At 45.3% G+C, this 88,642-nt stretch carries 75 protein-coding genes; 29 read left to right on the top strand and 46 right to left on the bottom strand.

Annotation, left to right across the window (positions count from 1 at the left end; translation table 11 throughout):
- Positions 1-251: 251 nt before the first annotated feature.
- The 8 genes from secE (at position 252) to rpoC (ending at position 12,260) form a co-directional block, all read left to right on the top strand.
- Complete coding sequence (gene secE, locus BCU75_RS18360) at positions 252-629, top strand: preprotein translocase subunit SecE (RefSeq protein WP_017096511.1); 378 nt, start codon at positions 252-254, stop codon at positions 627-629.
- Positions 630-642: 13 nt separating this feature from the next.
- A complete protein-coding gene (gene nusG / locus BCU75_RS18355) occupies positions 643-1,191 on the top strand; it encodes a transcription termination/antitermination protein NusG (protein WP_012605006.1) in 549 nt (182 codons plus the stop codon).
- Positions 1,192-1,403: 212 nt separating this feature from the next.
- Complete coding sequence (rplK, locus tag BCU75_RS18350) at positions 1,404-1,832, top strand: 50S ribosomal protein L11 (protein ID WP_010435555.1); 429 nt, start codon at positions 1,404-1,406, stop codon at positions 1,830-1,832.
- A 4-nt stretch (positions 1,833-1,836) separates the two neighbouring features.
- Positions 1,837-2,541: a 50S ribosomal protein L1 gene (gene rplA / locus BCU75_RS18345; protein ID WP_017077557.1), complete on the top strand. Its 705-nt coding sequence runs from the start codon at positions 1,837-1,839 to the stop codon at positions 2,539-2,541.
- Positions 2,542-2,785: 244 nt separating this feature from the next.
- On the top strand, positions 2,786-3,280 hold the full coding sequence (gene rplJ / locus BCU75_RS18340) for a 50S ribosomal protein L10 (RefSeq protein ID WP_017077558.1): 495 nt from the start codon (positions 2,786-2,788) through the stop codon (positions 3,278-3,280).
- Between the two features lie 57 nt (positions 3,281-3,337).
- Positions 3,338-3,703 (top strand): 50S ribosomal protein L7/L12, encoded by a 366-nt coding sequence (rplL, locus tag BCU75_RS18335; protein ID WP_054548256.1) that lies wholly within the window; start codon positions 3,338-3,340, stop codon positions 3,701-3,703.
- A gap of 235 nt (positions 3,704-3,938) precedes the next feature.
- Positions 3,939-7,967 carry a DNA-directed RNA polymerase subunit beta gene (gene rpoB, locus BCU75_RS18330; RefSeq protein WP_029222057.1) on the top strand — a complete coding sequence of 1,343 codons (4,029 nt, stop codon included), beginning with the start codon at positions 3,939-3,941 and terminating at the stop codon, positions 7,965-7,967.
- A 90-nt stretch (positions 7,968-8,057) separates the two neighbouring features.
- Positions 8,058-12,260, top strand: a complete 4,203-nt coding sequence (gene rpoC / locus BCU75_RS18325) for a DNA-directed RNA polymerase subunit beta' (protein ID WP_102474678.1) — start codon at positions 8,058-8,060, stop codon at positions 12,258-12,260.
- Positions 12,261-12,622: 362 nt separating this feature from the next.
- Here the strand turns inward: rpoC and rsd are convergent, their stop codons facing one another.
- The gene (gene rsd / locus BCU75_RS18320) at positions 12,623-13,120 is read right to left on the bottom strand and encodes a sigma D regulator (RefSeq protein ID WP_102474677.1); all 498 of its coding nucleotides are present in this window, start codon (positions 13,118-13,120) and stop codon (positions 12,623-12,625) included.
- Between the two features lie 166 nt (positions 13,121-13,286).
- Between rsd and nudC the strand changes: the two genes are divergently transcribed.
- Together nudC and hemE are read left to right on the top strand one after the other, a co-directional pair.
- The gene (gene nudC, locus BCU75_RS18315) at positions 13,287-14,096 is read left to right on the top strand and encodes an NAD(+) diphosphatase (protein WP_102474676.1); all 810 of its coding nucleotides are present in this window, start codon (positions 13,287-13,289) and stop codon (positions 14,094-14,096) included.
- A gap of 299 nt (positions 14,097-14,395) precedes the next feature.
- The gene (hemE, locus tag BCU75_RS18310) at positions 14,396-15,463 is read left to right on the top strand and encodes a uroporphyrinogen decarboxylase (RefSeq protein ID WP_004729761.1); all 1,068 of its coding nucleotides are present in this window, start codon (positions 14,396-14,398) and stop codon (positions 15,461-15,463) included.
- A gap of 107 nt (positions 15,464-15,570) precedes the next feature.
- On the opposite strand, the gene BCU75_RS18305 is transcribed toward hemE, so the two are convergent.
- A complete protein-coding gene (locus BCU75_RS18305) occupies positions 15,571-16,164 on the bottom strand; it encodes a uracil-DNA glycosylase family protein (protein ID WP_102474675.1) in 594 nt (197 codons plus the stop codon).
- Positions 16,164-17,090: a D-2-hydroxyacid dehydrogenase gene (locus BCU75_RS18300; protein WP_102474674.1), complete on the bottom strand. Its 927-nt coding sequence runs from the start codon at positions 17,088-17,090 to the stop codon at positions 16,164-16,166. Before BCU75_RS18300 ends, BCU75_RS18305 begins: the two co-directional genes overlap by 1 nt.
- A 71-nt stretch (positions 17,091-17,161) precedes the next feature.
- On the opposite strand from BCU75_RS18300, the gene BCU75_RS18295 reads away from it, so the two are divergent.
- Positions 17,162-17,749, top strand: a complete 588-nt coding sequence (locus BCU75_RS18295; protein ID WP_004729756.1) for a YjaG family protein — start codon at positions 17,162-17,164, stop codon at positions 17,747-17,749.
- 80 nt (positions 17,750-17,829) lie between these two features.
- Here the strand turns inward: BCU75_RS18295 and BCU75_RS18290 are convergent, their stop codons facing one another.
- Positions 17,830-18,981, bottom strand: coding sequence for a CNNM domain-containing protein (locus BCU75_RS18290; RefSeq protein ID WP_102466653.1), 1,152 nt, complete (start codon positions 18,979-18,981; stop codon positions 17,830-17,832).
- A 270-nt stretch (positions 18,982-19,251) separates the two neighbouring features.
- On the opposite strand from BCU75_RS18290, the gene hupA reads away from it, so the two are divergent.
- Both hupA and BCU75_RS18280 read left to right on the top strand, forming a co-directional pair.
- Positions 19,252-19,524, top strand: a complete 273-nt coding sequence (gene hupA, locus BCU75_RS18285; RefSeq protein WP_004729753.1) for a nucleoid-associated protein HU-alpha — start codon at positions 19,252-19,254, stop codon at positions 19,522-19,524.
- Positions 19,525-19,571: 47 nt separating this feature from the next.
- Complete coding sequence (locus BCU75_RS18280) at positions 19,572-20,270, top strand: DUF1481 domain-containing protein (RefSeq protein WP_102466652.1); 699 nt, start codon at positions 19,572-19,574, stop codon at positions 20,268-20,270.
- 168 nt (positions 20,271-20,438) lie between these two features.
- Here BCU75_RS18280 and purD read toward each other — a convergent pair whose 3' ends face one another.
- Together purD and purH are read right to left on the bottom strand one after the other, a co-directional pair.
- The gene (gene purD, locus BCU75_RS18275; protein WP_102474673.1) at positions 20,439-21,728 is read right to left on the bottom strand and encodes a phosphoribosylamine--glycine ligase; all 1,290 of its coding nucleotides are present in this window, start codon (positions 21,726-21,728) and stop codon (positions 20,439-20,441) included.
- A 281-nt stretch (positions 21,729-22,009) separates the two neighbouring features.
- The gene (purH, locus tag BCU75_RS18270) at positions 22,010-23,602 is read right to left on the bottom strand and encodes a bifunctional phosphoribosylaminoimidazolecarboxamide formyltransferase/IMP cyclohydrolase (RefSeq protein ID WP_102474672.1); all 1,593 of its coding nucleotides are present in this window, start codon (positions 23,600-23,602) and stop codon (positions 22,010-22,012) included.
- Positions 23,603-23,927: 325 nt separating this feature from the next.
- Between purH and zntR the strand changes: the two genes are divergently transcribed.
- The gene (zntR, locus tag BCU75_RS18265; RefSeq protein WP_029222059.1) at positions 23,928-24,368 is read left to right on the top strand and encodes a Zn(2+)-responsive transcriptional regulator; all 441 of its coding nucleotides are present in this window, start codon (positions 23,928-23,930) and stop codon (positions 24,366-24,368) included.
- 90 nt (positions 24,369-24,458) lie between these two features.
- Here zntR and fis read toward each other — a convergent pair whose 3' ends face one another.
- The 9 genes from fis to BCU75_RS18220 all read right to left on the bottom strand — a co-directional run bounded on the left by fis (position 24,459) and on the right by BCU75_RS18220 (position 34,300).
- Complete coding sequence (gene fis, locus BCU75_RS18260) at positions 24,459-24,755, bottom strand: DNA-binding transcriptional regulator Fis (RefSeq protein WP_004729744.1); 297 nt, start codon at positions 24,753-24,755, stop codon at positions 24,459-24,461.
- A 23-nt stretch (positions 24,756-24,778) separates the two neighbouring features.
- Positions 24,779-25,747 (bottom strand): tRNA dihydrouridine synthase DusB, encoded by a 969-nt coding sequence (dusB, locus tag BCU75_RS18255; RefSeq protein ID WP_017104592.1) that lies wholly within the window; start codon positions 25,745-25,747, stop codon positions 24,779-24,781.
- A 141-nt stretch (positions 25,748-25,888) separates the two neighbouring features.
- On the bottom strand, positions 25,889-26,776 hold the full coding sequence (prmA, locus tag BCU75_RS18250; protein ID WP_017108603.1) for a 50S ribosomal protein L11 methyltransferase: 888 nt from the start codon (positions 26,774-26,776) through the stop codon (positions 25,889-25,891).
- Between the two features lie 206 nt (positions 26,777-26,982).
- Complete coding sequence (gene accC, locus BCU75_RS18245) at positions 26,983-28,326, bottom strand: acetyl-CoA carboxylase biotin carboxylase subunit (protein ID WP_065207430.1); 1,344 nt, start codon at positions 28,324-28,326, stop codon at positions 26,983-26,985.
- 15 nt (positions 28,327-28,341) lie between these two features.
- Complete coding sequence (gene accB / locus BCU75_RS18240; RefSeq protein ID WP_102474671.1) at positions 28,342-28,809, bottom strand: acetyl-CoA carboxylase biotin carboxyl carrier protein; 468 nt, start codon at positions 28,807-28,809, stop codon at positions 28,342-28,344.
- 74 nt (positions 28,810-28,883) lie between these two features.
- Entirely contained in the window at positions 28,884-29,333 is a 450-nt protein-coding gene (gene aroQ, locus BCU75_RS18235) for a type II 3-dehydroquinate dehydratase (protein WP_004729735.1), read from the bottom strand.
- A 322-nt stretch (positions 29,334-29,655) separates the two neighbouring features.
- Positions 29,656-31,605 (bottom strand): acetate--CoA ligase, encoded by a 1,950-nt coding sequence (gene acs, locus BCU75_RS18230; protein WP_102474670.1) that lies wholly within the window; start codon positions 31,603-31,605, stop codon positions 29,656-29,658.
- A gap of 218 nt (positions 31,606-31,823) precedes the next feature.
- The gene (locus BCU75_RS18225) at positions 31,824-32,456 is read right to left on the bottom strand and encodes a 3'-5' exonuclease (protein ID WP_076675535.1); all 633 of its coding nucleotides are present in this window, start codon (positions 32,454-32,456) and stop codon (positions 31,824-31,826) included.
- 11 nt (positions 32,457-32,467) lie between these two features.
- On the bottom strand, positions 32,468-34,300 hold the full coding sequence (locus BCU75_RS18220; protein ID WP_102474669.1) for a DUF294 nucleotidyltransferase-like domain-containing protein: 1,833 nt from the start codon (positions 34,298-34,300) through the stop codon (positions 32,468-32,470).
- A gap of 234 nt (positions 34,301-34,534) precedes the next feature.
- On the opposite strand from BCU75_RS18220, the gene BCU75_RS18215 reads away from it, so the two are divergent.
- Together BCU75_RS18215 and BCU75_RS18210 are read left to right on the top strand one after the other, a co-directional pair.
- A complete protein-coding gene (locus tag BCU75_RS18215) occupies positions 34,535-35,725 on the top strand; it encodes a 3-phenylpropionate MFS transporter (protein WP_102474668.1) in 1,191 nt (396 codons plus the stop codon).
- A gap of 110 nt (positions 35,726-35,835) precedes the next feature.
- Positions 35,836-39,267, top strand: a complete 3,432-nt coding sequence (locus BCU75_RS18210) for a hybrid sensor histidine kinase/response regulator (protein WP_241905393.1) — start codon at positions 35,836-35,838, stop codon at positions 39,265-39,267.
- A 111-nt stretch (positions 39,268-39,378) separates the two neighbouring features.
- Here the strand turns inward: BCU75_RS18210 and BCU75_RS18205 are convergent, their stop codons facing one another.
- From BCU75_RS18205 to BCU75_RS18190, 4 genes are all read right to left on the bottom strand, one after another.
- Positions 39,379-40,764, bottom strand: a complete 1,386-nt coding sequence (locus tag BCU75_RS18205) for a class II fumarate hydratase (RefSeq protein WP_102474666.1) — start codon at positions 40,762-40,764, stop codon at positions 39,379-39,381.
- A gap of 12 nt (positions 40,765-40,776) precedes the next feature.
- The gene (locus BCU75_RS18200) at positions 40,777-41,163 is read right to left on the bottom strand and encodes a hypothetical protein (protein WP_102474665.1); all 387 of its coding nucleotides are present in this window, start codon (positions 41,161-41,163) and stop codon (positions 40,777-40,779) included.
- 209 nt (positions 41,164-41,372) lie between these two features.
- Positions 41,373-43,076 (bottom strand): sodium:solute symporter family protein, encoded by a 1,704-nt coding sequence (locus BCU75_RS18195; RefSeq protein ID WP_076675521.1) that lies wholly within the window; start codon positions 43,074-43,076, stop codon positions 41,373-41,375.
- A 10-nt stretch (positions 43,077-43,086) separates the two neighbouring features.
- Entirely contained in the window at positions 43,087-43,353 is a 267-nt protein-coding gene (locus BCU75_RS18190) for a DUF4212 domain-containing protein (RefSeq protein ID WP_009844701.1), read from the bottom strand.
- A gap of 451 nt (positions 43,354-43,804) precedes the next feature.
- Between BCU75_RS18190 and BCU75_RS18185 the strand changes: the two genes are divergently transcribed.
- The gene (locus tag BCU75_RS18185) at positions 43,805-45,556 is read left to right on the top strand and encodes a potassium/proton antiporter (protein ID WP_102474664.1); all 1,752 of its coding nucleotides are present in this window, start codon (positions 43,805-43,807) and stop codon (positions 45,554-45,556) included.
- On the opposite strand, the gene BCU75_RS18180 is transcribed toward BCU75_RS18185, so the two are convergent.
- From BCU75_RS18180 to aspA, 11 genes are all read right to left on the bottom strand, one after another.
- Positions 45,553-46,182, bottom strand: a complete 630-nt coding sequence (locus tag BCU75_RS18180) for a response regulator (RefSeq protein ID WP_019821543.1) — start codon at positions 46,180-46,182, stop codon at positions 45,553-45,555. The genes BCU75_RS18185 and BCU75_RS18180 overlap by 4 nt on opposite strands.
- 212 nt (positions 46,183-46,394) lie before the next feature.
- Positions 46,395-48,275: a protein-disulfide reductase DsbD gene (locus BCU75_RS18175; protein WP_102474663.1), complete on the bottom strand. Its 1,881-nt coding sequence runs from the start codon at positions 48,273-48,275 to the stop codon at positions 46,395-46,397.
- Between the two features lie 174 nt (positions 48,276-48,449).
- On the bottom strand, positions 48,450-48,938 hold the full coding sequence (locus tag BCU75_RS18170; protein ID WP_009844705.1) for an arginine repressor: 489 nt from the start codon (positions 48,936-48,938) through the stop codon (positions 48,450-48,452).
- A gap of 327 nt (positions 48,939-49,265) precedes the next feature.
- Complete coding sequence (pyrI, locus tag BCU75_RS18165; RefSeq protein ID WP_076675513.1) at positions 49,266-49,730, bottom strand: aspartate carbamoyltransferase regulatory subunit; 465 nt, start codon at positions 49,728-49,730, stop codon at positions 49,266-49,268.
- Positions 49,731-49,745: 15 nt separating this feature from the next.
- On the bottom strand, positions 49,746-50,675 hold the full coding sequence (pyrB, locus tag BCU75_RS18160) for an aspartate carbamoyltransferase (RefSeq protein WP_076675510.1): 930 nt from the start codon (positions 50,673-50,675) through the stop codon (positions 49,746-49,748).
- 537 nt (positions 50,676-51,212) lie between these two features.
- On the bottom strand, positions 51,213-52,223 hold the full coding sequence (locus BCU75_RS18150; RefSeq protein ID WP_102474662.1) for an ornithine carbamoyltransferase: 1,011 nt from the start codon (positions 52,221-52,223) through the stop codon (positions 51,213-51,215).
- 212 nt (positions 52,224-52,435) lie between these two features.
- Positions 52,436-53,347: a carbamate kinase gene (gene arcC, locus BCU75_RS18145; protein ID WP_102474661.1), complete on the bottom strand. Its 912-nt coding sequence runs from the start codon at positions 53,345-53,347 to the stop codon at positions 52,436-52,438.
- 73 nt (positions 53,348-53,420) lie between these two features.
- Positions 53,421-54,644, bottom strand: coding sequence for an arginine deiminase (gene arcA / locus BCU75_RS18140; RefSeq protein WP_102474660.1), 1,224 nt, complete (start codon positions 54,642-54,644; stop codon positions 53,421-53,423).
- 813 nt (positions 54,645-55,457) lie between these two features.
- Positions 55,458-56,906, bottom strand: a complete 1,449-nt coding sequence (locus tag BCU75_RS18135) for a YfcC family protein (protein WP_004729715.1) — start codon at positions 56,904-56,906, stop codon at positions 55,458-55,460.
- A 509-nt stretch (positions 56,907-57,415) separates the two neighbouring features.
- Positions 57,416-58,723 carry an anaerobic C4-dicarboxylate transporter gene (locus BCU75_RS18130; RefSeq protein WP_004729714.1) on the bottom strand — a complete coding sequence of 436 codons (1,308 nt, stop codon included), beginning with the start codon at positions 58,721-58,723 and terminating at the stop codon, positions 57,416-57,418.
- 180 nt (positions 58,724-58,903) lie between these two features.
- Entirely contained in the window at positions 58,904-60,355 is a 1,452-nt protein-coding gene (aspA, locus tag BCU75_RS18125; RefSeq protein ID WP_102474659.1) for an aspartate ammonia-lyase, read from the bottom strand.
- Between the two features lie 284 nt (positions 60,356-60,639).
- Here aspA and BCU75_RS18120 point away from each other — a divergent pair, with 284 nt between their 5' ends.
- Complete coding sequence (locus BCU75_RS18120) at positions 60,640-61,179, top strand: FxsA family protein (RefSeq protein ID WP_102474658.1); 540 nt, start codon at positions 60,640-60,642, stop codon at positions 61,177-61,179.
- Positions 61,180-61,383: 204 nt separating this feature from the next.
- Here the strand turns inward: BCU75_RS18120 and BCU75_RS18115 are convergent, their stop codons facing one another.
- The 4 genes from BCU75_RS18115 to BCU75_RS18100 all read right to left on the bottom strand — a co-directional run bounded on the left by BCU75_RS18115 (position 61,384) and on the right by BCU75_RS18100 (position 64,715).
- The gene (locus tag BCU75_RS18115) at positions 61,384-61,863 is read right to left on the bottom strand and encodes a tRNA (cytidine(34)-2'-O)-methyltransferase (RefSeq protein WP_061023596.1); all 480 of its coding nucleotides are present in this window, start codon (positions 61,861-61,863) and stop codon (positions 61,384-61,386) included.
- Between the two features lie 89 nt (positions 61,864-61,952).
- Positions 61,953-62,570 carry a superoxide dismutase gene (locus tag BCU75_RS18110; RefSeq protein WP_102474657.1) on the bottom strand — a complete coding sequence of 206 codons (618 nt, stop codon included), beginning with the start codon at positions 62,568-62,570 and terminating at the stop codon, positions 61,953-61,955.
- Positions 62,571-62,646: 76 nt separating this feature from the next.
- Positions 62,647-64,026: an envelope stress sensor histidine kinase CpxA gene (cpxA, locus tag BCU75_RS18105; protein ID WP_076675495.1), complete on the bottom strand. Its 1,380-nt coding sequence runs from the start codon at positions 64,024-64,026 to the stop codon at positions 62,647-62,649.
- The gene (locus tag BCU75_RS18100; protein WP_102474656.1) at positions 64,026-64,715 is read right to left on the bottom strand and encodes a response regulator; all 690 of its coding nucleotides are present in this window, start codon (positions 64,713-64,715) and stop codon (positions 64,026-64,028) included. Before BCU75_RS18100 ends, cpxA begins: the two co-directional genes overlap by 1 nt.
- 187 nt (positions 64,716-64,902) lie before the next feature.
- Between BCU75_RS18100 and BCU75_RS18095 the strand changes: the two genes are divergently transcribed.
- The 3 genes from BCU75_RS18095 to pfkA all read left to right on the top strand — a co-directional run bounded on the left by BCU75_RS18095 (position 64,903) and on the right by pfkA (position 67,762).
- Positions 64,903-65,412, top strand: a complete 510-nt coding sequence (locus BCU75_RS18095; RefSeq protein WP_102474655.1) for a CpxP family protein — start codon at positions 64,903-64,905, stop codon at positions 65,410-65,412.
- 163 nt (positions 65,413-65,575) lie between these two features.
- Positions 65,576-66,484 (top strand): CDF family cation-efflux transporter FieF, encoded by a 909-nt coding sequence (gene fieF / locus BCU75_RS18090; protein ID WP_102474654.1) that lies wholly within the window; start codon positions 65,576-65,578, stop codon positions 66,482-66,484.
- Between the two features lie 315 nt (positions 66,485-66,799).
- Positions 66,800-67,762 carry a 6-phosphofructokinase gene (pfkA, locus tag BCU75_RS18085; protein ID WP_076675483.1) on the top strand — a complete coding sequence of 321 codons (963 nt, stop codon included), beginning with the start codon at positions 66,800-66,802 and terminating at the stop codon, positions 67,760-67,762.
- A 159-nt stretch (positions 67,763-67,921) separates the two neighbouring features.
- Here pfkA and tpiA read toward each other — a convergent pair whose 3' ends face one another.
- A complete protein-coding gene (gene tpiA, locus BCU75_RS18080) occupies positions 67,922-68,692 on the bottom strand; it encodes a triose-phosphate isomerase (RefSeq protein WP_004729704.1) in 771 nt (256 codons plus the stop codon).
- Positions 68,693-68,941: 249 nt separating this feature from the next.
- Here tpiA and BCU75_RS18075 point away from each other — a divergent pair, with 249 nt between their 5' ends.
- Both BCU75_RS18075 and BCU75_RS18070 read left to right on the top strand, forming a co-directional pair.
- Complete coding sequence (locus tag BCU75_RS18075; protein WP_017077592.1) at positions 68,942-69,289, top strand: 5-carboxymethyl-2-hydroxymuconate Delta-isomerase; 348 nt, start codon at positions 68,942-68,944, stop codon at positions 69,287-69,289.
- A gap of 86 nt (positions 69,290-69,375) precedes the next feature.
- On the top strand, positions 69,376-69,798 hold the full coding sequence (locus tag BCU75_RS18070) for a DUF805 domain-containing protein (protein ID WP_004729700.1): 423 nt from the start codon (positions 69,376-69,378) through the stop codon (positions 69,796-69,798).
- A 135-nt stretch (positions 69,799-69,933) separates the two neighbouring features.
- On the opposite strand, the gene BCU75_RS18065 is transcribed toward BCU75_RS18070, so the two are convergent.
- The 3 genes from BCU75_RS18065 to glpX form a co-directional block, all read right to left on the bottom strand.
- The gene (locus tag BCU75_RS18065) at positions 69,934-70,281 is read right to left on the bottom strand and encodes a DUF3135 domain-containing protein (protein ID WP_102467340.1); all 348 of its coding nucleotides are present in this window, start codon (positions 70,279-70,281) and stop codon (positions 69,934-69,936) included.
- 136 nt (positions 70,282-70,417) lie between these two features.
- Complete coding sequence (locus BCU75_RS18060; RefSeq protein ID WP_102467339.1) at positions 70,418-71,044, bottom strand: helix-turn-helix transcriptional regulator; 627 nt, start codon at positions 71,042-71,044, stop codon at positions 70,418-70,420.
- A gap of 162 nt (positions 71,045-71,206) precedes the next feature.
- Positions 71,207-72,214: a class II fructose-bisphosphatase gene (glpX, locus tag BCU75_RS18055; RefSeq protein WP_102467338.1), complete on the bottom strand. Its 1,008-nt coding sequence runs from the start codon at positions 72,212-72,214 to the stop codon at positions 71,207-71,209.
- Between the two features lie 324 nt (positions 72,215-72,538).
- On the opposite strand from glpX, the gene zapB reads away from it, so the two are divergent.
- Positions 72,539-72,781: a cell division protein ZapB gene (zapB, locus tag BCU75_RS18050; RefSeq protein ID WP_076675476.1), complete on the top strand. Its 243-nt coding sequence runs from the start codon at positions 72,539-72,541 to the stop codon at positions 72,779-72,781.
- Between the two features lie 110 nt (positions 72,782-72,891).
- Here the strand turns inward: zapB and rraA are convergent, their stop codons facing one another.
- The 7 genes from rraA to priA all read right to left on the bottom strand — a co-directional run bounded on the left by rraA (position 72,892) and on the right by priA (position 80,828).
- Positions 72,892-73,407 carry a ribonuclease E activity regulator RraA gene (gene rraA, locus BCU75_RS18045; protein ID WP_102474653.1) on the bottom strand — a complete coding sequence of 172 codons (516 nt, stop codon included), beginning with the start codon at positions 73,405-73,407 and terminating at the stop codon, positions 72,892-72,894.
- Positions 73,408-73,480: 73 nt separating this feature from the next.
- The gene (locus BCU75_RS18040; RefSeq protein WP_102474652.1) at positions 73,481-74,398 is read right to left on the bottom strand and encodes a 1,4-dihydroxy-2-naphthoate polyprenyltransferase; all 918 of its coding nucleotides are present in this window, start codon (positions 74,396-74,398) and stop codon (positions 73,481-73,483) included.
- Positions 74,399-74,553: 155 nt separating this feature from the next.
- A complete protein-coding gene (gene hslU / locus BCU75_RS18035) occupies positions 74,554-75,894 on the bottom strand; it encodes an HslU--HslV peptidase ATPase subunit (protein WP_076675470.1) in 1,341 nt (446 codons plus the stop codon).
- A gap of 58 nt (positions 75,895-75,952) precedes the next feature.
- Positions 75,953-76,501, bottom strand: a complete 549-nt coding sequence (hslV, locus tag BCU75_RS18030) for an ATP-dependent protease subunit HslV (RefSeq protein ID WP_004729692.1) — start codon at positions 76,499-76,501, stop codon at positions 75,953-75,955.
- A 222-nt stretch (positions 76,502-76,723) separates the two neighbouring features.
- Entirely contained in the window at positions 76,724-77,257 is a 534-nt protein-coding gene (gene ftsN / locus BCU75_RS18025) for a cell division protein FtsN (protein WP_102474651.1), read from the bottom strand.
- 122 nt (positions 77,258-77,379) lie between these two features.
- Positions 77,380-78,384, bottom strand: a complete 1,005-nt coding sequence (cytR, locus tag BCU75_RS18020) for a DNA-binding transcriptional regulator CytR (RefSeq protein WP_017104632.1) — start codon at positions 78,382-78,384, stop codon at positions 77,380-77,382.
- A gap of 242 nt (positions 78,385-78,626) precedes the next feature.
- Positions 78,627-80,828, bottom strand: a complete 2,202-nt coding sequence (priA, locus tag BCU75_RS18015; protein ID WP_102474650.1) for a primosomal protein N' — start codon at positions 80,826-80,828, stop codon at positions 78,627-78,629.
- A 331-nt stretch (positions 80,829-81,159) separates the two neighbouring features.
- On the opposite strand from priA, the gene rpmE reads away from it, so the two are divergent.
- Both rpmE and BCU75_RS18005 read left to right on the top strand, forming a co-directional pair.
- Positions 81,160-81,378, top strand: a complete 219-nt coding sequence (rpmE, locus tag BCU75_RS18010; protein ID WP_017073726.1) for a 50S ribosomal protein L31 — start codon at positions 81,160-81,162, stop codon at positions 81,376-81,378.
- A 333-nt stretch (positions 81,379-81,711) separates the two neighbouring features.
- Positions 81,712-83,019: a malic enzyme-like NAD(P)-binding protein gene (locus BCU75_RS18005; protein ID WP_102467332.1), complete on the top strand. Its 1,308-nt coding sequence runs from the start codon at positions 81,712-81,714 to the stop codon at positions 83,017-83,019.
- A 211-nt stretch (positions 83,020-83,230) separates the two neighbouring features.
- On the opposite strand, the gene metJ is transcribed toward BCU75_RS18005, so the two are convergent.
- Positions 83,231-83,551 (bottom strand): met regulon transcriptional regulator MetJ, encoded by a 321-nt coding sequence (gene metJ / locus BCU75_RS18000; protein ID WP_004729686.1) that lies wholly within the window; start codon positions 83,549-83,551, stop codon positions 83,231-83,233.
- Between the two features lie 208 nt (positions 83,552-83,759).
- Here metJ and BCU75_RS17995 point away from each other — a divergent pair, with 208 nt between their 5' ends.
- The 3 genes from BCU75_RS17995 (at position 83,760) to metF (ending at position 88,572) form a co-directional block, all read left to right on the top strand.
- The gene (locus tag BCU75_RS17995; protein WP_076675462.1) at positions 83,760-84,941 is read left to right on the top strand and encodes an O-succinylhomoserine (thiol)-lyase; all 1,182 of its coding nucleotides are present in this window, start codon (positions 83,760-83,762) and stop codon (positions 84,939-84,941) included.
- Between the two features lie 2 nt (positions 84,942-84,943).
- Positions 84,944-87,355 carry a bifunctional aspartate kinase/homoserine dehydrogenase II gene (locus BCU75_RS17990; RefSeq protein ID WP_102474649.1) on the top strand — a complete coding sequence of 804 codons (2,412 nt, stop codon included), beginning with the start codon at positions 84,944-84,946 and terminating at the stop codon, positions 87,353-87,355.
- A gap of 317 nt (positions 87,356-87,672) precedes the next feature.
- Positions 87,673-88,572, top strand: coding sequence for a methylenetetrahydrofolate reductase (metF, locus tag BCU75_RS17985; protein WP_076675458.1), 900 nt, complete (start codon positions 87,673-87,675; stop codon positions 88,570-88,572).
- Positions 88,573-88,642 lie beyond the last annotated feature (70 nt).

Here is an 88,642-nt window from a genome sequence, read left to right as displayed (position 1 = left end):
TGGTGTTGTAGCTAAAATCTTTGCATAAGATTTGACGAACCACTAGTAAAAAGGGCATCATTTGATGCCCTTTTTCTGCGCTGAAAAAAGAGTTGGGTGTTTTGGCATCAATTTTAGCTCTTAGCAAAGAATTAAACGGTCTTTTTGACTAAAATGACTGTTAGATGTGTTGTTTTGCAACGCAAAGGAATGTGCCCTGCAACAGCGGGGTTATTGTCGTCTATATTTAAGACTTATCACAGGTTGGTTTTATGAAAGCAAACGCTGAAACTCCTGATAGCTCAGGTGCAGCAGATACAATGAAGTGGGTAGTCGCTTTTGTACTGTTGGCTGCTGCTGTTGTGGGTAATTACCTGTATGGTGAATTGTCTGTTGTAATTCGCGCTGCAGGTGTAGTTGTGCTGATTGCTGCCGCACTAGGCGTTGCAGCAACAACAACTAAAGGTAAAGCTGCGATCGATTTTGCAAAAGAATCTCGTATGGAGATTCGTAAAGTTGTTTGGCCTACTCGCCAAGAAACTATGCAAACTACATTGATCGTTTTAGCTGTATGTATTGTTATGTCTCTAGTGCTTTGGGGAATTGACGGCATTATGGTCCGTTTAGTTTCTCTAGCGACTGGGGTGTAGAGGGTTCTGATTCATGAGTGAAGCTCCAAAAAAACGTTGGTATGTAGTTCAAGCCTTTTCTGGCTATGAAGGTCGTGTATCTCAATCGTTACGCGAACATATTAAAATGCACGACATGGAAGAGTTCTTTGGTGACGTTTTAGTACCTACTGAAGAAGTAGTGGAAATGCGTGCAGGTCAACGCCGTAAAAGCGAACGTAAGTTCTTCCCTGGCTACGTATTAGTGCAAATGATCATGAATGATGAATCATGGCACTTAGTACGCAGCATTCCTCGTGTTATGGGCTTCATTGGTGGTACCTCTGATCGTCCTGCACCAATCACTGACAAAGAAGCTGATGCTATCTTGAACCGTCTAGAGAAAGCGAGCGAGTCTCCACGTCCTAAGACAATGTTCGAAGCGGGTGAAGTGGTTCGTGTGAACGATGGTCCGTTTGCTGATTTCAACGGTACAGTTGAAGAAGTAGATTACGAGAAAAGCCGCATTAAGGTATCTGTATCGATCTTTGGTCGTGCAACACCGGTTGAGCTTGAATTTGGTCAAGTTGAAAAGCTGGACTAAAACTCTAACTTTTGAACAAGCTGTGGATAAATGCTTCATAAGTTGTTCAAAATAAAAGAGTATAAAAAACCACCTTTTTAGGGTTGTTAAAGGCGCGAATTATGATTATAATTTCGCGCCTTTTTGCTTCTATCGAAGTAATAAAGAGTTAATTGAAATTAAGGGGAGCTTGCCTTAGGGCTAGCGCATGTACCCAAAAATTAGGAAATATCATGGCTAAGAAAGTTGAAGCTTATATCAAACTGCAAGTTGCAGCTGGTATGGCAAACCCAAGTCCACCGGTTGGTCCTGCTCTAGGTCAACACGGCGTGAACATCATGGAATTCTGTAAAGCGTTCAACGCAAAAACAGAATCTGTTGAGAAAGGTCTACCTACTCCAGTAGTAATTACTGTTTACAACGACCGTTCTTTCACGTTCGTAACTAAGACTCCACCTGCTGCTGTTCTTCTTAAGAAAGCTGCTGGCGTTAAGTCTGGTTCAGGTCGTCCAAACACTGAGAAAGTTGGTACTGTAACTGACGCTCAAGTTCAGGAAATCGCAGAAACTAAAGCTGCTGATATGACTGGTGCTGACATCGAAGCAATGAAGCGTTCTATTGCTGGTACTGCTCGTTCAATGGGCCTAGTGGTAGAGGGATAAGATCATGGCAAAACTTACTAAGCGTATGCGCGTAATCCGCGACAAAGTTGAAGTAACTAAAGAATACGAAATCAACGAAGCTGTTGCTCTTCTTAAAGAACTAGCGACTGCTAAATTCGTTGAGTCTGTAGATGTTGCTGTTAACCTAGGCATCGATGCTCGTAAATCTGACCAAAACGTACGTGGCGCAACTGTGCTACCTCACGGTACTGGCCGTGAAATCCGCGTTGCTGTGTTCACTCAAGGTGCAAACGCAGAAGCAGCTAAAGCAGCTGGCGCAGATATCGTTGGTATGGAAGATCTTGCTGAGCAAGTGAAAAAAGGTGTAATGGACTTTGACGTTGTTGTTGCTTCTCCTGATGCAATGCGCGTTGTTGGTCAGCTAGGTACAATCCTAGGTCCACGCGGTCTAATGCCAAACCCTAAAGTTGGTACTGTAACTCCTAACGTTGCTGAAGCGGTTAAGAACGCTAAAGCTGGTCAGGTTCGTTACCGTAACGACAAGAACGGTATCATCCACACTACTATCGGCAAAGCATCTTTCGAAGCTAACCAGCTTCAAGAGAACCTAGAAGCACTTCTAGTGGCTCTTAAGAAAGCTAAGCCTTCTTCAGCGAAAGGTACTTTCCTGAAGAAAGTAAGCATCTCTACTACGATGGGTGCTGGTGTTACTGTTGATCAAGCTAGTCTTGACACTCAAGCAAACTAATTTGCTTTGGCGCAGATTTGGTGTATACTTCTGCGCCTAATATTTGTGGTTGGGTGGTTTTTGAAGCAATTCATAACCGTCTATCCCAAGACCGTAGGCGCTAAACCTTTTTAAGGTGAAGCTTAATAAAACCTACGTAGGCGATGTTGTCGTTTGAAATGAATTTATTCATTTTTGAATAACATCGTAAACGCTCAATGTATTTTATATTGAGTGCTGTAATCACAACCAGAGGTTAATCCAAATGGCTTTAAATCTTCAAGACAAAAAAGCAATTGTTGCTGAAGTCAACGAAGCAGCCAGTGGTGCACTTTCTGCAGTTGTAGCTGACTCTCGTGGCGTTACTGTTGGCGCGATGACTTCTCTACGTAAACAAGCTCGCGAAGCGGGTGTTTACATGAGAGTTGTTCGTAACACACTAGCACGCCGTGCAGTAGAAGGTACTGAGTATGAGTGTCTACAAGACACATTTACTGGTCCTAGCCTACTTGCGTTCTCTAACGAGCACCCTGGTGCTGCAGCGCGTCTTTTCAAAGACTTCGCTAAAGAGAACAAAACATTCGAGATCAAAGCTGCTGCATTTGAAGGCGCAGTTACTGATGCTGATGTACTAGCGACACTACCAACTTACGACGAAGCTATCGCACGCCTAATGATGTGCATGAAAGAAGCTTCTGCTGGCAAGCTGGTTCGTACTATCGCTGCTGTTCGCGACCAAAAAGAAGAAGCTGCGGCATAAGCCTTGCTTTTCACTGGTTGCTATTTAAACTTATTGTTGACTTAAAAGAGAATTGTTATGTCTATTACTAACGAGCAAATCCTAGACGCAGTTGCAGAAATGTCTGTAATGCAAGTTGTTGAGCTTATCGAAGCTATGGAAGAAAAATTCGGTGTTACTGCTGCTGCTGCAGTTGTAGCTGGTGGTGCTTCTGCTGAAGCTGCTGCTGAGCAAACTGAATTCGACGTTATCCTTACTGCTGCTGGCGCTAACAAAGTACAAGTTATCAAAGCTGTACGTGGCGCAACTGGCCTAGGTCTTAAAGAAGCTAAAGGTCTTGTAGACTCAGCTCCTGCAGCGCTTAAAGAAGGCGTTGACAAAGCTGAAGCTGAAGCTCTTAAAGCACAGCTAGAAGAAGTTGGCGCTTCTGTTGAAATCAAGTAATTATTACTTAATTTCCTAGCCGCAAGGCTATTGGCTGGTGGTTTATTAACCACCGGCCTTTTTGCGCTGTAGGGCTATGACGAATTTCCCGCTGTTTAACCGTCATAATCCGAGCAAAAAAACGGTCATTTTTTCGAAATGACTGTTCAACTACAGTAAACAGCTGTTTGTCACCGCCCCCTCTGAAGAGTGTTTTGGGTGGTTTGGGTCACTTATCAGCGAGCTGAGGAACCCCATGGTTTACTCTTATACCGAGAAAAAGCGCATCCGTAAGGATTTTGGTACTCGTCCACAAGTTTTGGACATTCCATACCTGTTATCGATCCAGCTTGATTCTTTCGATAAATTCATCGAACAGGATCCTGAAGGTCAATACGGTCTTGAAGCTGCTTTCCGTTCTGTATTTCCAATTCAGAGCTACAACGGCAATTCTGAGCTGCAATACGTTAGCTACCGTCTTGGTGAGCCAGTTTTTGACGTTAAAGAATGTCAAATCCGCGGTGTAACTTACTCAAAGCCACTACGCGTAAAACTACGTCTAGTTATCTTTGATCGAGACGCACCAGCAGGCACTGTAAAAGACATTAAAGAACAAGAAGTCTACATGGGCGAAATTCCGCTTATGACAGACAATGGTACTTTCGTAATTAATGGTACCGAGAGGGTTATCGTATCCCAGCTGCACCGAAGCCCAGGCGTGTTCTTCGACAGTGATAAGGGTAAGACCCACTCATCAGGTAAAGTTCTTTATAACGCACGTGTAATTCCTTACCGTGGCTCATGGTTAGACTTTGAGTTCGATCCTAAGGATAACTTATTCGTACGTATCGACCGTCGTCGTAAGCTACCAGCATCGATTATTCTTCGTGCACTTGGTAAATCGACTGAAGAGATCCTAGATCTGTTCTTCGACAAGGTAAACTTCGAAGTTAAAGACCAAACTCTACTTATGGAGTTGGTTCCTGATCGTCTACGTGGTGAAACTGCGTCATTCGACATCGAATCAAACGGTAAAACTTACGTTGAGACTGGTCGTCGTGTTACTGCTCGCCATATCCGTCAACTTGAAAAAGATGGCGTTGAGCACATCGAAGTACCAGTAGAGTACATCGTTGAAAAGATTGCTGCGAAAGATTACATCAACGAAGCAACTGGCGAGATCATCGTTGGCGCAAACCAAGAGATTAGCCTAGAAGCTCTTGCTAACCTGTCTCAAGCAGGTCACAAGACTCTAGAAGTGCTGTTCACGAATGACCTAGACCATGGTCCATTCATGTCAGACACTCTACGTGCGGATAGCACAGTAGATCGCATCTCTGCATTGGTAGAAATCTACCGCATGATGCGCCCTGGCGAGCCACCAACGAAAGAAGCTGCAGAATCATTGTTCGAAAGCCTATTCTTCTCTGAAGATCGTTACGACCTATCAACTGTAGGCCGTATGAAATTCAACAGCTCTATCGAGCGTGAAGAAGAAGAAGAGCGCGGTACTCTGGATGAATCAGACATCATCGAAGTGATGAAGAAACTGATCGGCATCCGTAACGGTATTGGTGAAGTGGACGATATCGACCACCTTGGCAACCGTCGTATCCGTTCTGTAGGTGAAATGGCAGAAAACCAATTCCGTGTTGGTCTAGTTCGTGTAGAACGTGCCGTTAAAGAGCGCCTAAGCCTTGGTGACCTTGATGCAATCATGCCTCAAGATCTTATCAACGCTAAGCCGATCTCTGCTGCAGTTAAAGAATTCTTTGGCTCTTCACAGCTTTCACAGTTTATGGACCAAAACAACCCATTGTCAGAAGTTACGCACAAACGTCGTATCTCTGCTTTAGGTCCTGGTGGTCTTACTCGTGAGCGCGCAGGCTTCGAAGTACGTGACGTTCACGTAACTCACTACGGTCGTCTATGTCCGATCGAAACGCCTGAAGGTCCAAACATCGGTCTAATTAACTCGCTATCTGCGTTTGCACGTTGTAACGATTACGGTTTCCTAGAAACTCCGTACCGTCGTGTAGTAGATGGTGTAGTAACAGAAGAAGTTGATTACCTGTCTGCAATCCAGGAAGGTCAATTCGTAATCGCGCAAGCAAACACTATTCTTACAGAAGAAGGTACGTTTGCAGATGAGCTAATCACAGCTCGTCAAAAAGGTGAATCTGGTCTTCACCCACGCGAGCACGTTGACTACATGGACGTTGCGACAAACCAAGTAGTATCTATCGCTGCTTCGCTTATCCCGTTCCTAGAACACGATGATGCGAACCGTGCATTGATGGGTGCCAACATGCAACGTCAAGCGGTACCGACACTTAGAGCTGATAAGCCTCTAGTCGGTACTGGTATTGAACGTAACATCGCAGTTGACTCTGGTGTTACAGCGGTTGCTAAACGTGGTGGTCAAGTTCAGTCTGTAGACGCTTCTCGTATCGTAGTTAAGGTTAACGAAGATGAATTGGTACCTGGCGAAGCTGGTATCGATATCTACAACCTAACTAAGTACACGCGTTCGAACCAAAACACATGTATTAACCAACGTCCAACTGTACTTCCTGGCGAACCAGTTGCACGCGGTGATGTTCTTGCTGATGGTCCTTCAACTGACCTTGGTGAACTTGCTCTTGGCCAAAACATGCGTATCGCATTCATGCCTTGGAACGGTTACAACTTCGAAGACTCGATCTTAGTATCTGAGCGCGTAGTTCAAGAAGACCGTTTCACGACAATCCACATTCAAGAACTATCTTGTGTGGCTCGTGATACTAAGCTGGGTTCTGAAGAGATCACAGCTGATATTCCAAACGTAGGTGAGTCTGCTCTGTCTAAACTAGACGAGTCAGGTATCGTTTACATTGGTGCTGAAGTTAAGGGTGGCGACATCCTAGTTGGTAAAGTAACCCCTAAAGGTGAAACTCAACTGACTCCTGAAGAGAAGCTACTACGTGCTATCTTCGGTGAGAAAGCATCTGATGTTAAAGATACTTCTCTACGTGTACCAAACTCTGTTTCGGGTACTATCATCGATGTACAAGTCTTCACTCGCGATGGCGTAGAGAAAGACAAACGTGCACTTGAAATCGAACAGATGCAGCTTAAAGAAGCTAAGAAAGATCTAACTGAAGAGTTCCAAATTCTTGAGGGTGGTCTTCTTAACCGTGTTAAAGCTGTACTTCTGTCTGGTGGTTACTCTGAAGCTAAGCTTGATACTATCGGTCGTAAGCAATGGCTAGAGCAAGTTCTAGAAGACGATGCGCTACAAACACAGCTTGAGCAACTTGCTGAGCAGTGGGATGAGCTAAAAGCAGACTTCGATAAGAAGTTTGAAACTAAGCGTCGTAAAATCACTCAAGGTGATGATCTAGCGCCTGGCGTTCTTAAGATTGTTAAAGTTTACCTAGCGGTTAAACGTCGTATCCAGCCTGGTGATAAGATGGCCGGTCGTCACGGTAACAAAGGTGTAATCTCTAAGATTAACCCTGTTGAAGACATGCCATACGATGAGAAAGGTCAGCCTGTAGACATCGTACTTAACCCGCTGGGTGTACCATCGCGTATGAACATCGGTCAGATCCTAGAAGTTCACTTAGGTTTGGCTGCGAAAGGTATCGGTGACAAGATCAACCAAATGGTTAAGGAACAACAAGAACTGCATAAGTTCCGTGAGTTCCTACAGAAGGTTTATGATCTTGGTGATACTCGTCAGAAAGTTGATATTGCTGAACTGTCTGATGATCAAGTTCGTACACTGATTAAGAACCTACGTGGCGGTCTACCGATTGCTACTCCTGTGTTCGACGGTGCTTCTGAGTCTCTAATCAAAGAACTACTTAAACTGGGTGATCTGCCAGAATCTGGTCAGCTTAAACTGTTTGATGGTCGTACTGGTGATTCGTTTGAGCGTCCTGTAACTGTTGGTTACATGTACATGCTGAAACTAAACCACTTGGTTGATGACAAGATGCATGCTCGTTCAACTGGTTCTTACAGCCTAGTAACTCAGCAACCACTTGGTGGTAAAGCTCAGTTCGGTGGTCAGCGTTTCGGTGAGATGGAAGTATGGGCACTAGAAGCATACGGTGCTGCATATACTCTACAAGAAATGCTAACAGTTAAGTCGGATGACGTTAACGGCCGTACTAAGATGTATAAGAACATCGTAGATGGCAACCATAGCATGGAACCTGGCATGCCAGAATCGTTCAACGTACTGTTGAAAGAGATTCGCTCGCTAGGTATCAACATCGAGCTAGAAGACGAAGAGTAATCCCTCTTTTTTATAAAGAAGATTGGATTACTTGGTAAAGGGGGCTCACTTTAGTCGGTGAGCTCCTTTAACTCCTTACAGGAGCTGAACGTGAAAGACTTATTAAACTTTCTAAAAGCACAGCATAAGACCGAAGAATTTGATGCAATCAAAATCGGTCTATCTTCACCAGACACGATCCGTTCGTGGTCTTTTGGTGAAGTTAAAAAGCCAGAAACAATTAACTATCGTACGTTCAAACCTGAACGTGATGGTCTGTTCTGTGCACGTATTTTTGGTCCAGTTAAAGACTACGAATGTCTTTGTGGCAAATACAAGCGCCTGAAGCACCGTGGTGTTATCTGTGAGAAGTGTGGCGTTGAAGTTACACAAACTAAAGTTCGTCGTGACCGTATGGGCCACATCGAGCTTGCTTCACCAGTTGCTCACATCTGGTTCCTAAAATCACTACCGTCTCGTATCGGTCTACTAATGGATATCCCTCTGCGTGATATCGAACGTGTTCTTTACTTCGAAATGTACGTAGTAACTGAACCGGGTATGACTGATCTAGAAAAATCTCAGATGCTTACTGAAGAAGAGTACCTGGATCGTCTAGAAGAGTGGGGTGACGAATTCACTGCTAAGATGGGTGCTGAAGCGATCAAAGATCTGCTTTCAACAATGGACCTTCATCAAGAAGTGGAAGAAATGCGCGAAGAGTTGGAAACAACTAACTCTGAAACTAAGCGTAAGAAAGTTACTAAGCGTTTGAAGCTAGTTGAAGCGTTCATCTCTTCAGGCAACAAGCCTGAGTGGATGATCCTAACTGTACTTCCAGTGCTACCGCCAGATCTTCGTCCTCTAGTACCTCTAGATGGCGGTCGTTTTGCGACTTCAGATCTGAACGACCTTTACCGTCGTGTGATCAACCGTAACAACCGTTTGAAGCGTCTTCTAGAGCTAGCGGCTCCAGACATCATCGTACGTAACGAAAAACGTATGCTGCAAGAGTCTGTTGATGCCCTTCTAGATAACGGTCGTCGCGGTCGTGCGATCACGGGTTCTAACAAGCGTCCTCTGAAATCTCTTGCTGATATGATCAAGGGTAAACAAGGTCGTTTCCGTCAGAACCTTCTAGGTAAACGTGTAGACTACTCTGGCCGTTCTGTAATCACAGTAGGTCCATACCTTCGTCTACATCAGTGTGGTCTTCCTAAGAAGATGGCACTTGAGCTATTTAAGCCGTTCATCTACAGCAAGCTAGAAACTCGTGGCATGGCTACGACAATCAAAGCTGCTAAGAAAATGGTAGAGCGCGAAGAAGCGATCGTTTGGGATATCCTAGACGAAGTTATCCGTGAACACCCAGTACTGCTTAACCGTGCACCTACACTTCACCGTCTAGGTATCCAAGCGTTTGAACCAGTACTAATCGAAGGTAAAGCGATTCAGCTTCACCCACTAGTGTGTGCGGCATACAACGCCGACTTCGATGGTGACCAAATGGCTGTACACGTGCCTCTAACTCTAGAAGCACAGCTTGAAGCTCGTACCCTAATGATGTCGACGAATAACATTCTGTCGCCAGCATCAGGTGATCCGATCATCGTACCTTCTCAGGACGTTGTATTGGGTCTTTACTACATGACACGTGACAAGATCAACGTGAAAGGTGAAGGTATGTACCTTGCTGGCCCTGCTGAGGCTGAAAAGGCATACCGTACTAAGACTGCTGAGCTGCATGCTCGCGTTAAAGTACGTATCACTGAAACAGTAGTAGACGAAGACGGCAATAGCACAACGAATACTGGCCTAGTTGATACGACTGTAGGTCGTGCAATGCTATGGCAGATCGTTCCATCTGGCCTGCCGTACAGCATCGTTAACCAGAAGTTAGGTAAGAAGCAAATTTCTAACCTACTAAACGAGTGTTACCGTAAGCTTGGTCTAAAAGATACAGTAGTATTTGCTGACCAAATCATGTACGCAGGTTTCGCATACGCGGCACTTTCTGGTGTTTCTGTAGGTATCAACGATATGGTTGTTCCTCAAGCGAAATACGATGAAATTGAATCTGCTGAAGAAGAAGTTCGCGAAATCCAAGAGCAATTCCAATCTGGTCTTGTTACTGCGGGTGAGCGTTACAACAAAGTTATCGATATCTGGGCGTCTACGAATGACCGCGTTGCGAAAGCAATGATGGATAACCTTTCTTCTGAAACAGTTATTAACCGTGACGGCGAAGAAGAACAGCAAGAATCGTTCAACAGCATCTACATGATGGCCGATTCAGGCGCACGTGGTTCTGCAGCTCAGATTCGTCAGCTAGCAGGTATGCGTGGTCTGATGGCGCGTCCAGATGGTTCTATCATCGAAACGCCGATCACTGCGAACTTTAAAGAAGGTCTAAACGTCCTTCAGTACTTTATCTCAACGCACGGTGCTCGTAAGGGTCTTGCGGATACAGCACTGAAAACAGCTAACTCGGGTTACCTAACTCGTCGTCTAGTAGACGTAGCACAAGACGTTGTAGTACACGAACATGACTGTGGCACGCATGAAGGTATCGACATGATGCCTCACATCGAAGGTGGTGACGTTAAAGTTGCACTTTCTGAGCTTGCTCTTGGTCGTGTAGTTGCTGAAGATGTTCTTAAGCCTGGTACTGAAGATGTACTGATTCCACGTAATACTCTGATTGATGAGAAGTGGTGTCAAATCATGGAAGACAACTCTGTAGATAGCATGAAAGTGCGCTCAGTTGTTACCTGTGATGCAGACTTCGGTTGTTGTGCACAGTGTTACGGTCGTGACCTAGCACGTGGCCACCTAGTGAACCAAGGTGAAGCAGTTGGTGTTATCGCTGCACAATCTATCGGTGAACCGGGTACACAGCTTACAATGCGTACGTTCCACATCGGTGGTGCGGCATCTACTGCAGCAGCAGAGAACAGCATCCAAGCTAAGACAACTGGTACTGTGAAACTTCACAATGCTAAGTTTGTAGTTAACAAAGATAAGAAACTGGTTATCACTTCTCGTGCATCTGAGATGACGATTATTGATGAATTCGGCCGTACGAAAGAGAAGCACAAACTTCCTTACGGTTCGATGCTAACCAAAGGCGACAACGCAGCAGTTACTGCTGGTGAAGTTGTAGCTAACTGGGAAGCGCATACCATGCCAATCATCACTGAAGTGGCAGGTCGTATCCAATTCGTAGATATGATCGATGGTATTACAGTTTCTCGTCAAACTGACGATCTAACGGGTCTTTCTTCAAGTGAAGTAACAGACGCAGCAGCTCGCCCAGCAGCAGGTAAAGATATGCGTCCAGCTATCAAACTTGTTGATGAGCAAGGTAACGACGTAATGATCCCTGGTACTGATATGCCAGCTCACTACTTCCTACCTGGCAAAGCGATTGTAAACATCGAAGATGGCGCTGAAGTTGGCATTGGTGACACACTATCTCGTATCCCTCAAAAATCGAGCGGAAACAAAGATATCACCGGTGGTCTACCACGCGTAGCTGATCTATTCGAAGCTCGTAAGCCTAAAGAGCCTGCGATCCTTGCTGAGCACACAGGTACTGTGTCGTTTGGTAAAGAAACGAAAGGTAAGCGTCGTCTAGTAATCACTCGTGAAGGCGGTGACGCTTACGAAGAGATGATTCCTAAGCATCGTCAATTGAACGTGTTCGAAGGTGAGAAGATTGAACGTGGTGATGTAATCGCCGACGGTCCTGAAACTCCACACGATATTCTGCGTCTACGTGGTATCCACGCAGTAACTCAGTACATCGCGAACGAAGTTCAAGAAGTTTACCGCTTACAAGGCGTAAAGATTAACGATAAGCACATTGAGACTATCGTTCGTCAAATGCTACGTAAGTGTACAATCACTCATTCTGGTGACTCTCCGTTCCTACCTGGCGAACAAGTTGAGTACCACAATGTTAAGATTGCTAACCGTAAGCTAGAAGCTGAAGGTAAAGAACTAGTACGTTTCGAACGTGATCTACTAGGTATTACTAAAGCATCTCTTGCAACTGAGTCATTCATCTCAGCTGCATCGTTCCAAGAAACGACTCGCGTACTAACAGAAGCTGCGGTTTCTGGTAAGCGTGATGACCTTCGCGGTCTGAAAGAGAACGTAATTGTTGGTCGTCTGATCCCAGCTGGTACTGGTTTCGCATACCACCAAGAGCGTCAAAAGCAACGTGAAGAAGAGCAAGAAGGTCCTTCAGCTGAACAAGCTACTGACAATCTAGCAGCACTTCTAAACGCTGGTTTCTCTTCAGAAGAGTAAGCTCTACGAGTAGTCTCTAAGAGATAAGAAAAAAGGCACCTTCGGGTGCCTTTTTTGTATCTGGCGTATAGGTGTTTAACGAGAGGCTTATAGATTAGAAGTTGATAGGTATGCTTGCTTATTGATTACTTGTCGATTGGTTGGCTGGTGGACTTAGTTGATAGTACTCTCTCGAAGGCTGTTTGCGTGTTTACAGGGAGCCGCTGAGGATGAAACCGGTGAGAAGTGTTACGTCGGGTTATCGCGAAACATCAGAGTAGGGACGAACCAATAGGCTCTGGTAAAAGAGTTGGATGTGTTAGGTAAGGCTACAGACAAAACAAAAAGCTTGCACAGAGGCAAGCTTAGAAGATGTTAAGCCATTAAGCTCCTGGTGGAACCGCTAGGCTGTCGGCAATTTGTTGTATCAGCTGGTCTTCAACCGCAAACCTCGCCTCAAGAATCTCACCAACGAGTGATAGCTCACTATCAAAGCTCTCTAATGTATCGCTAGCTTCAATGGCAGCATATTTATCGGTGAAATTTAGTAGTGGGTCTGTGGTGAGAACGATATGACCATAAGACTGGTTGATTTCGTCTGTTGCTTTGAAGCCCGTAGACTGCCATTTGTCCATCACCATGTCATAGATTTTGAAATGACCTTCGGAGATGTAATCAACAAGATGTTGGCTGAATTTTTGGAGCGCTTCTGGAGAAGGCAGTTCGGTGATTGCAGTTGTTTTCGACGATGAAGGCTGTAGAGCGGCAAGCCTACAATACTCAACGATTAGGGACTGTCGAGTTTCGAGCCAATGATCGATGACCTCATTAGAGCCACCCCATTGTTCTTGTACTTGTTTGAATTTATTTAGCATGACCATGTCCTCATGATCTGATCACAACCTTGTGATCAAGTAATTGCCTAAGCAGGGTCCATTTTATTGGTAGCTACTAAAAGTAATAGGTTTGAATTATTCTCTGCTACAACTCTAGTATGAAATTAGATTGCCAGTAAAATGAACGAACTGCAAGCAATGAGGTATAGGGATGTTAAAAAAAAGTGATAACAAAATGACAGAGCAAGCTTATTGGTGCGTCGTTTCAGGTAGTGATATTTGGGTTAATAATGATCAGTTTCCTTTTGGTTCAGCTGAAGAGCTAGAGCTGAGTGTTGAACATGCAATCTGTATTGGTCAGCATCAAGGTCGTAAGGTGTATTGGCTCAACGACTGTGATGTTGAGAGTGAGCTGACCATGATAAACCTACGTGAGTTATTACACTGGCCTGAATCGAGTTTTCTGATTGCAAGCAAAGCTATCCAGTATGGGCACATGACACAAAGCATGCGTTTTTGTCCTCAGTGTGGCGGTCGTAATCACCTCAATCATAATCAGGTGGCAATGCAATGCGGAGACTGCCGAACGCTTCATTATCCTCGTATCTTCCCATGCATCATTGTCGCTGTACGTAACGACAACAATATATTGCTTGCACAGCACCCTAGACATAAAACTGGTATGTATACCGTGATAGCGGGCTTCCTAGAGGTTGGAGAAACCTTAGAGCAGTGTGTGGCAAGAGAAGTCAAAGAAGAGACCGGTATTGATGTGAGCAATATCCGTTACTTTGGCAGCCAACCATGGGCGTTTCCGTCGAGTATGATGATGGGCTTTCTCGCTGATTACGCTGGTGGTACGCTTAAGCCTGACTACAGTGAGCTCTCAGATGCTCAATGGTTTGATGTGACACGTCTTCCCGAAGTGGCTCCTGTTGGAACGATTGCGAGACAGTTGATTGAAACAACCGTTGATGACGTGATGAAAGATAGTGTGACGGAGCAGACGATAGAGTACTAATTTACCTATGATAGTATTTGGCCTATAGGTGGTCAAAAGCTAAAAAAAACCCTCCACAAGTGGAGGGGGTAAGTAAGATGTCGTTATGAGATGCTGAGTAGTGACTACTCAGATGTTATAATTGTAATTTTCGCTAGCGAACAAATTTTTAACATGCTCCTGCAATTGGGTGCAAATTAAGCATTGATTTAAAAGTTAATAACTTGATCTAGGTTGCAAAGCACACAGCTTTTACCCTTCAATCAGTGTTAGAATACTTGCCATCAAAACTAGACAAGATTGAATTGGAATTTAACGGAATGACCGAATTAAAAAACGATCGCTATTTACGCGCACTTTTAAAACAGCCTGTTGATTACACACCAGTATGGATGATGCGCCAAGCTGGCCGCTACCTTCCAGAATACAAAGCAACGCGCGCTGAAGCGGGCGATTTCATGTCTTTGTGCAAAAACGCTGAACTAGCATCAGAAGTAACACTTCAACCTTTACGTCGTTTCCCGCTTGATGCGGCAATCTTGTTCTCTGACATCCTAACTATCCCTGATGCAATGGGCTTAGGCTTGTACTTTGAAACTGGTGAAGGTCCTAAGTTTGAACGTCCTATCACATGTAAAGCTGACGTAGAGAAGATTGGCCTACCTGATCCAGAAGGCGAACTTCAATACGTAATGAATGCTGTTCGTCAGATCCGTAAAGATCTGAAAGGCGAAGTGCCATTGATTGGTTTCTCTGGTAGCCCTTGGACATTGGCAACTTACATGGTTGAAGGCAGCAGCTCGAAGGCGTTTACTAAGATCAAGAAGATGATGTACGCAGAGCCACAAACACTGCATTTACTTCTAGATAAGCTGGCTGACACTGTTATTGAATACCTGAACGCGCAAATTAAAGCGGGTGCTCAATCGGTAATGGTATTTGATACATGGGGTGGTGTACTTACTCCGCGTGACTACAATCTGTTCTCACTGCAGTACATGCATAAAATTGTAGACGGCCTAATCCGTGAAAATGAAGGTCGCCGTGTACCGGTTACTCTGTTCACTAAGAACGGTGGCATGTGGCTAGAATCTATCGCAGCGACTGGCTGTGATGCGGTGGGCCTAGACTGGACAATCAATATTGCGGATGCAAAAGCGCGTATTGGCGATAAAGTGGCTCTACAAGGCAACATGGACCCATCAGTGCTTTACGCACAACCTGAGCGTATTCGTGAAGAAGTCGGCACTATCCTTGAAGGTTTTGGTGACGGCGGTACTGGTCACGTATTTAACCTTGGCCATGGTATTCACCTAGATGTGCCACCAGAGAATGCTGGGGTATTTGTGGACGCAGTTCATGACCTATCTAAGCCATACCATAAGTAATTAAGTATGTGTTTTTAGAAAAAGCGCTGTCGAGAAATCGGCAGCGCTTTTTTATTACCTTTTATCCGTATCCAATATCGGCTTCATCATCGTGGGTGTGCAGCTAATTAGGTATTTGGATCATAGTAGGCCAAATGCTCCGAGATGTGCTTTTGGATGTAAGGAATAACGTCACTCTCAAACCAAGGGTTCTTCTTGAGCCAGATATTATTGCGTGGTGAAGGGTGGGGAAGTGGCAAAAAATCAGGTGCCCACCTTTGCCAATTATGCACGGTTTCTGTCAGTGTGCTGGTGGTTTTATTTGTCAGGTAATAGTTTTGTGCGTATTGGCCTATCAGCAGTGTCATTTGGATGTTGGGTAACGATTGCAGCACTTTGTTATGCCAAAGCTCCGTGCACTCTTTACGTGGTGGGAGATCGCCACTATTTCCCTTTCCCGGATAACAAAACCCCATAGGAACAATCGCGACTTTTTGTTCGTCATAAAACGTATCGCTGTCTATCCCTAACCATTCTCTTAATCGTTCGCCACTGGCATCATTCCAAGGGATCGATGACTCATGAACCTTGATACCGGGTGCTTGCCCAATGATAAGCAAGCGCGCGTTTGGATGCGCTTGAATCACCGGGTTGGCACCGTGTGACAGGTGAGCCTCACAAGCTCGGCATTGTCGAATCTCTTTGAGTAACGATGAGGACATCAGTAGCCTTTATCAAAATCGATGACATGGTTAAGTTTAAAGCCATCTCGCCACTGTTGGTAGTTCTCGGCGAAGATCCCTACCACCTGCCTTGGCTCACTCAGCGCTGCAATGTGCGGGGTGATGGTCACTTGCGGCAATGTCCAGAAAGGGTGTTCCTGGGAGAGGGGCTCACTTTCAAACACATCCAAGAAAGCGTGCTCAACCCATTTATTCTTAATCGCAAGCAGCAAGGCTTTGTTATCTAAGCTCTCTCCTCTGCCAACATTAAAGAGCAGCACATTCGAGCAGTAACTTAAGGTCGTTTGATTGAGTAATTGATAGGTTTCAGCGGTTGATGGCAAGGTGTTGACCACAATATCCGCTTGCTTAAGGGCAGCCTCTATCTCATTGATGTGGAAAGTGTCTTTAAAGGTCTCTTGCTTTGATGGGATGCCGGTACGGTTGACTCCAATGGTATGAATACCAAAGGCAGTTGCGGTTTTCGCTAGATGACTTCCGATTGAACCTGTTCCTAAAATCACCATGGTTTTGTCAGTTAGGCTAGTATATAGCTGTGGCTGCCAGCTTCGTTGTGCTTGTTGCTGGTGGTAGTGAGGGAAGTGTCTAAAGTGGCTGATCGTGTAACCTAACACGTATTCAGCAATCGCAGAGCCGAAGATGCCTTTGACGTTGGTCAGCGTATAATCTTGACGCAGATCCGGCTGAGTGAGTCTATTGATTCCTGCGTAGGTACTTTGTACCCAGTCTAGATGTTTAAACTCATTAAGTCGCTCCGCTATTAAAGGAGGAGAAGCCAGCACGATCTCAGCTAATTCGGGGTTTTGAGTGATTTCGAGGCCAGGTAACCCTTGGTTTAGAATCAGTTGCGTATAAGTATCGTCATGCTCAGTAAGAATATAGAGCTTATTCGTAAAATTGTTCATCGGCCTACCTTTTCCATCCTAGGTTTATCAAGTACACTTTCGCTGTCTTTTTCTGCAATTATTGAGTGACTATGCTTCAGAATCCACTGCAGGTTCGTCTAGAAAAGTTAGAACCTTGGCAACAAATTACCTTTATGGCGTGTCTATGTGAGCGTATGTACCCTAACTATGCCATGTTTTGTGAGAATACAGAATTTGCGGAAGCTCGAATCTATCGTGATGTTTTGGATAGCATTTGGGAAATCCTAACCGTTAAAACGGCAAAGGTGAATTTTGAGCGTCAGCTTGAGAAAGTCGAAGAGCTATTCCCAAGTGGAGATGATTTTGATTTTTACGGTGTTTACCCTGCTATGGACGCGTGCCAAGGCTTGGCAACGTTAATTCATGGCTTACTTGATCGTGAACATCTGCTTGAAACTGTAATTAAAGTGAGTCAACAATCGGTGAAGACGGTTGCTGAGCTTGAGTTTGCTCAAGGCGCTGAAGAAGTGACAAACGAAAACCAGAAAGAAAACGAAGCGGTGTGTGAAGAGTGGGATGTTCAGTGGGCCATTTTCCGACCTCTACGTGAAACGACTGAGCGTGACCTAGAGCTGATCAAAGATCTACGCCACGAACTGCGTGAAGATCCAGTAAGTAACATTGGTGTCGCGTTATAATTCGCTATCGCATCAAAGTACGAATAAAAACAAAGGCTCCCTAGGGAGCCTTTGTTGTATCTGACGGTATCAAATTGAGATTAAGCGTCTTTGCTGTCTTCTTTTTGAACCTTGTCTTCATCCGCTGACTTTGAGTCTGAGGTGTCGTTGTCTGTTAGAGTTTTTTCCTCTAGCTCGTCCTCTTCATCGCGGTTTTCGATAACACCGTGTGTTTCTTTCCATTGTTCCCAACGCTGAAACGCCAGTTCTTGCATGTCAGTCGTCTTATCTGCTTCGTCGACGATCTCTTCGCCCACTAGGTGCTCAAAGATATCTTCTAGGGTGATGATGCCCTGAATCGTACCGTACTCGTCTACCACCAAGGAAAGCTGCAGGCGGTTTGCCATCATTTGGTCAAAGGCTTTAGCCAAGCCCATATTGTTCAGCAATACGTGGATTGGGCGCATTACTTCACCCAGAGCTTTCTCGCCACAACCCGCTTGTTGCAATCTAAACAGCTCCAGACGGTGAACAAAACCAATGATGTTGTCAGTTTGCTCGCTGTAAACCAATGGGCGCGAGAATGGTGTATCTTTGTGTTGCTCTAGGAACGTATTCACGCTCATTTCGGCATCGACGCGGAATACAACAGGGCGCGGCGTCATTACTTGAGTCACGGGCACATCTTGAATGCCTAATAGGTTGCTCAGAATTTTTGATTCGCCTTCAGCAAACTCACCACTCTCTTTTGCCAAAATAGCCATTGCAGACAGCTCATCACGCATTTTTGGTGCTTGGTGGCCACGAGCAAGACGTTTGGTGATCTGTTCTGAGAACCAGACAAACGGTGTAAGAAAGAAAACCATCCAGCGAAGTACGTTTGATGATGCTGGGGCAAGTTGACGCCAGTAGGTTGCACCAATGGTTTTTGGAACAATTTCAGACAAAACCAAAATACCCAAAGTCAGTACGGCAGAGAATACACCCAACCATTGGCTACCAAAAACCACAGCCGCTTGTGCACCTGCCGTCGCAGCACCGATTGTGTGCGCGATGGTGTTGAGCGTTAAAATTGACGCGAGCGGGCGGTCAATGTCTGTTTTCAGTTTGTCTAAAGACTCTGCTGCAGGGTGCCCATTTTGTTTTAGTTGAGCAATGTAGCTCGGACTAATACTCAAAAGTACAGCTTCTAAAACAGAACAAATGAAAGAAACTCCAATAGCAATGGAGACGTAAATAGTTAGCAGCAGCATGTTTGCCCTTAAATTAAATTGTACGCTTTAGCAGCGATTCAGCGTGGATTATAGAGATAAAGTAGTAGCTAGGTCATCATTAATTTGCCTCTCAGCCCCTTTTAAACAAGGGCTTGCTCAATAAAATCAGTAACAAATTGTGAGTTATTACTCATATTATGGCTAAAACTACGGCATTAGAGCTAAAGATCGACGACAAACCTTTGCCAGATGGGGCATTTATGTTTTAGAGTAAATTGAATTCAAAAATACAAAGAAGGGAAACCTAAAATGAACAAGACTCAATTAATCGACTTTATTGCTGAAAAAGCGGACCTTTCTAAAGCACAAGCTAAAGCTGCTCTAGAAGCGACTCTTGGTGGTGTTACAGATGCTCTTAAAGATGGCGATCAAGTTCAGCTAATTGGTTTTGGTACTTTTAAAGTAAACCACCGTGCAGCTCGCACTGGTCGTAACCCAAAAACTGGTGATGAGATCCAAATCGCTGCTGCAAATGTTCCAGCATTTGTTGCAGGTAAAGCGCTGAAAGATTCAGTGAAATAATCTAAACTGTACCGAGGTAGTCGTATTCCACCTCGGTACAGGTTTTTATGAAAAAAGCATTTCTTCTCGTTTCACTGTTATCTACATTTCTCATTGGCTGTTCATCAACCAGCCCTCGCAAAAACCTAGAGCAATTTGAAACTCACACCGGCGGCCAAGTCATGGGCGACGCGACAAGTTTTTACTGGGTTACCAATAAGCTAACACAACCTCATACTTCAGCTGACTACGTCACTGTTGGCGATTACGGCTGGTACCAAAGTGACTATGCTTGGTCGGAAGGTATACTTCGTGAATTCGTTCGTGAAGGTGAACAGCGTAATTCATCGAATAAGCTAGTGCCTTATCGTGTTCATGTGCGCTTCAACAAGTCAGGCGAGGCTGTGTATCAGCAGTATCGTATTGACAGTAAAATCTTACCTATCCAAGCGAAGCAGCTTGAAAACTATCAGAAAGAAGCGACGTCGGTTTTAGAGACCACAGCGAAGCAGCATGATGAAGGGCTTAGGCTGATTCAGGGTTACTGGAATGGCAGCTCTTTTAAAACGTGCGCTGGTGGTGAGTTTGATCGCATTGAATTTAACCAGACCTTGCCTGGCTTCGTAATTGATCGATTGGCGTCTGTGGAAAGCTATGCGGCGTTTCTTGGCGGTGATTTACTAGGTAAGATGAGTGTAGAAGAGTTACTGATGTTGGCTGAAGACAGTCATGATTGTGTCGTAAGACCATCATTGCTGAAAGAATAGAAAGCAATCAAAGAATTAAGAGTATTTGGCCTACTGTAGGCTAAGTGCTTATTTGTCTGTACATGTACAGATTCCTAGAACGATTGAGTAATAAAAAGGCGCCTATCGAGGCGCCTTTTGCTGTTATTCGCTTACTGTCATTTGAAAGTAAGTGAGCAACAAGAGTGATTACTGCTCTTGTTCGCGTGCAATCGCGCGGTAACCAATGTCATTGCGGTGGAACATACCATTCCAGCTAACTTGCTTAGTTAACGCGTAAGCGCGCTCCTGAGCTTCAGAAACCGTATTGCCCAGTGCAGTTGCACATAGCACGCGGCCGCCGTTTGTCACAACGTCGCCAGCTTCGTTATTTGTGGTACCTGCATGGAAAACCTTTTGGCCTTCAACTTCGCTTGTAGGTAGCGAAATAACGTCACCTTTTGTGTAGTCAGCAGGGTAACCGCCAGCTGCAAGAACAACACCGATAGAAGCGCGTGGATCCCACTTCGATTCTGCTTCATCGAGTTTCTCGTCGATAGCCATTAGGCAAAGCTCAACAAGATCTGACTCCATACGCATCATGATAGGTTGTGTTTCTGGATCGCCGAAGCGGCAGTTGTATTCGATAACTTTAGGTGTGCCGTCAGCATCGATCATTAGGCCAGCGTAAAGGAAACCTGTGTAAGGTGCGCCTTCCGCGTCCATGCCACGTACCGTTGGATAGATAACTTCCTCAAGGATACGGTTGTGGATTTCTGGAGTCACGACCGGCGCAGGAGAGTAAGCACCCATACCGCCCGTGTTAGGGCCTGTATCTTTGTCGCCAACACGCTTGTGGTCTTGGCTGGTGGCCATAGGCAGTACGCTAGAGCCGTCAACCATCACGATGAAGCTTGCTTCTTCGCCTTCAAGGAACTCTTCGATAACCACGCGGCTGCCTGCTTCGCCAAATGCGTTGCCTGCTAGCATGTCTTTGATTGCGTCTTCAGCTTCTTCAAGGGTCATCGCAACGATAACGCCTTTACCTGCTGCAAGACCGTCAGCTTTTACTACGATTGGAGCGCCTTGCTCACGAACGTAAGCGATAGCTGGCTCAATCTCAGTGAAGTTTGAGTAGTAACCTGTTGGGATCTCATGACGATCTAGGAAGTCTTTAGTGAATGCTTTAGAGCCTTCAAGCTGTGCTGCGGCTTGAGTTGGGCCAAAGATTGGCAAACCTACTTCGCGAAATGCATCAACCACACCGATAACCAAAGGCGCTTCAGGGCCAACGATGGTCAGTTCGATTTTTTTATCTTGAGCAAACGCGACTAAACCAGCGATGTCTTCAACGCCGATGTTTACGTTCTCAAGTTTCGGTTCAAGTGCAGTACCTGCGTTACCTGGAGCAATGAATACCGTTTCAACATTTGGGTTTTGTGCCGCTTTCCAACCCAAAGCATGTTCTCTACCGCCAGCACCAATAATAAGTACATTCATGTTTTAAAATCCTTATAGCTGCTTCAGGGCCTTTATTTCGGTGTCAAACATGCTCACTTATGGTCATAAGCTCCGCGTGTTTTCCTTGAACTAAAGTCGCTGACTTGCTCTACGTATTTCAAATATCGGAATATTTAAAAAACAAAATTATAAGTTTTGCTCAAAGTAGTTGGTGATGTTGCTAGGCAGCAATTGAGCCCATCCCCGGGAGCATATCCACTATGTGACCGGGGTGGGCGAAAGCAGCTAACGACGCCACATTGCCAAATACGAAGAGGAAATTAGTGGCGAAAGTGACGCATGCCCGTAAAGATCATCGCCATGCCGTGTTCGTCTGCTGCGGCGATAACTTCGTCATCACGCATAGAGCCGCCCGGTTGGATAACACACTTGATGCCCGCTTCTGCTGCCGCGTCGATACCGTCACGGAATGGGAAGAATGCATCCGATGCCATTGCACACCCTTCAACAACTAAACCTTCGTCAGCAGCCTTGATGCCTGCGATTTTCGCAGAATAAACGCGGCTCATTTGGCCTGCGCCGACACCAATCGTCATGTCGCCTTTCGAGTAAACAATCGCGTTAGATTTCACGTATTTCGCTACTTTCCAGCAGAACAGTGCATCTTTTAGTTCTTCAGCTGTTGGTTGGCGCTTAGAAACCACTTTAAGGTCATCTTCAGACACCATGCCTTGGTCGCGGTCTTGAACGAGCAAGCCACCGTTAACGCGTTTCACGTCAAAGCCAGTCGTCTTAGTTGTCCACTCACCACACTCAAGCAGGCGAAGGTTTTTCTTAGCCGCTACGATTGCGACTGCTTCAGCAGAAACAGATGGTGCAATGATAACCTCAACGAATTGACGCTCAGTGATAGCCGTTGCTGTTGCTGCGTCTAGCTCACGGTTGAACGCAATGATGCCGCCAAATGCAGACGTTGGGTCTGTTTTGAATGCACGGTCGTAAGCTTCTAGGATGTCTTCACCTAGTGCAACACCACATGGGTTAGCGTGCTTAACGATGACACATGCTGGCTGGTCGAACTCTTTCACACACTCAAGTGCTGCGTCAGTGTCAGCGATGTTGTTGTAAGAAAGTGCTTTACCTTGAATTTGGCGAGCAGTAGAAACAGATGCTTCTTCAGGGTTCGCTTCAACGTAGAATGCTGCTGCTTGGTGGCTGTTCTCACCGTAGCGCATGTCTTGTTTCTTCTCGAACTGCTGATTGAAAGTACGTGGGAATTTACTCTCATTGTCACCGTCTTTGTTCTCTCCGTAAGAAGGAACCATGGTGCCGAAGTAGTTAGCGATCATGCCGTCGTAAGAAGCAGTGTGCTCAAATGCTGCGATAGCGAGGTCGAAACGAGTCTCTAGCGTTAGAGACTTCTCGTTAGCGTCCATTTCAGTTACAACGCGCTCGTAGTCGTGTGCGTTTACAACGATAGTCACGTCTTTGTGGTTTTTCGCTGCAGAACGAACCATTGTTGGACCGCCGATGTCGATGTTCTCAACAGCGTCAGCAAGGGTACAACCTTCTTTAGCAACGGTTTCTGCGAATGGGTATAGGTTTACAACAACCATATCGATAGGGTTGATACCGTGAGTTTCCATCACGTCATCATCTTGGCCACGACGGCCTAGAACACCACCATGAACTTTAGGATGCAGAGTCTTAACACGGCCATCCATCATTTCTGGGAAACCAGTGTAGTCAGATACTTCTGTAACAGAGATGCCTTTTTCAGCAAGCAGGCGAGCAGTGCCACCGGTAGATAGGATATCTACACCACGGTTAGCAAGAGCTTGTGCAAATTCAACGATACCAGTTTTGTCTGATACGCTGATGAGAGCGCGGCGAATTGGACGAGCGTTATTCATGCTTCCATCTTCCTCAAATTCATGGGGTTAAAATAAAGATATTTGCCAAAAAAGAACTTGTTTCTATCTTCTTAGCGTGGATTATCTTAGATACCAGTAAGAGATAAAATATTGGCCAGTTTTGGTAAAGACCTTTTGGGTTAGTCTTATGATTAAGCTATAAGATAACCAACTCCAAATTTGATGGCGCAGATTCTAACTAATTTATTACAAAAAAGCTCGCGCAATCGTTTGGCATCTCAAAATTAATTATGAAAAGTGCCATTTCAGCCTGAAAAGTAACGATAAGGTTAATTGTGGAATGGACGGAACAGTAGGAAAAAAAATGTTTCAGATCGGTGAATTAGCGAAACGATGTGGTGTGACAGCCGATACCTTACGATTTTATGAGAAGAATAACCTGATCGCGCCAGCCAGCCGCAGTGAGTCAGGTTATCGACTATATGATGAAAATAACCAGAAACAGGTGACGTTTATTCTCAAATCTAAAGCGTTGGGACTGAGTCTGGACGAGATTAAAGAATTGCTTGAGATTCGTCTCGAAGCCACACAGCACAGTTGCGCCGAAGTGAAATCAATTACCTCAGCAAAACTAGAGATGATCGATGAGAAGATTACCGAGTTAACCAAGATTCGCACTGCACTTAAAAAGATTAATGATGCGTGTTGTGGCCACGTAGACGATGATGCAAGCCATTGTTCTATTCTGGCAGCCTTGGATTCAGCAAACGTTGATAAAGAGCGCTGCTGTCGCACTGGAGAGTAATCAGTCACCTATTACGGTTCGACAAGCCAAAAAAAAGCCAAACTCAATAAATGAGCTTGGCTTTCAATTCAATTAATTACGAAAGAACGATTAGTTCATGCCGTATTTTTTAAGTTTCTTGCGAAGAGTACCGCGGTTAATACCCATCATGGTTGCTGCGCGAGTTTGGTTACCGCGAGTGTACTGCATGATAGTGTCTAGTAGTGGCTGTTCAACTTCAGCTAATACTAATTCGTATAACTCGCTGACTTCTTGACCGTTTAATTGAGCAAGGTAATTTTTCAATGATGCTTTAACTGAGTCACGTAGTGGTTTCTGCGTGATTTGGTCTTGTGATGTAACTGTAGTTACTGTCAATGCTTCTGAAGTCAGATTTTGTTCGAACATATTCGGTCTAGCTCTTCTCGTAATTATGGTGCAACGTTATCAAAAAAACCTTCTAGCGCTTCAAGCTGCAGATCACCTGCTTCGAATGCGTTGAAGGTACGGCGAAACTCACTCGCCTGTTCATGTTCTTTTAGGTACCAACCCACATGCTTACGAGCAATACGGGGGCCTAAAAACTCGCCATAAAATTCATGTAGAGCGTTAACATGGCCAAGCATGATGTCTTTCACTTCCGAAGTCGGGAGCGGGTCCATCGTGGTGCCGTTTTCCAAATAGTGTAGGATTTCGTTAAAAATCCAAGGGCGTCCTTGGGCAGGTCGACCTATCATTAAAGCATCAGCGCCAGTGTACTCCAGCACAAACTTAGCTTTTTCCGGGCTATCGATATCACCGTTAGCGATAACCGGAATAGATACTGCTTGTTTTGCTGCTTTAATGTGTTTGTATTCTGCCTCACCTTTGTACATACAAGCGCGAGTTCTCCCGTGAAGGGCAAGAGCTTGTATGCCGCAGTCTTCGGCTATTTTAGCGATTTGGACACAGTTTCTATTGTCTGTATCCCAGCCTGTGCGCGTTTTCAACGTTACTGGAACGTCGACAGCATTTACCACAGCTTTCAGAATATCTTCAATGAGTTCTGGATGCTGAAGTAGGGCTGAGCCCGCAAGCTTCTTATTCACTTTTTTGGCTGGACAACCCATATTGATATCGATGATTTGCGCACCGTTAGCAACATTGAATTGAGCAGCCTCGGCCATAAGCTGTGGATCTGCACCAGCGATTTGTACTGAACGAATGCCCGATTCGCCTTCATGTACCATACGCTGCTGAGACTTTGACGTTTTCCAAACTTTCGGATTGGAGGACATCATTTCACTGACTGCCATCCCCGCACCGTAACGAAGACACAACTCACGGAATGGTCTATCCGTTACGCCAGCCATAGGAGCGACGATTAGATTGTTCTTAAGTTGATAATTTCCGATTTTCAAAAAATGTCATCACAGTTCTGTACCAGCAAGGGCGCGCATTTTACGCATTTTTTCGCTGCGTGAAAAGACTAATATTTGAGCATTTACAATTTGTTTTTGTAATTTGCTTAAAATTCAGTCAATTAGCGCCCAAAGTCTTGTCTAGCCTTGCTTGCGACCAGAGATTCGACACCATTCTTGTTGTTCAATGATTGGATCAATGTGAAGCTCATCACGATAATAAGTCGCAACATCTTCTGCTTGTGTATCCAAAACACCCGACATCGCAAGCACGCCAGTTGGCTTAATTAGGCCTTTGATGATGCCTGAAAGGTCGCGTAATGGACCAGCAAGAATGTTGGCAACAACCACGTCAGCAATCAGACCTTCAGGTTGATCTTGTGGTAAGAACACCTCTAGTTGCTCTGCCACGCCATTGCGCTGTGCGTTGTCTTTTGAAGCCAGTAGAGCTTGAGGATCAATGTCGATCCCGATAACTTTTGCCGCGCCAAGTTTGATCGCAGCGATCGCAAGAATGCCTGAACCACAACCGAAGTCGATCACGGTTTTGCCTGTAAGGTCTAAGCCTTCCAGCCATTCAAGACACAATGCTGTTGTTGGGTGAGTACCAGTACCGAATGCAAGACCAGGGTCTAGCATGACGTTCACAGCGTCAGGCTCTGGGATATCGCGCCAGCTCGGGCAGATCCAAAGACGCTCACCAAACTTCATTGGGTGGAAGTTATCCATCCATTCACGTTCCCAGTCCTTGTCTTCAATTTGCTCTACTTTATGAGCAAAGTCTGCAGGGAACATGTTGCTTGCTTTAATTTGCGCTAGAACGACACCAGTATCAGTCTCAGCGTCGTAAAGCGCGAGAATGTCAGTATCACCCCAAAGGCGAGTTTCACCCGGCAGAGGCTCAAATACAGGGGTATCTTGTGCATCCAGGAAAGTTACGGAAAGAGCACCTGTCTCTTCCATTAACATGTCGCCGATTTGTTCGGCATTTTCATTGGTCGCATTAAGCTTGATTTGAATCCAAGGCATGGCTGCATCTTCTATATGAGAAAAATTGGATGGCGAGTCTAGCAGAAAATATGAGCAAATTCACCAAAACACCGCGGATTATAAGAGGGATTATTGATTGATTTTTGCGAGTGTTTAAAAACAAAAATGCCCACCGAAGTGAGCATTTATTACTGTTCTACAGAGAACGTATTATGGAAGACCTGCTTCTGTTGCAGACCAAGCTTCTATTGCAGACCAAGCTTCTTCTCAAGGTAGTGGATGTTTGCACCACCGTGTTGGAAGTTTTCGTCGTTCATAATAGCCAATTGAAGTTCAGTATTAACGTTAATACCTTCAACAATCATTTCACCCAATGCGTTCTTCATACGAGCGATAGCGACATCACGGTTCTCACCGTAAGTGATCAGCTTACCAATCATTGAATCGTAGTGTGGTGGTACTGTGTAGCCAGTATAGATGTGAGATTCCCAACGAACACCCATACCACCTGGAGCATGGAAGCGCGTGATCTTACCTGGAGATGGTAGGAAACGAACTGGGTCTTCCGCGTTGATACGACATTCGATTGAGTGGCCGCGCAGCTTAATATCATCCTGTGTGAATGATAGAGGCTGACCAGCAGCAATGCGAAGTTGCTCTTTCACTAGGTCGATACCCGTTACCATTTCAGTAATCGTGTGCTCAACCTGGATACGAGTGTTCATTTCGATGAAGTAGAACTCACCATTCTCGTATAGAAATTCAAATGTACCTGCGCCGCGGTAACCAATCTCAAGACATGCACGAGTACAACGGTCACCGATGTACTTACGCATCTCTTCAGTGATGCCTGGTGCTGGAGCTTCTTCCACAACTTTCTGGTGACGACGCTGCATTGAACAGTCACGCTCACCTAGGTGGATAGCATTGCCTTGCCCATCTGCAAGCACTTGTACTTCAATGTGACGTGGGTTTTCTAGGAATTTTTCCATGTAAACCATGTCGTTATTGAAACATGCTTTTGCTTCAGCACGCGTCATTGCGATAGCTTCTGTTAGTTCTTTTTCAGTACGAACAACACGCATACCACGACCGCCGCCGCCGCCAGATGCCTTGATGATTACAGGGAAACCAATGCGCTTAGCGTGCGCTTTGTTTTTCACTTCATCATCATCAAGAGGGCCGTCAGAACCCGGTACACAAGGTACGCCAGCTTTCTTCATTGACGTGATAGCTGACACTTTGTCACCCATCATGCGAATGGTTTCAGCTTTAGGGCCAACGAAGATAAAACCACTGCGCTCTACCTGTTCTGCAAAATCTGCATTTTCAGACAGGAAGCCGTAGCCAGGGTGGATAGCGACTGCACCCGTTACTTCAGCAGCGCTGATGATACGAGGAATGTTCAGGTAGCTATCGATACCACGAGCTGGACCGATACAAATGGTTTCGTCAGCAAGCAGTACGTGCTTAAGATCGCGGTCAGCTGTTGAGTGAACCGCTACCGTTTTGATGCCAAGCTCTTTACATGCTCGCAGAATACGCAGTGCAATTTCACCACGGTTCGCGATTACTAATTTATCTAACATAATGAGTGCTCTCTATTATTCGATAATTACTAGAGCTTGGTCGAATTCTACTGGTTGACCGTCTTCAACTAGGATAGCTGTTACAACACCAGATTTATCAGCTTCGATTTGGTTCATCATTTTCATTGCTTCAACGATACATAGCGTTTCGCCAGCAGTTACAGATTGACCAACCTTAACGAATGGTTTTGCATCTGGGCTTGGAGCGCCGTAAAAAGTACCAACCATTGGAGAAAGAACTTGGTGACCAGCTGGAACCGCAGGAGCTGCTGCTTCTGCTGCTTCTGCTGCTTCTGCTGCTACAGGTGCCGCCGCAGGTGCTGCCGCTACAGGAGCTGGAGCCGCTGCATATTGAATAGGCGCTGCAGATACAGGGCTGTTACGACTGATTCGTACTGACTCTTCACCTTCAGAGATTTCTAGCTCAGAAATACCAGACTCTTCAACCAATTCGATTAGCTTTTTGATTTTGCGAATATCCATTGTTTCTTTCTCTTTATCTGTTGATTGAACTTACTCTTTGACTGAGTAGGTTAGTAATAGTTCGTTGTTTTTATTTACTTTGCGTTGAGCTTGTTGAGCGCCGCCGTCAAAGCAAATTGATAACCTTGGGCACCTAAGCCACAAATCACACCTTCTGCTTTATCAGATAGGTAAGAGTGGTGACGGAATGGTTCACGTGCGTGAACATTCGATAGATGAACCTCAATAAATGGGATAGCAACACCAAGTAGTGCATCACGCAACGCCACACTGGTATGTGTAAAGGCCGCTGGGTTGATAATAATAAAATCAACATTTTGATAAGCACTATGGATAGCTTCAATCAGTTCATACTCACGATTTGACTGTAAGTGAGACAGCTCAACATCTTGTGTTTTCGCTTGCTCGGTCAAAGAGCTAATAATCTGGTCAAGTGTTTGAGAACCGTAGTGTGCAGGCTCTCTAAGGCCTAACAGGTTAAGGTTTGGGCCATTTAAAACTAGAATGCGAAACTTTGTAGACATTGTGGGGCTATCTTCCTTTATCGTGTTTACGAATGTGAATGTTGCCATTTTATTGAAAATTTGGGGTTAATTTCCAGTAAGAAAAACCCAAATTTAAAAATTAGAACCAGATTATAGCTAATTCAGCGCAAATCGCAGCAATTTACTGGTCTAATCTCCTATAAGTACGGCATGGAATTGTTATCAACTTAACAAAAAACCGCGATTGCCTTAATTTTATCGAAGATATTTGAGATCAAGATCAGCCATAAAAAAACCGCCACATAGGTGACGGTTTATTAATGGCTGTTTTAAACAGTGATAAGCTAATGTGACGGGTTGCTTATGCCAGTTCTGCTTTCTCAGCAATCAGCTTATCAACTACGCTTGGGTCTGCCAGTGTCGACGTATCGCCTAGGTTGCCAGTATCGCCTGTGGCAATCTTACGTAGGATACGACGCATGATTTTGCCTGAACGAGTTTTTGGCAAAGAATCTGTCCAATGCAGTACATCTGGTGTTGCGATTGGGCCTATCTCTTTGCGTACCCAGTCTTTCACTTCTTTATGAAGTTCTGCGGTTGGGAACTCACCATCATTTAGCGTGATGTAAGCGTAAATTGCTTGGCCTTTAATATCATGAGGAATGCCCACAATCGCTGCCTCTGCAATCTTATCGAATGCTACTAGTGCCGATTCAATCTCAGCGGTACCCATACGGTGACCTGATACGTTAAGTACGTCATCCACACGACCCGTAATCCAGTAGTAACCATCTTCATCACGACGAGCGCCATCACTGGTAAAGTACATGCCTTTAAAGGTAGAGAAGTAAGTCTGCTCAAAACGGTCATGATCGCCGTGAACGGTACGCATTTGGCCCGGCCAAGAGTCAAGAATCACTAGGTTGCCGTCGGTCGCTCCTTCAATGATGTTGCCCATGTTGTCGACAAGTGCGGGTTGCACACCGAAGAATGGACGAGTCGCTGAACCCGGTTTTAGATCTGTTGCGCCCGGTAGCGGTGCGATTAAGATGCCGCCTGTTTCTGTTTGCCACCATGTATCGACAATCGGAGACTGCTCATTACCAATCGTTTTGTAGTACCACTCCCACGCTTCAGGGTTGATAGGTTCACCTACCGAGCCCATGACTCTTAGGCTGTCACGAGAAGTCCCTTCAATCGCTTCATTGCCTTTTGCCATTAAGGCACGAATCGCCGTTGGTGCAGTATAAAGAATATTAACTTGATGCTTATCGACCACTTCACTCATGCGGCTTGTGTTCGGGTAATTCGGCACACCTTCAAACAGGATGGTTTTCGCACCATTGGCAAGCGGACCGTAGACAAGGTAAGTGTGACCAGTAATCCAACCCACATCCGCAGTACACCAGAAGGTTTCCCCTTCTTGGTAATCGAATACGTATTTGAAGGTCATGGCTGCATAAACTAGGTAGCCACCTGTGGTGTGCATAACACCTTTTGGTTTACCTGTAGAGCCTGACGTATAAAGGATGAATAGTGGGTCTTCTGCGTTCATCTCTTCTGGTGGGCAATCTGCCGATACGTTTGCGATAGCATCATGCCACCACACATCACGGTGTTCGTGCCACGCAACATCGCCGCCAGTACGTTTGAATACGACAACTTTCTCGATATTTTTCACTTCAGGGTTCGTTAGTGCTTCATCGACATTCTTCTTCAATGGAACAGCACGGCCGCCACGCACGCCTTCATCGGCAGTGATTACGACTTTAGAATTTGAATCGATAATACGACCAGACAGTGCTTCTGGTGAGAAACCGCCAAATACCACTGTGTGAACTGCACCGATACGGGTACATGCCAGCATGGCAACAGCAGCTTCTGGCACCATCGGCATGTATAAACACACCACATCGCCTTTGCGTACACCTTGTTCTTTTAGAGCATTTGAAAACAGGCACACTTCTTTGTGTAGTTCATTAAAAGTTAGAGTTTTGTCATCCGTTGGGTCATCGCCTTCCCAGATGATAGCGACTTCATCACCGCGCTCAGCAAGGTGGCGGTCGATACAGTTAGCCGAAACGTTAAGCGTGCCATCTTCAAACCAACGAATATCAATGTGGCCAGGGTCGAAAGAGGTGTTTTTTACCTGTGTGAAAGGTTTAATCCAATCAACGATTTTTCCGTGTTCACCCCAAAAGCCTTCAGGGTCAGAAACAGATTGCTGGTACATGGCTAGGTAAGTGTCATTATCCGCGTGTGTGGTTGATTTAATATTTTCTTTTACCGGATAAACGTGGGCTTCACTCATTGCATCTCTCCTTGTGCCAACATTCTTAATGAACTGGCAACTTCCTTTGTGTTCAGTTTCTAAGTCTTTTACAGGACCGTCGTTGTGCTATCACTCTCGGCTAGGACGGCGATTTCCACAATTAGACTTTAGGATGAGACGCCGCTTTTCACTTACAAAATAGCGAGTTAAGTTCATTTTTGCGATATTGCTCTCTATGTCGAGAGGCAAAGGTTGAATTAAGAATAAGAAGAGTTGAAACGGGGTAAATCACCGTGTTTAAGGCGTACAAAAATTAGTGCAGCGGAGATAGCGTCTTGTAATGCATCATGTTTATTGACCGGTATAGGCAAATCCAACTGGCGACATATGGCGTCCATACTGAGATCAAAATAGGCATTGGGCAGCTGTCTTTCGAGTTTTTCTTGATAGAGCAGGCTCACTTCGACTAATCGGTTAGGCAGTGGAAATCCAAGCTGTTTTAAACAGGCACGGTCGAGAATCTTTTTATCATAGCGGATGTGATAGCCGACTAAAGGACGGTTACCAATAAAGTCGAGCAGCTCGATCAAAGCCTGTTTTTCTTCAATGCCGTGCTTTAGATCTTGATGGCGAATACGATGGATTTTTATTGAATTGCAATCGAGCGATTGAGGAGCTCGTAATTGGACTTCAAAAGGCTGACTGGTAATGATTCGGTTACCGATGATCTTGGTTGCGGCAATAGTGACTAACTCCGCTTGATTAGGGTCGAGGCTGGTGGTTTCACAATCGAGCGATATATATTCATTATGCGTAGGTGTAGTAAACAGAGGCTGATAAGCAGAGCCTTTGAGCTTGTGATGCCAGTAATAACGAACCAATCTATTCATCGTTGAGCCGCCTAATCTCTGATTTGATAGTGGTAGCCGAGCCATTGCTTGAATTTTTTGACCACATGTAGGCTATGACGAAGTAAGTCTCGGTCTGCCCGCTCCATCAGTTTGACGTTGATCTTATTGCTGCTGTGTTGTTGTGAAAGTCGCTGAGCTAAACGCCATTTTAAAAACTGTTTGAGAGCTTCACTGAGGTTGTCCGCGGTACTTTGCTCTAAGACCTTTTTACTAACGAGCTGTTCAATGCGTTCAAAGGTGTTGTTCACCGTCACACCATGTTCAAGACAAAGTGCTCTCACACCATGCACTATCGGGAAAATACCGCCTTGTTTGATATCGAGACCTGACTTGGACTGTTTAACATTACCAAACAGAGTGAGGGGAACCGAAAAGTTCAGGGCAGGGCGACAAAATTCAGTGAGGATTAACTCTTGTCCCAACATTAAATCACTGAGGTGTTGTTTGACTGGCTTTAAGAGCTCTCTATTGCCTGCTACTGCATGGGCATCCGCCATGATGGCGATGTCCATTACGGTTTCTGGCGTGGCTTTTTTTACCCAACGGGTGAGGGTTTGTTTCCACTCTTTTTCTGAATGTACCCATTTCGGATTGTTGACCATTACGTTGCCTGGGCAGAGAGGATAGCCCAATTGCTGCAGTGTGTGGGTGAGATCGTTCATGGCACTTTGGCATTGATGCCATTCTAAGCCGTCTTGAATTATCAGTGCGTTGTCTTGATCGGTTTTGAGGATCTGCTCTCCCCGACCTTCAGATCCCAATACGATCAGGCAGCAATGATTATGCAGTGCAGGTGGGATAACCAACTCAAACGCTTTCTCTATTATTTGCTCATTAACGGCTGATATTAGCTCCATGATGAAGCGCGTGCGAATGCCGTTACTGAGCAGGCTTTCGACTAATTGACGCTGTTTGTTGGAGGCTAATGCCAGTTCTTCAATGCTGGTGGCGCGAGCAATACGCAAAGTGAGAACGTGAGAATGAGTAGAGAATGCACTCAGAATCTGTGTCATATCCACCATACCAACAGCATTTGGACCATCACAAACCATCAGCCTTTTTACTCGATTTCTGGTCATGGTAATCATGGCGTTAAATAAGAAGTCGCCCTGGTTTACGTGCATCACTGGAAACGTTGCTATCTCGCCGACAGGCGCATCCAATGGGAAGTTATCGAGCATCACAGCATGCAATAAATTGGTTCGAGTGACGATTCCATACGGTAGGGAACATGATGATCCAAAAGCTTTTTGATCATCATGTTCCAAATGAACTAGAGCCGAGTCCAACCCTTGTTCTTTAAGGGTTTGAGTGACTTGATTGATAGGTTGGTAGGGTTCCAGTATCAATGGAGGGTGATAGATTGATTCGTCCACTTTAGTCAGTATGAACTCGGCAAGATTCTGCTGCTGTTGAGCGGCTTCAATTAGCGCTTTTCGTGTCGAAAGGTTGCTATCAAAGTAAGCTGCAAACTGGCCATTGGCGTGGTAAAGCTCGAGAAAGATGTCTGTGGGTAGTAGATAACTTAATGTATCTTCGAGCGCGATGTACTGGTGTTTGGTGTGAGGTTCAAACTGGCTTCTGACATCAAAAATATCGTCATTGGCATAGTGTGCGTAAATCTCGCCATCACTGCTCGCGCGCTCTTCAACAGCCCCTTTGATCAAAATGTGCAGGTGTCGGCTCGGCCTATCGGCTTCCAGTATGACTTCTTGAGAGCGGTAATACACCACGTCTAATGAAGAGCGCAGCTTCAACTGTTCGGTGTCGGACAGGCTATCGAAGGGTGGGTGCTGCATATTAAATTTGTCAGGCATAAGCATCACAAGAATAAATGGGAGTCTTTAATCAGTCTGACAAAATACCAGCGAAGCTCCAGACGACTTTAGTCTATATGCGAGTATGGGTATCGATGAGCGTGAAATCTTTCATTGAAATGCGATATCCAAACCAATTGAATATGGGAATACTATCCCAGTAATAATTCCCTTTTTCATCGTATGCGAGATAGGCATAATTGGTGCTGCCTTTTTCCGGACACTTTTTATAGGTTATTTATGTTTAGCCCTTCCCCTTATGGCTGGATCTCCCAGTATTTTCTTGGTTTCTTTTTTGCCTATGGTGTTTATTTACCATTTTGGGCGCTGTGGTTTGAAGACCAAGGCGTTTCTGCGGGTGACATTGGTGTCCTAATTGGTATTGGTTTTGCGACGCGTTGTGTTGCTAACCTAGTGATTACGCCACGTATCCATAAAGTTGAACACTTGATGCCAGCTTTACGCTGTTTGAGTTTTGCCGCGCTGTTGTTTGTAGGTTTCCACTTTTTCACGGGTGGCAGTTTTTTATTGATGCTGCTTGCTACTGTGCTGTTCAACCTGTGTTGTGGGCCAATCATTCCATTGTCTGATGCGATGGCTAATCACTATAGTCGTCTTAATATGCTCGACTATGGCCGAACTCGTTTGTGGGGGTCGATTGCCTTTATTGCAGGTTCAACTGTCGTTGGTTACTTGGTTGCGAAATTCGGTACTGAAATGATTTTGTACACGGCCTTTGCTGGTGTACTGATGTCATTAGTATTGGCGATGAGAAACCCTAACGTGATGCCGGTGACACACTCTGAGCAACAAGCGGTACGACCAAGATTAGGTGAGTTGCTGCGTGAATCGTCAGTCGTTAAATTTTTAGCCTTGATGGCGCTGCTGCAAGGTAGCCATGCGGCTTACTACAGCTTTAGTGCAATTTATTGGAAAGAGGCGGGTCACTCAGAAGCGATCATCGGTTATTTGTGGAGCCTTGGTGTTGTCGCTGAGGTGGCCGTATTTGCGTTAAGTAAGCGCTTATTCTCTGGTTGGTCACTGCGTACTCTGTTCGTGGTAGCGGCAATTGGGGTGATGGCTCGTTGGGGGATTACCGCTTCTACCACAGCGATTTTCGCACTGGTTATGGTGCAACTGCTGCATGGTGTGACGTTTGCTATGGCACACATCGCAGCGATTCAATACATCCAATCTGAAGAGCAGAACAAGATGGTTGCGCTACAAGCTCTGTATAATGCGATTCCATTGGGGGCATTTATCGCACTAATGACCACCTTAAGTGGTTGGGGATATGAGCTTTGGGGTGCCAATATCTTCTGGGGTATGGCCGCAATGGGAGCACTTGCCTTGTTTATTAAGGTCGATGAAAGAAGCTCAGTGGTTGAGGTTAATCAAACAGCCTCAGCTCAATCTGATGCTCAGAATTAAAGCCTAAAGCACAGAATTTAAGCGATGCGATTGAGTTAAACGCACTTCCCTAGTTAAATGAAACCTCTCCCTTATGGAGAGGTTTTTTTATGGATGAAAAAGGGTTTTTAATGCAAGGATGGATAGTAATTCCAGTCTCTTTAGCCTATTTGGGCGTGTTGTTTTTGATCGCTTGGTATGGAGACAGGCAAGTTCGTTGGCTATCACGCTGGCGTCCATGGATCTATAGCCTTTCTATTGCGGTGTATTGTACCTCTTGGACCTTTTATGGAACGGTCGGACAGGCGAGCAATAACCCATGGTCCTTCTTGCCTATCTACCTTGCCCCTATTTTGGTTTTCACGTTGGGGTGGCGGATCTTAGCTCGGTTGATCCTCATCGCGAAGCGTGAACACATCACCTCTATTGCCGACTTTATCGCGGCTCGTTATGGAAAATCTCAAGGTTTAGCGGTGGCTGTTACCATTATCGCTGTGGTTGGCATTCTTCCTTATATCGCTCTGCAATTGCGCGGTATTACCATGGGATTGGATATTGTTGCGCCAAACCTAGCCACTGACTTTGGTTATCAGGACTATCACGTGTCTTGGTTTGTGGTCGGTGCGTTGGCCATTTTTACGATGTTGTTTGGCACGCGACACATCGATAACACTGAACACCACCGTGGCATGATGATGGCTGTAGCGTTTGAATCCATTGTTAAGCTCGCGGCATTTTTGATTGTTGGCTTGTTCATCATGTACCTGGCGGTGAGCAGTGACAAAATCGACCTGCTTGATGTGGCTGCTTCCACTTATGAATCGCCCAATATTCCGACTCTAATCATTCATACCGTTTTAACCATGTTGGCGATTGTCTGTCTGCCGCGTCAGTTCCACACCATGGTGGTTGAAAATGAACGACCTCAGGATTTGCACACAGCTCGCTGGTTGTTTCCTCTTTATCTCATTCTGATGGGGTTGTTTGTTCTGCCGATTGCTTGGGCTGGTCAGGGATTACTTACTGGCATGCCAGCAGATACCTATGTGATCAGTGTGCCGATGGCAGAAGGGGCCAATCACATTGCTTTGCTAGCTTTCCTTGGGGGGACCTCGGCGGCGAGTGGCATGGTGATTGTCTCGACCATTGCATTGGCGATCATGGTCTCGAATGATCTTGTGATGCCATTATTGTTGCGTCGTATGCGCTTGACACAAAGAACCCACAAGCACTTTTCTGGTTTGTTATTGGTGATTCGTCGCGGGTTAATTCTACTGCTTTTACTCGGTGCTTGGGCGTTTTACCAGGCACTGGATACAATCCATTCATTGTCGGCGATCGGATTTCTTTCATTTGCCGCAATTGCGCAGTTTGCTCCCGCCTTGATCGGTGGCTTGTATTGGCGCCCAGGGAATCGAAAAGGGGTGTATGTAGGTTTATTGGTAGGCTCAGTGATTTGGCTGATTACCCTGATGAGCCAAACCAGTATGTTGGCGGGCGATAGCGACAGTAATTTATTGCTGTGGATTATTACGCCGCCAGAGTTGTTGAATAGTTGGGAGGTCAGCAGTTCAAACTGGGGTATCGTGATGAGTATCTTACTCAATACCCTGTGTTATGTGGTGGTCTCGATGACGACACGACCAAGCCTAAGTGAGCGCTTACAATCGGCGGCATTTGTGGGTACACCATTACCTGAAAATGAAAATATTAGTCTTTATCAGAACCGAGTCACGGTGGCTGAATTAGAGATGCTCGCCTCGCGTTTTGTAGGTCGCAAGCGAGCGAAAAGCGCCTTACACAGCTATTGGCAACAACACGGTCAGCCACTGCTTCCTAATCAACAAGCGCCCGCGAGTTTGATTCGACATGCAGAGCGTGTACTCGCAGGGGTATTCGGTGCATCTTCCGCTAAGTTAGTACTCACTTCGGCTTTGCAAGGCAGAAATATGCAGCTTGAGGAAGTTGCGACTATCGTTGATGAAGCGTCTGAGTTGTACGATTTCAGTCGAGGTTTGCTGCAAGGTGCGATTGAACATATAGGGCAAGGCATTGCGGTCATTGATAAACAAATGAGGCTGGTGGCGTGGAATCAGCGATATCTTGAGTTGTTTGAATTCCCTGTTGGTTTGATTCAAGTTGGCCGACCCATCTCAGATGTGATTCGGCATAATGCCCAACAAGGTTTGTGTGGTCCTGGTGACCCAGAAGATCACGTTCGACGTCGTGTTTATCACCTTGAACAAGGCACACGACACACCTCATCTCGTATTCGCCCTGACGGCCGAGTGATTGAGGTGCAAGGTAATCCAATGCCAAGTGGTGGCTTTGTGATGAGCTTTACCGACATCACGGTTTTCAGACAAGCAGAGCAAGCACTAAAAGATGCTAACGAAAGTTTGGAATCGAGAGTTCATGAACGAACTCAAGAGCTTGAAAAACTTAACCAACGCTTGGTTAAAGCGACGCAAATCTCTGATCAAGAATCTCAATCGAAGAGTCGTTTCTTAGCGGCGGTGAGTCACGATTTGATGCAGCCGCTCAATGCTGCGCGTCTGTTTGCTTCGTCACTGTCTGAGGTGGCAAAAGAGCAAGAGGAGAAGCAGCTTTCTTCTCATATCGAAAGTGCGTTGGGTGCGGCTGAAGATCTGATTGGTGATTTGTTGGATATCTCTCGCTTGGAATCCGGCAAGTTAGAAACCAACATTCACGCAATTACGGTGCACGATGTATTAACCCATTTGAATGCTGAATTCAGTGCGTTGGCCGTGCAGCAAAAGATTGAATTTAAAATGATCCCTTCGTCACTGTTTATTCACTCGGATCCTAAATTATTGAGACGTGTGATTCAGAACTTTTTAACTAATGCGTTTCGCTATAACCCAGAAGGTAAAGTGGTCCTCGGCGCGAGGCGAGTGAATGGTCAGGTTCGAATTGATGTGTGGGATAACGGAACCGGTATCGATGAAGACAAGCAACAGGAGATCTTCGAAGAATTTACTCGTGGTAGCCAAGTGCGCGCTGATCAGGGGTTGGGGCTAGGATTAGCCATTTCCAAAGGTATTGCCCATGTGCTTGGGCACCAAATATCGATGCGTTCATGGCCGGGGCAAGGGAGCGTCTTTTCTATCACCGTAGCGAGAGCAGAACAGGTAGCTCCGGTTGTGCAAGCTTCGACGCCAATGGCGACCAGTGATATCGAACACCTGAAAATACTCTGTGTCGATAATGAACGAGAGATTTTAGTCGGAATGGAGAACTTGATAGGACGGTGGGGTTGTGAGGTTAAGACAGCCGTCGACTTGGTCGAAAGCTTGAAGTGTCTCGATAATGATTGGCAGCCGGATGTGATTTTCTCTGATTATCGTTTAGATAACGGTCGAACAGGACTGGAGGTGTTGCAACAGTGCCGCTTGCGTCTTGGGGATTCTTTTGAGGGTGTCATCATCAGTGCCGATAGAACCGATGACATGTTGGCTGCAATAAAAGCCAACAGCTTTAGCTTTATTGCCAAGCCAGTGAAGCCACTCAAGTTAAGAGCGGTTTTGAATCGAGTGAGCTAGCTTTAATTAACAGGTTCGGATTGGTAAGCGGATAGTGGAAAGGCCTCGGATGAGGCCTTTTTTGTCTCTGCTATTTCAACGAGTTGCATAAAATGCCTGTCAGCTTTCTAACTAACCTGCAATGCCACCCTGTGTCAGTGTGGTTGGATTGAGCAATTTGCTGAGCTCTTCTCGGCTTAGGTCTGTTTCTCGCTCGGCAACATCAAGAATCGGTAAGCCCTCTTTGTAGGCTTTCTTGGCAATATCAGCGGCTTTTAGGTAACCAATCACAGGGTTAAGTGCCGTCACCAGAATTGGATTCTTTGAAAGTGCTAAATCGAGGTTTTCTTGACGCACCGTGAACGTGGCAATCGCTTTATCAGCCAATGCGACTGAGCTGTTGGCTAACAGTTCTATGCTTTCTAGAACGTTATGAGCAATAACCGGCAGCATCACATTCAATTGGAAGTTACCCGATTGGCCTGCAACTGTAATGGTGGTGTCATTACCAATTACTTGCGCTGCCGCCATGGCAGCTGCTTCTGGAATTACAGGGTTCACTTTGCCAGGCATGATAGACGAGCCCGGTTGGAGAGCCTGCAACTCAATTTCTCCTAAGCCCGCCAACGGACCTGAATTCATCCAGCGAAGATCGTTTGAGATCTTCATGATCGCAACTGCTGCAGTTTTGAGCTGACCTGACAACGCAACGATCGCGTCTTGGCTGCTGAGGTTAAAAAAGAAGTTTTCACTTGAGGTAAAATTGATCTTTGTCGATTGAGATAGGTTGCTTGCAAACTTATCGGCAAAGCGTGGGTCGGCATTGATCCCCGTACCTACCGCAGTGCCACCTTGAGCAAGTGCCTTGATTGCTGGCAAGCTGCTTTCTATCGCTTGCTTGGCATGTTCAATCTGAAACTTCCAACCGCCAAGCTCTTGGGCAAAGGTAATCGGCATCGCATCCATTAGATGGGTACGGCCTGTTTTGACTACTTCAGCAAGCTCATGTTGTTTGACGGTAAGCGCTGCAGAAAGATGAGTAAGTGCGGGAAGCAGCTTATTTTCAGCCATCAAAGCGACACTGACTTGAATGGCTGTTGGCACTACATCGTTACTGCTTTGGCCCATGTTGACGTGATCATTCGGGTTCACATCTCCTTGCAGGCTTCTTGAAGCAAGTGTCGCGATCACTTCATTGGCATTCATGTTAGAGCTGGTGCCAGAGCCCGTTTGATAGACATCAATAGGGAATTGCTCGAGGTGCTTACCCTCAATGATCTCTTGGCTGGCTTCGGCTATCGCGTTGGCAATATCACCTTCCAGTAAACCTAACTGAGCATTAGTATCGGCGGCAGCTAGCTTAATTAATGCCAGTGCTTGAATAAAGCTGGTTGGCATCTTGTGTGAACTAAACGCGAAGTTATCCGCGGCACGCTGAGTTTGTGCTTGGTATAGCGCATCGGCAGGCACTTTCACTTCGCCCATGCTGTCTTTTTCAATCCGAAATTGTAGGGTCATGTTCTATCCTTGTTAGCCAAGTGGGGCTTGGACTTGTTGTAGTGTTTGGCTGAGATTTAAAAAACGCGCTTGGCCTTGTGGTTGCTGGCAGTAGTGGCGTTTCAAATAAAATAATGGAGAGTGAATAGAGTCTAGGCAGGTATGACGAAAGGTGAAACTGCGGTCAGGAGATTCAATCGCTTCAATTAAATGGAAGAAAACTTGGCGTAGGTACAACTCACACAACAAGATATTCTCTTGGGCAGCGTGCTTTTCATAGTAAGCCGAAAGCGTTAGGCCACATTGAATATAGTCTCGAATGATATTAGGTTCGTTGCCTTGAACTTGTTCTATTGAAGCAAAGCGATCCTGTGCTTTGTAAAACCTTGAGTAGAGACTCTGCTGCTCTTTCATCATCATTTGCATCTCTTTAATGGATGTTAATGATAATTATTATCAAATGAAATTTTAAAAACAACCCTTTATTTTGTCTTTTTATAAAATATGAGGGCAAAAGAAAAAGCCGATACAGAATGTATCGGCTTTCTTGGAATCAGTACCTAATCCCTACAATGTAAGCACTGATTTACCTTATTGTGTCGCGACTCTTATGAGTGGCTTTTTGTTGTTTAGTGGTCGTGAGCTTCACCAGCACCTTTCGGGTAACGGATGTTCTCAACCATCTCTTGTACATCTTCAGGAACTTCTGCTGTCACTTTGTTCACTGCAATTGATACGATGAAGTTTAGACACATACCTAGCGTACCGATACCTTCTGGGCTGATACCAAACCACCAGTTTTCCGGTGTGCTTGCTGCTGGGTTAATGAACTTGAAGTAGATGATGTAACTTGCTGTGAAGGCAATACCTGACAACATACCTGCAATAGCGCCTTCCTTGTTCATCTTCTTGTAGAAGATACCTAGGATGATGGCAGGGAAGAAGGATGCTGCGGCTAAGCCGAAGGCAAACGCTACTACCTGAGCTACGAAACCTGGTGGATTAATACCTAAGTAACCAGCACCGACAATCGCGACCATGGCTGCCAAACGAGCGGCTAACAGCTCCTGCTTGTCGGTCATGTTTGGTCTAAAGCCTTTCTTCAACAAGTCATGTGAAATCGACGTTGAGATTACCAATAGTAGACCTGCGGCTGTTGATAGTGCGGCTGCTAGGCCACCGGCTGCGAGTAGTGCTACAACCCAGTTAGGTAGTTTTGCTAGCTCTGGAGAAGCCAGTACGATGATGTCACGGTTAATCTTCATCTCGTTGCGTTCATCGCCCGAGTAGAACATTTTGCCATCGCCGTTCTTATCTTCCCAACCTACTAGGCCCGTGCTTTCCCAGTTTTTATACCAGCTTGGTGCGTCTGTTGCTGCGACACCTTGCATGTCTGGGCCGTTAATCGTTTCGATCATGTTTACACGAGCGAAGGCTGCAACGCCTGGTGCTGTTGTGTATAACAATGAGATGAACAGTAGCGCCCAACCTGCTGAGATACGAGCATCACGTACTTTTGGTACCGTGAAGAAACGAATGATTACGTGTGGAAGACCGGCAGTACCTACCATTAGAGCCGCACAGATGAAGAATACATCTACCATGCTCTTGTTACCTTCGGTATAGGCGGTAAATCCGAGTTCTTCGGTGAGTCCATCCAGTTTATCAAGTAGGTATACATCTGTACCTGATAGCGTTGAACCCATACCAACTTGTGGAAGTGGGTTACCTGTCATCATGATTGAGGTAAAGATTGCTGGAACAAGGAAGGCGAAAATGAGGACACAGAATTGAGCTACCTGCGTATAAGTGATGCCTTTCATGCCACCAAGCACTGCGTAGAAGAACACAATACCCATACCAATGATGATGCCTAGGTTAATATCAACTTCTAGGAAACGAGAGAATACAACGCCAACACCACGCATCTGGCCTGCAACGTACGTAAATGACACGAAGATTGCACAGAATACCGCTACCATACGTGCTGTTTTCGAGTAGTAACGCTCACCGATGAAATCAGGAACCGTAAACTGACCGAACTTACGTAGGTAAGGTGCTAAACATAGCGCAAGTAGTACATAACCACCTGTCCAACCCATTAGGTAAACCGCACCGTCGTAACCAACGAATGAGATGATACCTGCCATTGAGATGAATGATGCTGCCGACATCCAGTCAGCGGCTGTTGCCATGCCGTTTGCTACTGGGTGTACGCCGCCGCCAGCAACGTAGAATTCACTGGTTGTTCCAGCGCGAGCCCAGATTGCGATGCCGATATAGACTGCGAAAGTAATACCGACGAGAATAAACGTCCAAGTTTGAATATCCATGTTCTAGCCTCTAGTCTTCCTGTACGTTGTATTTTTTGTCCAGCTTATTCATGCGAACAACGTAAATAAATATCAACGCCACGAAGGTATAAATTGAACCTTGTTGAGCGAACCAAAAACCTAGCTTAAATCCGCCAAATTGAATGGTATTTAGGACATCCACAAATAAGATGCCAGCGCCATAAGACACTACAAACCAGACTGCTAGTAGTGTGCCCATTATTCCCAAGTTTTCCTTCCAGTAGGCTTGAGCATGTTCCGTAGATTCGAACGCCATTGCCTTCTCCTTTAATTCCATTTCAGTAGAAATCGTTTCTGTGAAACCGTTTTTGTAAAATAGCTGTGTTAACGTAATGTTACGATTTAGAATGTAGCAAGGATAAGTCAAGGGATCTGTGCAACTTTAGTCGGGACGCTATTAGCGCTAATGTACTGAAATATGGGAGCTAGGAGACATAACCATAGAAAAACGTGATGTTGCAATGATGTTAAATTAGCCAAAGGTCTAACAAAAAGGGATGAATTAGAGTGCGAGTCATAAAATTTAACAACTAAATGACTGAGAAACGGTATTTAGTCCTGCCTATGACACGAAGCGAAACATAAGTTTGTTATAGTAACTACGGTACTTTCACCGGCCGTGACTTGCTTAACGCTAGAAGATCAACAAGCTAGTGGCAAAAGATCAACAGGCTTAAAGCTCGAGTTTTATTCTTTGGGGGAACGAATTGGACGCAATAACCATTAATCACTTATTTTTGACTGGTGCCGTACTCATCGCCATCAGTGTACTTTTCTCACAAGTGTCCTCTCGATTGGGCGTTCCGATTCTTTTAATCTTTTTGTTCGTTGGTATGTTGGCGGGCGAAGATGGCCCCGGTGGCATTAACTTCAATGATTACTCGCTGACCTACTTGGTGAGTAATTTGGCGCTTGCTGTGATCCTGCTTGATGGTGGTATGCGAACCAAGGTCGCGAGCTTCAAGGTCGCTTTTTGGCCGTCGCTCTCGCTAGCGACGATAGGCGTCGCATGTACCGCAACCCTAACGGGCTTAATGGCCGCTTGGCTGTTCGACCTGTCATTGATGCAGGGTATCTTAGTTGGTGCGATTGTAGGTTCGACCGATGCCGCTGCGGTATTTTCTTTGTTGAAAGGGCAGAGCCTCAATGAACGTGTTGGCTCAACCCTAGAGATCGAATCCGGTACTAATGACCCAATGGCTGTTTTCCTGACAGTGACTTTAATTGCGCTACTGGGCACCCCAGATGCCGAGATGGGAATGAACTTTCTACTCAAAAGCTTTGCGATGCAGTTTGGTATCGGTACTCTTGTTGGTATTGGCGGCGGCTGGGTTCTATGGAGCTTAATCAATCGAGTACAACTGGCTGATGGCCTTTACTCGATTCTGGTACTCAGTGGGGGCGTGGCTCTGTTTGCGTTCTCTAACATGCTTGGCGGCAGCGGCATCTTATCGATTTACCTCGTGGGTCTATTCATTGGTAATCGTCCAACGCGTTCTCGACACTCTATTCTTAATGTCCTAGACGGTATGACGTGGCTAAGTCAGATCGTGATGTTCTTGGTTCTGGGGCTATTGGTTACGCCATCGACATTGATGGACATTGCACTTCCTGCGTTAGCATTGGCTTTCGGTATGATCTTGTTTGCTCGCCCGTTGTCTGTTTGGTTGGGTTTGCTGCCGTTCAGAAGCTTTACCACCAAAGAACGTTGGTTTGTTTCTTGGGTAGGTTTACGCGGCGCTGTGCCGATCATTTTGGCGGTGTTCCCGATGATGGCTGGCCTGCCTAATGCTCAGCTATATTTTAATATCGCGTTCTTCGTGGTTATGGTTTCGCTGATTGTTCAGGGCGGCAGTTTAATGAAAGTCGCGAGACTCGCTAAAGTGACTCTACCGCCAACGCCGACACCGATTTCTCGTACCGGCATTGAGATCTACCCTACCAGTGAGTGGGAGATGTTTGTCTATAAGTTGAAAGAGGAAAAGTGGTGTGTCGGTGAACCGCTCAAGCGTTTATCGATGCCTGAAGGGACGCGCATCACCGCACTGTTTCGACAAGATGCCTTGCTTCACCCATCGGGCAGTACCATATTAGAGGCGAACGATATTCTCTGTGTGCTTGGTCAAGATAAAGCTCTAGATAGCCTAAGTGAGCTGTTCAGTGAGGCACCTTTGGCAGAAGAAGCTGCTCGATTCTTTGGTGACTTCTTCTTAGATGTTGGATTATCGGTTGCAGCGGTCAGTGATTGTTATGGTATTGAACTGGGCTCGGAAGAAGAGCGAGAAATGACGCTAAAACAATTGGCTGAGCGAGAGCTTGGTGTTCATCCTGTATTAGGTGATAGCTTTGTGTGGCATGACATTACTTGGGTGGTTGCAGAGATAGATGATCATAAAGTCGTCAGGTTGGGTTTATGTTTACCAAAGACGACTTTAGAAGAGGATATAAGCGAAGTTTAGTTGTGGACTTCTTGTAGCAAGATAACTGCTTGAGTTCGGTTTTTCACATCCAGTTTACGGAAGATGGCTGTCATATGTGCCTTGATAGTCGCTTCCGACACATTCAATTCATAGGCGATTTGCTTGTTTAGCAGGCCGTCTGAAAGCATCCCTAACACCTTGTATTGCTGAGGCGTCAGTGTGGAAATCTTTTCCGCAAGGTCGCTACAGGCTGCATTGTTGGTGATAAGCCCTTCAGGAAAGAACGGGTCGCCATTCAGCACTTGATTCAGTGCACTCACCAATTCACGCATATCACTCGACTTAGGAATGAAGCCAAAGGCACCGTGGCTCTTCACTTGAGTGACAACGCTGGCATCCTCGCTGGCTGAGATCACCACAATCGGTAAATCTGGATATTCAGCACGCAGTTGAATTAAGCCCGACATCCCGTTTGCTCCCGGCATTTTAAGGTCGAGAAGCAACAGGTCTGGTTCATCTTCTTTTTTTAGTAGAGTCAGTAAGGCATCGAGAGAATCAGCCTCAAGCAGGTTCGCACCGCTGATCGCCATATGAACTGACTGAAACAAGGCGTTGCGAAAGAGAGGGTGGTCATCAGCAATGATGATGGTATAGGTCGAGTCCATGACGTTCATACTTTTAACAATTTAGTTAATATTTATTATCATCCTGATTGAGTATGTGGACAATATCTATGCATGAAAAGTCTGAACCATATCGACTTTTATCCCCGGAATAAGAAAGCGTTACTCTGAATAGCAAAAAAGCCGCACTGCCATCTCGTTACGGAGGGGCGGTGCGGCTTTCGTTTAGGCGGATATTCCGGTGAATATTGTCGTTATAGCTGGTGGTCTTGCATGTGTTTTAAGAATACATCTGCCGGCATAAAACCAGTGACACGAGCATTTGGAACATGGTTACCCTCGCCATCCCAGAACTCTATGGTTGGCAAGCCGAGTACCTGCAATTGTTTAAGCAGTTCAATGTCTTGAGGCATGTTTCTCGTTACGTCAGCCTGAAGCAGGACGAAATCAGAAAGCTTGTTCTCAACATCAGCTTGATGGAAGGTGTACTTCTCAAACTCTTTACATGCCACACACCAATCGGCGTAGAAATCGAGCATCACTGGTTTGCCGAGTTTCTTGGCTTCGATGAGCTGGATTTCTAACTCTTCCACCGTGTTGACGCGTGCAAATTGGATTTGTTGCTCAACCACAACGCTCTTTTCTGCAAACCAGTAATTCAACGCAGGTTGCGCAGAAGCGAATAGGCCGAGCATCGCGATGATACCCACAGCGCTTTGCTTCCAGCCGCCGAATGGCAGTGCATTTTTGCTGTGGTAAAGCCAACCAAAGGCGATGAAGCCAAGGCCAGACCAGAGCACAGTTGCCCATAACTCAGGAATAATTCGCTCTAGCAGGAAGATAGGCGCTGCCAGCAAGATAAAGCCGAATACGATCTTCACCTTGTCCATCCAGCTGCCTGCTTTCGGCAGCAGCTTATTACCAAACACTGCAACCAAGATCAGCGGGATACCCATACCCATCGCTAAGGCATACAGAGCAATTGCCCCCGTTAATAGGTCACCACTTTGAGCCACATACAGCAGCGCACCCGACAATGGAGCAGTGGTACAAGGTGAACACACTAAGCCAGAGATAGCGCCCATTGCGAACACGCCCAAGGTATTGCCACCTTGTTGCTTGTTACTTTGGTTGTTAAGCCAAGTTTGGATACTACTTGGTAGTTGTAGGTTATAAACGCCGAACATCGACATGGCTAACGCAACGAACAGAACACTTAGTGCGATCAACACGTAAGGGTGTTGCATGGCTGCTTGGAATTGCATACCCGCAGAGGCAACCACTAAACCCAATAGAGTGTAGGTTAACGCCATACCTTGCACGTAGATGAAAGACAGCATCAGCGCGCGACCTTGGCTGAGCTTACCGCCACCTAAAACGATACCCGTTAGGATAGGGTACATAGGCAGAACACACGGCGTAAAGGCTAAACCAACACCGAGTGCTAAGAATAATAATGGAGTCCACCAACTATCACCGAGCTTATCGGCTAAGCCTGCTTCTTTTGAAACGGGAGCATTGGTTTGTTGAGTGGTATTACTTGCTGCGTCAGCTGTAGGAGAAGAGGGTTGTACTGAATTATCAGATTCACCAACTGCATCAGAAGAACCTTGCGAGACACTACTGTTTTGCACACCACTGTTTTTCATATCACTGCTTTTTATATCCCCAGGGTTCGTCGCAGTAAACGGTTCAATGTCGATCACGCGAGTTTCTGGTGGGTAGCAAAAACCAGCATCTGCACAGCCTTGATACTTAACGATCAGCTGTGAGCCATCTTGGTAACTCTGTAGAGGAACTTGCACGAATAACGGCTGAGTATAAATACTCACCTCACCGAAGAATTCATCTTGGTGTGGTTGGCCATCTTCCATTTCAACATTGCCGATAGCGAGATTTTGGCCAGTGAACGAGAGGCTGTGTTGATAGAGGTAGTAGCCCTCTTTTACTTGCCAATCGAGAAGGACTTTGCCGTCTTGCTGGTAGTAATTGAAAGGGAAAGCTTGGTCTACAGGGACAAAACCATTGTTATTGCCCCCGAAACTTGGCTCGGCGTTGTCGTTCCCAAAAATCGCCCACGCAGGCTGGGTGAATAGGGAAATACAAACAAAAAGTAATGTGGCAAGTCGTCGCATACTATTAGTCATCAAAATGGAGTTAAAGGTATCTTAACTCAATCAGACCGTAATAGTTTGTGATTAGTTTCATCGACCAGCAAATATCCGCTAGGGCGGGTGAGCCACTTTTTTGGGTAGTCGAGAGAGGCTAAGTCGCTCGGCTTGAGTGAGGAGCCCTTGGTAATAAGGCATCTAGGCAACACCTAAGCGTGCTCTTACTACTTGCTCGCAAGCATCAATATTCGTCGTGTCTTTCGGAATAATTAACACGGTGTCGTTACCGCCAACGGTTCCGATAATCTCGGTATGTGGATCGATATCAACCAATCTAGCGACCAACTGTGCGCAACCAGGGTTTGTTTTTACGATGACCATTGCTTGGTTGTGAGTAATCAATTCGATTTGTGATGATATTGACGCATCGACACGCACAGGTGCGCTTTCAACGGTTATACAGTAGACTTTTTTACCACAAGCATTCTGAATTTTTACGACGCCAAGCTGCGACAAGATGCGTGATACGGTCGATTGGCTAATACCTGTATAGCCAATGTCGACGAGTTTCTCGCGCAGTTGATTCTGGGTCGAGAAGCTCTGTTGTTGTAGTAAGCGTTTGCACGCTGCAGTCAGTGTTTTATCTTCAGCTGAATACAAGCAACCGTGCTCAGTGATTTGGTTCATGAACAACTCCTTAAGGCCAACATGTGGATATCGCTTGTCCATAGCGCAGAACGCACTCCCAAAGCCGTAGAGTACGATTGTTAATTAGGGCTTACCGATGAATCCCGAAATAAATAGGAAGGGTATGCGTGATGTGTGATCTTCTATTCATTCAGTCTACCACTAAAGGATAGTTATCTTTTTGAAGGCGATCACCAAACAAAATTCTGGTTAATTGCTTTTTTTGTGGAGTTTTATTCTTTGGTTGAATGGATATTTATTCCAGGTTGGGAATAAATATCCATATATTCTGAGCGGGTTTTATTGCGGAGGTAATGGCGCTAAGGGTTAGCGAATTTCACTCATGATCTCGCGAGAGAATACTTTTTCACAATAGTGACATTTTAACTGTACGTTTTCGTGTTTTAGCTGCACATTAAAGCTACTTTCAACCGGCTCACCGTGTGAAATACAGTTGCTATTTGGGCAGGCGAACACACTGTTGATTTGCTCTGGCAGTACAAGTGTTAGCTTGTTGACCACTTTGTATTCTTCAATCTGATTCACTGTCGCTTGCGGAGCATACAGAGCCAATTGGTTGGCTTGTTCCTTAGTCAGAAAGATGTTCTCAATCTTGATGAGGTCTTTATTGCCAAGCGCTGATGATGGCAGATTTAACCCCATGGTGATGCGCTGTTCTGTTTTATGCAGCTTGAACAGTTTGAGAATTTTAATCCCAAGATGAGCAGGGATGTGGTCAATAACGCTGCCGTTACGGATCGCTTCTACTTGTAGCTGAGTTTGTTTAACCATGACTGTTTCTCCTGCTTATAAAGTGTCGTTAAGAACTAGGGCTAATAAAGCTTCACGAGCATACACACCGTTTTCAGCTTGTTCGAAGTAGTAAGCGTGCGGCGTTTTATCGACATCGGTTGTGATTTCATCGACACGTGGCAGTGGGTGAAGCACCTTCATGTTTTGGCGTGCATCTTTTAATGTCTCGGCGGTTAGAATGTAAGCCGACTTCATGTGTGCGTATTCCGATGCATCAAAGCGCTCTTTCTGTACGCGAGTCATGTACAAAACATCCAGTTCAGGCACTACTTCTTCAATGCTGCTGTGTGTGCTGTATTGGATACCCATCTCTTCCAATTCTTCACAGATATAATCGGGCATTTCTAACACTTCTGGTGCGATAAAGAAGAAACGCACGTTATTGAACTTTGATAGTGCTTGCGTCAATGAGTGGACAGTGCGGCCATATTTTAGGTCGCCGACGAACGCTACATTGAGGTTATCAAGCGTGCCTTGCGTTTCGTAAATCGAGAACAGATCCAGCAAGGTTTGAGTCGGGTGTTGGTTTGCACCGTCGCCACCATTTACCACTGGAACCCCATTCGAAAATTCAGAGGCCAAACGTGCTGCGCCTTCTTGCGGATGACGCATCACAAAGGCATCGACGTAAGATGAAATAACCTGCACGGAATCGGCAAGTGTTTCGCCTTTCTTCGCTAGCGATGTGTTTCCGCCATTATCAAAACCGATGACCGTGCCGCCAAGACGTTGAACTGCGGTTTCAAATGAAAGGCGAGTTCGAGTTGAAGGCTCAAAGAAGCAGCTCGCAACGACTTTATTTTTCAGCAGTTCTGGGTTTGGCTCAGCCTTGAGCCTTGCTGCGGTGTCGACGATAAGCTCCAGTTCATTACGAGTGAGCTCAGGTATGGAGATGATGTGCTTGTTAAATAACGAATGCGCCATAACGGGTCTTCCTTTTATGCATACAGTCAAATTGCGGACAAAAAAAAGCCCCCTAAAAATAGGAGGCTTCGAAACGATCAATAGAACAAAATAAAAATGATACCAACGCCACTCTAGGGCGTGTTGGTTGACAATCATGTGCGACAAAATTGCGGTTCATTTTTTGCTCTCTTAAGACAAATTGCGGAGGATTATACTTAGATAAAAACGCCATGCAATACTTTCTGTAAAGTATTCATTTAATGGATTTTTATGCGAAATAACATCTGCTTTTAACTTCTATTTAAGCCTTTGTTGAAACAGAAAAACTTGTGATTTTTGGGGCGGTAACCTCTTCAATCTAATGAAAAAAAATGCGGGTTTTATCCAAGGGCTAAATCCCAAGTATGCCACCCGCATTTCCCTGTCATTACACTTAACTTGTCAATGTCTTGCCAACAAGTGAGTGCTTAACTTCTTAGTTGTTTAGATTCTTAGTTGTTTAGATTCTTAGCTGTTTAGCTGTTTAGCTGTTTAGCTGTTTAGTTTCTTAGGTAATTAACTGCCTAGTGTTGCAACCATCACTGCTTTGATGGTATGCATGCGGTTTTCAGCTTCATCGAACACGATAGAGTATTCAGACTCAACCACTTCATCTGTCACTTCTACGCCGTCTTTTAGCTGTGGATATTCAGCAGCAAGTTGTTTACCTACTGTTGTGTCTTCGCCGTGGAAAGCCGGTAGGCAGTGCATGAATTTCACATGTGGGTTGCCTGTTGCCTTGATCATGTCCATGTTGACTTGGTAAGGCATCATTAGGTTAATACGCTCAGCCCATGCTTCTTTTGCTTCGCCCATTGATACCCAAACGTCGGTGTATAGGAAATCACAACCTTGTACGCCTTCTTGAACATCTTCTGTTAGCGTGATTTTGCCGCCTGTGTGCTCTGCAATTTCACGACATTGAGCTAATAGCTCTTCTTGTGGCCAGAATTGTTTTGGAGCAACAAGACGAATGTCCATACCCATTTTCGCTGCACCAACCATTAGAGAGTTGCCCATGTTGTTGCGAGCATCACCTAGGTAAGCAAACTTGATTTCACGCAGTTGTTTACCACGGCCGTATTCCGTCATAGTTAGGAAGTCAGCCAGGATTTGAGTTGGGTGGAACTCGTCTGTTAGACCATTCCATACCGGAACACCAGCGTATGCGCCTAGCTCTTCAACGATTTCTTGACCGAAGCCACGGTATTCGATGCCATCGTACATACGGCCAAGAACGCGAGCCGTATCTTTCATTGATTCTTTGTGGCCAATTTGAGAACCCGATGGGCCTAAGTAAGAGACGCGAGCACCTTGGTCGAATGCTGCCACTTCGAATGCACAGCGAGTACGAGTTGAGGTTTTCTCAAAGATAAGCGCAATGTTTTTGCCAGTCAGTGTTGGCTGTTCGTAACCGTTGTACTTCGCTTTTTTTAGCTCCATAGAAAGATCTAACAAGTGTTGAATTTCGCGTGGAGTGAAATCTAGTAGTTTTAGGAAGTTACGATTGCGTAGGTTAAAAGCCATGATGTATTCCTTCTTAGATTTAGGCGCTTTCTTGCTACAGGGAAAGAAAATTCAAGAAAGCGCGATTCAATTTTTTAGTTAAATTTGTTTGGTTCTGTTTGTTTCGTTTAATTCTGTTTTCGCAAAGTTTAAAAGCTCTCAAAGTTTAAGGCTCTCAAGCTTTAAGGTTCTCAAACTTTAAGTTTTTCAAGATGATAAAGCTCGCTAGTACGTTAACCTTTGGTGATATTGGTGCCCGCTTGACCTTGCAGAATTTGCAAGCCATCTTCGAGTGCACCGATACCCACTACTTTGCCGCCTTGCTGAATGAATTCGCACGATGCTTCAATTTTTGGCCCCATTGAGCCGGCATCAAATGTGAACTTCGCCAATTCGCTTGGTGTGGTGCTGCGCAGTGCGTGTTGAGTTGGTTTGCCCCAGTCAAGGTACACAGCGTCCGCGTCGGTCAGAATAAGCAGCGCATCCGCATCCAGTTGTTTCGCTAAGAAAGCCGCTGACATGTCTTTGTCGATAACCGCTTCAACACCAATTAATTTGCCATTTTCTTTTTTCACTGGGATGCCACCACCACCAGTACAAATAACTAAGTGACCCGCATCGATAAGTTGGGTGATCGCTTCGTGTTCAACAATGCCAGTAGGTCGTGGGCTTGGTACTACGCGACGGAAATGTTGGCCGTCGGGTTTTACGATCCAGTGGAATTTCTCTGCTAGCTCACGGGCTTCTGCTTCTTCGTAGATCGGGCCAATCGGCTTAGTTGGATCCGTAAATGCTGGATCGTTTGGATCAACCGTCATTTGCGTCAACATGCACGAGATGTTGCGGTCAGGCAGGTAGTTCTTGAACTCTTGCATCAGCATGTAGCCGATCATGCCTTGAGTTTCACTGCCCAATACATCCAGTGGGTACGGGTTTACTTTCTTGTACTCCAAACCTTGCAGAGCAAGTAGGCCAACTTGTGGGCCATTACCGTGTACTAGGACCACGTTGTACACTTTCGCGATTTCAGAGATGGTTTTAACAGCAGTTTCAATATTGCGGCGTTGAACATCGGCTTCTAACGGTTCACCGCGACGAAGTAGGGCGTTACCGCCGAGTGCAACAACAACAGTTTGCTTAGTCATAATTGTGTTCTCTCATTCTGGCCAAGCTGAGATTATTTAAGATCGTTCAACTTGGCCGTTTTCGTCTTAGTGATTAGATACCATCACGCTCAATTGGGCAGCTCATGCAGCGTGCGCCACCGCGACCACGGCCAAGTTCGTCTCCTGGAATCGGAAGAACCGTGATGCCTGCTTTGTCGTATTTTTCGTTGGTGTAGGTGTTGCCTTCGTAACCAATCACGACACCCGGTTTAACGGTAAGAACGTTGTTTGCGTCGTTCCACTGTTCACGTTCTGCATGGAAGTTGTCGCCACCTGTCGTGATTAGGTTTAGCTTGTCTACGCCAAGTGCTTTTTCGATAGCCGTTACGAAGTAGCCTTCTTCTTTCACTTTTACAGCGCCAGACTCATCGCCAGTTAGGTTCCAGCACTGCACGTCTTTACTTACCACTTCAGGGTAAACAGAGAACGTATCTTCGTTCATGTGAGTCATTACGGTGTCTAAGTGCATGCAAGAGCGGTGTTTTGGTAGCTGCATTGCGATAACTTGTGTCGCTTGACCGTGTTTGAATAGGCTAGATGCTAAGTGTTCAACACCTTGTGCTGTTGTACGTTCAGACATACCGATAAGCACCGCGCCACGACCAAGTACAAGAACGTCACCACCTTCAATCGTAGAGTTGTCGTAATTGATTTTTTCTTCATCGCCGAAGTATTTAATGAAGTCTTGGCCTGCGAATGTTGGGTGCCAACGGTAAATAGCACGAACGTGGTTTGTTTCACGTTGACGAGCTGGTTTCGCCATTGGGTTGATAGATACACCGCCATATACCCAGCAAGATGTATCGCGAGTAAATAGGTGGTTTGGTAGTGGCTCGATAATGAAGTCGGTTGGTGCGTGCATGCCTTGCATCATTGAAGATGATTTCATTGGCATCTCAGCGTAAGACAAACCGCCCGTTAGGATTTTTGCTAACTCTAGGTTTGGTAAATCGCCCAAGTAGCAGCGCACATCATTAGCAAAAGTTTTACCTAGGCGGTAATCAGAAACTTGATGATTCAAAAGCCAATCTTTCGCATCAGACACTGCTAGTGTGTCTGCTAGCAAGTCAGTAAGAAGAAGAACCTCAACACCTTGATCACGTAGCGTTTGAGTAAATGCGTCATGCTCTTTACCTGCACGCTCAACAGCCAGTACGTCATCAAACAGCAAATCGTGACAGTTAGAGGGTGTTAGGTGAGTCAGTGCGCGTCTTGGACGGTGAACTAGAACGCGGCGTAATTGACCTATTTCAGAACCTACATAGAACTTACTCATGATCGTCTCTCTCTTATATATTTGAATTACTTTTATTGCTAAGAGTAATTATTTATTTTCAGTTGAGAATAATGAATTATTTATTCATATCTCTTGTCTGGAATTAATATTACGCCTGCTAGTCAGGTATTCTTAGAGATCTATCACAAATCGTTTTTTATCCCTCAGCCCTTTAAAAATAAGGGTTTTAACAAACTTTATTCACTTTTGAGTGTTGCTAGATGATTCTAAATAGTTAGCGGTTAGGGAATTTTATGCATGCTTTTTAAACTAAACTTACTATAATCTAATTTACGGGGGATTATATGCATAATAGTTTTATTGATAAGAGTGTGCTTAGTTTGGAAGTATGCAGTGTTTTTATTTATATATTTAATTTTGAATATTAAATTAAACATTTGTTAACAAAGTAAATGTGAATAAAGCTGTTGTGATCACATTTTATAATGGGGTGTTTTTAGTTGATTTTCTATAAAAATGGCTGCTATTTCTCCTTCGTTTATTACGGAGTAAATAACTTTAAATATAATTAACGCTAATAAATGACTAAATATTTTTCTAAACATAATAGCGAAGAATAGTTGGTCTATTATTCGCTTTAACATCGATGTTTAAATGTTGATTTACTCGTTGTAGTCGGTGTCTTTAGCTCGTTTAAGCTTTGCTACTGAGATAAACCAGAGAGAGGCTTTAAATGAAGCGTGTGCAGCTCGGCAGGTTGTTTTGGTGATTGGGTTGGAATTGGATTAGATAGCAATAAAAAAAGCCGCTATGGAAGCGGCTTTGGATGAGAACGGAGTGAAGTGCTTTAAGTTAGATAAGCGCACCAATACTTAGCACAACGATGCAGAACACCATCAAGATACCGATTAATGGCATTACCCATTTAACCCAGCGTACGTAAGGGACGCGAGCAATCGCCAAGCCACCCATTACTACCGCAGAGGTCGGTGTGATTAAGTTCACCAAGCCAGAAGCGGATTGGTACGCTGTGATAACGAGGTCACGACCTACGCCAGCAAAATCGGCCAGTGGTGCCATGATTGGCATAGTCAGTACCGCTAATCCAGACGTCGACGGGACTAAGAATGACAATAGAATCTCTAGGAAGAACATCACGTTAATAAAGATAACCGAAGACAGCCCAGTCACCATTTGTTCTGCAGAGAAGAGAATGGTGTCGGTGATCATACCGCGGTCCATTACGACGACGATACCACGTGCAATACCAATGATAAGTGCTACGCCCAATAGGTCTCGAGCACCGTCAATGAAGCTAGTGGTAAACTCTTCTTCGCTCATGCGAGACACAATACCGACGATGATTGTTGCTGCCAAGAACATCGCGGAGATCTCTGCCATCCACCATCCAGCAACCGATACACCGTAAATCATCACAGCGAAAGAGCCACCAAAAATGGTCAGAATCAGTTTGCGAGTCGCGGTGAATTCAAGTTTTTCACCACTCGCGTTACCAAGGAAGTGCGCTTTGTTCTCTTCGTATTTGTCGTAAACAATTGATGTTGTTGGATCAGCTTGTACCATTCTTGCGTAACGCATGACGTAGGCGACACAGATACCCCAACCAATAATTAGCATTCCAACACGCAACGCGATACCGTCGGTAAATGGAATACCAGAGGCGTTGGCAGCAATAACGGTAGCGAATGGGTTAATGGTAGAACCGAGCACCCCAATGCCCGCGCCAAGCAATACTGTCGCAGCAGCAACCAGAGGGTCAAAGCGAGCAGCCATCATTACAGGTACTAGCAGCGTATAGAATGGTAGTGATTCCTCCGCCATGCCGTAGACGGTACCGCCAGCAGCAAACAGCGCCATTAGTATCGGTATCATTAACTCTTCTCGCCCTTCTAAGCGGGCGGTGACACGTTCGATACCGGCATCAATGGCACCCGTTTTGGTTACTAGTCCTAAGAAGCCACCAATGATTAAGATGAACAGCGAAACGTCGATTGCTGCAGCTTCATAGCTATTGTGGTCGTAGAAACCGTCGATAGGCGCTAGCAGTACATCGATCACGCCTTGAGGGTTACCTTCTACCGCTTGATAGGTGCCAGTAACCGGTACTTCTCGACCTAACTCTTCATTCATTGCTCGGTCGTATTGGCCTGCTGGAACAACCCAGGTAAGCAGGGCTACGAATGCAATTAGAATAAATAGAATAGTGTAGGCAGAAGGGAATTTAAAATTGGCAAAGAAGCCGCCCTTTTTTTTCTCGCTTGGTATCGTTTGAGTCGTCATGGCTATCTCCTTACATCATCTTAAATAAAAGTGATGTGAATTAGCGACTAATGATTTATAGATTGTAAATACACTTACATTTATAAAGTACCCAACGATATATAGTTGATGACTTTAAATTAAAGTTGTTTTTATATTTACTAATCCGAATGAAATAGATTTAATTTAGCTGTGGCTATTTTATTCCTTACCAAACTATTTAAGTTTGGTGCTGTTCACAAAAATAGTGGCTAATGAGAGGCCTTAAAAATGGCATAAAAACAGCAAGGTTTTTTGGTTAGTTAGCTTGGATTAATATTCGATGTGGATGAAGGGGGAACGAGGGGAGATTGACTTGGCAGGCATTCCTAATTAATAGCTTGAATAATCTTGGAATTTTATTCAAACTTTATTTTTGGATGGTTTTTAAAGTTTATAATGGTTATTTGATGTGTATCAAATAACACATTGAACAGAAAACAAAAAAGGAAGCCGAAGCTTCCTTTTAGGGTTTGGTTTTTCAGCGAGTGTTAGATAAATAGACCGCCGAATGCGAAGCCGAGTGCTACCGCTGTACTGATTGTTGCCACACCAGGAATGAAGAATGGGTGGTTAAATACGTACTTACCAATACGAGTTGAGCCTGTGTCATCCATCTCAACCGCTGCAAGTAGCGTAGGGTAAGTTGGAAGTACGAACAGTGCACTTACTGCAGCAAAAGAAGCAACGGCTGTTAGTGGTGCTACGCCAATCGCTAGAGCAGCTGGCATTAGTGCAACCGTTGTTGCGCCTTGAGAGTAAAGCAGCATAGAAGCGAAGAACAGAACAAGAGCCAGCATCCATGGATAGTCAGCCAGTAGAGCGCCTGCTACGTCTTTGATTTCTGCTACGTGCGCGTTTACAAATGTAGAGCCCAACCAAGCTACACCAAGTACACATACACACGCTGTCATACCAGAGCGGAATGTTGGAGCAGATGAAATTTTCGCTGCATCAATCTTAGTGAACATAACAATTGCAGCAGCGGCTGCTAGCATCACAGACATGATCGCTTCGTTACGACCCAGTGCAGGGTTTTCAATTAGGCCAACAGAACTAGAGATAGCGGCTGCGTAGCAAACAACGAAACCAATTGCCGCTAGGAAGATGTAAGTCGCTTTCTTCGCTGTTGGTAAAATTTCGCGTTTCTCTTCTGTTGCTAGCTTAATTAGACCTTTCTCTAGACGTTCTTGGTAAATTGGATCGTCTTTCAGTTCACTGCCCATGTAGTTCGCGACAACTGCGCCAACCATACAAGCGATAAAGGTCGTTGGAATACAAACCATTAATAGCGTTAGGTAATCAACACCAAAAGGTGCCAGCATTGCTGCGAATGCAACAACGGCTGCTGAAATTGGTGAAGCTGTAATCGCAATTTGGGAAGCAACAACCGCAATAGAAAGAGGACGAGAAGGACGTACACCTTGGCCTTTAGCTACTTCTGCAATCACTGGAAGTGTTGAGAAAGCAGTGTGACCCGTACCTGCCATTAATGTCATGACGAAGGTAACGATAGGCGCATAAAAGGTAATGCGTTCTGGATGCTTGCGTAAAAAGTTTTCCGCAATCTGTACCAACCAATCCATACCACCAGCAACTTGCATTGCAGCAATCGCAGTAATTACCGACATGATGATCAAGATTACATCGACCGGAATGAAAGATTGGCTTGTTGGAACACCAAGAATAAGTGAAAGGGCAATAACACCAGCACCACCGGCAAAACCGATACCGATACCGCCAATTCTGGCCCCCAAGAATATAAAGAGTAGGACAACAAAAAGTTCTACTGCAATCATAAGTAACACCTCATTTTAGATTTTATTATGTGAACATTCGTCGATGGAATATTCACATAATAGTTCTATTGTTTAGATTCAACTGAGCAAAAAGGCAATTAAGGGAAGTCCACAAATTAAGCAAGGTTAACCGTATTAGAGCCTAAAAAAGGGCTCCGTTTGGAGCCCTGTTTGCCAGATTTACTCGTAGCGTTTTGCTTTATACTGAGGATGCATCAAATTTTCAACAGAGAAAATGTCATCAAGTTCTTCTGCGGTTAATAAACCGCGCTCTAGAACCACATCGCGAACGCTCTTACCCGTTTCTGCACAGATCTTACCTACAATGTCACCCTCATGGTGGCCAATGTATGGGTTTAGGTAAGTAACGATACCGATAGAGTTGAATACGTGAGATTCACATACTTCTTTGTTCACAGTAATGCCGTCTACACACTTGTCGCGTAGGTTCACACATGCGTTTGTTAGGATGTCTAAAGACTCAAACATGCTTTGTGCGATAACAGGTTCCATTACGTTCAGTTGAAGTTGACCACCTTCTGCTGCGAAAGAAACCGTGTTGTCGTTACCTAGAACTTTAAAGCAAACTTGGTTCACTACTTCAGGTACAACTGGGTTTACTTTAGCAGGCATGATTGAAGAACCCGCTTGCAGTTCAGGTAGGTTTAGCTCGTTGAAGCCAGTACGTGGACCTGAAGAAAGAAGACGTAAGTCGTTACAGATCTTAGACAGTTTAACGGCTAGACGCTTAAGTGCGCCGTGCGTCATTACGTATGCGCCACAGTCAGACGTTGCTTCGATCAAATCTTCAGCGGCTACACACTCTAGGCCAGTTACTTCTGCTAGGTGTTTAACGGCTAGGCCTTGGTAGCCAGGTGCTGCGTTCAGACCCGTACCGATAGCTGTTGCGCCTAAGTTAACTTCAAGCAGTAGCTTTGAAGTGTATTCTAGGTTTTTGATTTCTTCATTGATGGTTACAGCCCAAGCGTGGAATTCTTGGCCAACCGTCATAGGTACTGCGTCTTGAAGTTGAGTACGACCCATCTTCAGGATTGTGTTGAATTCTTGGCTCTTAAGCTCGAATGCACCTTTTAGGTATTCGATAGCGTCAATCAGTTTGCGAACGCTGTTGTAAACAGAGATACGGAAACCCGTTGGGTAAGCACAGTTAGTTGATTGGCTGCGGTTCACATGATCATTTGGGTTGATGAACTCATATTGGCCTTTTTCTTTGCCCATAAGTTCAAGAGCCACGTTCGCGACTACTTCGTTCGCGTTCATGTTTACAGAAGTACCAGCGCCACCTTGGAATACATCCGATGGGAACTGATCCATGCACTTGCCAGTGTCTAGAATTAGGTCACAAGCTTGGATGATGTATTTAGCTACTTCGCTTGGGATTACACCTAACTCTTTGTTTGCTAAAGCCGCGGCTTTCTTTGTCATCACCATACCGCGAACGAATTCAGGTACATCTGAGATCGTTACATTTGAGATGTTGAAGTTTTCAACTGCGCGGAGAGTGTGGATGCCGTAGTAAGCATCAGCCGGAACATGACGTTGACCTAGTAGATCTTCTTCGAGACGAGTAGCTTGAGAAGCTGCAACTTGAGCTTCTGATAGATTAGCCATAACAGGATCCTTAGAGAATTATTCTGATTATATAGTTAGTTATTAGCCTATTCTGTGTGCAAATACTCCGTTCGCTAGAATATTGGGCTGATAAATCCGTCCTGACTTATGTGGCACATGATACTGTACTTAGCGCATAAAAATATTAAGTTGATCACCTTTTTCGTTTTTGTTTCGTCAATATTCAGCAAACTTATTCCGGGTCAATAAACACGCTTATTTACAGGATAAATTTGAGATTGGTAGGGCTTTCAGCGTAAACTGGACGTAACAAAGGAGGGCGTGTGTTTCCTATCTTATTATTACTATTTATCTTCGTACCCATCATTGAGATTGGGCTATTTATTCAAGTTGGTGGCTTCTTAGGATTGTGGCCAACTATCGCGTTGGTTCTGATCACTGCATTTTTTGGTGCATCGCTGGTTCGTAGCCAAGGCATTCAAACACTTATGTCTGTTCAAGGTCGATTGCAACAAGGCGAAATGCCAGCACAACAGATTCTTGAAGGTGTGATGCTTGCGGTTGCAGGCGTATTGTTGTTGACTCCAGGCTTTATGACGGACGCACTCGGTATGTTGGTATTGCTACCAGCACCAAGAGCGATAATTGCCAAGAAAATGATGGAAAAAATGGTGGTAACCAATATGTCTGGCGGTTTCCATGCGGGTGGACAAGCTGGTTTTGGCCAGAGTCCATTTGGACAAGACCCTTTCAATTCAGGCTCGTTTAAGCAAGATCCATCTGATCAATCAAAAGACGGCAACACCTTTGAGGGTGAGTTTGAGAAGAAAGACGATGACAACGATCGTAACCGCTTGAACTAATCCGTTTTCCCTCTTCTCTATGTTTTCCCTCTTCCCTATATAGAGGGAAAAACAGAAAAGGCTCTTACCTTTATCCTTCGCAAGAAAGTGATAATGGTAAGAGCCTTTTTTATTGCATGTTACCTGCTATTTACGATTGCTAGCAGGAACAGGTAACAGGCCGAGTGAGCGGTTATTTACTGAGATTGATTTACTGAGATTGGGTTACACCGCGCCTTCGAAGCCCATTTGTCGCCACGCTTCGAAAGCAATAATAGCAACCGCGTTAGATAGGTTGAGGCTTCGCGCATCCGGCATCATTGGAATACGAATGCGTTGCTCCATTGGCATGCTTTCAATGAATTCAGCAGGCAGGCCGCGTGTTTCCGGGCCAAACATCAACACATCACCTTGTTGAAATTTCGCATCAACGTGGTGACCTGTAGTTTTGGTCGTGCAAGCGAAGATACGGAAATCACCTTCGCGTTCGTTTTCTAGGTATTCAAGAAATGCTTCTAGGTTCTTGTGACGCTTTACTCGCGCTAGGTCGTGGTAATCCAAGCCTGCACGACGAACTTTCTTCTCTTCGAAATCAAAGCCAAGCGGCTCGATAAGATGCAGGTTTGCACCGCAGTTAGCTGATAGGCGGATGATGTTACCCGTATTGGGCGCGATTTCTGGTTCGTATAGAGCGATATCAAACATGTTGGTTCACAAGAATAATCAAAGATAACCAGAGTATACGGTGGCAAGCTGAGTGAGTACAGTTCGCCACTATCACCATCATTATCGGCTTAAGCTTGGTTTGTTAGTGCCTGCGCGTAGTTTTCAGATACCGTATTCCAATTCACTACGTTCCACCATGCATTGATGTAATCAGGACGACGGTTTTGGTAGCTGATGTAGTAGGCGTGTTCCCAAACATCGAGTGCAAGAATTGGTTCGCCATTACTGGCAACGGTATCCATCCACGGATTATCTTGATTTGAGGTCGAGATGATCTTCAGTTGTCCTTCTTCAACCACTAGCCAAGCGAAGCCTGAACCAAAGGTATTGATTGCCGCTTGAGCGAACTGATCTTGGAATGTCTCGAAATTTCCGAAAGTACTTTTGATAGCCTCGCCAAGCTCGCCCGTGGGTTCACCACCACCGTTTTGCGACATGCAGTTCCAATACAAGATGTGGTTGTAGTAACCGCCACCATTGTTACGAACCGCTGGGCTGTGCTGAGAAATGTTAGCGAAGATCTCAGTCAGAGACTGTTGCTCTAGCTCGCTGCCAGAAACAGCCGCAACAAACTTATCGTAGTAGGTTCTATGGTGCTTACTGTAATGCACTTCCATCGTCTTAGCATCAATGTAAGGTTCTAGGGCATCGTAAGCGTAGGGTAAAGCAGGGAAAGTGTGTGACATGGTAAATCCTCCTTAATTAGAGGATTTACCATAATGATAATGACAATCATTATCAACTGTGATCTTTGTGGGGGTATTATACCGGTAGGATAGGCAAGGTGATTTCGAGTTGTAATCCACCTAGCTGGCTACGGCTTGCAGTGATGGTTCCGCTGTGTTGGCGAATCGCACTTTCTGTAATGGTGAGGCCAAGCCCAGTGCCACCTGAATTACGATCGCGTGCCGTTGAAACCCGGTAGAAAGGTCTGAAGATAGAGTCCAGTTCATCCTCCGGTACACCATCACCGTTGTCATTGACGCAAATCGTCAGCTGATCTTGGACAATATGGAATTGCACATCCACTTGGTCTTTACCGTAGTAGATAGCATTGCGCGTAATATTGTCTAAGGCACTCATCAGCAGCTTAGGATTCCCTGAAATAGAACGTTCTGGGATCTCTGAAAACGTCAGTAATTTACCCATCTGTTCAGCTTCAAACTCTGCATCTTTTAAGATCTCTTCCCATAAGCTCGAGATAGGCTGAACCTCACGAGTAATGTGGCTGTCGACTTGCATACGAGATAGCGTCAGTAGTTCACTGATCATTTGTTCCAGACGCTGCGCTTCGGTATCGATACGCTCTAGTTCTTGGCTCTCACCTTGCTTACGAATTGCCAGTGCATTGGCCATGCGTAGGCGAGTCAATGGCGATCGTAGTTCGTGTGAGATATCAGAAAGTAGGCGTTGTTGCCCCGAAATCATCTGGTTTACCGCTTCGACCATTTGGTTAAAGCTTTCTCCCGCTTGTCTGAATTCTGAGGTGCCTTTTTCTAGTTGGGGATCGACCTCAAATTGCCCTTTTGCTACGCGTTGCGCTGCGCGCTCTAGCCTACGTGCGGGTTGGCTCAACGCCCAAGCTAACCATAATAATAGCGGGGTACTTGCTAGCATTACCGCAAGCAATAGCTGTAAAGGCCTATCAAACAATCGCAGTAAGAATGGTGGTGGTTGGTTCCACTTTACTCCGGCATACATCAGTAATTCTTCACCCGCGAGTGTGATAGGTACAGGCCCTGCCACCATGTAGTGTCCGTACAGCTTCTGTTTTGGCACTTCAGGGTTGTCAATCGAGGTTACAAAGTTGCGAATCGCCTTAAGCTTATAGTCCGAATGTCTTTTCGACGTAAGGACGGCACCTTCAAGGTCGGTTAAATAGATACGAGCACGAGAATCCTTGCGGCTACGTGGAGCCTCAAGTTGGAACACAATTTTGCCTAGATTAGGTTCTTTGGCGTAGCGTTTTTCTGTGATTTTAGCGAGACGCTCGAGTTTATTTAGATGATCGGCAGGTACATCGCGCGCTACTCGAGGGTCTAAATGGGGAAGTGACAGCACTGACAAAAGCACCAGTAACATGGTGAACCAAAAGATAGCAAAGATACGTCCATATAAGCTGGTGATTTTAGGGATACGCATTAATCTTCCTCTACCAATAAGTAGCCACGGCCTCGCAAGGTTTTGATGCGAGCCTTACCGTCGCTGCGCTCTGGAATCTTCTTACGCAGATTGGAGATGTGCATGTCTATCGCGCGGTCAAACGCCGCCAGCCTTTTGCCTAAAACATCCAAGCTCAATGCTTCTTTGGTGATCACTTGTCCTGGGTGTTGGATGAGGTGGCTCAGCAAAGCGAATTCTGTGGTAGTGAGGTCGATAATCTGTCCATTACAATAAGCCTCTTGTTTACCAGGGAAGACTTCAATGTCTTGGTATTGAATGGTGTCGCTGGTTGATTTAGGCGCGGTGTTAGTCTGTGTTCGACGTAAGATGGCACGAATACGAGCCAGCAGTTCTCGGTCACTAAAAGGCTTTGGCAAGTAATCATCGGCGCCAAGTTCAAGGCCAATAACACGGTCGATCTCTTCGCCCTTGGCAGTCAGCATCAGTACTGGCGTCTCCCAATTTTCTCTCAGTTTCTTTAGCGTTTCCATACCGTTAAGGCGCGGCATCATCACATCCAAAAGAATCAGGTCAATCTCATCATTGATAGCGTCAAGCCCTGCATAGCCATCATTGGCTTCGGAAACAGTGAAGCCCTCAAAGCTCAGGATATCTTTAAGTAAGCTGGTTAGTTCTGTGTCGTCATCAATAAGAAGAATGTTCGCCATTGGGAAGCCTTAATCGGTTATCTACTATTTACACGTTAATAATACTGCTAATTATTCGTCAACTTTCACTCTTTACGATTCTTTACGCTTTCTAAACGTCACTTTACGAGCGAAAGACTAATCTATATCTAAGCGCTGAGAAACAGACGCAATACATGACTTATTATACCGAATTGAGGCAACAATTATGAAAATGACTAAGAAACTTGTACTAGTAGCTGCGGCACTTCCACTTATGTTAGGTACAGCGAGTGCGTTTGCGTACGGCGGTGGCGATAAAGGCGATCACAAAGGTATGCACGGTAAGTGTGGTGGCTTCGATAAGAAAGTGATGCGTCAACTAGACCTGACAGATGCTCAAAAAGCAGAACTAAAAGAGATGCGCGAAGCGAGCCGCGCTGAGATGAAAGCAAAACACTCAGGCAACAAAGCAGATAAAATGGCGCAAATGAAAGCGCACCACGAGAAAGTTCAAGATCTAGTTCTAGCTGATACATTTGATGAAGCTGCAGCAAACGACCTAGCAAGCCAAATGGTAGAAAAACAAACTGAACGTCGCGTAGCAATGCTTAAAAAACAACACCAAATGATGAGCGTACTAACGCCTGAGCAAAAGACTCAGCTGAAAGAAATCCAACAAGAGCGCATGGCGAAGTGTGCTGACAAAATGGAAAAACGCATGAACAAAGACAAGTAATTCATGGCTTGAGAAAGCCGAATTGATTGAAAGTGTTTAGAAATAAGCGGCCTAGTGCCGCTTTTTTGATCCTTAAAAATGAATGTATTACATCATGGCTGTCATATTCAATCGGTTGTTTGCGGGTTATACTTTGTGCTATCAGTCACTTTATAGCCAATTTATGAAACAAGAATATGCACGTTTAGTTACGCTCGCCGCTTGGGCTGCCACCATCATTGCCTCCATATTATTGGTTGTGAAGGTTGCTGCGTGGTGGGTGACAGGTTCAGTCAGTTTATTAGCTTCTGTGGTTGATTCGCTGTTGGATATCGCCGCTTCTGTCGTAAACCTAGTGGTGGTTCGCTACTCTCTTCAGCCTGCCGATAAAGAACATACCTTTGGTCATGGTAAGGCAGAATCTCTTGCTGCATTAGCACAAGCGATGTTTATTTCCGGTTCTGCTTGTTTCCTTATTCTTAATGGTATTGAGCGTTTTTTCCGACCGCATGAGCTGAACTCTCCTGAAATTGGTATTTATGTCAGCTTGTTCGCGATCGTAATGACCTTTGGTTTGGTTCGATTCCAAAAACATGTTGTCAACAAAACGGGCAGCCAAGCGATAGCCGCCGATTCACTGCATTATCAATCAGACCTTTATATGAATGCCGCGATCATGCTCGCGTTAGCACTGAGCTGGTTTGGCATTGGTCAAGCGGACTCGGTATTCGCGATTGGTATCGGTATCTACATTCTTTACAGTGCCTACCAAATGGCAACAGAAGCCATTCAATCTTTGCTTGATAGAAAGCTGCCAGATGAAGAATTAAAACAGATTAAAGAAACATCGTTGAGTGTGGAAGGTGTGCTTGGTGTACATCAACTAAGAACGCGCCGTTCAGGGCCTGTTCGCTTCATTCAATTGCATTTAGAACTCGAAGATAATATCCCACTTATTGAAGCGCACCGCATTTCTGACGAAGTAGAAGACAAGCTTATCTCCGTTTTCCCTGATGCTGATGTATTAATTCATCAAGACCCGTATTCGGTCGTATTTGGACCCGAGAAGCAGCAGAAATTTCACTCATGGTAGGCGAGCTAAAAAGGGTTGGTAAATGGTAAGTAGGTGGCTTTTGAACTAAAGTGAGTAAAAATTACTAATTCTTCGGTGATTCAAAAATCACCTTAGTAACAATTAATGTTGATTCTGATGTGAATCAACAAAGTTACTGAGTAAAACTGTAATACTCTTACAGAAGTAGAAATGTTACATAATTTTACGCGATTTAAGTGCTATTCCTATTGAGGAAATGTAACATAACGCACAAATATAGATTTAAAATCTTGTTGATATACAATCAGCAAGAATAAGAATTGAATAATAGATTCCCAAAAATCGAGGGTGAGCATGATTAAGAAGATCGGTGTTTTGACCAGTGGTGGTGACGCTCCAGGCATGAACGCAGCAGTTCGTGGTGTAGTTCGTACTGCGCTATCAGTTGGCATTGAAGTTTACGGCATTTACGATGGCTACCAAGGCCTTGTTGAAGACCGTATCGAAAAGCTTGACCGTTCAAGCGTATCTGACGTGATCAACCGTGGTGGTACTTTCTTAGGTTCTGCACGTTTCCCTGAGTTTAAAGACGTAGCTGTTCGTGAGAAAGGCATCGAGAACCTTAAGAAGCACGGTATCGAAGCACTAGTTGTTATCGGTGGTGACGGTTCTTACATGGGTGCTAAGAAACTGACTGAGATGGGTTACCCATGTATCGGTCTTCCAGGCACAATCGATAACGATATCGCCGGTACTGACTACACAATCGGCTACCTAACAGCGCTTAACACTGTTATCGATTCAATCGACCGTCTACGTGACACGTCTTCTTCTCACCAACGTATTTCTATTGTTGAAATCATGGGCCGTCACTGTGGTGACCTTACGCTTATGTCAGCAATCGCAGGCGGTTGTGAGTACATCATTACCCCTGAAACTGGTCTAGACAAAGATCAGCTAATCAACAATATCCAAGATGGTATTGCGAAAGGTAAGAAGCACGCAATCATTGCTTTAACTGAGCTAATGATGGACGCGAACGAACTAGCGAAAGAGATCGAATCTTCAACTGGTCGTGAAACTCGCGCAACGGTTCTTGGTCACATCCAACGTGGCGGTCGTCCAACTGCATTTGACCGCGTATTGGCTTCTCGCATGGGTAACTATGCTGTCCACCTTCTTCAAGAAGGTCACGGTGGTCGCTGTGTTGGTATCGAGAAAGAAGCGCTTGTGCACCACGACATCATCGATTGCATCGAGAACATGCAGAACCCAGACCGTTCTGAGTTGTTCCGCGTTGCAGAAGAGTTGTTCTAAGCCACGCTTAGTGTTCGCTTAAAAATATAAAAAACCGCTGATTTATCAGCGGTTTTTTTGTGCCTGTCACTTGGCTTTAAAGCTTGAACCTCAAACGATAGGCAATAAAAAGGCCAACCTAAGTTGACCTTTCATTCAATCTAAACAGTGACGTTTAAATTAAGCTTTTGCTTCAGCTGCTGCTTTAGCGATAGCTGCGAAGCTTTTCGCGTCTAGCGCTGCGCCGCCAACTAGAGCACCGTCGATGTCTGGTTGTGCGAAGTAAGCTGCTGCGTTTTCTGGTTTAACAGAACCGCCGTATTGGATAACAACTTTCTTAGCAACGTCTTCAGATTTCTCTGCGATGTGTGCACGGATTTGAGCGTGGATGCGTTGTGCATCTTCAGCTGTAGCTGCTTTACCAGTACCGATAGCCCAGATTGGTTCGTAAGCGATGATAGCGCCTTCAAGAGCTTCAACACCTTGAGTGTTGATAACAGCGTCAAGTTGACGAGCACATACAGCAACAGTTTCGCCTGCTTCGTTTTGTGCATCAGACTCACCGATACAAAGAACTGGAGTTAGGCCGTTCTCTTTTAGGAATGCGAATTTCTTAGCAACGAATTCGTCAGACTCAGCGTGGTATTCACGACGCTCAGAGTGACCGATAATGATGTGAGATGCGCCGAACTCTTTAAGCATTGCTGGAGACATGTCGCCAGTGAATGCACCGCTGTTGTTTAGGTCAGAGTTTTGAGCACCTAGGATGATTGCGCTGCCAGCTTCAGTAAGCGTACGCTCAGCAAGGTCAACGAAAAGTGCTGGTGGAGCAACTGCAACGTCTACGCCTGTAACGCCTTCAAGTTCAGCGTTAAGACCGTTTAGTAGATCAACAACCATTTCTTTGCTGCCGTTTAGTTTCCAGTTACCCATAACTACAGGATGACGCATAGGAATATCTCCAAAGTATTTAAATAAATCGAATGTAAAAAAGTAAACTTTATTACGAAATAATATAACAGAATAATATCAACAGATCATGACTGTGGTCATGACTTTCTTGGATCTTACTCAATGGTCAGAGTAGATTTTGAGCAAATATCAGTGATCCGGCAGACAGAATAATAGCTAACTTCTCGGATTTTTCATCGTTAGTTGCTATTAAGGGACAAACGATTGCGTTAACAATAGGAAGTAATAATGCCGAATCTAGTTCTAGAGTACTCAAATTCAGTGGATGAGCGAGTGAATATCCAAGGTTTACTGGAAGACCTTCATCAAGTTACATTAAACTGTGGCTTGTTTGATGTGCCTTCTGTTAAGTCTCGCTCACTGCGTTGTCATAACTGGTTGGTCGGTGATGAAGAAGACAATGTGGATTTTGTTCATATTAGCTTCGAGTTACTTTCAGGACGTACCGAAGAACAGAAAAGAGAATTGTCGCGTTTGTTGATGCAAACCCTACAAGAACAGGCAAGCCATATCCGTAGCCTAACGGTCAACATACGAGATATGGATAAAAGTTGCTTTCAGAAAGTGATGAATTAGCTTAAAAGAATCAACTAACTAAAAGTGATTAACTGACTATTTACTGCTAACTTTTTGGTAGTGTATTAATTTTTTGAGTATTTAAGATGTCGATGAAAGATTTACTGCTCTCTTTCAAGGGGAGAATTGGTCGTAAGACTTACTGGATTTGGAATATTTTCTACTATATCGCGATTACTGGTTTTGCTACCGGTATCTCGGTTTTGTTCCCAGCATACTCCTATCTCCTGTTACCAATCTTCCTTCTATTACTTGTTATTCCAGATCTTGCCGTTACCGCTAAGCGCTGGCATGACCGCAACAAGTCGAACTACTGGCTATTGCTGAATGTACCGCTCGTACTCGGGCGACTTGCATCACCTATGGCAGCTACTACGACAGAGCCAGTATCGCCTATTCACATGGTGGCAACGGTTGCTGCACTAGTGTGTGGTTTGTGGATCTTGGTAGAATGCGGTTTGATGAAAGGCACTGAAGGCCGCAATGATTACGGTGAAGACCCAGTTTAAAGGTTGAATGATTGATAAGTAAGAAGGGAGCCTTGTGCTCCTTTCTTCTTTTTAAGGCATTTTTCTTTCAATGTGTTTTTGTCGCTAATACATTTCAACAGTTAGTACATTTTAACGGTTAGTATATTTCAACAGTTAGTACATTTTTGGATCTGTATTTGGCCTGAAAGGCACGACATTTTCAGGCAGAGGCTCTTCAAAACTGCAACGACCTTGAAGCGCGTCTTGGAACTTACACACTTGGCAGCTTAATTCTTGCATCAGCACGACATTGGCATGATGCGGGTTTTTACAACGACTAACCACTAAGTCTATGTGGCTCTGTTGGGCTCGAAGCCTGTCTTGCATGGTTTCAGAGGACGAACAGATCATCTGTTCGCACATCTCATGTTTAAATTGATTGAATGCTTTTGGATCGCTTTTCGCGAGTTGGACCAGTTCATCAAAAGGGGGCAGTTTTTGATTGGGCTGTGGATGTGCCATGATTCCTTCCTTAGCATTAAGCATGTTTCATATGCTTTAAGCTTAAGAAAGAAATTTGTACAAATTTTAATCTATTGGTGTTTTCTCAATATTGAGACGGCATCGACAGCTTATCGTTAGATAATCGGCCTTGGCATTATGATACAAGCGTGGGTGTTAAAGTATAAGTACAACGACGTTCGCCAGTAATGATGTGCTCAGTGCGGCTCACATGACATTCATCTTTGAGTAATTCTTTGAAAACATTGAGCTCAGATTGGCACAGGCTGGGGCAGCGAGTCGCAGCCTTGCAGATAGGGCAGTGGTTCTCGATCAAGATGTAGTGATCGTCATGCTCTTGAAGTTCAGCCATGTAGCCTTCGTCTTCACGCAGCTGGGTGAGTTTTTTAAGCTTGCTGATCAGCGAGTCACAATCAGAGAGCGCGGTTTGATATTGCTTAAGGGTGTGTTGTTCGCGCTCGGCCGCAACCTTAGCTAACCCCTCTTTACCAAACAGATTCTCGACAGCGTCGATCACTTGAATGGTGAGTTCACCGTGTCGATCTGAAAATTGACCATGGCCTTGTTGAGTCAGGGACCAGTGGCGAGTCGGGCGACCCACTTTTACTTTAACATCATGAAACGCAAGAATGCCGTCATCTTCCAGACTTTGCAGATGTTGCCTTGCACCCATTGTCGTCATGCCAAATTCTTCTGACAGTTGTTTCGCGGTTACCGCGCCTTGACGCTTAATGGTCTGTAAGATTTTGTCGCTTGTTTTCATACTATCTCTACCTAATGAACCTTACTATTATGAGGCAAGGTGTTTATAAAGCAAACCATTTACTATGGTGTAGGTGAAATGCACGGGTTATTGATGGCCAATAAAACAAAAGGCTGATACTTGGTATCAGCCTTCGCGTGTTCTGTTGGACCTAGTTTAGGTCTACAGGATGTGACCGATTACTTCAGGGTCTTTACGCTCTAGGTAGTGGATAGATTTGATGCGGCGAATCGTACGGCAGCGACCACGGATAAGCAGTGTTTCTGTGGTTGCGATATTGCCTGTACGAGTAATGCCTTCTAGTAGGTCACCCTTAGTAATACCGGTTGCTGAGAATACAACGTTGTCGCTACGAGCCATGTCTTCCATCTTCAACACGATGCCCGCCGTTACGCCCATTTCAGCACAACGCTCAAGTTCAAGCTCACCGTGCTTGCGGTTCTCTTCTGTATCACCTTTTACTTCATGGCGAGGAAGCAGACGTGCGTGCATGTCGCCGTCGAGTGCGCGAATAACCGCAGCTGAAACGACACCTTCAGGTGCGCCGCCGATGCAGTACATTACGTCTACTTCGCTGTCTGGCATACACGTTAAGATAGAAGCTGCAACATCACCGTCTGGCACTGCGAATACACGAACGCCCATCGCTTGCATGTCGGCAATTACTTGATCATGACGAGGCTTGGCAAGTGTGGTTACGACTAGTGTATCGAGTGTTTTACCTAGTGCTTTTGCAATGTTTTCTAGGTTTTCTGTCAGCGGCAGTTCTAGGTCAATCACGCTTTTTGCGCCTGGGCCAACAACCAATTTTTCCATGTACATGTCAGGTGCTTTTAGGAAGCTACCTTTTTCGCCAGCAGCCAATACAGCCAATGCATTTGATTGGCCCATTGCTGTCATGCGTGTCCCTTCAATTGGGTCAACGGCGATATCTACTGCATCACCACCAATACCGACGTTTTCGCCGATGTATAGCATAGGTGCATCATCGATTTCACCTTCGCCAATAACGATCTCGCCGCTAATTTCGGTTTTGTTCAGTAGACTACGCATTACTTCTACAGCAGCGCCATCTGCAGCGTTTTTATCGCCGCGGCCTAGCCACTTGTAACCAGCTAGTGCTGCACCTTCAGTGACACGAGAGAATGACATTGCTAAATCGCGTTTCATGCGGACTCCAAAATTTTCAAAGGGGGAATAGAAATTTCGCGGCGAATTTTACCATATCCCAAAGGAAACGTTTGCCTTTTTGTTTTTTGGGGATTGCTCTCGATCAATTTGCAGGTGAAAACAGGTAATATTCATCAAAATAATCAGTCTGTTGTCGCGGTCGTAATAATTCACGTCAATATTCGGTAAAAAGCGCTGTTTTTTTCATCGAATGGCGCAAAATATCGAATATATAGAGTGTTTATCCTTGCTCTGCTGAGTAGAATGGGGAAATAAGTGGAGTAGACCTTCACCATCAAACGGATAACTTAAAGGTAGGCCAGAATGTCTTTTGAAGTACTAGAGCAGCTAGAAGCAAAAATTCAAACAGCAGTAGATACAATTGCACTTCTTCAAATGGAAGTGGAAGAGCTTAAAGAAGAGAAAGAAGCGCTAGCAACAGAAGCTGGTGAGCTAAAAGCAAGCCGTCACGAGCTAGAGCAAAAAACTCAGCAAATGCAGGAAGAGCATTCAGCGTGGCAAGATCGCATCCGTAACCTTCTTGGTAAAATGGATGACGTAGAGTAATTGACTCTTCAGATTTAAAAAAACGCCCGCTACTGAGTAGCGGGCGTTTTTGTTTGTATTCTTATGCTTCGTGTTCTTATGGTTTGTTTTATTATTTGAAGCTGAGTGAGTTACTCGACCTCTTCTTCAACATCCAAATCAAGTTCAACATCCAAAGGCTCTGCCGAAAGAATAATACCCGTATTGTCTGCGTAGAGATAATCTTCCGGTAAGAAAGTCACGCTGCCAAAGTTCACAGGTACATCCAATTCGCCGACACCTTCTTGGCTCGCACCAACAGGAATAGAGGCTAAGGCTTGGATTCCTAGGTTCATGTCTTCAAGCTCATCGACTTCACGAACGCAGCCGTAAACCACAATACCTTCCCACTCATTGTCTTCGGCAAGTAGGGCAATCTCAGCATCGATCAGCGCTTTGCGTAGTGAGCCGCCACCATCGATTAACAACACACGTCCCAGACCATCTTGCTCTAATACGGAGCGAATCAAAGCATTGTCTTCAAAACACTTTAATGTCGTGACTTTTCCTGCGAAGGATGCACGTCCACCGAAGTTGCTGAACATTGGCTCTACGACATCAACTTGATCCAAATATATGTCGCACAGTGCTGAAGTGTTGTATTCCATTAGTATACCTTTTGAACAATGAGCTTACTTTGAGTATATCGGTGCTTGATCCCTTTGCAATGATTAGTCTTAATTAACTCAATAGAGTTTGAGCTACGACAACCCCTGCAAACAATAGGTTAGTGACCAGTGAGCATTTCACAATCACTGGCATCATTGGTGCAATCTGCGCTGGTTTTTCGGTTTCCCAAACGGCCTTGCCATGTTTGTAAACAATAACAATGCTTAATAAAAACGGCAGGCTGATCCAGACCGGTTTTTCTTGAATAAGTAGGTAGATAGCGAAAGAAGCAAGGGCGAGCCCAAGCAGTGCAAAATGATAGTGCTTGGCTTTGCGCTGTCCTAGGCGAACAGCCATGGTGCGCTTGCCACATTCGCTATCATTTTCGATGTCACGCATGTTGTTGATGTTAAGTACCGCAACCGCCATCAGTCCGCAACCTAAGGCCGGTAGAAATAGGCTTGGCTCAACATGACCAGTGTGTAAGAAGTATGTGCCTGAAACGCCTAACAAACCGAAGAAGATAAATACCGACAAGTCACCAAGGCCAATATAACCATAAGGTTTATTTCCCACTGTGTAAGCGATGGCAGCCATTATGGCTAATACGCCTAACGCGATAAAAGACAAGATGCTTTCAATCGAGCTTAAGGCGTGAAAAATAAGAATCAGCCCTGCAATTACGGTGAACACTATGTTGAGGATGATGGCTTGCTTCATGGTTTTCGCGGTCACCGCGCCAGATTGCATTGCACGTGTTGGCCCTAGGCGGTTTTCGTTGTCTGTACCTTTTACTGCATCGCCATAATCATTGGCTAGGTTCGACAGGATCTGTAACAAGGTGGCCGTTAAAAACGCCAGTAGGGCTATTGATAGAGAAAACTGACCGCCGGCGAACGCTAAACTACTTCCTGTAAGAATAGAGACGAGTGCGAGAGGCAGAGTTTTTGGTCGTGCGGCATCAAGCCAAATCAGTAGAGATTGTTTCATCGTAGGTCTAATTCTTTGTAAGTCTTCGTTTCAAACTGTGATTTGAGTATACGCCCATTTTTCGGGTAATAAAAAGCCCACTCGAAAGTGGGCCTTGAATTCGCTTATTAGCTGCTATTTCTTTGAGATAGAGCAATAAGTTGGAGTTTCCTGTGCTACAGGATGAAGCGACTTAGGTCTTCGTCTTCTACGAGCTCGCCAAGCTTAGATATTACATAAGCTTCATCAATCATCAACTTGCTGCCTGCTCGGTCTGTTGCGTCGAATGAAATCTCATCCATCAAGCGCTCCATGACTGTGTGTAGACGACGCGCACCGATGTTTTCAGTGGTTTCGTTCACACGCCATGCTGCGTCAGCAATTTGGTTGATGCCATCTTCAGTGAACTCAATACCGACATCTTCTGTTTTCATCAGGGCAATGTACTGTTCTGTCAGTGATGCCTTTGGCTCAGTAAGAATACGTTTGAAGTCATGTGCAGAAAGCGCTTCAAGTTCAACACGGATTGGCAGACGACCTTGCAGTTCAGGGATCAGGTCTGATGGCTTAGCCACTTGGAATGCACCTGAAGTGATAAACAAGATGTGGTCAGTTTTAACCATACCGTGCTTCGTTGATACTGTGCTGCCTTCGATAAGAGGAAGCAGGTCACGTTGAACACCTTCACGAGATACGTCTGGACCTGAGCTGTCGCCACGTTTACAGATTTTGTCGATCTCATCGATGAATACGATGCCGTTGTTTTCAGCGTTGAAGATCGCGCTCTCTTTTAGCTCTTCCTGGTTCACAAGCTTCGCAGCTTCTTCTTCAGTCAGTGCTTTGAATGCGTCTTTGATTTTCATCTTACGCTTTTTCTTGGTGTCGCCAGCGAGGTTTTGGAACATACCTTGCAGCTGGTTAGTCATCTCTTCCATGCCTGGAGGTGACATGATTTCAACGCCCATTTGCGGCGCAGCTACATCGACTTCGATCTCTTTGTCGTCTAGCTTACCTTCACGCAGTTTCTTGCGGAAAATTTGGCGAGTGTTTGAAGAGGTAGTGTCTTCAGTTGATTGCTCATTCTGACCCCAAGCATCACGTGCTGGTGGTAGAAGGGCATCAAGAATACGTTCTTCAGCTTGTTCTTCAGCGCGGTATTGTACTTTTTCCATCGCTTGTTGGTGTGTCATCTTGATCGCAACGTCCGTTAGATCACGGATAATGGTCTCAACTTCTTTACCAACGTAGCCAACTTCGGTGAACTTAGTCGCTTCTACTTTGATGAAAGGCGCGTTAGCCAGTTTCGCTAGACGGCGAGCAATTTCAGTTTTACCCACACCCGTTGGGCCAATCATCAGGATGTTTTTTGGCGAAACTTCAACACGCAGGCTTTCTTCAAGCTGCATACGACGCCAGCGGTTACGCAGAGCGATAGCCACTGAACGCTTAGCGTTGTCTTGGCCGATAATGTGGCGATTGAGTTCGTGAACAATTTCGCGAGGAGTCATCTCAGACATGGTTTTTCCTTAATTCTTTAATCACTGTTGAATACAACGTTATTGATGGAAGCGGTCGTTACTCTGGCTTTGGCAGCTCAACGGTGCTTTCTAGTTCTTCAATAGTGTGGTGATGGTTGGTGAATACACAGATATCGCCAGCAATGTTCAGCGACTTTTCTGCGATTTCACGCGCATCTAAATCAGTATTTTCTAATAGTGCAGTCGCTGCTGCTTGAGCGAAGTTACCGCCCGAACCGATCGCAATCAGGTCGTTCTCTGGTTGAACGACGTCACCGTTACCAGTAATGATCAGTGAAGCGGTTTCATCCGCTACTGCTAGCAGTGCTTCTAATTTACGTAGAGCACGGTCGCTACGCCAATCCTTCGCCAGCTCAACGGCAGCTTTGGTTAGGTGGCCTTGGTGCATTTGCAGCTTGCTTTCAAATTTTTCGAATAGCGTGAAAGCATCAGCGGTACCGCCAGCAAAACCGGCCAGTACTTTATTGTTGTATAGGCGACGTACTTTACGGGCATTGCCCTTCATTACAGTATTGCCTAGAGATACTTGTCCATCACCCGCGATGACGACTTTATTATTACGACGTACAGATACAATGGTAGTCACGAGTAGGGCCTCTTAATATTTCTTATCTTTGGGTATAAAAAGTATATGAGGATGGTGCTCGGATAATTCAAGGAAGGGCGAGTGATGTCGCGCAACTTATCGGCGGAAGTTGTAAGGAAAACTGGCTAAAGGGGATAAATAAAAGAAAACCTCCATAATGGGAGGCTTTCGGAGTTTGGTTTTCGGCTTTTGCTAAGATTAAGACTGCGACTATCGCTAAATCTAATCGGTGTCTTTCCAAATAGCGCAAGGTTCGATTTTCGCCCGTTGCAGCTTATGGCGATCGCGCTCGGCGTCACGCTTCAACTTGTATGGCCCTAGAACCACACGGTACCAGCTACTGCCGTCTTTTTTACGGATTTCACTCGAGATACCTTGGAACGCAATATCCAACTTACGTGTTTCTGCCTGTGCTGACGTTTTGTAAGCGCCACACTGCATCACGTAAGGGATCTTAGATATCTGTTGCTCTTTGGCTTTAACTTCAATCTCGCGGCTTGGTAGCGTTTCAACGTAGTCCCACTTCTCTTCAGGAGGTGGCGGAATCACTTTCGCTGGTTTTGGCTTAGGTTTTGGTTTGGTTACCACTGGAGTTGGCGGCTCAGGATCATTACTCAATAAGTAAAGTCCGTAACCAAAACCACCGGCAAGGAGGATCGCCAAAAGACCACTGCGCCATGGTTTACGGCGAGGGGCTTGTTTCTTGGTCGGTTTTTTCGCACCACGACCGCGCTTTACATAATCTCTATTAGCCACAAGACAATTCAATAGTTGATGATTCTGCTCTCATGGTAATCCAGATTGAGTGAGGATAATAGTGCAGAAATGGGAGCGGCACATCAAAATGTGCCGCGGCTTGATATCGGTATTTTGTGCTATTAAATTCGTGGTGGTGCAGTGCTGCCTCTAACGACTAATTTAGCTTCAAGCAGACGCGAACCTGCTTGCACATCGTTACCTTTCAGTAGGTCAAGCATCATCAACATTGCTTGGCGTCCAATCTCATAACGAGGCTGAGATATAGTGGTTAGCGGTGGATCGCAGTATTGAGCGAATTGGATGTCATCGAAGCCGACAATCGATAAGTCTTGAGGGACGCGTAAACCTAGCTTCTTCGCTTCTTGAATCGCGCCAATGGCCATTGCGTCGTTATGGCAGAAAATGGCGGTTGGTTGTTCAGGAAGTGCCAATAATTGACGAACCGCTTGAGCTCCCGCTTCAAAGGTGAAGTCGCCCACAGTGCTGTAAGCTGGGTTCATTGATACTCCAGCGCGGCGCAATGCTTGTTGGTAGCCTTGTTGACGGAACTTACAAAGGGTTGCAGTCGTTGGTCCTGAAATTTGAGCAATGCGTTTATGACCTAACTGAGCCAGGTAATTCACGGCTTCAAATGCAGAAGTCAGATTATCGATGTGTACGGTAGGCAGTTCAAGCTCAGGTGCGAATTCACACGCCATAACCATTGGCGGTAAATTCTTTTGCTCAGGCTTACTGACATCAAACGGATGATCGGTGCCAAGCAATAGCATACCGTCTGCTTGTTTGGTGAAGACCAAGTTAACAAATGAAGACTCACGCTTCTTTTGTTGACCACTGTCACCCAGTAGAACGAGGTAGTCATTCTCAACAGCGGCATCTTCGATACCACGAATGATTTCGGCGAAATAAGGGTCACAGATATCAGGAACAATAGTGATGATGGTTTTTGATTCGTTGCGACGTAAGTTTCTAGCTAATGTATTGGGTGAGTATCCAGCTTCAAGTACTGCTGTCTCTACTCGTTTACGAGTCGAAACTGAGACTTTCTCAGGGTTCATCAATGCACGTGATACCGTTGCGGTTGAGACGCCTGCTAGCTGGGCAACATCCTTCATTGTCGCCATAAATTAAACCCTCTTTTAAGTTCCTTTGTCGCCTCTAAGTATCTAAGGCGTGAATAATTAATACAATCGGATAGATATTGTGAAAGTGTTGCTAACACTTTTTTTATTGCAATATTTTATTCGTTTCATCCGTGTAAAGTTACGGCTAGATTAACAAAAATCACATGACTAGTGTGAGGTTGCTCACGAGAAATATGAAATATTTGTGAACAAACTTATCATTAGTTTTAACCCAAGTAGGTTTAGCTCAAATCTTGCGGCTCAATATCGAGTGACCAGCGGACTTTTTTCGCAGCGGGTAACATATTAATTGCCGGCTTCGCACTCATTAATAACTTCTGCATTAACGAACGAGTCTGAGTTTGTAGAATCAACTGCCAGCGTGATTTACCCGCTCGCTTGGCCAGTGGCGCTGGGGTGGGGCCTAGTACCATGCAATATTGGTCAAACAAGGGGTGCGATTCCAATGTATGACGAACCTGACGCAAGAACTCTTCCACCAAACGTGTGTCATTTGCTTCAGCTCGAAACAGAGTCATAAAAGTATAGGGTGGCAACATCGCTTGTTTACGCTCTGCTAATGCGGTTTGGGCAAAGTGGTTATAGTTTTTGTGTAGCAACGCTTGTAACAGACCATGTTCTGGATGGTGAGTTTGTAAGATAACTTCACCCGGCTTACTGGCACGTCCCGCTCGACCGGCGACTTGAGTGAACAACTGAGCTAATCGTTCAGAGGCGCGGAAGTCACTACTATATAAAGAGGCGTCAACATCTAATAACGCCACAAGTGTCACGTCAGGAAAGTGGTGACCTTTAGCAAGCATCTGTGTACCGATAAGAATTTGGTATTCACCTTTGCGAATCGACTCTAGTGCGTTTTCTAAGCTGCCTTTGCGGCGGGTGCTGTCTCGGTCAATACGAATGGTTTTGTATTCAGGGAATAGCTGACCAAGTTGAGCTTCTAACTGTTCGGTACCCACACCCACTGTCACTAAGTTTGCCGAACCACAACCTTGGCAATTGTGTACGATATGCTGCTGAGAACCACAGTGGTGACAGCGCATCTCATTGCTGTATTGGTGATAGGTGTAGTAGGCATCACAACGTTTACATTCCGCTGTCCAACCACAATCGTGACACATCAGTGCTGGAGAGAACCCACGGCGGTTGAGAAACAACATCACTTGGTTGCCCGCTTTGAGGTGTCTTTGCATTTCAGCAATCAAAGAAGCAGACAAGCCACTTTCTAGATATTCACCCTTCACATCCAACACTTTATTGGTGGTCGGCAGCGCGACACCCGCACGTGAGGTCAGGGTGAGGTAACTGTATTTACCGATCTGAGCGTTGTGCAGCGTTTCAAAGGCCGGAGTCGCCGAGCCTAACACAACCGGAATCTGCGCTTTATGAGCACGCATGATGGCTACATCACGAGCGTGGTAGCGTAGGCTATCTTGCTGCTTATAAGAGGCGTCGTGCTCTTCATCGACAATGATAATGCCCAGATCAGCGAAGGGGGTGAACAGAGCCGAGCGCGTACCAATCACAATGCCTGCTATTTTGTCACGTGCTGATAACCAAGCATTCAATCGTTCAGAATCGTTTAATCCAGAGTGAATCACCTCAACAGGCACATTAAAACGACGCTTAAAGCGATTAATTGTTTGTGGAGTGAGGCCTATTTCTGGTACCAAAACTAACGCTTGTTTACCTTGGTCGAGAATCGGCTTGATCATATTCAGGTAGACTTCGGTTTTACCTGAGCCGGTAACACCCTCTAACAAGAAGCAACTAAAATCGTGTTGGCTATTTACTGTCGCAATCGCGATCGCTTGCTCAGCATTGAGTTTCGGCTTGTCGTGGTCGTTTTCAAGTTCACTTGGCCACGGTTGGCGCTTTGGCTTTTTCTCTACCGATTCAATCCAACCTTTCTCTTCCAAAGTCTTAAGCACCGCGCTACCCACTTCTTCATCAATGAATTCTTGATGAGGAACAGGGCCGTGCTCAAGCATGTGCATCACCTTAGCTTGCTTAACCGCGCGACCAAAGCCTTGCATCAGTTGATCTCTGCCTGATGGGGTCAATTGCCACTCGATAAGCGTTGCGAAGTCGGCCGCTTTGCCTTTTCGTAAAGCGCTTGGCAGAGCATTCGCTAAGGTTTCACCCAATGGATACTGATAGAACTGGCTGCACCATACCAAGAGTGAGTAGACCGATTCCGGCCAAACGGGTTGGTTGTCTAATAAGGCTTTAATAGGTTTGAGCTTGTCTAGCTCGAATTCAGATTCGTTAACCAGAGCTGTAACAATACCGGTTAAGGTTTGTCGTCCAAAAGGCACAGAGACTCGTCCACCAATAATTGGGAATAGGTGGTTAGGAATCTTGTAATCGAACTGCTTGTCTAGTGGAACAGGCAGTGCCACGCGGGCAATCATTGGACGCATAAAGGGACAGCTTTATCTGAATTGACGAGAGCGAACAGTCTAATGGATAAGGGCGTTAAATTCGAGGAGCAGTTTTGATGAGCGTATCGAGTTAGCGTATGAAGAGAATGAGAGCCTGAAATCTCAGGCTGACAAAGGGAATAAAGAGGCTATTGGTGAAAAATGTATCAAATCAGTTGATCCTACCTTATAGATTCATTACTATACTGCGCCTTAAAGGTATGGCTTTATCGCAGTTTAGTGATACAGCGGTGTCTTTATTTTATTTTTTAACTACGTGTGGTGTGCGGCTTAGAATCGTATAGCGACACGGCCTACTTGAGGTTATCCCATGAAAACTGGTATCCACCCAGAATACAAAGCAGTTACTGCAACTTGTTCTTGCGGCAACACATTTGAGTTCAACTCAACGCTAGCAAAAGAATCAATTCACCTAGACGTATGTGACAAATGTCACCCGTTCTACACTGGTAAGCAACGTATCGTAGATACTGGCGGCCGTGTTGATCGCTTCAACAAGCGTTTCGGTGCTCTTTCTAGCAAGAAGTAATTCTCGCTATTTAGACATGAAAAAGGACACTTCGGTGTCCTTTTTTATTGCCTGCAATTTGAGAAAATACTGATTCCTATTCCGCCATCAGTTTATTGAAAACGACAGGTAACCCGCTTGAGTTTTGTTTCATAACTTTACCCCAATACTCTATTCTCGAAATCCGCTCGAAAGTTCAACAAGCAACAGTAATTTCAACTGCTCACTGGTCTTATTAGTAGTGAAATCTCGTTTTTTAATGAGACAGAGGCTTTAACCACCTAGGAACTTTGAAGTACATCTATTAACATGAACAAGATCCCCCAAATAATAATATCCTAGGAACCTACACCTATGTCTGAAGACAGCCGCCAAGATCAATCCTCTCAAGCGTTATCATCTGAAAAATCGTTATCGCCTCAAGAACAATTCCGTCAGCAAGCTCTTGATTACCATGAGTTCCCTATTCCAGGCAAAATTGCCGTAGAACTGACGAAGCCTGCAAACTCTGCAGAAGACCTAGCACTTGCATACAGCCCAGGCGTGGCCGAGCCTGTTCGCGAGATCGCACAGAACGTTGATAACGTTTATAAGTACACAGGTAAAGGCAACATGGTTGCAGTTATCTCTAACGGTACAGCGATTCTTGGTCTAGGTAACCTTGGCCCTATTGCTTCTAAACCTGTTATGGAAGGTAAAGCGCTACTGTTTAAGCGTTTTGCTGGTTTAGATTCTATCGATATTGAAGTAAAACACCGCACAATCGATGAGTTCGTTGATACGGTTGCGAATATCGCAGATACATTTGGCGGTATTAACCTAGAAGACATCAAAGCACCAGACTGTTTTGAGATTGAGCGTCGCCTGATTGAGCGTTGTGATGTGCCAGTATTCCACGATGACCAACACGGTACAGCGATTGTAACGGCTGCGGGTATGCTGAACGCAATTGAGCTTCAAGGTAAAAAGCTTGAAGAGTGTAAGATCGTTTGTTTAGGTGCTGGCGCTGCGGCGGTTGCTTGTATGGAACTACTGATTAAGTGTGGCGCTCAGCGTGAGAAGATCTACATGCTTGACCGTAAAGGTGTGATCCACACTCGTCGTGAAGACCTTAATGAGTACAAAGCGCTATTCGCAAATAACACGGACAAGCGCACGCTTGAAGATGTTATCGAAGGCGCTGACCTGTTCTTAGGCGTATCTGGTCCTAACCTGCTACCAGCTAAAGCTCTAACGCTAATGGCTGATAAGCCTGTTGTGTTTGCATGCTCAAACCCAGATCCAGAGATCAAGCCAGAGCTTGCACACGAAGTTCGTTCTGACCTTATCATGGGTACAGGTCGTAGCGATTACCCTAACCAAGTAAACAACGTACTTTGTTTCCCATTCATTTTCCGTGGTGCGCTTGATGTGCGTGCGAGCGAAATCAATGATGAAATGAAATTGGCTGCTGTTAAAGCAATTCGTGAACTGGCGAAAGAAGAAGTTCCGGCTGAAGTATTGGCTGCTGCGGGTGAGACTGCATTGGAGTTTGGTACAAGTTACATCATTCCCAAGCCAATGGACCCACGTTTACTGCCTCGCGTAGCAAAAGCGGTAGCAGTAGCGGCCGTTGAATCTGGCGTAGCTCGTATAGAGATGCCTGCTAATTATATGGCATAGGTACATATGCCATAGACACTGGGTGGCGTAGCCGCTTGGTATCGTTGTTTCGTTATTGAAGCGAAAAAGAATAATAAAAAACCGACTCATCAAGAGTCGGTTTTTTTATGTCTATCATTTACAGCGTGGTCATAGAAAACGTAGTGCCGCGAAGTGACAAATAAGGTTCAGTTATAGCGAATCAATATTGAAGGCAGTGACTGAGTGGTTTTTATTCTTCGTCAAACGCTTCGAATTCGATACCCATCTCTGTCATCAGCTTTTTCACTTCAGTAGGGATGTCATCTGGACGGTCTTTACGGAGATCTTCATCCGTTGGCAGTGGTTGGCCTGTGTACGCATGTAGAAAGGCTTCGCACAGTAGCTCACTGTTTGTTGCATGGCGTAGGTTATTAATCTGGCGACGAGTACGCTCGTCAGTAAGAACCTTTAACACTTTTAGAGGGATAGAAACTGTAATTTTTTTTACTTGTTCGCTTTTCTTTCCATGCTCAGCATATGGGCTTATGTATTCACCATTCCAGTCGGCCATTGCGTACCTTCATCACTTTAGTTGTTAGAATAAATTAATAGTGGTGATTTTAGCGGGATTTACTGCCATAAGCAAAGACATATAGACGTCTGGAAGTGTTGACGTCTCACATTTATGAAAGTAAAGTGAATAACATATATCTAACACAGCCGCAGAATGCCGACAAGCTGCTGTGATTCTCAGACGCAAAACTTGTAAGGAAGCACCTATGAGCAGCCGGAAGCCAGCAACAATCGCAGTACGTACTGGTATCGAGTCAGACACGCAACACCATGCCGTTGTCCCACCCATTTATCTTTCGACTAACTATGGTTTTCCCGCTTTTGGTGAAGTGCCAAAGTATGATTACACCCGCTCTGGTAACCCAAACCGTGGTTTACTAGAAACGGCACTGTTTGAGCTTGAATCTGGCAAAGGTGCGGTTGTCACTAACTGTGGTACTTCAGCACTTAACTTATGGGTATCCGCTTTCTTAGGTGGTGACGATCTTATCATCGCCCCACACGACTGCTACGGCGGCACTTACCGTCTGTTCAATACACGCTCGCTAAAAGGTGACTTCAAAGTTCTATTTGTTGATCAGTCGGATCAAGCAGCGCTGGATGCGGCGATCGCGCTCAAGCCAAAGTTGATCTTGATCGAAACGCCATCGAATCCACTGGTTCGTGTGGTTGATATTGCAGAAACTTGCCGTAAAGCGAAAGAAGTTGGTGCTCTGGTCGCTGTCGACAATACGTTTTTGACGCCTGTATTCCAAAAGCCTTTAGAGCTAGGTGCTGATTTTGTTATCCACTCAACCACCAAATATATCAACGGACACTCGGATGTTATTGGTGGCGTTGTAGTGACGAAAACTGAAGAGCACGCTGAAGAGCTTGCATGGTGGGGCAACTGTATTGGTGCGACCGGCACACCATTCGATAGCTACATGACTCTACGTGGTATTCGTACGCTAGGTGCGCGTATGCGTGTTCACGAAGAAAGCTCTCGTGAAATTCTGGCGGCTCTGCAACAACAAGATCTGGTGGGTACTATTTACCACCCAAGCCTTCCTGAACATCCAGGTCATGAGATCGCGAAGAAACAGCAGTTGGGCTTTGGTTCCATGTTGAGCTTTGAGTTTGCGGGTTCATTCGAGGCGCTTAAATACTTTGTCGATAAATTAGATTTGTTTTCTTTGGCTGAATCACTGGGTGGTGTTGAAAGCTTGATTTGTCACCCTGCATCTATGACTCACCGTGCTATGGGCGAAGAAGCGTTGGCTGAAGCGGGCGTTTCTCAGCAACTACTGCGCCTTTCTGTTGGCCTTGAAGATGCGGAAGACCTAATTGACGATCTCAAACAAGCTTTCGAAAAAACACAACGCTTTATCGCTGAAGGGGAGGTTTAATAATGGCAACCTTTCGCCAGCTACATAAATTTGGTGGCAGCAGTTTAGCAAACCCTGAATGTTACCAACGCGTGGTCAATATTCTTAGAGAATATTCATCAGCGACGGATTTGGTGGTGGTATCGGCAGCAGGAAAAACAACCAACCGCTTAATTGAATTTGTCGAAGCGCTCGACAAAGATGGTCGTATTGCTCATGAATGCCTGCAAACCCTTCGTCAGTTTCAACTTGAACTGATTGAGGCTCTGCTTGAAGGTGAAGCCGGCTCGCAACTAACGGCAACCATTCAACAAGAATTTACCGCTTTGGGTGAGCTCACAGCTCCCTTGAGTGAAGCACAAAAAGCACAAGTACTTGGTCATGGTGAGGTTTGGTCTTCACGTTTGTTGGCGACGTTGTTGTGCCAGCATGACTTACAAGCAGTTGCTCAAGATGCGCGTGCCTTTTTACGTGCAGAAGCGGGTGCTCAACCTGAAGTTGACCGCGCACGCTCTTATCCTCTGATTAAAGAAGCCTTGGCGCAGCATGCACATTGCCGCGTGGTCATTACTGGCTTTATGGCTCAGAACTGTGGAGGCGAAACGGTACTGCTTGGTCGTAACGGTTCGGATTACTCTGCAACCGTGATTGGCGCTCTGGCGGAAGTTGAACGCGTGACAATCTGGAGTGATGTGGCGGGCGTATATAGCGCAGACCCTCGTTTGGTTTCGGATGCGTGTTTATTACCTCTGCTTCGCCTTGATGAAGCCAGTGAATTAGCTCGTCTTGCGGCTCCAGTGCTACACAGCCGAACGTTACAGCCTGTCGCTCAAAGTGCTATGGATCTGAGCTTACGCTGCAGCTACCAGCCGGAGGCGGGCTCTACACAGATAGAGCGAGTACTGGCATCGGGGCGTGGTGCAAAAATTATTACCTCCTTGGATGAAGTTCTTATCGTGCAACTGACCTTTGGTCACGGCCATGATTTCGACCGTCTAGAGAGTGAAGTCCTTGAAGGGCTTAAGCGTGCTCAATTAGAGCCGCTTGCTTATGAATTAGAACCGGATCAACACTGCTTGCGCCTTGCTTATACGGAAGAGATCGCTGGTGGTGCATTAGAATATCTACAAGACCATGCGATTGAAGCTGAGATTAAACTGAAAGAAGGTTTTTCTCTGATTGCTGCAGTGGGGGCGGGTGTGACTAAGAACCCGAACCATTGCTACGGTTTCTACCAGCAGCTTAAGAGCTCGCCGGTTGAGTTCATTTCAGAAGCGAACTCAGGCTTAAGCTTGGTGGCTGTGATTCGTAAGAGTGAAACATCAAGCCTAGTGAAAGGCATTCACTCTCAACTGTTCCAAGCACAGAAGCGTGTTGCAATTGCCTTGTGTGGTAAAGGCAACATTGGCTCAAGTTGGTTAAGCCTGTTTGCTGAGCAAAAGGCGGAACTCGAAAAGCGCCGTGGAATGAACTTTGAATTGGTTGCGGTGGTTGATAGCCAAACCTATTGGTTCGACGATCAAGGCATTGATGCGACTTCTGTTGGTAAGCGTTTTGATGATGAAGCGATTGCTAATAATGGTAACGACTGGCTAGAACGTTTGGGTTCTATCCAGGGCTACGATGAAGCGGTTGTTTTAGATGTTACGGCAAGCCCTGTGCTTGCAGCAAAATACCTGCAAGTCGCACAACAAGGTATTCACCTGATCTCGGCTAACAAAGTGGCAGGTTCTGCATCGAGCGAGTATTACCATCAGGTACAAGATGCTTTCGCTAAGATCAGCCGTCATTGGTTGTACAACGCGACAGTGGGTGCTGGTTTACCAATCAACCACACGGTACGTGACCTGCGTGAAAGCGGCGACGACATCATTGCGCTGTCTGGTATTTTCTCGGGCACTTTGTCTTGGTTGTTTCAACAGTTTGATGGCACGGTGCCATTCAGCGAGCTGGTTGATTTAGCGTGGCAACAAGGCCTGACGGAACCGGATCCTCGTGCTGACCTCGATGGCTCAGACGTGATGCGTAAGCTGGTGATTCTGGCACGTGAGTCGGGTTTAGATATTGAACCTGAAAACGTGAAAGTTGAATCGCTAGTACCAGCAGAGCTGCAAGAGCTATCGGTGGATGATTTCTTTGATAAGGCTTCTATACTGAGTGAAGAGTTAGCTGAGCGTTTGGAAAAAGCGCACTCTCAACAAAAGGTTCTACGTTACGTAGCGCGTTTGGAGAAGAATGGTAAAGCTACCGTAGGCGTTGAAGCGCTATCTAAAGAACACGCTCTGGCGAACTTACTGCCTTGCGACAACATCTTTGCGATTGAGAGCAAATGGTACAAAGATAATCCATTGGTTATTCGTGGCCCGGGTGCAGGTCGTGAAGTAACAGCTGGCGCAATTCAATCTGACCTAAACAGAATGTCTAGCCTGTTTTGATATTCAGAGCGGTTGGTTTAATACTCAGAACAATTGGGTTGATACCCAGATCAATTGTTTTAGTACGTAAATAGCATACTATTCACTAAGATAAATAAGGCTGAAAGCACGATGTGTTTGTCAGCCTTTTTTCTACCTTATTTCTGCTTTGCGACCCATCTAACGACTTGAGTTTTGCTCACGATCTACTTGAGAAAAATTCATAATGGATCTGTTGACATTAAATCGTATTCAATTCATTCTACAGACATATAGACGTCTAAACGTCGTTTGAGGATTTGAGTTTTAGTGGTTGCATTTGCCACAGGGAGAGTAAGATGGGTTACACACACGCAAGTCATATCGACGCTTTAAATCAGAATATCGCTGAGCTTTCTGACAACATCAATGTGTCATTTGAGTTTTTTCCACCAAGCAGTGAAAAGATGGAAGAGACTCTGTGGAATTCTGTTCACCGTCTTAAAACACTTCAACCAAAATTTGTATCGGTAACTTACGGTGCAAACTCGGGTGAACGTGACCGTACCCACTCAATCATTAAAGAAATTAAGAGCCAAACCGGCCTAGTGGCTGCACCACACCTAACATGTATCGATGCGAGCCGCGAAGAGCTGATTCAAATTGCTGACGACTACTGGGCAAATGGCATTGAAAGCATTGTTGCGTTGCGTGGTGACATTCCAGCAGGAGGCGGTGCGCCAGATATGTACGCATCTGACCTGGTAGAGTTGCTTAAATCCCGCCATGACTTTGATATTTCAGTAGCGGCATTTCCTGAGGTTCATCCTGAAGCAAAAAGCGCTCAATCTGATCTTATTAACCTAAAGCGTAAAGTAGATGCCGGTGCTAATCGTGCAATCACTCAGTTCTTCTTCGATGTAGAAAGCTACCTACGTTTTCGTGACCGTTGTGTGGCGGCTGGTGTGGATGTTGAGATTGTACCGGGTATCTTGCCGGTTTCTAACTTCAAGCAAGCGTCTCGCTTTGCTGCGATGAATAACGTAAAAGTACCGGGTTGGATGGCCAAGCAATTCGAAGGCTTGGATGATGATCCAACGACTCGTCAGTTAGTCGGTGCGAGCCAAGCGATCGATATGGTTCGTACGCTGAGCCGTGAAGGTGTGAAAGACTTCCACTTCTACACGCTAAACCGTGCAGAAATGACCTATGCACTTTGCCATACATTAGGTGTTCGCCCACAAGTTGCAGCGCTGTAATTAAGCTTAAGTCTTGTTAAAGCGCCATTTGCTGTAAATCTCAAATCCGATAGATACAAAAAAGGCTTGG

The organism is Vibrio splendidus, assembly GCF_002873455.1.
Classification (GTDB): Bacteria; Pseudomonadota; Gammaproteobacteria; order Enterobacterales; family Vibrionaceae; genus Vibrio; species Vibrio splendidus_J.
This window is presented reverse-complemented; position numbering and strand designations above follow the sequence as displayed.

Bases quoted from the DNA above. Each gene is read 5' to 3' on its own strand.
- rpoB (WP_029222057.1), top strand. From the start codon at position 3,939: ATGGTTTACTCTTATACCGAGAAAAAGCGCATCCGTAAGGATTTTGGT.
- arcC (WP_102474661.1), bottom strand. From the start codon at position 53,347: ATGACTAAGCAAACTGTTGTTGTTGCACTCGGCGGTAACGCCCTACTT.
- purH (WP_102474672.1), bottom strand. From the start codon at position 23,602: ATGAATAACGCTCGTCCAATTCGCCGCGCTCTCATCAGCGTATCAGAC.
- BCU75_RS18215 (WP_102474668.1), top strand. From the start codon at position 34,535: ATGTTTAGCCCTTCCCCTTATGGCTGGATCTCCCAGTATTTTCTTGGT.
- accC (WP_065207430.1), bottom strand. From the start codon at position 28,326: ATGTTAGATAAATTAGTAATCGCGAACCGTGGTGAAATTGCACTGCGT.
- BCU75_RS18130 (WP_004729714.1), bottom strand. From the start codon at position 58,723: ATGATTGCAGTAGAACTTTTTGTTGTCCTACTCTTTATATTCTTGGGG.
- aroQ (WP_004729735.1), bottom strand. From the start codon at position 29,333: ATGTCTACAAAGTTTCGCATTCTAGTTTTAAATGGCCCAAACCTTAAC.
- BCU75_RS18075 (WP_017077592.1), top strand. From the start codon at position 68,942: ATGCCGAATCTAGTTCTAGAGTACTCAAATTCAGTGGATGAGCGAGTG.
- BCU75_RS18115 (WP_061023596.1), bottom strand. From the start codon at position 61,863: ATGTTTGATATCGCTCTATACGAACCAGAAATCGCGCCCAATACGGGT.
- glpX (WP_102467338.1), bottom strand. From the start codon at position 72,214: ATGAAACGCGATTTAGCAATGTCATTCTCTCGTGTCACTGAAGGTGCA.
- pyrB (WP_076675510.1), bottom strand. From the start codon at position 50,675: ATGGCGCATTCGTTATTTAACAAGCACATCATCTCCATACCTGAGCTC.
- rsd (WP_102474677.1), bottom strand. From the start codon at position 13,120: ATGGTCATGCTAAATAAATTCAAACAAGTACAAGAACAATGGGGTGGC.
- rraA (WP_102474653.1), bottom strand. From the start codon at position 73,407: ATGGAATACAACACTTCAGCACTGTGCGACATATATTTGGATCAAGTT.
- BCU75_RS18060 (WP_102467339.1), bottom strand. From the start codon at position 71,044: ATGAAAACAAGCGACAAAATCTTACAGACCATTAAGCGTCAAGGCGCG.
- BCU75_RS18175 (WP_102474663.1), bottom strand. From the start codon at position 48,275: ATGCGACGACTTGCCACATTACTTTTTGTTTGTATTTCCCTATTCACC.
- prmA (WP_017108603.1), bottom strand. From the start codon at position 26,776: ATGCCTTGGATTCAAATCAAGCTTAATGCGACCAATGAAAATGCCGAA.
- BCU75_RS18095 (WP_102474655.1), top strand. From the start codon at position 64,903: ATGAAAATGACTAAGAAACTTGTACTAGTAGCTGCGGCACTTCCACTT.
- secE (WP_017096511.1), top strand. From the start codon at position 252: ATGAAAGCAAACGCTGAAACTCCTGATAGCTCAGGTGCAGCAGATACA.
- purD (WP_102474673.1), bottom strand. From the start codon at position 21,728: ATGAATGTACTTATTATTGGTGCTGGCGGTAGAGAACATGCTTTGGGT.
- cytR (WP_017104632.1), bottom strand. From the start codon at position 78,384: ATGGCGACAATGAAGGATGTTGCCCAGCTAGCAGGCGTCTCAACCGCA.
- BCU75_RS18305 (WP_102474675.1), bottom strand. From the start codon at position 16,164: ATGTCCTCATCGTTACTCAAAGAGATTCGACAATGCCGAGCTTGTGAG.
- rplK (WP_010435555.1), top strand. From the start codon at position 1,404: ATGGCTAAGAAAGTTGAAGCTTATATCAAACTGCAAGTTGCAGCTGGT.
- BCU75_RS18295 (WP_004729756.1), top strand. From the start codon at position 17,162: ATGCTTCAGAATCCACTGCAGGTTCGTCTAGAAAAGTTAGAACCTTGG.
- fieF (WP_102474654.1), top strand. From the start codon at position 65,576: ATGAAACAAGAATATGCACGTTTAGTTACGCTCGCCGCTTGGGCTGCC.
- acs (WP_102474670.1), bottom strand. From the start codon at position 31,605: ATGAGTGAAGCCCACGTTTATCCGGTAAAAGAAAATATTAAATCAACC.
- BCU75_RS18100 (WP_102474656.1), bottom strand. From the start codon at position 64,715: ATGGCGAACATTCTTCTTATTGATGACGACACAGAACTAACCAGCTTA.
- BCU75_RS18300 (WP_102474674.1), bottom strand. From the start codon at position 17,090: ATGAACAATTTTACGAATAAGCTCTATATTCTTACTGAGCATGACGAT.
- pfkA (WP_076675483.1), top strand. From the start codon at position 66,800: ATGATTAAGAAGATCGGTGTTTTGACCAGTGGTGGTGACGCTCCAGGC.
- BCU75_RS18190 (WP_009844701.1), bottom strand. From the start codon at position 43,353: ATGGCGTTCGAATCTACGGAACATGCTCAAGCCTACTGGAAGGAAAAC.
- BCU75_RS18280 (WP_102466652.1), top strand. From the start codon at position 19,572: ATGAAAAAAGCATTTCTTCTCGTTTCACTGTTATCTACATTTCTCATT.
- zapB (WP_076675476.1), top strand. From the start codon at position 72,539: ATGTCTTTTGAAGTACTAGAGCAGCTAGAAGCAAAAATTCAAACAGCA.
- fis (WP_004729744.1), bottom strand. From the start codon at position 24,755: ATGTTCGAACAAAATCTGACTTCAGAAGCATTGACAGTAACTACAGTT.
- metJ (WP_004729686.1), bottom strand. From the start codon at position 83,551: ATGGCCGACTGGAATGGTGAATACATAAGCCCATATGCTGAGCATGGA.
- metF (WP_076675458.1), top strand. From the start codon at position 87,673: ATGGGTTACACACACGCAAGTCATATCGACGCTTTAAATCAGAATATC.
- BCU75_RS17995 (WP_076675462.1), top strand. From the start codon at position 83,760: ATGAGCAGCCGGAAGCCAGCAACAATCGCAGTACGTACTGGTATCGAG.
- BCU75_RS18210 (WP_241905393.1), top strand. From the start codon at position 35,836: ATGCAAGGATGGATAGTAATTCCAGTCTCTTTAGCCTATTTGGGCGTG.
- rpmE (WP_017073726.1), top strand. From the start codon at position 81,160: ATGAAAACTGGTATCCACCCAGAATACAAAGCAGTTACTGCAACTTGT.
- BCU75_RS18110 (WP_102474657.1), bottom strand. From the start codon at position 62,570: ATGTCACACACTTTCCCTGCTTTACCCTACGCTTACGATGCCCTAGAA.
- BCU75_RS18220 (WP_102474669.1), bottom strand. From the start codon at position 34,300: ATGCTTATGCCTGACAAATTTAATATGCAGCACCCACCCTTCGATAGC.
- aspA (WP_102474659.1), bottom strand. From the start codon at position 60,355: ATGGCTAATCTATCAGAAGCTCAAGTTGCAGCTTCTCAAGCTACTCGT.
- BCU75_RS18070 (WP_004729700.1), top strand. From the start codon at position 69,376: ATGTCGATGAAAGATTTACTGCTCTCTTTCAAGGGGAGAATTGGTCGT.
- hslU (WP_076675470.1), bottom strand. From the start codon at position 75,894: ATGTCTGAGATGACTCCTCGCGAAATTGTTCACGAACTCAATCGCCAC.
- rplL (WP_054548256.1), top strand. From the start codon at position 3,338: ATGTCTATTACTAACGAGCAAATCCTAGACGCAGTTGCAGAAATGTCT.
- BCU75_RS18195 (WP_076675521.1), bottom strand. From the start codon at position 43,076: ATGGATATTCAAACTTGGACGTTTATTCTCGTCGGTATTACTTTCGCA.
- BCU75_RS18180 (WP_019821543.1), bottom strand. From the start codon at position 46,182: ATGGACTCGACCTATACCATCATCATTGCTGATGACCACCCTCTCTTT.
- BCU75_RS18205 (WP_102474666.1), bottom strand. From the start codon at position 40,764: ATGACCCTACAATTTCGGATTGAAAAAGACAGCATGGGCGAAGTGAAA.
- BCU75_RS18225 (WP_076675535.1), bottom strand. From the start codon at position 32,456: ATGAATAGATTGGTTCGTTATTACTGGCATCACAAGCTCAAAGGCTCT.
- rplA (WP_017077557.1), top strand. From the start codon at position 1,837: ATGGCAAAACTTACTAAGCGTATGCGCGTAATCCGCGACAAAGTTGAA.
- BCU75_RS18290 (WP_102466653.1), bottom strand. From the start codon at position 18,981: ATGCTGCTGCTAACTATTTACGTCTCCATTGCTATTGGAGTTTCTTTC.
- BCU75_RS18065 (WP_102467340.1), bottom strand. From the start codon at position 70,281: ATGGCACATCCACAGCCCAATCAAAAACTGCCCCCTTTTGATGAACTG.
- nudC (WP_102474676.1), top strand. From the start codon at position 13,287: ATGTTAAAAAAAAGTGATAACAAAATGACAGAGCAAGCTTATTGGTGC.
- zntR (WP_029222059.1), top strand. From the start codon at position 23,928: ATGTTTCAGATCGGTGAATTAGCGAAACGATGTGGTGTGACAGCCGAT.
- tpiA (WP_004729704.1), bottom strand. From the start codon at position 68,692: ATGCGTCATCCTGTAGTTATGGGTAACTGGAAACTAAACGGCAGCAAA.
- BCU75_RS18040 (WP_102474652.1), bottom strand. From the start codon at position 74,398: ATGAAACAATCTCTACTGATTTGGCTTGATGCCGCACGACCAAAAACT.
- priA (WP_102474650.1), bottom strand. From the start codon at position 80,828: ATGCGTCCAATGATTGCCCGCGTGGCACTGCCTGTTCCACTAGACAAG.
- BCU75_RS18150 (WP_102474662.1), bottom strand. From the start codon at position 52,223: ATGGCTTTTAACCTACGCAATCGTAACTTCCTAAAACTACTAGATTTC.
- BCU75_RS18005 (WP_102467332.1), top strand. From the start codon at position 81,712: ATGTCTGAAGACAGCCGCCAAGATCAATCCTCTCAAGCGTTATCATCT.
- rplJ (WP_017077558.1), top strand. From the start codon at position 2,786: ATGGCTTTAAATCTTCAAGACAAAAAAGCAATTGTTGCTGAAGTCAAC.
- hupA (WP_004729753.1), top strand. From the start codon at position 19,252: ATGAACAAGACTCAATTAATCGACTTTATTGCTGAAAAAGCGGACCTT.
- nusG (WP_012605006.1), top strand. From the start codon at position 643: ATGAGTGAAGCTCCAAAAAAACGTTGGTATGTAGTTCAAGCCTTTTCT.
- cpxA (WP_076675495.1), bottom strand. From the start codon at position 64,026: ATGCGTATCCCTAAAATCACCAGCTTATATGGACGTATCTTTGCTATC.
- BCU75_RS18200 (WP_102474665.1), bottom strand. From the start codon at position 41,163: ATGATGATGAAAGAGCAGCAGAGTCTCTACTCAAGGTTTTACAAAGCA.
- BCU75_RS18135 (WP_004729715.1), bottom strand. From the start codon at position 56,906: ATGACGACTCAAACGATACCAAGCGAGAAAAAAAAGGGCGGCTTCTTT.
- hemE (WP_004729761.1), top strand. From the start codon at position 14,396: ATGACCGAATTAAAAAACGATCGCTATTTACGCGCACTTTTAAAACAG.
- BCU75_RS18170 (WP_009844705.1), bottom strand. From the start codon at position 48,938: ATGAACCAAATCACTGAGCACGGTTGCTTGTATTCAGCTGAAGATAAA.
- BCU75_RS17990 (WP_102474649.1), top strand. From the start codon at position 84,944: ATGGCAACCTTTCGCCAGCTACATAAATTTGGTGGCAGCAGTTTAGCA.
- pyrI (WP_076675513.1), bottom strand. From the start codon at position 49,730: ATGGTTAAACAAACTCAGCTACAAGTAGAAGCGATCCGTAACGGCAGC.
- accB (WP_102474671.1), bottom strand. From the start codon at position 28,809: ATGGATATTCGCAAAATCAAAAAGCTAATCGAATTGGTTGAAGAGTCT.
- arcA (WP_102474660.1), bottom strand. From the start codon at position 54,644: ATGAGTAAGTTCTATGTAGGTTCTGAAATAGGTCAATTACGCCGCGTT.